Source organism: Pseudomonas sp. PDM09 (genome assembly GCF_014852305.1).
Taxonomy (GTDB): Bacteria; Pseudomonadota; Gammaproteobacteria; order Pseudomonadales; family Pseudomonadaceae; genus Aquipseudomonas.
The window spans coordinates 1-115,343 of the sequence record NZ_JACVBI010000002.1; the positions used below are offsets into that span (position 1 = coordinate 1).

Consider the following 115,343-nt stretch of genomic DNA (forward strand, 5'->3'; position numbering starts at 1 on the left):
TCCCGAACTCAGCAGTGAAACGATGCATCGCCGATGGTAGTGTGGGGTTTCCCCATGTGAGAGTAGGTCATCGTCAAGATTAAATTCCGAAACCCCTATCTGCGTATGCAGGTAGGGGTTTTGTTTTGTCCGCAGGAAAGTGCCGTGGCAAATAAAGGGATAGCCCGACCACTTTTTCTGGTGATAGCTGCATCGTTTATGAAATTTTGGCTGACGCGCTAAAGTGACGCGCCGTTTTTGGTATGGTGCAGCTCGTTTTTTAACGGACTGATTTCAAGCCTACGGATCGGCACCTCCTCTACAGTCAAAGAGCTGCTGCAGAAATGCCTGAACCAATACCAATCAAGGACCACGAAAAAGAGACGCGCCTGGTCAATAAAAGACTGATGGCCTGCGCCTTGTTCGTCGTCGCTATTACCTGCGCGCTGGTGGTGCGGCTGTATGTTCTGCAGGTGGTCGAGTACGACTACCACTCGACGATCTCCGAAAACAACCGCGTACACGTATTGCCGATCGCCCCTACCCGCGGGTTGATTTATGACCGCAACGGCGTGCTTCTGGCGGACAACCGGCCCAGTTTCAACCTGACCATCACCCGCGAACGGGCCTCCGACGTCAAAGAAGAGCTGGATGAGGTGGTCAACCTCCTGCACCTGCCGGCTGAAGACCGCACGCTGTTCGACAAGGCAATGAAGCAGGCTCGACACCCCTTCGTGCCCGTCACCTTGTTCTATGAACTCAGCGAAGAACAGATCGCGGTGTTGGCAGTCAACGAATTTCGTTTGCCAGGGATCGACGTAGAGCCACAGTTCGTTCGCCACTACCCGATGGGCGCACACTTCGCACACTCGATCGGCTACGTCGGCCGCATCAACGAGAAAGAATCCAAAGCCCTGGACACGGTGGAATACCGTGGCACCCAATCCATCGGCAAGACCGGCATCGAGAGATTCTACGAGCCTGAGTTGCACGGCCATGTGGGTTATGAAGAAGTCGAAACCAATGCTCAGGGCCGCGTGCTGCGAGTGCTCAAACACACCGATCCGATCCCCGGCAAAAACATCGTTCTGAGCCTGGACGTCAAACTTCAGGAAGCTGCCGAGGAGGCGTTGGGCGATCGCCGTGGCTCGGTGGTCGCTCTCGATCCATCGACCGGCGAAGTGCTGGCCATGGTCAGCAAGCCCAGTTTTGACCCGAATTTGTTTGTGACCGGCATCAGCTTCAAGGAATACGCGGCGCTACATGATTCCATCGACCGGCCGCTGTTCAATCGTGTGCTGCGTGGGCTCTACGCGCCGGGCTCTACCATCAAACCGGAAGTGGCTATTGCCGGCCTCGACGCCGGGGTGGTCACTCCGCAGACCCGCGTTTTCGATCCGGGTTATTACCAGCTACCGGATTTCGATCATAAATACCGTAACTGGAACCACACTGGCGATGGCTGGGTGGACATGGACGCAGCGATCATGCGCTCCAACGACACCTACTTCTACGATCTGGCGCACAAGCTGGGGATCGACCGCCTGCACGATTACATGGCGATGTTCGGCCTCGGCGAGAAGGTCTCGCTGGACATGTTCGAAGAGTCTGCGGGGTTGATGCCGTCCCAAGCCTGGAAACGCGCCACTCGCCGTCAGGCATGGTTCCCGGGTGAAACCGTGATCCTTGGCATCGGCCAGGGCTATATGCAGGTCACGCCTCTGCAACTCGCCCAGGCTACAGCGCTGATTGCCAACAAGGGTGTATGGAACCGACCACACCTGGCCAAAACGGTGGATGGTGTAGCGCCGGTGGACGAGCATCCGATGCCGAACATCCTGCTCAAGGACCCGCGTGACTGGGAGCAGGTCAACCACGGCATGCAGATGGTGATGCACGATGCTCGCGGGATTGCTCGAGCGGCAGCGGCGGGGGCTCAGTACCGCATCGCCGGCAAAAGTGGTACCGCGCAAGTGGTGGCAATCAAGCAGGGTGAGCGCTACAACCGGGCGAAAACCCTGGAGCGCAACCGTGACAATGCCTTGTTCGTCGGTTTCGCCCCGGCCGAACATCCGAAGATTGTCATTTCGGTGATGATCGAGAATGGCGAGGCTGGTGGTCGCGTCGCCGGTCCCGTGGTGCGGCAGATCATGGACGCCTGGCTGCTCGATCAGGACGGCCACCTGAAGCCGCAATACGCCGTGCCGGGCAAAGCTCCGGGAGATCCTCACGTCTAAGGATCACTAACGAGACGATGAGCAACCTGTTACGGTCTTGAGACAGCCGTTATTGAGGATTAGAATTTTCCGGCTAATGGGTGAATGAGGGAGCATTTGCCCGGCCATACACCTGGCGTGATGGAGGTAGCGATGTTCCTTTCAACCCTGGAAATTCAAAACATCATTGAACATAGTTTTTTGCCGGCGGTGTGCACTTGCAGCATGGAGGCGGACCAGTCCCTGACAATTCGGGTCTGCGATTGCATGACCGGGAAAGTGGATTTGGTGGCCACCCATGTTCCGGTATGGACACTGGATAGCCCCCACGCGATCGCGTCACTGGTGGCTGATATGCGGCAAGAAATCGAGGCTCATAAAGGCATTCACGCGCCGTTTTACCGTTGAGCCTGCGTCACGCCGCACCACGTTGGTGGTGCGGCGTGTCTCCCGAAGCCGAGAAGGAAGACTCGGCCACCGCCGAACACGCTATAGCCTGAGCAGATCGGTAACATCAAGTTGTCGGGTGGATTTTTGGAGAACACACAATTTGTGTACCGCCAAACCCCTTGCGGGAGCGAGGCTTGCCCGCGAACCGCAGCATCAAGCCCCAGGCACCGGGCAACTCAAATCCCCTTCCTGACACTTCAAGTAAGTCTTGAACGCCCCGACCCGCGCCTTCGTCAGTTTGGTGATGCAATTGCTATAGATCAACGGATACACACTGCCACCCGCCACTCCGGACGCCGAGAACTTGCACTCGGCATCGCGAAACGCAATCCATGAGCGTTGAGCACCAATCAACAGCTTTTTGGCGTCAGGGCTGTCGTTCAACCGTAGGGTGATTTGCTGGTAAAGCGCATTCAGCTCCTTGTCGGCCGCTTTGTACTGCTGCGCCGCGCACTGATTCATCGTCGTCTGGTCAGTGGCATTGTCGCAGTCGATGGCATGCGCAAGAGGAATGAACAGCAGCGGCGTCAACGCAAGGAGAAAACGTGGGGGCATGGGAGGTTCGCTGTAATGATGGAAAGTTGGAATGCAGTGTAGCGGGGCGCCGCCAGCCAACAAATCAGAGTCTGGCGCGGTGTATCCGGAAAACTATGTCTGCCATTCCTGACACTTCTCATTCGATTCATATTCAAGCCAGGACACGTCATGGGACGTCCAGATGTGAGCCTGAGGTGTCATTTTCGGATCATCGTCGAGCGTCGCCACGCGAACGATTACATGGGGTTGGGCCAAGCGCTCCGCCATCAGATGCGATCCGCAGATCGAACAGAAATGCCGAAGCTTGCCCGGCGACGACTCATAGGTGCTTAGCCGGTCCTGTCCTTTTATCCAGCGAAAATGCTCACGCATGACCCCGGCCGTCGAGGCGAATGCTGCTGCGTGTGCCTTGCGACAGGTGTGGCAGTGGCAATGACTGATGGGCATGTCGAGGCTATCAAGTTCGTATTTGATGGCTTTGCACAAGCAGCTGCCATGCAAGTTATTCATGGGGTTTCCCCTGGTTGCGTGGCTGAGATGTCGGCAGCGGCGGCGGCCCGAAGCAGGGCGTCAGCCGTGGCCTCGATGTCTTCGCGCTGATGCAATTTCGCCAGCCACCCGTCAGGGATGGCCTGCACACCGTAGTGAGCCCCGGCCAATTGGCCGACGATGGCGGCAGTGGTATCGGCGTCATCGCCCAGGTTCGCCGCTTCGAGGATGGCGGCTTCAAAACTGTCAGTGTGGTGAAAGCACCACAAGGCTGCTTCCAGTGATGCAACGCAGTAACCGCTACCGCGAATATCGTCTTTGGATTTTCCGAGGTAGTCACCTCGGGCGATGCTCGCGACCTTTGGTTCCACGAACGTCGTCTCTGGCAGGCTCTGCAAATCCTGCTTGGGCGCTCCTTCCAATGCCTTGCGGATCAGAGCGGCAAGCAACTGACAGCATTCAAGTGCCTCCGGCGCCGCATGGGTAGTGCGCGAGCTGTCTGCGGAAAACCTCCTGATCCGGTCGGGGTCGGGAAAGTAGTACAGCACTATTGGCGCTAACCGCATCAGCGAACCGTTGCCGGCTGTGTAGGGATCGGTGGAACCTGCGAATGGCTGACCGTTTTCCAGATAACGAGTCAGCGCTTCACGGACGGTCATGCCGATGTCGAAGCATTCGCCGGTCGAACTCAGGTAACCCCATTGCCACCAGTTGAGATAACGGCCCATTTGGTCGGCCGCATCAAAACCTTTTTTGTTCAGCAGGCTTTCTGCCAGGCAAAGTGCCATGGAAGTGTCATCGGTCCATTGCCCTGGCTTCAGATTGAACGGGCCGCCCCCAACCATATCGGTCAGAGGGATAAACGAGCCGCGTGGCTGGAACTCGGCACGGGTGCCAACGGCATCCCCACACGCAAGCCCCAGCAGGGTTGCGCGATAACGTTCCGTGAGTGAAGGCTGCATGAATCTTCCTTGTAAGGGGCAACGTCACTGCAAACGTTAGCAGTTTCAGCCCGCTGACTCCCCCTCCAAACCAGAACTTATGGCCAGAACTGAGGCCGAATATTTCAGGTACGGGTGATTGCGGCACCTGTTTGATACAACTTTTAGGTTGGTCTTATGGTCTTTACGGGCCTACTGTTCAGTACAGGAGGTGACTTATGAACCCAGCATCAGATCGCATCGAAAGGAAAATCCTGCTCAAGGTGCCGCGCTCGCAGGTCTGGCGTGTGCTGGCCAATGCCGAAGCCTTCGGGCAATGGTTCGGCGTGGCACTCGAAGGCAAGCGTTTTGTCGCCGGCGAGTGGACCCAGGGGCAAGTCACGTATCCCGGCTACGAACACGTACTGTGGAATGTCCTGGTGGAGCGGGTCGAGCCGGAGCGGGTGTTTTCGTTTCGCTGGCACCCATTTGCCGTAAAGGCGGATTTCGACTATTCCCAAGAGCCCACCACGCTGGTGAAGTTTGAACTTGAAGATCACGACAAGGGCACGTTGCTCAAGGTGTCGGAGTCCGGTTTCGATCACATTCCCCAATCCCGCCGTGAAAAGGCGTTCCGTATGGACAGTCGTGGTTGGGAGGAGCAGATGAACAATATCGAAGAGTTTCTGAAAACCAACGCCAACGCCAACGAACGTCAGGGAGGCTGATGCCTGCAGGCCACGAAACTCGTGGCTTCAGCCCATGATGGCTGATACATCTAAGGGGTTTCGGAGGGGCGGCTATAGCGAATGTCTTACACGCGGTAGTAGCTATGTCGTCTATTGCGGATTGGATCCGAAGGGTAATCTGGCTCCATCAACTGAAGCACAGGAAGTGCTCCAGGGTCACGGATGATCGACCATTGCAAGGATCGCTGCCGACAGGGAGTCGATATGGTCTTGGGAAAACCCGCTTCGGCGGGTTTTTTTTCGTCTTTAGAAAACTGAAACCCGATTTCCCTGTAGTGCAGGTTTCAGGCGTTGAATGGTCAATGGCTTACACGCAGCCAGTGGTATGTCGTCTTTTTAAGCCTCACCGATACGTCTAATCTGGATCCATCAACTGAAGCACAGGACGTGCTCAGGATCACGGATGATCGACCATACGCCAGGATGGCTGCCGACAGGATGTCGCAATGGTCTTGAGAAACCCGCTTCGGCGGGTTTTTTTATGGGCGTCAGAAAAGTCTGTCAGATGTCCACGACTTCACGCAGTGTCTCCAGGGCGCGCTCCAACACGTCGAGGCTGATCGATCCCATGGCCACCCGCAGTGCAGGAGGCACATGAGTGGTCGTGGCAAAGGGTTCGGCGCTGGTCACCTGCACGCCTTTACGTTCCAACTCGGCAACAACCGTTTCGGCCCGTAATCCTTCGGGCAATCTGAGCCAAAGGTAGTAGGAACCGGGATGCGCCACCAGCTCGCAATTTTTCAGGATTTGCTGAGCCAGATCTTGTCGCTGCCGGGCGTCCAGGCGCTTTTGCTCTTCGAGGTTGTCGACTTCGCCGCTATCGATCCAGTGGCAGGCCAGTGCGACGGTCAGCGACGGGGTGCTCCATGTAGACACGCGGATGGCTTGTTCCAGCACCGGCATCATCGCTTTCGGTGCAACGATGAAACCAATGCGCAGGCCCGAGGCAACGCTTTTCGACAGGCCGCTGATATACAGTGTGCGCTGCGGGGCCAAGGTAAACAGCGGTTTGGGCGCCGGTTCTGCGAGGAAGGCGTAGGCACCGTCTTCGATGATCAGAAAGTCGTAGCGTTCGGCCAATTGCACCAGGCGTTCACGGTCGGCGATGGACATCACCGTCCCCAACGGATTGTGCATCGTCGGCATGCTGTAGAGCACCCGCACGGGGCGCCGTTTGCACAGCGCTTCCAGGGCGTCGAGATCGGTGTGCCCGGCGATTTGCGGCAGAGCTTCGAGGTCCAGCCGATGGGCCTGAGCCAAGGTTTTAAGGCCTGGGTAGGTGAGGGCGTCGAGGGCCAGAATATCTCCCGGTTTGAGCAGTGCCATCAGCGTCACGGCAAGACCTTGCTGGGCGCCGTTGACGATCAGCACCTGATCGCCCCCCACTCGAATGTCCCGATTGCGTAAATGCCGGGCCGCCGTCTGCCGTTCATGTGCCCGCCCGCCCTGAGGCGCGGAATGCAATAGCGCATCGATATCGCCGGAGGCGGCAATCGCTCGCAAACCCTCGCGCAATAACTCGTCCTGACCGGGTACCGACGGGTAATTGAAGGTCAGGTCCACCATGCCGACGCCCAGTGGTTGCTGTTCCAGCCCCAATCCGCGTGGCAAGGATGTGTCGCGCACAAAGGTGCCACGGCCGGTTTCGCCGACCACCAGGCCGATCGCCTCCAACTCGTGATAGACCCGCAATGCAGTGGCCAGGGCAATCCGCTCGCTCTGCATCAACGCACGAATGGTCGGCAACTGTGTGGCGGGTGGCAGTTCACCGCTGCGAATCTTCCCGGCGAACTGATCCACCAGGCGTTTGTAGCGAATACGGGTCATGGGGGAGTGCTCTTTGTATCTGGATCAATTTTTTGTTTGTATCAGATTGGCGTTCTAATCTACAGGCTTTCCAGGACGGAGACTTCGCTGTGATTGACCCTGCGACCTTATTGATTTTCGTCGGCGCGGTGATGTTGTTGCTGCTGTCACCCGGACCGAACATGGCCTTCGTGATCAGCCATGGCGCCAGTTATGGCTGGCGCGGTGGTGTGGCGTCAGGATTGGGCATTGGCCTGGCCGATCTGATCCTGACGGCGCTGACTGCGATGGGTGTTACGGCACTGGTTGCCAGCTGGCCGCCGGCCTTCGACCTGATCCGTTATGCCGGGGGCCTGTACCTGCTGTGGCTGGCGTTCAAAGCGTTGCAAAAAACATCGGCCAGCGGCACGTCGGATGTGGCGCAGGTGCCGCTCAAGACCCTGCTGATCCGGGCGATGCTCAACAGCCTGCTGAACCCCAAGGCCTTACTGTTTTTCATGGTGTTTCTGCCGCAATTCGTTAACGCGCAGCGGGGGTCGATTGCCGTACAACTGGTGCTGCTGGGCATGGTGTTGACCTTGGTCAGTGGCGTGTTTCACACCCTGCTCGGGGTTTTCGGCAGTACGGTCAGCCGGCTTGTTTCCAGTACTTCGACATTCGCCAGATGGCAGTCATTGGGGCTGGCTGCAGTACTGCTGTTGCTCGCCGTCCGGTTAGTCCTGATGACTCGTCCGGCCTGACTCATTCGCTGAAAAGGAATCTCTGCATGTACATCGCATCGTTTATCTACAAACCCGGGCAACGGGACGAGGAGTTCAACCGTTTGAGCGCGTTGATCGACGAAGTCGCGATCAGCATCGAAGGGTTTGTCGGCACCCAATCCTGGTGCTCGGCCGATGGCGAGTTGGTCAACGCCAGTTATTACTGGCAGGACGAAACCTCTATACGAGAATTCGCCAGCCATCCCAGGCACCTGGAGGCCAAGCGTCAGTACCGCAAGTGGTACGCGGGTTATCAAGTGGTGATTGCTAAAGTGGAGCGGGCTTATGGTGATGACTCGTTCGAGCTGTTTGTGCCGAATGGTCGACCTGAGTGACTGGCTGCGGGGGCAATAGCTCCCGCAGCCGTTTCTTTCACTGGCGGGCGAGTTTCGCCGCTGCACGTTCGGTGATTTCCGAGCGCAGTTTCAACGACGCGGCAGCGCGTTTGCGGGCTTCCTCCAGCACGCTGACCGGTGCTGTCTCGGGACTGCCCGAAGCAAACGGCGGCGCCGGAGCATATTCCAGCTGCAACTGCACCAGTTGTGCGGTGTCCTTATCGAACAATTCAGCCGCCAGGGTCAGGGCAAAATCGATCCCCGCGGTGATCCCGCCACCGGTCAGCAGATTGCCGTCGCGCACCACCCGATCGTTCACCGGGATCGCTCCCAAAACCCCAAGCAATTCGTGATACGCCCAGTGCGTGGTAGCGCGCTTGCCCTTGAGCAACCCCGCCGCGCCAAGCACCAGCGCGCCGGTGCAGACCGAAGTGACATACCGCGCCTCGGCGGCCTTTGCCTTGATGAAGGCCAGGGTTTCTTCATCCTCCATCAACGGCCCGACACCGCCGCCACCAGGAATGCAGATCACATCCAGCGGCGGGCAATCGTCGAAGGTGGTGGTCGGTTTCAACACCAGCCCGGTACTCGCGGTAACCGGGACCAGATCCTTCCAGATCAGATGCACTTTCACGTCCGGCAGCGAGGCCAGCACATCATAAGGGCCGGTCAGGTCCAGTTGTTGAACCTGTGGAAACAACAGAAAGCCGATCTGCAACGTCATGGCGTTTTTTCTCCTGGTTGGGTGGACGGCTTCACTCTAGGCTCGTAGGATCTGGCGCATACGCCAATCACCCCACGAATTACGCCAAACATGCCGAGCAACCCGAAAACCATTCATGTGCTGGCCTTTGCCAACGTACAACTGCTCGACGTCACCGGGCCATTGCAGGTGTTCGCCTCGGCCAACGACATTGCCCGCCAGCAAGGTTTGCCGCCACCCTATGCGCCGTCGGTGATTGCCAGCGGTGGTGGGGCGGTGATGTCATCGGCGGGATTGGCTCTATTGACTGAGCCGTTACCGGATCGGGGCAGCGACACGTTGATCATTGCCGGTGGCTGGGGCGTTTACGCGGCGGCGCAAGACGAGTCGCTGGTGGCCTGGGTGCGTGAGCATGGGACGGGGTGTCGGCGAGTGTCGTCGGTGTGCACCGGGGCGTTTTTGCTGGCGGCCAGCGGTTGGCTCGATGGCAGGCGAGTGGTCACGCACTGGACCCGTTGCGAGCAATTGGCGCAGCAGCATCCCAAGCTACAGGTCGAACCCAACCCGATCTTCATCAACGACGGCCCGGTCTGGACCTCGGCCGGGGTCACCGCGGGCATCGACCTGGCCCTGGCGATGGTCGAACAAGACCTCGGCCGAACCATGGCTCTGGACGTCGCCCGCCAACTGGTGGTGTTTCTCAAGCGTCCGGGGGGCCAGTCGCAGTTCAGCGTGACCCTGTCCCTGCAAAAGGAAGGCAACCGCTTCGACGAACTTCATGCCTGGATCAGCGAAAACCTCACCAAGGACCTCGGCATCCCGACCTTGGCCTTGCAGGCTGGCATGAGCGAGCGCAGCTTCGTCCGTCACTACCGCGCCGACACCGGCCAGACCCCGGCGCGGGCCATCGAGCTGATTCGGGTCGAGACCGCGCGACGTCTACTCAGCGACACCGGCGTACCGATCAAACGGGTCGCGGTGCAATGCGGGTTTGGCAGTGAAGAGACCCTGCGCCGCAGTTTTCTGCGAGCCATGGGCGTAACGCCGCAAGCCTATCGCGAGCGGTTTTCCGTCAGCTCACCAGCAGATCCAGTATTGCCTTAAGCGTTGCTTCGGGCGCTTCCTCCGGAATGTTATGCCCGACACCCGCCAGTACCCGACGTTCGTAAGGGCCGGTAAAACGCTCGGCGTCTTCATCGATTTCAGGCGCGGGGCCGACACCGTCATCGGCGCCGCACAGGGAAATCGTCGGCACGCTGATCACCGGTTGTCGGGTGAGCGCTTCCTCCATCCATTCCAGTGTTGGGTCGCCGGGCGCATACATGAACCGGTGTCGGTACGAGTGAATCACCACCTCGACGAAATCCGGATTATCGAAGACTGGCGCGCTCAAGGGATAACGTTCGGCATTGTTGGCCCAGGTCGGCGACCACAACGTCCAGAGCAGTTCGCACAGAGCCCGGCGGTTTTGGGTCAAACCTTCAACACCGCGCGGGGTGTGGAAGTAGTATTGATACCAGAGACGATGTTCAGTCTCCGGATCCAGAGGCTGGGTAGAGTGGGGAATGTTCTGAAGATTGTAACCGTCCCCGGTCACCAGACAGCGCACCCGCTCCGGCCATAGCGCCGCAACAATGCACGCCGCCCGACCGCCCCAGTCGTAGCCACACAGAGCAGCTTGTTTGACGGCGAGGGCGTCCATCAGGTCCAGCAAATCCTGGGCGAGGACGGCTTGCTGGCCGGAACGCAGGGTGTCGGGGGAGTTGAAGCGGGTCGGGCCGTAGCCGCGCAGGTAGGGGACGATAACGCGGTAGCCCTTTGCGGCGAGGGCCGGGGCGACTTCGTCGTAGGCGCGGGGGGAGTAGGGGAAGCCGTGGAGCAGAATGACCGGGTCGCCGTTGGTGGGGCCGTGTGCTTCGTAGGCGAGATTGAGGCTGGGTGTCAGTGCGTATCGGATCTGCGCGTCAGGGTTCATTCGACATTCCAGAGGGCTGTTTTGAGAGGCTGGTTCAAATCGACTCAGGGCCTTTGCCTCAGGCTTCCACGTCCGCCACCTGATTGAAATACTTCGACCGATCCGGCGTAAACGTCACGACCATTTTGGTTCTGGAACAGGTCAACGCCCGTTCTGCGTTCAGATCAATATCCAGATCTTCCCCGCGCAACCCCTGCCATTGGGCGAGGTATTTGAGGGATCCGTATTTTTCGAGTTTTTTCAGACTGCGGCTGACGCCACCTTTCCAGCCTAGCACCGGAAGTTCACCGGTGAGGCATTGTCGGGCGAGGTCGGGGAAGCGGGCGGCGCGTTGGCGGCCGATTTCCCAGCATTTGATCAGGCCTTTGTCGTGGCCCTCCCACAGTTCATCCCGGTTCAGGCCTGATCGGAGTGGGGTGTCGATGCTGCGATGGATACGCTGGGTCATTCTGGTTCCTTGAATTCGGGTTTTGTTGGACAGCTCCGCTGTGCCCGTTGACGTGGATGGTAGGGATGGATGTAAGCGCTGGCAACAAGGTATTTCTGGATGTAGGAATGAGTTACCGCGTGTTGATTGGGCTGGTTTTGTTTAGTGATTGTAGGTTCGGCCTACCTGGTTCTGTGGCGAGGGGGCTTGCCCCGTTCGGCTGCGCTGCGGCCGCAAAGCCAGCAAATGCGGTGCTTCTGGAGGAATGGGGTTGTGCATTCAAGGGGCCGCTACGTGTCCCAACGGGGGCAAACCCCCTCGCCACGGAGGGACAGTCGTGGCTGACGGTGCGTGTTTAAGTTCATCGGGCGCAGCCTCGGTCCTACAAAAAGCGTCGTAAAAGGGGATATTTCCGACGAGTTTTGGCGGTTGTAGGTTAGGAAAGGGAGCCGATAGGCTTTGGAGGTCGCTGCAAATTCAGCGACCGGGTTTGGTCACCCGTGCACAGGCGTACATGTCGGTATGCTTCGCGGTGGGCTGTGCGCGGGGCACTTTCGAGTGCGCCGGGTGCCTGACTTCCCGGTTGACCAACCTGCGTACCGCCCACCACCCTGGATAACGTCGACGTACCGAAGCCTGCGCCACACAACTGGTCCCCTGTGGGAGCGGGCTTGCTCGCGAAAGCGGTGTGTCAGGCGACATCAATGTTGAATGTGAAATCGCCTTCGCGAGCAAGCCCGCTCCCACAGTTGAACGGTGTACATCTGTAGTAGCGAAGAAGACGACTCGGTCTTCAAGGCTGCCAAAAGTTTTTCTCGCCGCTCAACTTCCTGTTCAGGAAACTCGCCGCGCTGATCAGCGCCAGATGCGTCAGTGCTTGTGGTGTGTTGCCCAGGTGCCGGGCATGGCTGTCGAACTCTTCGGCATACAACCCCAGCGGGTTGGCGTACTTCAGCAATTGTTCGAACTCCAGGTGCGCCTTCTCCACCTGGCCGGCACGGGCCAGGCATTCGACGTACCAGAACGAGCACGCGGCGAAGGCGCCTTCAGTGCCGGGCAGGCCGTCGATCTGGTTGTCGTCGTTGCGGTAGCGATAGACCATGCCTGCGCGCACCAGGGTTTTCTCGATGGCTTCGAGGGTCGCTATCCAGCGCGGATCCTTGGCGCTGACGAAGCGCACCAGCGGCATCAATAGCATCGAGCCGTCGAGGCCGGTGCCGCCGATGTGCTGGACGAAATGCCCGCGTTCTTCGTTCCAGAAATTGCTCCAGATGTCGGTGTAGATCGCTTGACGGGTCTGGTCCCAGCGGGCGAACGGGGCGGGCAGCGAACGTTTGGAAGCCAGCCGGATGGCCCGGTCCACGGCCACCCAGCACATCAGTCGCGAGTGCAGGAAATGATATTGCTCGCCGCGCATTTCCCAGATGCCAACGTCTTTTTGCTGCCAGGTTTCGCAGACCTGATCAACCACCTCCACAGTGTGTTTCCAGCCCTCATGAGAAATCGCTTCACCGTGCTTGTTGACCAGGTACACCGCGTCCAGCAGCTCGCCGAAGATGTCGAGCTGGATTTGATCGTAGGCCTGATTACCGATGCGTACCGGTGTCGCGCCGCCATGGCCGGCCAAGTGTGGAAGTTCGACCTCCGGCAGTTCCTGGCGGCCATCGATGGCGTAGAGGATGTTGAGTTTCATGGTTTTGCCGTGACAATCCCTGACCCGACCGCGCAACCATCGGGTGTAGGCATTGGCTTCCTCGACGAAGCCCAGGCGCATGAAGGCATAGACGGTGAACGAGGCGTCGCGGATCCAGGTGTAGCGGTAGTCCCAGTTGCGTTCGCCACCGGGTGTTTCCGGCAGGCCGAAGGTGGCGGCGGCGAGGATGGCGCCGTGTTTGCGTGAGGTCAGCAGCTTCAGGGCCAGGGCCGAGCGATTGACCATTTCCCGCCAGCGACCGCGATAGTTGGACTGGCCGATCCAGTCGCGCCAGAATTTCAGGGTGCGCTCCAGGCACAGCGCGGCGGCACCTTCCTTGAAGCGCGCATCGTCTACGCCGCCGAGCAGGAACTCGGCGCTCTGGTCCTGTTCGAGGATGAATTCGGCGACGGCTGCATGGCCCTCGATGCGTAAGGATTGATTCGAACACAGCTGCATGGCTGGCTGGCCGGTGGCCTCGAAATACACACTCCGATCACGTGCGCGGGCCTTGGTGTGAGCCCGGGCATAGTCATGCCGCACGGCGCAGCGCATGTGGATCGTCGCTTGTCCGCTGACCACTCGCACCCGGCGCATCAGCATCGGCAAATCATCTTCGCTGTCGCCGATGGGCAGCAGGTCGGTGACTTCGACCACCGCGTGAGCGCTGAGCCAGCGGGTTTGCAGGACGTTGGTATCGGGCAGGTAAATCTGCTCGCGGCGAGCGTCGGGCAGGTCCGGGGCCAGTTGAAAGATGCCGGCTTCGGGGCTGTCCAGCAGCGCGCAGAAAATCGATGGGCTGTCGAATTCCGGCCAGCAGAAAAAGTCCACGCTGCCCTTGTCGTTGACCAGCGCTGCGCTGCGCATGTCGCCAATGATGCCGTGGGCGTCGATGGCGCTTTGTCGTTCGGAATAATCAACCATTACCGCAGTGCTCCGGGGACTGAGGGTCTAACTAGCTGACCGGTTTGAGCCACAGAGAGTTCATTTGCCGGCAAACCGTCGCTCCCACAGATCCATCCCACAGACTAATTCTCGCCACACCTCATCCGTTCTCCTAAACAGATAACCAATCGAGGTAAGTGCGGTGACAAAGCTGACACTGCTGTGCCTGCCCTATTCGGGCGCCAGCGCCATGGTCTATAGCCGCTGGCGGCGCCAGTTGCCGCCGTGGCTGCACTTGCAGCCGGTGGAGTTGCCAGGGCGGGGCGCCCGTTATGACGAACCCTTGCAGACCGACATGCGCGCCCTGGCCCTGCAATTGGCCAGGGAACACAAGCCGTCCTTGCACGGCCCTTACGCCTTGTTCGGTCACAGCCTGGGGGCGTTGCTGGCCTGCGAGATGGCCCATGCCTTCCGTGCGCTCGGTGCTGCGGAGCCGGTGGCGCTGTTTGCTTCCGGCACGGCGGCCCCGACGATGCGCAGTGACTATGACCGTGGCTTCGCCGAACCGCAGAGCGACGAACAGTTGATCGATCAGCTGCGCACCTTCCAGGGCACCAGCGAGGAAGTGTTGGCCAATCAGGAATTGATGAGTCTGACACTGCCGATCCTGCGCGCCGATTTCATGCTCTGCGGGCGCTTCCGTCCGATGCAACGCCCACTGCTCAAGTGCCCCGTGCATGTGCTCGGCGGCAAGGAAGACAAGGCCACCACCGAGCAATTGATCGGCTGGAGCCAGGAAACCCTGGGCAGTTTCTCGGTGGACATGATGACCGGCGGGCATTTCTTCATTCATGAGCATGAAGCCAAGGTGCTGCGGATTATCAAAAATCATCTGGATGTCCATCACCGACGTCATGCGCAGCTGGCCGCGCCGGTTTTTTAGCGCGCGCGGTTCACTTTATCGAGTGTTAACAGGAGGCCCGTCATGGGTGTTGCTGTGGGTTTTGCCGTTCGGCCGTTGCTGCCGGCGCGGGGTCGCTTGCCGCTGTTGGTGGAGGCGACCGAGCCGAATACCAGTCTGTTGGCGGTGTTCGATGAATTGAATGAACTGGTGGATGAGCATTTGCTGCGTGACGGCGGCATTCTGTTTCGCGGATTCCAGCTGGACGGCGCCGAGCAGTTCCGCCAATTCGCCGCCGGCTTCGGCCATCCGCTGCTCAATTACGAGTTCGGTTCGACGCCGCGCACCAACGTCACCCAGGGGGTTTACACCTCCACCGAATACCCGGCGCATCAGAGCATTCCGTTGCACAACGAGCAGGCCTATTCCCGGGACTGGCCGATGAAAATCTGGTTCTACAGCATGATCGCTGCTACCTCGGGCGGCGAAACGCCGATTGCCGACAGCCGGGAAGTCTATCGCCGCATGCCTGTCGCGATTCGCGAGCGCTTCATCAGCAAGGGCCTGATGTACGTGCGCAATTTCGGCAACGGGCTGGACGTGGCTTGGGAGCAAGTGTTCAACACCGAAGACCGCGACGTGGCCGAGGCCTACTGCAAGGCCCACGGCATCATTTGCGAGTGGAAGGACGACGGAGAATTGCGCACCCGCCAGACCTGTCAGGCGGTGGCGCGTCATCCGGTGACCGGTGACATGGTCTGGTTCAATCAGGCTCACCTGTTCCACATTTCCAACCTGCAGCCGGAGGTGCGTGAAACCCTGCTGGACATCGTCGATGAGGAAGACCTGCCGCGTAACGTCTACTACGGCGACGGCTCGCCCATCGAGGATGAGGTGCTCAGTGAAATTCGCGCCGTGCTTGATGACTGCGCCATCAGCTTTCCCTGGCAGGAGGGCGATGTGCTGATGCTCGACAACATGCTCTCGGCCCACGCCCGCGCGCCCTTCGAAGGCAAGCGCAAGGTGATTGTCGCGATGGCCGAAGGGCATTCCCAGGATGTGCGTTGATCTGATTTGCCCCTGACGCGCCAATCGCCGAAGCCGGTCTTGCACCGGCTTCGGCGTTTTTGTTGCGCTGTCCACTGCTCGGTCTAATGCCTGGTGCGAAATCTGTGGGAGCGGGCTTGCTCGCGAAAGCGGTGTGCCCGGCAACATTAATGTCGACTGACACGCCCTCTTCGCGAGCAAGCCCGCTCCCACAGGTTCTGCACCTCAACTGACTGGCCGCGTTTGTCAGTGCCGCTAAATCATCGCGTCAGCCATTCGTTCTTGTTGATACGACCGGGCCTCCTGGTCACGCCGCCGATCAGCAAGGACCCCATGCATGAATGCCGCAGACGCACAGAAACTCGCCCGCCGTTTTATCGAACTGCCACAGGACAAGCGTCGCTTGTTTCTGGCCGGCATGGCCCGCGAAGGCATCGATTTTGCGCAGCTTCCCATGACCTCCTGTGTCGGGGTCGATGAGCGTGACGGCCTGTCCTATGCCCAGCAGCGGATGTGGTTTCTCTGGCAGCTGGATCCGCAAAGTGCTGCCTACAACCTGCCGATGGCGGTGCGCCTGAGCGGGGCGCTGCAAACCGAGGCGCTGGAGCGCGCGTTCAGCCTGCTTGTCGCGCGTCATGAGTGCCTGCGCACCACCTTCGGCCAGGAGGGCGAACGTGCGTTCCAGCGGGTGGCCGAACCCCGTGACCTGACACTGGCGATCAACGACCTCAGTGCCTTGCCTGAAGAGCGGCGCTGGCCGCAGGCGCAGCAGCACATGATGGCTGAAGCCACTCAGGCGTTCGACTTGCAGCAGGGACCGCTGCTGAGCCTTCGCCTGTTGCGCCTGGCCGAACAGGAACACGTGCTGCTGCTGACGTTGCACCACATCATCGCCGATGGCTGGTCGATGAACATTCTGATCGACGAGTTCATGCGCACCTACGATGGCTTGGTGGCGGGGCGGCAGCCGACCTTGCCGGAATTGACCGTGCACTACCGCGACTATGCCTTGTGGCAGCGCAGCTGGCTGGAAGCGGGGGAGCGAGAGCGTCAGCTCGATTACTGGCGCACGCAGTTGGGCGAAACGCAGTTGGGTGAAGAGCCTCCGATCCTCGAATTGCCCACCGACCGTGCCTATCCGGCCCAGTCCAGCCACCAGGGCGCGCGCCTGGAAAAAGTCATCGACGGAGCCCTGCGCCAGGAACTGAAAACCCTCGCCCAGCGCCAGGGCGTGACGCTGTTCGTGGTGCTGCTGGCGGCTTTCAAGACCTTGCTGCACCGCTACAGCGGCCAGACCGACATCCGCGTCGGCGGCTTGATCGCCAACCGCACCCGCAGTGAAACCGAAGGCTTGATCGGCTTTTTCGTCAATACCCAGATCCTGCGCAGCGAGGTCACCCCGCAGACCCGTTTCAGCGACCTGCTGCAGAGCCTGCGTCAGGCGGCGCTTGGCGCCCAGGCCCATCAGGAGCTGCCGTTCGACGCGTTGATCGAAGCCCTGCAACCGGCCCGCAGCCAGAGTCACAATCCGTTGTTTCAGGTGATGTTCAACCACCAGCCGCTGGTGACCGATCTGCAGGACGTGCGCCTCGATTGCGGTTTGCAGGTCGGCTATCTGAGCGAGCAGCAAATGGTCGGCAGCGGGCGTCAGCATGCGGCTACCAGCGACCTGATGCTCGATACCCGGGAGGAGGGCGAGCAACTGTTTGCCGCGTTCACCTACGCCACCGACCTCTTCGATGCACAAACCATCGCCGCGTTGGCCGAGCATTGGCACAACGTGCTGGTGTCGGTCTGCCGTGATCCGCAACAACCGCTGGGCGAGGTGGCGATGCTCGGCACGGATGAGCGCGAGCGCTTGATTCAACCCGTCGCCATCCCGGCGCTGCTGCCCGGCATGCCGCAGTTGTTTGAGGCCCAAGCGGCGCGCACTCCCGACACCACCGCAGTGATCCTGGCGGGCGATCAGTCGCCCTCACTCAGCTATGCCGAACTGAATGCCCGCAGCAATCGTCTGGCCCATCAGTTACGCGCCAAAGGCGTCGGCCCCGATGTGCTGGTCGGTGTGGCGTTGGGCCGCTCGCTGGAACTGGCCGTGGCGTTGCTGGCCGTGCTCAAGGCCGGCGGCGCCTATGTGCCGCTGGACCCGCACACCCCGGCCGAACGCTTGCGCCATGTGCTCGATGACAGCGGGCTGAAACTGTTGCTGACCGAGAGCCCGCTGCTGAGCAGCCTGCCGGCGCTCGACGGCATCGACTGCCTGTGTCTGGACCGACTGCCGGACGGCGACGCTGCGAGCCAGGACAACCTGCAAGTGACGGTAGATCCGCACAACCTCGCGTACGTGATTTACACCTCTGGCTCTACCGGTCGGCCGAAGGGTGTGGCCGTCAGCCACGGCGCGTTGAGTGAATTCATTGCGCGGGCGATCGACTACAGCGACTTGCGCGAAGGCGATCGCGTACTGCAATTCGCCACCAGCAGTTTTGACGGTTTCGTCGAGCAATTCTTCCCGCCGCTGTGCCATGGCGCCTGTGTCGTCCTGCGCGATGCGGGCCTGTGGGACAGCGCGACGTTGCACGAAGTGATCGTCGAACAAGGCATTACCCTGGCGGATTTGCCGGCCGCTTACTGGTACTCGGTGGTGCAGGATTACGCGGCCAACCCGCCTGTCCACTTCGCTGCCTTGCGTCAGATTCACGTGGGCGGCGAGGCGATGGCGGTGGACGGGCTGCGCCTGTGGCAACGCGCCGGGTTGGGTCATGTGCGTTTGCTCAACACCTACGGCCCGACCGAGGCGACGGTGGTTTCGACTATCCATGATTGCAGCGCATTGACCGCCGAAGCGGTGTCGTGGCGTGGCATTCCGATCGGTCACGGTCTGGAGCAACGCCGGTTGTACGTGCTCGACGACGATTTGAATCTGTTGCCGCAAGGGGCGGTGGGCGAGTTGTACATCGGCGGGCCGGGCCTGGCCCGTGGTTATCACCGACAACCGACGCTCAGCGCCCAACGGTTTATCGCCGATCCGTTCGCGGTCGGTGAGCGCCTGTACCGCACCGGCGACCGTGCCCGACTGCGGGGCGATGGCGCGGTGGAGTACATCGGCCGCGTCGATCACCAAGTGAAGATTCGCGGGTTCCGCATTGAGTTGGGGGAAATCGAATCGCGGTTGCAGCAATGTCCGGGGATTCGTGAGGCGGTGGTGCTGGCCTTGCCCCTGGTCGGCGGGACACAACTGGTGGCGTATCTGGTGGTCGATCAGGGCGTGCTCGGCAGCGCGGCGGAGCAGGTGATTCTGCGTCAGCAAATCAGGACCTCGCTGCAGAGGAATCTGCCGGACTACATGGTGCCCGGCCACTTGCTGCTGTTGCCGCGCCTGCCCCTGACCCCCAGCGGCAAACTCGACCGCAAGGCCCTGCCGATCCCCGATCCGAGCCAATTGCAGAGCAACTATCGCGCGCCACAAACCGACACCGAACAGGCTCTGGCACAGATCTGGATCGAGGTGCTGCAAGTGCCACGGGTCGGTGTCGATGACCATTTCTTCGAGTTGGGCGGGCATTCGTTGCTGGCCGCGCAAGTGATCGCGCGTATCAAAAGCCAGTTGGGCGTGGTGCTGCCGTTGCGCAGCCTGTTCGAAACACCGCTGCTGGGCGATCTGGCCTTGGAACTGGCCGCGCTGGCAGACGGTGCAAGCGATAACGACTGGTCCGACATGGATCAGTTCATGAGTTCTTTGGAGGGAGTTGAAGTATGAGCGGCAATATGGCGGAGCGTATCGCTAAAAGGTTCGTCGGTTTGCCGCTGGAGCAACGTCGACTGTTTCTCGCCAAACTGCGCGAGGAGGGCAAGGACTTCAGCCTGTTGCCGCTGCCGGTCAGTCGTCACGACTGCGCGGTGATCCCGCTGTCGTTTGCCCAGCAGCGCTTGCTGTTTCTCTGGCAGCTCGACCCGCAGAGCGCCGCGTACAACATGGCCGCCGGCCTGCGCTTGCACGGGCAGCTGAACGAGGCCGCGCTGTTGCGTTCCTTCGATCATCTGGTGGCGCGTCATGAAGTGCTGCGCACGGTGTTCCAGACCGACAACGACCAGCCGAGCCAGATCATCCTCGAGCAGCAGAGCGTGCCACTGCAACGCGTCGATCTGTCGAACGGCGTCGTGCAAGAACGTGAAACCGAGCTGGCGCGGCAGGTTCAGGAAGCGGCGGCGCAACCGTTCGACTTGCTCCATGGGCCATTGCTGCGGGCCAGCCTGTTCCGTCTGGCCGACGATGAATATGTGCTGATCGTGAGCATGCACCACATCGTCTCCGATGGCTGGTCGATGGACGTCATGGTCAAGGAATTCGTGCAGTGTTATCAGGCCTTCAGCCTGGAGCGCGAACCGCAGTTGCCGGCGTTGCCGTTGCAGTACGCCGACTACGCGATCTGGCAGCGTCGCTGGCTGGAGGCCGGCGAGGGCGAGCGGCAACTCGATTACTGGCGTCAGCAACTGGGTGAAGAGCATCCGCTGTTGGACGTGGCGGCGGATTTCCCCCGGCCGCTGACCCAGAGTTTCGAAGGCCAGACCCTGAGCTTTGATTTCGGTGCGGATCTGTCCCGGCAGTTGAACGGCTTTGCCCGGGCTCAGGGCATCAGCTTGTTCATGCTGGTGCTGGCCGGGTTTTCGTTGTTCCTGTCGCGTCTTGGCGGCGAGCGCGATATTCGCGTCGGCGTGCCCAATGCCAACCGTGGGCGCTCCGAGGTCGAAGGGCTGATCGGCTTCTTCGTCAACACTCAGGTACTGCGTTGCCAGGTCGATGAGCGCGGCAGCTTCGTCGATTTGCTGGCCCGGGTTCGGGAAGCATCGTTCGGTGCCCAGGCCCATCAGGAACTGCCGTTCGAGCAACTGGTGGATGAACTGGTGCCCGAGCGAACCCTGGGGCATAACCCGTTGTTCCAGGCCAAGTTCAACCAGAACGTCGGCATGCAGACCCAGCGTTCGATGAACCTGCCGGGCCTGAGCGTCACCGAGTATCCGCTGGACAAAGAAGGCACGCACTTCGATCTGGCGCTGGACATCACCGATGACGGCACGCTGATCCACGGGCAAATGACCTACGCCAGCGACCTGTACCAGCACTCGACCATCGAGGCGTTCATTCCGACGCTGCTCGGTCTGTTCCGCGAATTGCTCAGCGCCCCGCAGGCGCCGCTGCACAGTCTTGCAACCACACCTGTGCAACCGGCGCTGGCGCCACGGCAGCCGGCAGAATCGGTGTTGCAGCAATGGGAGCGTCAGGTGGTCACACAGCCTGAGGCGCTGGCCGCACGCTGTCTCGAACGAACCTTGAGTTTCCAGGCGCTGGATCAGGACGCCAATCGCCTGGCCCACTACCTGCGTGCGCAAGGTTTGCAAAACGGGCAGCCAGTGGCGGTGCTGATGGAGCGCTCACTGGAGTGGCTGACCTGTGTGTTAGGGGTGATCAAGGCCGGGGCGGTGTACATGCCGCTGGACGTCAAGGCGCCGGCCGCGCGATTGCAGCAGATGCTCGCAGGCGCGCAGGCGAAAGTCCTGCTGTGTGCCGCAGGCGACGCGCGGGAAAGCACTCTGGCGGTCGCCGGTTGCCAGGGGCTGGCCTTCGCCCCCGAATGCTGGCAGGACCAACCGACGACGAAGCCTTCGCTGATAGTGTCGGCGGATGCAGCGGCCTATGTGATTCACACCTCCGGCTCCACCGGCCAACCCAAAGGCGTGCTGGTGAGCCACGGCGCTCTGGCCAGTTACGTGCGCGGTGCGCTGGAACGTCTGGCGCTGGAGCCAGCGGCGAGCATGGCGCTGGTCTCGACCATTGCGGCGGACCTGGGATTTACCGTGCTGTTTGGTGCCCTGTGCTCCGGGCGCCTGTTGCATGTATTGCCGGAGGAGCTGGGCTTCGACCCGGACCGGTTTGCCGATTACATGGCCGGGCACCAAGTGGGCGTGTTGAAGATCGTGCCGGGGCATTTGGTGGCGCTGATGCAAGCGTCCCGGGCCGCCGATGTATTGCCGCAACACGCATTGATCGTGGGCGGCGAAACCTGCTCGCCGGCATTGCTCGAACAAGTGCGGCGACTCAAGCCGGGCTGTCGGTTCATCAACCACTATGGCCCGAGTGAAACCACGGTCGGCGTGTTGACCCATGAGCTCAAGGATCTCGACTCGGGTGCCCGCAGCGTGCCGGTCGGCCGTCCGTTGCCGGGCGCGCATGTCTACGTGTTGGACGATGTGCTCAACGCGGTCGCCGATCAGGTGGCGGGCGAGCTGTATATCGGCGGCGACAGTGTGGCGCTGGGTTATCTGGGGCAGCCGGGGCTGACCGCCGAACGCTTCCTGCCGGATCCGTTTGGCGCTGTCGGCGCACGGGTGTACCGCAGCGGTGACCGGGTGCGCCGCAATCGCCAGGGCGCGCTGGAGTTCATCGGTCGTGCCGACGACCAGGTCAAAGTGCGCGGCTATCGGGTGGAGCCGGCGGAAGTCGCCCGGGTATTGCTGGGCCTGAACGGCGTGAGCGAGGCCGCGGTGCTGGCCTTGCCGCTGGACGGGGATGAAACGCGCCTGCAACTGGTGGCGTACTGCGTGGCCGCGCCTGACTTGCCGTTGAATGTCGACGCCTTGCGCCAGCAGTTACAGGCCTGCCTGCCGGAGTACATGGTGCCGGCGCAGATCGTGGTGCTGGAGCGCCTGCCGCTGACCGCCAACGGCAAACTGGACAAGCGTGCCTTGCCGGCGCCGGGGCTGGTGACGCAGCAATTTGTTGCCCCGGTGGGCGAGATCGAACAGAAGCTCGCTGCCATCTGGGCCGATGTATTGAAGCTTGAGCTAGTGGGCAGTACCGACAACTTCTTCGAGCTGGGCGGTGATTCGATTCTCAGCCTGCAAATCATCGCCCGGGCCAAACGCCAGGGCATCAAGCTGAGCCCCAAGCAACTGTTCGAGAAACAGACCATCGGCCAGTTGGCGGCGGTGGCCAAACTGATCGAGAGCAAACCGGCGGCCAGCGTGGCGCAGAAAGTCAGCGGCGAGCTGCCGTTGTTGCCGATCCAGGCCCGCTTCTTCCAGACCGACATTCCCCAGCGTCATCACTGGAACCAGTCGGTGATGCTGCAACCGCAAATCCCCCTCGATGCGACCCATCTGCACAACGCATTGGCCGCCCTGATCGAGCAGCACGATGCGCTGAGCCTGAGTTTCCAAGCGACGGGCGAGATTTGGCAGGCGACATTCCAGGCACAGCGCCACACAGACCTGTTGTGGGTGCGGGCACTGGACGACCTTGCCGATTTGCCCGCGCTGGCCACCGAAGCCCAGTGCAGTCTCGACTTACAACAGGGCCGGCTGGTGCGCGCGGTGCTGGTGAACTTGCCTGACGCAACACAACGTTTGCTGCTGGTGATCCATCACCTGGTGGTGGATGGCGTGTCCTGGCGGGTGCTGCTGGAAGATTTGCAGCAAGCCTATAGCGCATCGGCGGCTGGCAAGGCGATTGTCCTGCCGGGCAAAAGCAGTTCGCTCCAGGCCTGGGCGCAACACCTGCACCGTTACGGGCAAAGCGATGCCTTGAAGGCTGAGCGCGATTACTGGCAGCGCACGCTGGAGGGCGATAACAGCGACTTACCGAGGGACTTCCCCGAGACCGTCCAGACTCGTCGCCAGGCCGCTCGGGCCACTTCACGCCTGAACAAGACACTGACCCACGCGCTGCTCAAAGTGGCACCGGCCGCCTATCGCACCCAGATCAACGATCTGCTGCTGACGGCCCTGGCGCGGGTGTTGTGCGACTGGAGCGAACAGGATTCGGTGCTGATCCAGCTCGAAGGCCACGGCCGCGAAGACCTGTTCGACGACCTCGATTTGAGTCGTACCGTGGGCTGGTTCAGCAGTTTATTTCCGGTGCGGCTGACCCCACAGGCAGAGCCGGGCACTTCGTTGTGCGCGATCAAGGAACAACTGCGAGCGGTGCCGGGCAAAGGCATCGGCTACGGCGTGCTGCGCTACCTCGCAGGCTTCGAACCGCTACGGGAATTGCCGCCGCCGCGCATTACGTTCAACTACCTCGGCCAGTTCGACGGCGCGTTCAGTGCCGCTGATGGCGCACTGTTGGTGCCGGCTGCCGAAAGCACCGGTGAGCATCAGAATGAAGATGCGCCCTTGGGCAACTGGCTGAGCGTCGATGGCCAGGTCTACGGCGGTGAACTGGAATTGAGCTGGACGTTCGGCCAAGGCATGTACCGCCCGCAAACCATTCAGGCGCTGGCCGATGCTTATTGCCATGAACTGGAACGACTGATCGAACATTGCACTGTCGGTGAACATGCCGGAGTCACGCCGTCGGATTTCAATCTGCTGAGCCTGACTCAGGCGCAACTGTCGGCGCTGCCGGTGCCGGCACGGGATATCAGCGATCTCTATCCGTTGTCGCCGATGCAGCAGGGCATCCTGTTCCACAGCCTCAACGAACCGGACGGCCCGGCCTACACCAACCAGTTGCGGGTCGATGTACGGCAGCTCGACGCCGAGCGTTTCCGTCAGGCCTGGCAGCAGACGCTGGAGGCCCATGAGATTCTGCGCACGGTATTCGTCTGGCCCGAGGATGCTGACGCGCCGGTGCAGATTGTAAGGCAGACAGTGCAGATGCCCATGACCGTGGAGGACTGGCACGGTCGTGATGACCTTCACGCAGCGCTCGATCAGTTGGCCCGAGAGGATCTGGCCGCCGGTTTCAAACTGGACCAGGCGCCGCTGTTGCGCGTGTTGCTGGTGCGAACCGCTGAAGCGCAGCATCACTTGATCTACACCAGTCATCACATCCTGATGGACGGCTGGAGCACTTCGCAATTGTTCGGCGAAGTGTTGCAACGCTATGCCGGCATGACCCCGGCGGCGGTTCCGGGTCGTTATCGTGATTACATTGAGTGGCTGGGCCAGCGCGATACTCAGGCCAGTCGCGAGTTCTGGACGTCGGCATTGGCTGACCTTCAGGAGCCGACCCGCCTGGCCAGCGCCATGCCGGTCAGTCAGACGTTGGCCAGCGGTTATGCCGATTACCAACATGTGTTCAGCGAACAACAAACCGGCGACCTGAACCGCTTCGCCCGCGAGCAGAAGGTCACCCTCAATAGCCTGATGCAAGCCGCGTGGCTGGTGCTGTTGCAGCGCTATACCGGCCAGGACACGGTGGCTTTCGGTGCGACTGTGGCAGGTCGTCCGATGGACTTGCCCGGCGTCGAGCAGCAGATCGGCCTGTTCATCAATACCTTGCCGGTGGTGGCTGCGCCGTCCGCCGAGATCCCGGTCGGCCAATGGATTCAACAGGTGCAGAGCCTCAACCTGGCCCTGCGCGAACATGAGAGCACGCCGCTCTACGATATTCAGCGCTGGGCGGGGCAGGGCGCGGGCGCGCTGTTCGACAGTATTCTGGTGTTCGAGAACTACCCGATGGCCGAAGCGCTGGCCCAAGGCTCTGCCACTGGTCTCGAGTTTTCCGCCCTCTCACGTCAGGAACAGACCCACTATCCGCTGACGCTGGTGGCGGTCACCGGTCGTGAGTTGACCCTCGGCTTGAGCTTCGACCAGGCCTGTTTCGATCACGCCACCATCGCCGACCTGAGCACCCAGCTCGAAGGCCTGATGATGCAATTCATGGCGCACGCTTCGCAGCCTCTGGGGGCGTTGCAACTGCTGGATGGCGCACCGCGTCAAGCGGCTGTCGACTGGGGCAAGGCCGCGATCACGACGCTGGATTCGCGCAACGTGGTCGAGCGGATCGATGCGCAGGTACAACGCCAACCGCAGGCCGCAGCGGTGTTGTTTGCCGAGCAGACCCTCGATTACCGCACCCTGGACGCCCGGGCCAATCGACTGGCGCACAAGCTGCAAGCGCTGGGTGTCGGGCCGGAAGTGCGGGTGGGTGTGTGCATGCGCCGCACCCCGGACATGCTGGTCGGGCTGCTGGCGATCCTCAAGGCCGGCGGTGCCTACGTGCCGCTGGACCCGGAGTATCCGCAAGAGCGCTTGCTGCACATGCTCGAGGACAGTTGCGCGACTGTGTTGCTGACCGAAGCCGCGTTGCAGGCGATGTTGCCCGAGGCGTTGCCGTCTCAAGTGTTGCTGGTCGAAGAGGGCGCCGAGTGGCTTGCCGGGTATCCGACCACGGCGCCGGTCAGCCGCATCGGTGTGCAGAACCTGGCCTACGTGATTTACACCTCCGGCTCCACCGGCAAACCCAAAGGCGTGGCGATCTCCCACGCTAACCTCGCGGCGCTGATCCAGTGGTCGCAGGGTGTTTACCGCGATGAGCAGATGCGTGGCGTGCTGGCCTCGACTTCGATTTGCTTCGACCTGTCGGTGTGGGAAATTTTCGTCACGTTGGCCAGCGGCGGTTGCATGGTGCTGGCGGACAACGCCCTGGCGCTGGCCGAATTGCCGGCCCGTGAGCGGGTGACGCTGATCAACACCGTGCCGTCGGCGATTGCCGCGCTGCAACGGGCCGGACAGATTCCGGCGTCGGTCACCACCATCAATCTGGCCGGCGAGCCGCTCAAGCAGACGCTGGTCGATACGCTGTACGCCAGCACATCAGTCAAACAGGTTTATGACCTGTACGGGCCGTCGGAAGACACCACCTATTCGACCTTCACCCTGCGCACCGCCAACGGCCGGGCGAACATTGGGCGGCCGCTGGACAACACCGTGGCCTACCTGCTCGACAGTCAGTTGCAGGTGTTGCCGGCAGGGTTGGCCGCCGAGTTGTACCTGGCCGGTGCCGGTGTGACCCGAGGTTATCTGCTGCGTCCCGGCCTGACTGCGGAACGCTTCGTACCGGACCCGTTCGCCACTAATGGTGAGCGGCTGTATCGCACCGGCGATCTGGTGCGCCAGGGGCCAGACGACACGATAGAGTACATCGGTCGTGCCGATCATCAGGTGAAAATTCGCGGCTTCCGCATCGAGCTGAGCGAGATCGAAGCCCGATTGCTGGAGCAGCCCGAGGTGCGCGAAACCGTGGTGCTGGCGCAGGAGGGCGCGGCGGGTAAACACCTGCATGCCTACGTTGTAGCGAGCCAGCCGGGCAGTTTATCGTTGGTGGAAAGCCTGCGGGCGGCCCTGGCCAATCGTTTGCCGGCGCACATGGTGCCGAGCCATCTGCACGTGATCGACGCGCTGCCGCTGACCCCCAATGGCAAGCTCGATCGCAAGGCCCTGACGGCGCTGGGCGGCAATCCGACGCTGCAGCGTTACGAAGCGCCGCGCACCGATCTGCAATGGGAAGTGTCGACCGTCTGGCAAGAGGTGCTGGAAGTCGAGCGCGTCGGCCTGACGGACAACTTCTTCCAATTGGGCGGGCATTCGTTGCTGGCGACGCTGGTGGTGACCCGGATCAAGGAACGCCTGGGTGACAAGGTGCCGCTCAAGGAGCTGTTCGAAGCCGATACCTTGCAAGCGTTCTGCACCCGCATCGAAGCGTTGCGCGTCGATTTATCACCGGTTCAGGACGAATTGGCTAAATCCCTGGAGGCCCTCAAACGTCTATCCCTCGATGATCTGGAAAAACTGATTTCTTGAGGGGAACAACGCGTGCAAGAGTTAATCGAGTCGGTAGGACAACTTTCGGCTAAGCAAAGAAAGGCTCTGGCGGTTCTGCTCAAGCAGAAAGGCGTCAACCTTTTTGACATTGCCCCGGTTTTCAAGCGCACGGCTGAAGAACCGTTGTTGCTGTCCTACGCTCAACAGCGCCAGTGGTTTCTCTGGCAATGGGCGCCGCACAGCGCGGCCTACAACATTCCCACGGCCCTGCGCTTGCAGGGCCCGCTGGAGGTGGCCGCGTTGCAGCGCAGCGTCCAGGCGCTGATCGAACGTCACGAAACCTTGCGCACGGTGTTCACTCAAGACGCCGGGCAACCTTTGCAAACGATCCTGCCCGCAGGATCGTTTGCCCTGGATACTCACGAGCTGAGCCCTGAACTGGCGGCAAACCCACAGGCGTCGATCCAGGTCTTCGTCCAGACCCAGAGCCAGCAAGCTTTCGATTTGCAGACCGGCCCGCTGTTGCGCGCCGCGCTGCTGCAAGTCACCCCGCAGGATCACGTGCTGGTGCTGACCCTGCATCACATCGTGTCGGACGGTTGGTCGTTGCAGGTGATGATCGAGGAACTGGTGCAGCTATATGCCGGTTTCAACCTCGGGCATGACGCCGGGCTGCCGGCCTTGCCGATTCAATACGCCGACTACGCCCTGTGGCAGCGGCAATGGATGGAGGCCGGCGAACAGGAACGTCAACTGGCCTACTGGCAACAAAAGCTCGGCGGCGAGCAGCCGGTGCTGGAGCTGCCCACCGACCGTGGGCGGCCGGTGGAACAGAGCTTTGCCGGGGCCAGCCATAACCTGATTCTGGCCCCGACGCTGAGCGACAGCCTCAAGGCCTTCGCCCGACGGGAAAACGTCACGCTGTTCGTGCTGTTACTGGCCTCGTTCCAGGCCTTGTTGCACCGCTACAGCGGCCAGGCCGACATCCGCGTCGGTGTGCCGGTGGCCAACCGCGGACGCGTGGAGATCGAGCGTCTGATCGGTTTCTTCGTCAACACCCAGGTACTCAAGGCGGACGTCGACGGCCAAGCCAGCTTCGTCGATCTGCTACGCCAGGTTCGGCAAACCGCCCAGGAAGCCCAGGCACACCAGGACCTGCCGTTCGAACAACTGGTGGAAGCCCTGGAGCCGGGACGCAGCCTGAGCCACAGCCCGTTGTTCCAGGTGATGTTCAATCACCAGGCCGAAAGCCGGATCAGCGTCGAGACCCGCTTGAACGGCTTGAGCATTGAACCGCTGGAATGGCAAAGCGCAACCGCGCAGTTCGATCTGGTGCTGAACACCACCGAACAAGCTCATGGCATTGAAGCGGTGCTCAAATACGCCACCGATTTGTTCGAGCCTGCGACCATCGAGCGCCTGGCGCAGCATTGGCAAAATCTGCTACGGGCGATCGTTCAGGACCCGACCCAGCGCATTGCCCAACTGCCGGTACTCGATGACGCGCAGCAACAACAACTGCTCGCGCACTGGAACCCGAGCCCGGTGGTGCACCCGGTCAGCCAGTGCATTCATCAGATGATCGAGGCTCAGGCCGAGCGTCATCCGCAGGCGCCGGCGGTGGTGTTCGCCGGGCAACGGCTGACATACGCCGAACTCAATCAACAGGCCAACCAATGGGCGCATCAGCTGATCGCCCGTGGCGTCGGCCCCGATGTGCGGGTGGGCGTGGCGGTGGAGCGTTCGCTGGACATGATCGTCGCCATTGTCGCCGTGCTGAAGGCCGGTGGTGCTTATGTGCCGCTGGACCCGAGCTACCCCGACGACCGTTTGCGCTACATGATCGAGGACAGCGGGATCGAGCTGTTGCTGACCCAGGGCCACCTGTTGGCGCAGCTGCCGATTCCACCGGGGCTGGCTTGCCTGGATCTGAATCAACCACCGCAGGACAGCAGCATGGCCAATCCGCCGTGCATGACTACGGCAGACAACCTCGCATATGTGATTTACACCTCCGGCTCCACCGGCAAGCCCAAAGGCGCGTTGCTGCCCCATGGCAATGTCATTCGCCTGTTCAACGCCACCGATCACTGGTTCGGTTTCGGTCCCGAAGACAGCTGGACGCTGTTCCATTCCTACGCGTTCGACTTCTCGGTCTGGGAAATCTTCGGCGCGCTGCTCTACGGCGGCAAACTGGTGGTGGTGCCCCACGACGTCACCCGTTCGCCGGAAGAGTTCTACACCTTGCTCTGCGATGAACAGGTCACCGTCCTGAACCAGACGCCGTCGGCGTTCAAACCGCTGATGCAAGTGGCCAGTGCTTCGTCGCGCAACCATGCGCTGCGTTACGTGGTGTTTGGCGGTGAAGCGCTGGAAGTGCAGAGCCTGCGCCCCTGGTTCGAGCGTTTCGGCGACCGCGCGCCGACCCTGATCAACATGTACGGCATCACCGAAACCACCGTGCATGTGACCTACCGCCCGCTGTCCATGGCGGACTTGCAGCAGAGCCACAGCAGCCCGATCGGCGAGCCGATTGTCGACCTGTCGTGGTACTTGCTCGATGACGCGCTGAACCTGGTGCCCCAAGGGTGCATCGGCGAGTTGTACATCGCCGGGGCCGGGCTCGCGCGGGGATACCTGAACCAGCCAGGCATGAGCGCCACCCGGTTCGTCCCGGATCCGTTCAACCCTGTGGCCGGTGAACGCCTGTACCGCACCGGCGACCTGGCGCGGCTGCGCGGCGACGGGGTGATCGAGTACATCGGCCGTATCGACCATCAAGTGAAGGTTCGCGGTTTCCGTATCGAGCTGGGGGAAATCGAAACCCAATTGCTCAAGCATGACGCGGTACGTGAAGCCGTGGTGCTGGCGGTCGAAGGGCTCAGTGGGCAGCAACTGGCGACCTGGATTGTGCCGAGCGAACCACTGGACGCGGACGCCCACGCCAACTTGCGCGATTCGATCAAGGCGCAATTGCGGGAAAGCCTGCCGGACTACATGGTGCCGGTCAGCTGGGTGTTCCTCGATCGCCTGCCGCTGACGGCCAACGGCAAGCTCGATCGCAAGCAACTGCCCAACCCCGATGTGAGCCTGGTGCAAGAGGCTTACGCGGCACCGCGCAGCGAACTCGAACAGCGCTTGGCCGAGATCTGGCAGGACGTGCTGAAAGTCGAACGGGTCGGGCTCAACGACAATTTCTTCGAACTGGGCGGCGATTCGATCATCTCGATTCAGGTGGTCAGCCGGGCGCGTCAGGCGGGCATCCGCTTTTCGCCCAAAGACATCTTCCAGCACCAGACCGTGCAACGCCTGGCCACCGTCGCGCAGCAGAGCGATGCGGTGCAGGCGATGCAAGGTGATGTGCTCGGCGCTGCCGTGCTGACGCCGATTCAACAGTACTTTTTCGCCACCGAGATTCCTCAGCGTCAGCACTGGAACCAGTCGATCCTGCTGACCCCGGCCGAACCTCTGCAAGCGGCTGTGCTGGAGCAGGCCCTGGAACATCTGCAACGGCATCACGATGCCTTGCGTCTGCGCTATCGCCAGTCCGCAGGTGGCTGGGCGCAGGAGCATGCCGCCGTCGATCAGCCGAACGCACTGCTGCGCACTGTGGCGTTGCCGGACAGCGAGGCTTTGCCGGCGCTGTGCCTGGAGCTGCAGCGCAGCCTGAACCTGAGCGACGGCCCGTTGATCCGTGCTGCATTGGTAGATCTGCCCGACGCCAGCCAGCGACTGCTGTTGGTGATCCATCACCTGGTGGTCGATGGTGTGTCGTGGCGGATTCTGCTGGAAGACCTGCAAACCGCTTATCAGCAACTGAGCGCTGGCACGCCGTTGCGCCTGCCAGCCAAGACCACGGCGTTCAAGGATTGGGGCCAACGCCTGCAAGGTTATGCGCGCAGCGCCGAGCTGGAAACCGAGCTGGATTACTGGCGCGGACAACTGGCCGAAGCACCGGCGGACTTGCCGCTGGACAACCCTGATGGGCAACTGCAGAACCGTTTCGAGCGCAGCGTCGATACCCGTCTGGATGCCGAGCGCACCCGGCAATTGCTGCAACAGGCACCGGCGGTGTATCGCACCCAGGTCAACGATTTGCTGTTGACCGCACTGGCCCGGGTTTTGTGTGAGTGGACCGCCTCCGACAGCGCCCTGGTGCAGCTCGAAGGGCATGGCCGCGAAGACCTGTTCGACGACCTCGACCTGAGCCGTACCGTGGGTTGGTTCACCAGCATGTTTCCGGTGCGCCTGACTCCGCAGGCCAGCCTCGAAGCGTCCATCAAGGGCATCAAGGAACAACTGCGCTCGATCCCCAACAAAGGCATCGGCTTTGGCTTGCTGCGGTATCTGGGAAGTGATGAGGCGCAAGCGGCCCTGAGCGGCGTGTCCCAACCCAAGGTGACGTTCAACTACCTGGGGCAGTTCGATAACAACTTCGACGAGGGCGCCCTGTGGGTGCCGGCCACCGAAGACAAGGGCGCCGGGCAGGACGAACAGGCACCGATGAGCAATTGGCTGACCATCGACGGCCGCGTCTACCAGGGGCAATTGAGCCTGACCTGGACCTACAGCGGTGACGTGTTCGAAGAGGCGACCATCAACGCCCTGGCTCGCGCTTATGAAGTCGCGCTGGGTGAGTTGATCGACCATTGCCTGAATCATCCGAGCGGCGGTCTGACGCCTTCCGATGTGCCGTTGGCCGGGTTGTCCCAGGCTCACCTGGACAGCCTGCCAATCGCCGCGCAGCGGATCGAGGACATTTACCCGCTGGCGCCGATGCAGCAGGGCATTCTGTTCCACAGCCTGTACGACGCCGATGCCAACGCTTACGTCTATCAGATGCTGCTGGATATCGACGGTCTGGATGTACCGCGCTTCCAGCAAGCCTGGCAGCGGGTGGTGGATCGTCATGAAGTGCTGCGCGCCGGTTTCATCTGGGGCCGCGATGGCCTCGATACACCGCTGCAAGTGATCTATCGCCAGCTGACCCTGGAAATGCCGGAAGTGGATGTGCGTGCCGAACCGGATCTGCAAGCGGTGCTTGAGGCCCGTGCCTTGGCTGATCGCGAGCGCGGTTTTGACTTGCAGAATCCGCCGCTGCTGCGCCTGTGCCTGTTGCGCACCGCCGATGACCGTCATCGCCTGATCTTCACCTGCCACCACATTCTCATGGACGGCTGGAGCAACTCGCGGATGTTTGGCGAAGTGCTGCAGGATTACGCCGGGCATCCGGTGCCGAGTGCCCAGGGCCGTTATCGCGACTTCCTGGCCTGGCTGCAACGCCAGGACAAGGAGGCGGCGCAAGCCTTCTGGCGCGGGCAGTTGGCCGAACTGGATGAACCGACGCGGCTGGCCTCGGCCTGCCATGGGCAAACCGTGCCCGGCCCCGGCAAAGGCGTGCATAAGCTGACCTTTGACGCCGCCTTCACCCAGCGCCTCAACGGTTTCTCGCGCCAGCAGCAAGTGACGCTTAACAGCCTGGTGCAAGCGGCGTGGCTGTTGGTATTGCAGCGCTACACCGGGCAAAGCAGTGTCGCGTTCGGCGCGACGGTGTCCGGTCGTCCGGTGGACCTGCCGGGTATCGAGCAACAGTTGGGCCTGTTCATCAATACCCTGCCGGTGATCGCCAGCCCGCAAGCGACGTGCAGTGTCAGCGACTGGGTGCGCAGCGTGCAGGACAAAAACCTGCTGCTGCGCGATTACGAACAGACGCCGTTGCAAGACATCCAACGCCTGGCCGCGCTCAACGGTGAAGCGTTGTTCGACACCTTGCTGGTGTTTGAAAACTACCCGGTGTCCGACACCCTGGAGGCCAATCCGGGTGGACTGCGTTTCAGCGGTCTCGAACATCGCGAGCAAACCAACTACGGTCTGACACTGATCGCCGGTGCCGGCGAGGTGTTGAGCCTGGACTTCAACTACCTCACCGAGCACTTCGCCGAGCGCAGCGTTGTCGGCCTGGCCGCTCATCTGGAAGAAGTGCTGCGCCAGTTCCTCGACGCACCGCAACGCTTGCTGGGCGAGATCGGCCTGTTGCCGGCGAGCGAGCTGCGCACCCTGGCCGAATGGAATGACCATCACGCCGCGTATCCGACCCAGGCCTTGATCCATCAAGGCTTTGAAGCCCAGGTCGAAGCGCGGCCACAGGCGATCGCCTTGCGCCATGCCGGTGCTGGTTTGACCTATGCCGAACTCAATCGCCGCGCCAATCAACTGGCCCGTCATCTGCAAACACTGGGGGTCGGTGCGGAAGTCCGCGTGGGCGTGGCGATGCCTCGTTCCGCCGAACTGGTGATTGCCCTGATGGCGGTGCTCAAGGCCGGTGGCACCTACGTGCCGCTGGACCCGGACTACCCGGCGGATCGCGTGGCCTACATGCTCGACGACAGTCAGGCGCGGGTGCTGCTGACCCAGCAGCACTTGCTGTCGCAGTTGCCCGAGACCCAGGCCCAAGTGGTGTGGGTCGAGGCGGGCGGTCAGGCCTTCGCTGACCTGGCACCGCACAACCTTGAGGGCCGGATTGATTCTGCCAACCTGGCGTATGTGATTTATACCTCCGGTTCAACCGGTAAACCGAAGGGCGTGGCGATTGCTCATCGCAACGTGCAGGCGTTGATCCACTGGTCGCACGAGGTGTACAGCGAAGAGGACCTGCAAGGCGTGCTGGCCTCGACTTCAGTGTGCTTCGACCTGTCGGTGTGGGAGATTTTCGTCACCCTGGCCCGCGGCGGCTCGATCATCGTGGCGCGTAACGCCCTGGAATTGCCGGACCTGCCGGAGCGCGATCAGGTGCGCCTGATCAACACCGTGCCGTCGGCCATCGCGGCCTTGCAGCGTGCCGGGCAGATCCCCCAAGGCGTGCGCATCATCAACCTCGCGGGTGAACCGCTCAAGCAAACGCTGGTGGACATGCTGTACCGCGAGACTTCGGTCGAGCACGTTTACGATTTGTATGGGCCGTCGGAAGACACCACCTATTCGACTTGCACACGCCGCGAAGCCGGCGGCCAGGCCAACATCGGCCGGCCGCTGGTGAACACCACCGCGCACTTGCTCGATGCCCAATTGCAGGCCGCCCCTATTGGGGTTGCCGCCGAGCTGTACCTGGCCGGCGACGGCATTACCCGTGGCTATCTGTTCCGCCCGGGCCTGACCGCCGAGCGCTTTGTGCCCAACCCGCTGGCCAGCAATGGCGAGCGAATGTACCGCACCGGCGACCTCACCCGTTTGCGTGAAGACGGTGTGATCGAATACGTCGGCCGCATCGACCATCAGGTCAAGGTGCGCGGGTTCCGTATCGAACTGGGTGAAATCGAAGCGCGATTGCTGGCCCACGACAGCGTGCGCGAAGGTGTGGTGCTGGCGGTGGAAGGCCATAGCGGCCAGCAACTGGTGGCCTATGTGGTGCCGGCACAAGCAGACCTGAGCCCGCAACAGCAGGACGATCTGAGCGAGGCGCTCAAGGCCGGGCTCAAGGCGCATCTGCCGGATTACATGGTGCCGGCGCAATGGCTGTTCATCGAACAATTGCCGCTGACCCCCAACGGCAAACTCGACCGCAAGGCCTTGCCGACCCCGGACGCCAACCAGCTGCAACGCGATTACGTGGCGCCGCGCACTGCACTGGAGCAGCAGATTGCCGGGATCTGGCAAGACATTCTGAAACTCGAGCGGGTCGGCGTGACCGACAACTTCTTCACCCTGGGCGGCGATTCGATCATCTCCATCCAGGTGGTGAGCCGGGCGCGTCAGCAGGGAATCAGCTTCACGCCCAAGGATCTGTTCCAGCAGCAGACCGTCCAGGGGCTGGCCACTGTCGCGCAGCTCGGCAAAGCCCTGGCGCAAATCGATCAAGGCCCAGTGACAGGTGAGACACCGTTGCTGCCGATTCAGCAATGGTTCTTCGAACAACCCTTGCCGCAGCGTCATCACTGGAATCAGTCGGTGCTGCTCAAACCGTTGAACCCTCTGGTGGCCGCGACACTTGAGCAGGCCCTGCACGCGCTGATCGTTCATCACGACGGCCTGCGCCTGGGCTTTACCCAAACCTCAGGAAGCTGGTCGGCGAGCTATCGGACCGTGGAACACCAGCGCCTGTCACCGTTGTGGCTGGAATCGGTCAGCGATGCCGCCCACCTGGAACGCGTCGCCGAACAAGCCCAACGCAGCCTGGATCTGCAACAAGGCCCGTTGTTGCGCGCGGTGTTGTTCGATTTGCCTGAGGGCGAACAGCGCTTGTTGTTGATCGTTCATCACCTGGTGGTCGATGGTGTGTCGTGGCGGATTCTGCTGGAGGATTTGCAGGGCACCTACCGCCAGTTACTGACCGGCGAACCGTTGGCATTGGCGGCCAAGACCACGTCCTTCAAGCAGTGGGCGGAGCAATTGCAAGCTCACGCCAGCAGTGAATCGCTGCTTGGACAACTGCCTTACTGGCAGGCGCAGCGCTCGGACGGCGCGCCGCTGCCGCAAGATAACCCCCAGGGCAGCCTGCAGAGCCGTCATGCCTTGACGCTTTACAGTCGCCTGAACCCGACCTTGACCCGACGACTGCTGCAACAGACCCCGGCGGCTTACCGCACACAGGTCAACGACCTGTTGCTGACGGCGCTGGCACGGGTAATCGCCCGTTGGAGCGAACAGTCGTCGGTGCTGATTCAGCTCGAAGGCCATGGTCGTGAAGATCTGTTCGACGGCCTCGATCTGACCCGCACGGTCGGCTGGTTCACCAGCCTGTTCCCGGTCAAATTGACCCCGACCCAGGAGCTGGCCGGCTCGATCAAGCAAATCAAGGAGCAACTGCGCGCAATTCCGGATCGTGGCATTGGTTTCGGTGTGCTGCGTTATCTGGGGGACGAGGCTTGCCAGGCGTCGCTGCGAACCCTGCCGACACCGCGTATCACCTTCAACTACCTGGGCCAGTTCGACGGTAGCTTCGATAGCCAGAGCGGTGCCTTGTTTGTGCCGGCCGATGAGGGCAAGGGCGCAGAGCACAGTGACGATGCGCTGCTGGGTAACTGGCTGACGCTCAACGGTCAGGTGTACGGCGGCGAGTTGAGTGTCGGCTGGTCGTTCAGCACGCAGATGTTCAACGCCTCGACCATCGAACGCCTGACCGAGGAGTACACCCGGGAGCTGGAACTGCTAATCGAGCATTGCTGCCAGCCGGACAGCCACGGCGTCACGCCGTCGGACTTCCCGTTGGCGCATCTGGATCAGGCCCGACTGGACGCCTTGCCGATAGCCCCGTCCCGGATCGAAGACATTTATCCGCTGTCGCCGATGCAAGAGGGCATGCTGTTCCACACCTTGTCGGACAATGGTTCGAGCCTGTACGTCAATCAGATCAGTTTGCCGGTGGGCGGTCTGGATGTTGAGCGTTTCCGCAAGGCCTGGGAGGCGGTCATCGAGCGTCAGGCCATCCTGCGCACCAGCTTCCATTGGCACGATGGCTTGGCCAAACCGCTGCAAATTGTCCAGCGTCAGGCGACGCTCGATTTGCAGGTGCTCGACTGGCGCGATCGCGACGCCAGCGAGGCGGACATCGCCGCGCGGGCCGCCGAGGACCGCGCGCGAGGCTTCGAGCTGACCCATGCGCCACTGCAGCGAGTGTTGTTGATTCGCAGCACTGAAGATCAGTACCAGATGGTCTGGACCAGTCACCACATTCTGATGGACGGCTGGAGCAGCTCGCGCCTGTTTGGTGAGGTGATCCAGCATTACGCCAAGGGTGAAATCAGCGCTGAAAACGGCCGTTACCGCGACTTCATTGCCTGGTTGCAAGCCCAGGACCAGGACGCCCGGGAGCTGTTCTGGAAAGCCAGGCTGGCCCCGGTCAACGAGGCGACGGCGTTGAGCCAGGCCATCCATCCACGGCATGTGTCCGATGAACCTGGCCACAACGCTATTTACTCCCATTGGGACGCGCAACAGACCGGTCGTCTGCTGCAGTTCTGCCGCGATCTGCGGATTACCCCGAACACCTTGATCCAGGGCGCATGGTTGCTGCTGTTGCAGCGCTACACCGGGAAAAACACCGTGACCTTTGGTGCCACGGTGTCCGGGCGTCCCGAGAGTTTGCCCAATGTCGGCAACATGCTGGGGCTGTTCATCAACACCTTGCCGATCATTCAGATGCTGGAACCGGATCAGCCTCTGGCAGATTGGCTGAACCGGATCCAGGCTTACAATCTGGATATCCGCGACCATTCCCAGGCCCCGTTGGCGGACGTGCAACGCTGGTCCGGCCTGGGCGGGCAGGCGCTGTTCGACAGCATCATCGTGTTCGAGAACTACCCGATCGACGACCGCCTGCAAGAGGACAACGATAGCGGCCTGAGCTTTGGCAAATCCATCGGCCATGACGTGACGAACGTGCCGATGGACCTGGCGGTGACGCTCGGCGACGAACTGTCGATTGAATACCTGTACCTGCGCAGCCACTTCAGTGCCGAGGCGGTGGAAGGGATTCGCCTGACCCTGGAAAATACCCTTGAGGCGATGATGCGCGCGCCTGACGAATGCCTGGGTAACCTGCAGCGTCTGTCGCTCGAGCAATGGCAGGCGATGCAAACCTGGAGCGCCGAGCCGCCAGCGGATCATCAGCCGCAACTGTTGCCGGAGCTGATCAGCCGACACGCGCTGACTCAGCCCGAGGCCATTGCGGTGCAATGCGCCGGGCTGAGCCTGAGCTACGGTGAACTGGAACGACGGGCCAATCGTCTGGCCCATTGCCTGATCGAACATGGCGCGGGGCCGGAGGTGGTGATTGGCGTGGCGCTGCCGCGTTCGCTGGAAATGGTCGTCAGCTTCCTCGCCGTGCTCAAAAGCGGCGCGGCGTATGTGCCGTTGGACATTGATTATCCGCCGGAGCGTCTGGCGTACATGATCGAAGATTCCGGCATGGCGCTGCTGCTGACCCAGAGCAGCCTGCGGGCAACGTTACCGGCGCCAGAGGGCCTGTTGCGCCTTGAGCTGGATCAGCTCGACGAGTCCCATTATGCCGATGAGGCGCCGGTGTGCCGCGTGATGGAGCAAGGGCTGGCTTATCTGGTTTACACCTCGGGTTCCACTGGCCGACCAAAAGGCGTGGCGGTCACCCAGGGCCCCCTGAGCATGCACTGTCAGGCCATCGCCAAACTGTATGAAATGGACACCCGCAGCTGCGAGCTGCACTTCATGTCGTTCGCCTTCGACGGTGCCCATGAGCGCTGGTTGAGTACGCTGTACAGCGGCGGCCGGCTGGTGGTGCGCGACGGTTGCCTGTGGACGCCGGAGCAAACCTGGCAGGCGCTGCACGAATACGGCGTGACCATCGCCTGCTTCCCGCCGGCCTACCTCAAGCAACTGGCCGAGTACGCCGCGGCCAGCGCAATTGCACCGCCACCGGTGCGCATCTATTGCTTCGGCGGCGATGCGGTGCCGGACCAGACCTTCGAACAGGTCAAGGCGGCACTGCGTCCCGAGTACTTCACCAACGGCTACGGCCCGACGGAAACCGTGGTCACCCCGATGCTGTGGAAAGTGCCGGTGAGCCAGCAGTGTGAAGCGGCTTATGCACCGATCGGCCGGGCAGTGGGCGCGCGTTCTCTGTATGTGCTGGATGAAGAACTGAATCCGCTGCCGCCCGGTTTTGCCGGCGAGTTGTACATCGGTGGCTACGGGGTTGCCCGTGGTTATCACGGTCGGCCAGACCTGACCTGCGAACGCTTCGTGCCCAACCCGTTTGCCAGCGGCGAGCGGCTGTACCGCACCGGCGACCTGGTGCGCTTGCGTCAGGACGGCGTGGTCGATTACGTCGGTCGTATCGATCATCAGGTCAAAGTGCGTGGGTTCCGCATCGAGCTGGGTGAAGTCGAGGCCAGCCTGCGGCAACTGGCGCAGGTCAGCGACGCCCTGGTGATCGCCCGGGACAATGCCTCCGGCAAGCAACTGATCGGTTATGTTGTCACCAACGCCGGCCAGCAGCTGGGTGATGAACTCAAGGCCGGTCTGCGTACCACGTTGCCTGAATACATGGTGCCGGCGCAGATCGTTTGCCTCAGTGCCTTCCCGATCACCCCCAACGGCAAGCTCGACCGCAAGGCATTGCCCGAGCCGGAATTCAAAAGCGAGGAATACATCGCCCCGCGCAATCAGCAGGAACAACTGCTGGCGGACATCTGGGCGCAGGTGTTGCAGGTCGAGCAGGTCGGTATCAGCGACAACTTCTTCGAACTGGGCGGCGACTCGATCTTGAGCCTGCAAGTGATTTCCCGGGTCAGGAACCACCCGACCCTGCAGATGGACCTCAAACTGCGCGACCTGATGCGCTACCAGACCATCGCCGGCATCGTCGAACAGGACGTGGTCAAGGCGAGCACCGCGCAACCGGCGGTGGACCTCACCCATGTGGCCAGTGAGGGGTTGTTCAATCTGCTGCCGATTCAGGAGTGGTTCTTTGCCGAGGGCATGGCCGAGTCTCATCACTACAACCAGTCGTTTTTGCTGAGTGCGCGTCAGACGCTGGATCTGGATGCCCTGGAACAGGCGCTGGGCTGGATCGAAAACCATCACGACAGCTTGCGCCTGCGCTTCTGTCAGGAAGGCGGGCGCTGGTTGCAGCGCTACGCCGCACCGACCGAGCGCCGCGAGCCGGTGTTGTGGCGCCGCGAGGTCGAGAGCAGTGAGCAGGTCGAAGCCTTGGCCAACCTGACTCAGCGCGGCCTCAAACTCGACGATGGACCGGCCTGGCGTGTGGTGCACACCGCCTTGCCGGACGGCCAGGCACGGCTGTTGATGGTCATCCACCATCTGGTGGTCGACACCGTGTCGTGGCGGATTCTGCTCGATGACTTGAAGGTGGCCTATGAGGCCTGTGTGATGGGCATCGAACCGCAATTGCCGATCCGCACCAGCAGCTATCGTGCGTTTGCCGAAGCGTTGCAGGCGCAGGCGCCGGTGATTGCCGAGCAGGAATTGGCCTACTGGCTGGAGCAACTGGATCAGCCGGGTATCGACCTGCCGTGCGACAACCGTCGCGGCAAGAATCAGGTGCGTCACCAGGCTCAGGCGCGGCTCAAGTTGTCCCGCGAGCACACCGAACAGTTGCTCAAGCAGGCGCCGGCGGTCTATCGCACGCAGATCAACGATTTGCTGCTGTCGGCCCTGAGCCGGGCGCTGTGCCGCTGGAGCGAACAGCCGTCGGCTCTGATTCTGCTGGAAGGGCACGGCCGCGAGGATCTGTTCGAGAACATCGATCTGAGTCGCAGCCTGGGCTGGTTCACCAGCATGTTCCCGGTACGGCTCACCCCCGACAGCGCGGACATTGGCGCGTCGATCGTCAACGTGCAGGCGCAATTGGCGGCCATCCCGCAGAAGGGCATTGGCTATGGCGTGTTGCGTCATCTGGCCGGCCCGCAACTGGCCCGTCAATTGGCCGACCTGCCGCAGGCACGGGTGACGTTCAACTATCTGGGGCAGTTCGACCAGAGCTTCGACGAGCAAGCGTTGCTGGTGCCGGCGCTGGAAGAAAGCGGCGACAACTACAGCCTGCAGGCCAATCTGGGCAACTGGCTGGAGATCGTCGGCCAGGTTTATGACGGTCAGTTGGCGCTGCGTTGCATCTACAGCAGCCAGCGTTATCGGGCCAGCACCATGGAGTCGTTGATGCAGGATTATCAGCGCGAGCTTGAGGCGTTGATCGAGCATTGCATGGCGCGGGTGGGCTGAGAGCCCGGGGTTTTAATCATTGCTGGGGGGGCGTTGCTCAGGCGCGGCCCTTTTTTACGGACATAAGGATTCTTTCGATGTCGCTACACCCTGATCTGGAAGCCTTCCTCGACCTGGCGCAAGACGGCCAGGACGCAGGCCAGCCAGCGCTGCATCAACTGACCCCGGCCGAGGCGCGGGCGATCTTCGAACAAACCACCGCGCAATTGCGTTGGGATGCTCCTCAGGATCTTGACGTGCTGGAGGTCAACACCACGGCCCGGGACGGTGCGCCGCTGGCGTTGCGTTTGTATCGCCCAAGCGGGGCGACGGCACCGATGCCGGTGCTGGTGTATTTCCATGGCGGTGGTTTTGTAGTGGGCAGCCTGGATTCCCATGACGGAGTCTGCCGCGAATTCTGCCGGCGCACGCCGTGCGCGGTGTTGTCGGTTGGCTATCGGCTGGCGCCGGAACATCGTTTCCCGACCGCGCTGGAGGACGGTGAAGACGCCTTGTCCTGGCTGGCGGAACAGGCGCAGGCCTTGGGGCTGGATGCCGGTCGCGTTGCATTCGGCGGTGACAGTGCCGGTGCCACGCTGGCGACGGTGCTGGCCTTGCAAGCGGTGGTTCAGCCACACACCGTGGCCATCGTCCCGAAGGTGCAGCTGCTGTGTTATCCGGTCACGGATGCCTCGCGTACCCACGATTCGCGTTTGTTGTTCAGTGAGGGGTATCTGCTGGAGAACGACACGCTGGACTGGTTTTACCAGCACTACGCCCGCAGCCCCGAAGATTTGCTGGACTGGCGCTTCTCGCCGTTGCTGGCTGAGGACTTGCGCGGGGTTGCGCCGGCGATTGTGTTGCTGGCCGGGTTCGATCCGTTGCTCGATGAAGGCCAGGCCTACGTCGATAAACTGCGCGCGCAGGGGGTGAGTGTCGAACTCGAACATTGCCCGGGGCTGACCCATGACCTGCTCAGATTGGCTTCGGTCATGCCGGATGTGTTGGGTGTGCATGAAAGCTTGAGTCGAGCGCTGAGTCGGTATTTGGGTTGAGCATAGAAACTGCGGGGTAGTGTTATGTTGATCGTTCCCACGCTCCGCGTGGGAATGCCTCAACGGACGCTCTGCGTTCGGCTCTGGAAGGGACGCGGAGCGTCCCGGGCTGCATTCCCACGCAGAGCGTGGGAACGATCACCCTCGCTAACCTCGCGGGTCGAGGTTATCCAGCACCCGGTTCACCGCCAGCTCCCCGAGCATGACCACCGATTGAATCCCCAACATCATGTTGCGATGTGGCATGTCCATCAATCCGGCGAACTCACTGAGCATCATGCTCGCTGACGCCAGGGATTCGCAGGCGTTGACCAGTAGTGTTTCGTTATCGACCTCGGTGCCGACATGGTAAATGGTGCTGGGTTTGCGCTTGGTGTCTTTGGGGATGGGCGGCTTGAGGTAGTAATCGAGGGCGCGGTCGGCGGCTTCGTTGAGTTTTTTGGAATCGAGGGATTCGTAGGGGGATGTTGGATCGGTTTCCGGCGGATTAGGCGTCGGTTTGAACATAGATGAAACTCCTTGATAAATGGAGCCGCAGACCTATTGCTACCAAACATTAGGGTGGCGGCTGTACGCAGGTTGGTAGACCGGGCATCAAGGGAACCCAGCGCGTCCGAGGGCGCCCTGCGCACAACCGCCATAACAAAACAGCAGACGAAAAAGCGTCAACTGCTTGAAACGTCGGCGTTGTGCGCCTTGATTAACCCGGGCTACCAAACCCGATCGCTGATTCGTCAGCGACCCGGAAACGATAGAGCCCGGACCTAAGGCGCACAAGCCGGCGGATTCTGGCGTAGTCGTAGGCAGCGGCGCAAGAATGTGTAGCCTGAGTGAGTGTCTGGAAGTGTCGTTTAAACAGTTCCTGTTTATTGGTCTGACTGTGGGTCTTGTGGTGGCTGTACCGGCCCCTTCGCGAGCAAGCCCGCTCCCACATTTGATCCCAGGCGTACACAAATAGTGTGTTCACCGAAGATCCCCTGTGGGAGCGGGCTTGCTCGCGAAGGGGCCCGCTGGAACACCCTCGAACTTTCAGTTAAACCACCGTCCTTTTCCCGCACAAAAAAACGCCCCGCAATGGCGGGGCGTTTTCATTGGGGCTGCAATCAGAAGTCAGCCTTGACCGACATCACGAAGTTGCGCGGTTCACCGTAGAAGTTACCCCAGCCTTCGGTACCGACCGTGGCGTAGTAGCGCTTGTCGAACAGGTTGTTGCCGTTCAGTGCCACGGACCAGGTGTCGTCGATGCGGTAGCCGATGCGACCGTTCCAGACCGCATAGCCGGCCTGGGTGACGTTGTTGTTGCTGGTAGGCGAGACGCGGTAGTTGCCGCTCTGGGCATTGACGCCGGCACCGACGGTGACGCGTTCCAGTGGGCCGCTGAGCGCATAGTCGCCCCACACGCGCAGCAAGTGGCGCGGCACATAGGTGTTGTACGACACGCCATCCTGACTGACATCGGCGTCTTCCAGAATCCTGGTCTGGGTGTAGGTGTAGCCGGCGAGCAATTGCAGACGATCGATGACTTCACCGCTGACTTCAGCTTCGAAGCCCTGGGCGCGCACTTTGCCGGAGTTCTGCGAGCAGCTGCTGTCCGGGCAGGCCGGGTCATCCTGGGCTGCGTCTTTCTGGACGGTGCGGAACAGGTTGAAGGCGCTGTTCAGGCGACCGTCGAACCATTCACCCTTGATCCCCAGTTCATAGCTCTGGCCGATCAATGGCTTGAGGGTCGCACCGGTGATGGTCTTGTAGCCACCTTGCGGGGTGAAGATATCCGCGTAGCTGGCATAGGCGGTCAGGTTGTCGTTGATGTCGAACAGCAGCGCGGCGAACGGGGTGACTTGCCCGGTTTCCTTGGCCTCGGAGCTTGTCGGCGTGCCTTCGCCGCGCCAGAACGAGACGGAGTCGGTTTCGGACTTGTACCAGCTGACGCGGCTGCCCAGTACGAAGGTCAGCGGATCGGCCAGTTTCAGGCGTGCCGTGGAGTAGGCGCCGTATTGCTTGATCCGCATGTCCACCGGACCACCCCGGGTGGCGTTGGCCAGGTAGAAACTTTCATCCGGCTGGGGCAGGTGATGGTTGGGGTTCAGCACATTCTGAGTCTGAGGCAGGAGGGCCACGGCGTAGAAGTCGTCCTTGTGGGAGCGGCTGGCGTTGGCACCGACGATCAGCTCGTGCTCTTGGCCGAATGCGTCGAACTTGCCGTCCACATAAGCGTCGAGGCCGTAGTCGACCTGATCGTAGTCAAAGATGCTACCGATCATCGCGGTACTGGTGCTGGTGGCGCCAACCGGTACTGAACCGCTGGGGAAGGCGTATTCCATGTCCTGGGTGTTTTTCGAGTAAACCCCCGCGACCTTCAGCGCCCAGTTGTCATTGAACTCGTGTTTCAGGTCGCCAAAGTAGGTGGCCCGCTTGCTGCGCTGGTTGTTCCAGGCGGTGTTCAGGCACGTGGAGCGAGAGAGCTTCAAGTCGCTGCCATCGGCGTAACGCGGCAAGCCGCCCCAGCACGGAGTGGCATCGACGTCTTCATAGGCCATGCCCAGGCCGAGAGTGGTGTAGTCGCTCAAGTCGAAGTCCAGCGCACCGTAGTAGATCTGGTCCCTGCGTTCGCCCACGTCATAGAAATACTGACGGGTCTGCTGGGTCACCACGGCCCGGCCACGGATGGTGCCGGCGTCGTTCAGCGGGCCGCCGGTGTCGACCTGGCCACGGTAGTTGTCCCACGTGCCGGCAGACAACGACAGTTGAGTGTGCGGGGTGTCCTGGCCGCGCTTGCGCACGAAGTTCACACCCCCCGCGGTGCCCCCGGCGCCCTTCATCATCCCGGCCGCACCGCGCAACACTTCGACCCGATCATAGATCGCCATGTCGCTGTTGAAGGCATCGGCCTGCACGTAGCTGCTGCCGATGTCCAGCGGCACACCGTCGTACTGGTACTGGCCGGTCATGCGGAAACCCCGGGAGTAGAAATACTTGCCGCCCATGGGCGAGTCGTAAACGGTGATGCCTGGGGTCTTTTCCATGACCTGTTCGATGGTGTTCAGGTTCTGGTCATCGAGCATCTTGCGCGTGATGACGGTGATCGACTGCGGGGTTTCCCTGAGCGAGTGCTCGCCCTTGCCAATGGTCACCGCGCCGGTGGTGTAGGAGTTGCTGCCTTCGGTGGTCGCGCCCAACCGCTGACCGTTGATGCTGGTCGGTGCCAGTTCCATCGCACTGCCGGTGGCCGGCGCCAGCAGCGTGACCGTGTTGCCATCGCGCTGATGGCGGATCCCGGTGCCCTTGAGCAGCGCATTGAGCGAATCATCTTCCTGATAGCGGCCGTTGAGGGCACTGGAGCGCAGGTTCTGAATGCTCTCGGGGCTGTAGATGATTTGCAGATTGGTCTGTTGACCGAGGGTCTGCAGCGCCTGAGCCAATGGCTGGGCCGGGATGTTCAGGGTCCATTCCTGGGCCTGGACATACGGCGTCACCGCCAGGGTCATCGCCAGGCCGAGGCCGGTGGAGGTCATGCGCGAGCGAGTGGTGCTGCTCATTAACAGGGCGCGGGTCAGAGGTCGAAGCATGAAACGGGATGCGGACATGAGGTTAAGACCTTGGCAGGTATAGTTGGTAATGGTTCTTATTCATCTCATTAAGACGAGGAGGCCGCGGCAAACCGGAAAATTATTTTTCCGGTCGGCCACGGCCTCGTCGATCAGGCGGGTTGCAGTTCGCTTTTAACCTTGCCGGCCTCCATGCGCACCAGTTGATCGGCCACGTCGAAATAGCGGTCATCGTGGGAGATGACGATGATGGTTTTACCTAGGCGTTTCAGGTCGGGCAGCAGTTCGGTGTAGAAAATGCGGCGGAAGGTCGGGTCCTGATCGGCCGCCCATTCGTCGAACACCAGCACCGGCCGTTCTTCGAGCCAGGCATTGACCAGCGCCAGGCGCTTGCGCTGGCCGGTGGAAAGATCGGTGGTGCTGAACGCGCCGTCGCGCACGCTGACCTTGTGCGCGATCTCCAGCCGTTCGAGGTAGCGCGTGGCATCCTGCGGCACTTGCCGGTCGCCCTGAATCAGGTCATCGAACAGGTAATAGTCGGCAAATATCGTGGTGAAATTCTGCCGGTAGTCATCGCGATTGAGGGCTGTGATCGGCTGGTCGTTCACGCGGATCTCGCCTTCGGTGGGCGCATAAAGACCCAGCAGCAGTTTGATCAGCGTGGTTTTGCCACAGCCGTTTTCACCGACGATGAAGACAATGTCGCCTTGCTCGATGCGCAGGTTGACCGGCCCGAGGCGGAAGGGCTCGCTGCCTTCCACCGGCGGGAAAGCGTAACGCACGTTGCTCAGTTCCAGGCTGTGGACTGGGCCGGGTTTGTAGCCCTGGTCTTCCAGCAGCAGGTGCGGTTCCGGGGAGGAAAATTGTTCGCTGAGCTCGGCGATCCGGCGAAACGCAATCTGCGCCCGGCTGATGATCGGCAGGGTGCTGACCAGGTGTTCCAGCGGGCCTTTCATGTACAGCAGCACCAACACAAACCCGCTCATCACGGCTTTGTCGGCACTGGGCCAGAACGATTGCAGGGCCAACGCCAGGCCGATGACCACGAAGAACAGCATCGAGCCGAACGACTTGGCAATGACGAAGGTGTTGATCGAGCGGATCTGTGTGTCACAGATTTTCTCGGCGGTTTTCTGGATGCCGGACACGAACATCCGCTGACGCCGTGGGCGGTGGATGCGCAGTTCCTTGGCCCCTTCGGCGATGGCGTTGTAGTGCTTTTGCAGCTCGTCTTCGGAGTCGCGCGCCGCGTAGAAACCGCGCATGCCCTTGGCTCGGGCGATGGCCTGGAGGGTGGTGCCGATGGCGATGGCCACCAGCATCATCAGAAACATCGGCCACGACAGCATGGCCAGGTAGCCGAGGCAACCGAGGGTCACGGTCAGGGAAATCGCCAACGGCGCGAAGGCGAAGGCGAAATCGCTGATGGTGTCCACGTCATGGGTCAGCACCGGGATCAACCGATGGCTGCGGTAGCGCTCGATCTGGTCGATCGGCGCCGACAGCACTTTTTCCCCCAGCTCTTTGCGCAGCTTGGCGATGATGTGCTGGCCGACGTAGTTGGTGCCGATGTCGGACACAATCGTGGTCAGCAGCGCCAGCACGCACAGCCCGGCGAAAATCATCACCACGGTGCGGGTCAGGCCGTCAGCGGAATGCAGGGCATTGTTGATGGTCGCCAGCAACACGGTGACGCTCAGGCCACCGATCATGCCGAGCACGATGGACACAGAGACAATCAGGCGGAAGGGCTTGAGCAGGGCGAACAATTCGTTGATCGCCCCACGCGTTGGCTTGGTCATGGAGGATTCCTTTCGACACGGAGGGAGTGCCGGTACTTAAGAAAAACGGATGGTCGGGGACTTTATTTAAAGGGCAGTGGACGGGAATGCCGGTGTAGCAGCTGGCGAAGCCTGCGTTCGGCTGCGCAGCAGTCGTGAATCCGGCTGACACGGTCCGCCTGACCCACCGCAATCTCTGGTTTTACGACTGCTACGCAGCCGAACGCAGCCTTCGGCAGCTGCTACAAGGCGTGCGTCGGCCTGAAAAAATCAGAGCTCACGCACCACGCGAAACCCCAGCCAGTCGCCGCTGCTGGTGGGCAGGCTGCTGTTGCGATTGCCGGAGCGGGAAAACACCGGTGCTTCGCCCCAGTCGTTGCCGCGCATGACCTGGCGTTTGCAGTTCTGTTCCAGCCACGGGCTGCCGTCGCTGGGCACGCCGACATAGTCTTCGCGGTAGCAGTCGGCGACCCACTCATAAACATTGCCGTGCATGTCGAACACGCCAAAGGCGTTGGCCGGGAAAGTGCCGGCCGGGGAGGTGAAGTTGTAGCCGTCGGCGGCGCCGTAGGTGTTGGCGTTTTTGGAGATCTGGTAGTCGGCGCCTTCATCGAACGCAAACGGGAAAGCCCCGGTGCTGCCGGCGCGGGCGGCGTACTCACGGATCGACTCGCTGGGCATGCGATAGGCATGACCGGTTTTCTTCGACAGCCAGGCGATGTAGCCCTCGGCTTCGGCCACGTTCATGCACACGGCCGGGTGGCGCGCGGTCTGTTTGAAGCTGGGTTTGCCAGCGGTGCAGCGACGGCCCGGCCGATCATCGAAGTCGGCGGGGGTGTTGCCGGTGGCGCGCACGTAGGCGTCCCATTCGCCGGCCAGTACCTGGAAACGACTGATGGCGAAAGGGCGGGTGAAGGTCACTTCATGCAGCGGACCCTCATCGGGTTGGTGGCCAACTTCATCCGCTGGCGTGCCCATGGTGTAGCGGCCGGCGGGCAGCACGACCATTTCCGGACAGTCCTTGCAGTCCTTGAACACCTTGCCGGGAGTTGGCGGGCTTGCGGCCTGGGCCGTACCGGGCAGCAGGCCGGCGAGCAGTGCGGTCAGTGCCAGGGCCGATAGGGTTCGCAGGGCGGAAGGTGGGTGGGGCGTATTCATAAGTCGTCTCGGTTAAAGGAAAATGGTGCCTCGCAGCGAAGGTTCACGCGGAGCGCTTTTTGCCCAGCACGTCGATGAAGCGGTCCACCTCGGCTTCGGTATTGAGCAGGCCGGGTGCAGTGCGGATCACCGGGCCGACGTCGCGGCTGACTGCATCGCTGACAATATGGTTTTGAACCAGGTGGGCAGCCACGGCATCGCAATCCTGCCCCTTGACCCGGAAGAAGCTGAACCCCGCCGAAAACCTCGGATCGACCGGGGTGACCAGCTCGACGCCCGGCTGTTCCAGCAAGCGCTGTTTCAGGTAGCTATTGAGCTGATGGATACGTGTCTGGACGTCAGCCTTGCCCAGTTCCAGGTGCAATTTGAACGCTTCATCCACGGCCCAGCGATGTTCGAACGCGTGATAGCCGCCCGGGGACATGGTGGTGGAAAAGCTCGTGGCTTCGGAGAAGGTCGGTACGCTCGGGCTGACGTATTTGAGTTCTTCGCTGCGGCTGCAAACGATGCCGGTGCCGCGGGGGCCGAACATCCATTTGTGGGTGCCGGCAATGAAGAAGTCGCAGTTCATCGCCGGGAAACTCAGGTCTTCGACGCCGAAACCGTGTACGCCGTCGACCACGTAAACGATCCGGTCCTGGTCGTCGCGCTGGCGATTGTGTTCATCGACGAGTCCGCCGATGTCACTGATCGGCAGCTTCACGCCACTGCCCGAGTGCACCCAGGTCATGCCCAGCACGCGGGTCTCGGGGCGGATGTTGCGGTTGATGGTATCCAGCACCTGGTCAGCCGAGATCGACTGTGGCTGCTCGAACAACTGAATCTTGCGCACGTGGGTGCCATCGCGCTGGTTGCGAAAATTCAGGATGTTGTTCGTGGAATAGTGCTCGTGAACCGTGGTGAGAATTTCCTGATCGGCGCGCACTTGCACGCCGCCATAAATCATCGCCAGGCCTTCGGTGGTGCTGCCGGTGAGGGCGATCTGTGTCGGCTTGGCCTGCAAATACCGACCGGCCCAGAGCCGCACGTTCTCTTCGCGCTGGTGGGTCACGCCCAGGTCCCAGTCCATGGCCAGCCCGGGATTCAGGTCCAGCGCGGCGCGGTGACGGGCGATGGCCTCGCGCACGGGTTTGGGGTGGGAGGTCACCAGAAAGTTGGCGAAGTGGATGTAGTTCGGGTCCTGGTCGAACAACTGACGCAATTGCGCCCATTTGTCCCGGGGCAGGGTTTGCATCTGCGCGGCGGCGACCTGGGGGCCGAGGCTGGCACCCAACGGCAGGCTCGCGGCGAGGATCCCGGCCTGTTTCAGAAAAGTACGACGGTCACTCATGGCTTGAGCGGTTCCTGGCGAGAAATCAGCGTGGGTTTCGCGGCTTTTTGCACCTGCTCCCAAACCCGCAGGAAGTTGCCGCCCCAGAGCTTGGCGATATCGGCTTCGGAATAACCGCGCTGGATCAATTCGGCGGTGACGTTGCGGATTTCGCCGACATTTTCCCAGCCCTTGATGCCGCCGCCATCGTTGAAGTCCGAGGCGATGCCGACGTGGTCGATGCCGACCTTGCGCACGGTGTAATCGATGGCGTCGCCGAGGTCCTTGAGCGTGGCCTTGGGTTCTTCTTCGAGAATGGCATACAGACCACTGGCGTATTGACCGAGCTTCTGTTCGGACCAGGCGGTGATGATCGGATCACCCGGCATCAATGCCATCGCCAGGTTGGGCAATGGCGGCAAATCGAAACGCGCGCGCAAGGCGTTGAGTTTGTCCTGTGTGCCTTGGGTCAGCGGTTTGAGGTATTGCGAGAAACCGACCACCTGCACCACGCCGCCGCTGTTCTTGATCAGCTGCAACTCTTTGTCGCTGAGGTTGCGCGGGATGTCCACCGAGGCCCGTGGTGCCGAGTGCGAGGCCACCATCGGCGTGCGGCTCAGTTGCGCCACTTGTTCCAGGCCTTTGGTCGACATCTGCGACACATCAATGATCACGCCCAGATCGTTGAGGCGTTGCACCGCCTGTTTGCCGATGTCCGACAACCCGTCGAGGGCATCGGGGGAGTCGTTGAAAAACGGCAGCGGTCGTGACGAATCGGCCCAGCTGTTGTTGCCGATGTAGCTGAAACCGAACATGCGCATGCCGCGAGCGGCCCACAGGTCCAGTTTGCTCAGGTCATTGCCCAGCGGGTAGGCGTTGAGCATGCTGATGAAAATCGCAAACTTGCCTTCGCCGTGCAGGCGTCGGAAGTCGTCGGGGGTGTAGGCGATGCCGACCTGATTGGGGAAATCGCGCACCAGCCCGGAGATGATTTTGTAGCGCACTTCCTGCTGGTTGCGCGCTTCTTCGACGAAACCGTCGGTGGGCCGGTGCGGGGCGTTCGGGCCGTTCCACATTTCCGGCCAGCCGAAGACCGTCAGGGCCGCGCCGGACAGTCGGCCACGGTTGGCCTTGATCAGGTCGAACTGGCCGGAACCGTCCTTGTCGGCCTCGTTGCCGTGGGCGCCGAAACTCAGGGGGACGGTGATGTGGCTGTCGAAGGAAAGGATCCGCTCCTGCAGTTCGGTGGCCTGTTTCATGACCTTGACCGGGTAGCCGGGATTGTCCTTGAACCCGTAATCCCAGACCAGCCAGCCTGCGCCGGCACTGATGGCCAAGGCCAGTGGCAGGCCAAGGTACAGAGCCATTTTCGAACGTGTTTTTGTCATCGCCATCTCAGTCAGGTTCGCCGTTGAGTGCAGGCGCAGGGGCCTTTGCTATCTGGGAAGAACGAGTGACCGGCACAGGAATTTAGGTGGCCCTGAAAAGATCGCCTTTCAAATGTAGGAGCTGGCGCAGCCTGCGATCTTTCGGGGGCGCCCAAGATGAAGATCAAAAGATCGCAGCCTTCGGCAGCGCCTACAGGGGATCGCATAAATTTGTCGGGGCAACAAACGTTCTAGCTTGGATAAAGCCTGCTTCAAGGCTGACACAGGTAGGGCAATGACGATTTCTCGACGCTGGTTCATGGCGGGCCTGGCGCTCACGAGCGCTGCGGTGCCTGCCGCTTTTTATGCACATCGTGAGTTGACCCGGGAGAAGGAACCGATCACGCCGGGGGAGGCCACAGTCGACCTGGCGAGCACCGCCGGGCAGCAACTGGCCGACAGCTTGCGCGGAATCTGGGACATTCGTTTTGTCGGCAGTGATGCCGGGCTTGAGGGCTTGCCGCAGGACGGGCTGCAGCTGTTTCTCGACATCGCTCATCGCGGGCGAGGGTTGCGCGGTTGTCTGGATACCGGCACTCACCTGCGCGGGGAAGGCCTGCCGTGCTATCAGGTCATCGGCGATCTGGCACCGGCCACTGGCGCTGAACTGTACTGGCGGTTGATGCGCACTGACGCCCCGCTGGTGGCGCCGGTTTATGAGTTCAAGGCCAAGCTCGACGAGGTCTGGGCGGCGTTCGGCAACGCCGGCAGCGGCACGTTCAGCGGCCAGGTGCTGAGCCTGAATCGCCCATTAGGCTTGCCCGAACTCGACAACCGCTTTATCGCCATCAAGCGCCGGTTTCCCGAAGCGCGGGAGCGAACCGCCCTCAACCCGGCGTTTCTGGCGTGGCTGGTGTCCCCCGAGCATCGATTGTTTCATCAGCTCTGGCACGCGTCCCGGGACAAATGGCACAAGCTCTCGGAGAAAAAACGCGAGGCGTTGCGCGGTATCGGCTGGCAACCCGGCCCACGGGACAAGGAGCGTGACGCTCGTGGCCCGCGCAAGGACCGCAACGGTTCGGGCATCGATTTCTTCTTCATGCACCGACACATGCTCGGCATCGCCCGGTCCATGCAGGATTTGCCTTCATGGCCGGCGTTCCCCCTGCCGCAGCCGGAACTCGAGCGTGATCGCCAGGGCTTCGCGCGCTATTTCGATAATCACGATGGCAATGCCTTGCCGCCGACCTGGTTGACCGAAGGCGACGACGAATACACCCAGTGGGTCAGCGATATCAAAGCCGCAGAGACCTATCACAGCAACTTCCAGGTCTGGGAGTCGCAGTACCGGGATCCGCGTTACCTGTCGAAGCTGACCCTCGGCCAGTTCGGCTCGGAGGTCGAACTGGGCCTGCACGACTGGCTGCACATGCGTTGGGCGTCGGTGGCTCGGGATCCGTCCAACGAGATACCCGTGCCGATGGCTCGGGATCAGGCCGACTTCGCGGCGCGCTGGTATGCCCCGGAAAACGATTTTCTCGGCGATCCGTTTTCGTCCCACGTCAACCCGGTGTTCTGGCGTTTCCACGGCTGGATCGACGATCGCATCGAAGACTGGTTCCGCGCTCATGAACGTTTTCACCCCGGTGAACTGAGCCGCCTGGAGGTCAACGGCGTGCCGTGGTTTGCGCCGGGGCGTTGGGTGGAAGTCGGCGATCCGTGGCTCGGGCCGGACACCCACGGTTGCAGCACGACCCCGGGTCTGCAGGTGGGGCGTTCGGTGGAAATGGACCCGGAAACCATGAAGCTGGCATTGCGCATCACCTTTGGCGATGAAGACAACATGAGTGACCTGTTGCGCAAAGTGCCGCGACGGCCGTGGTATGCGCGGCATTTGAAGGTCAAGGGATGGCCGGTTTAGTCGGGTAGACCGCGTTATCGTTCTTCGCGAGCAAGCCCGCTCCCACATTGGATCTCCATCGAGCACGAGTTTTGTGCACGACGCAGATCCAATGTGGGAGCGGGCTTGCTCGCGAAGGCAGCCTCAAGAACGACGCTGTTCTACAGGGCTTGCCAACCCCCACCCAACGCCTTGTACAGCGCAATACTGGCCTGCAACCGCGACAATCTCAGCTGCACATTCAGATCCTGGGCGGCATACAGCGTGCGCTGGGTTTGCAGCACCGTGAGCAGGTCTTCGGCGCCGGCCTGGTAACGGCTCTGGGCGATGTCGAAAGCGTTCTGCGCCTGGCTCAGTTCTTCTCCTTGCCACTGACGTTGTTCGTCCAGCCCGCGAATGCTGTTGAGGGCTTTTTCCACATCGGCGAAGCCATTGATGATTGCTCCGCGATAGGTTTCCAGCAGTTCCTGTTGACGTGCCGTGGCCTTGTCGCGCTCGGCGCTGAGGCGCCCGTTGTTGAAGATCGGCGCCACCAGTCCCGAGGACAGGTTGTAAAAAGTGGTGCGCAACAGATCCGAGGCCAGGTCGGCGCCGGTGCCCAGGCTGGCGGTGAGCGTCAGCTTGGGCAGCATCGCCGCGCGGGCGACGGTCACATCGGCTCGGGCGGCGGCGAGTTTGGCCTCGGCGCTGGCGATGTCCGGGCGACGGCTCAACAACTCACTGGGCACGCCGCTGGCAATCTCCGGCCAGTGCAATTGATCGAATGGCTGCTCCGTCAGCGTCAGTGCCTGCACCGGTTGGCCGAGCAGGGCGGCGAGGGTGATCCGCGCTTCCCGTGCCTGTTGTTGCACCAGCGGCAGTTTGCGTTGCTGTTCGGCCACCAGGCTTTTTTGCTGCGCCAGTTCCAGCGCGGTGGCGCTGCCGGCGTCATAACGGGTCTGCACCCATCGCAAAACGCTTTGGGCGTTAGCCAGGTTCAGCTCGGCGATCCGTTGCTGTTCGCGCAACGACAAGGCCTGGGTGTAGCTGTTGGCCACGCCGCTTTGCAAGGTCAGCTCCACGGTGGCCCGATCGAACTCACTGGCCTGCAAGCCAAAAAGGGCGCTGTCACGGGCCGCCCGTTGGCCGCCCCAGAAATCGATTTCGTAACTGGCGCTCAGTTGCGCATCGTAATAATTCAGCGAGCGATTATCAGGGCTGACGTCCAGTTGACTGTACCCCTTGCCATGCAGCAAGCGTTGGCGATTGGCGTTGAGGCCTGCCTTGAGTTCGGGCAGCAGCGGGGCGCCGGCGATGGTGGCGCTGGCCTGGGCCTGCTGCACCCGGGCGACGGCGGCGGCCAGATCGTGGCTACCCACGCTGGCCTGTTCGATCAGGCGATTGAGTTGCGGGCTGCCGAACTGCGTCCACCATTGCCGATTGCTGTGTGCAGCGGCGCCGGTGTTCGGCGATTGCCAGGCGGCGGGTGGTTGCAGGCCGCTGTCGGGACGTGGCGCAGGGGTGCTGCAGGCGGCCAGCAACAGGCTGGCGGCCAGAAGGGTCAGAGGCACTTTCATAGGTCGATCATTCACTGGTAAGGGCCGTGACCGGATCGAGCCGGGCAGCCTTGCGGGCAGGCATGAAGCCGAAGATGACACCGGTGACCAAGGCGCAGCCGAAGGCGCCGAGCACGGCGATCAACTGGAACGCGACCGCGACATTGCCGAGCAGCAACACGCCACCGACCAGCAGCGCCAGACCGATCCCGGCGACACCGCCGACCACCGAGAGCATGACCGCCTCGGTGAGAAACTGGCGCAGGATGTCGCGCTGACGGGCGCCGGTGGCCATGCGAATACCGATTTCCCGGGTGCGTTCACGCACGGTCATCAGCATGATGTTCATGACGCCGATGCCGCCGACCAATAACGAAATCGCTGCAATCGAACCGAGCATCAATGACAGCGTGCCTTGGGTGCGGGCCTCGGCCTGGATCATGGCGGCGTTGTTGGTCAGCTCGAAATCGCGCTTGCCCTTGTGCTCGCGCAGCATCGTGTGTTCGATCGCTTGCTCGGCTTCCTTGACCTTGCGTGCATCCTTGGCGGCGATCACCACGTACTCGGGATTGCGACTGCCAAACAACCGCACGCTGGCGGCCGAGTAGGGCACGGCGATGCGGTTGTCGCTGTCGGAGTCGCCGGAACTGGAGCCTTTTTCCGCCAGCACGCCAAGCACCTGAAACGGCACGTTTTCGATCAGGATGTACTGGCCGATCGGGTCGCTCAGGTCTTTGAACAGCTTCTCCTTGACCTTGTGGCCGATCACCGCAACGGCGGCGGCGCTGTCTTCATCGGCCTGGGTGAAATAGCTGCCCTGAACCACCGGCCAATTGAAAATGCGCGGGAAGTTGGTGTCGTTGCCGCCCACATAAGCGGTGTGATCGGCGTTACCGAAACGCACGCCGGCCGTCGAGCCGTTGACCGGCATGATCCGCTGCACCTGGGGCAGGTTGGCGAGCGCGGCGACGTCGTCGAGGGTAATGATCCCGGGCGGCGTACGCGGATTGGGCGCGGCGCCGCTGAGGTAAATGATGTTGGAGCCGAACGCGCCCATCTGCGCCATCACCTGGCGCTTGCTGCCTTCGCCCACCGCCAGCATCACCACCACCGACGCAACGCCAATGACAATCCCCAGCAGCGTCAACGCGGTGCGGAAGCGGTTGATCCACATCACGCGCCACGCCGCCTGAACCGCGTCCAGCAGTTCGCCTTTCCAGGCGCCATTGGGCTCGCTGCCGGCGCTCAGGCGCTGGCGCAGGTCCACGGCTTGCAGCGCGCCGGGGCGTGCCGTGCGCGGGGTGGTCGAAGGATGTGTGGCGGTGTCGCTGATGATCAGGCCGTCGCGGATTTCGATGACCCGGTTGGCACGCCTGGCCACTTCGCGATCGTGGGTGATCAGGATCACCACGTGCCCCTGACTGGCCAGTTCGTCGAGCAGGCTCATGACTTCGGCGCCGCTGTGGCTGTCGAGGGCGCCAGTGGGTTCGTCGGCGAGAATGATGTGGCCGCCGTTCATCAAGGCCCGGGCGATCGACACCCGTTGCTGCTGACCACCGGAAAGCTGATGCGGACGGTTGCCGGTGCGCGAGCCCAGGCCGAGGCGCTCGAGCAGGGCCGCCGCGCGGGCATGGCGTTCGCCCGCCGGGGTGCCGGCATAAATGGCCGGCATTTCGACGTTTTCCTGGGCCGATCCGGACGGGATCAGGTGGTAACCCTGGAACACGAAGCCGAAGGCCTCGCGCCGTAGCCACGCCAGTTCGTCACTGCCAAGGCCGGCGACGTTTTCCCCGGCGAACAGGTAGTCGCCACTGGTGGGGCGGTCGAGGCAGCCGAGGATGTTCATCAGGGTCGATTTGCCGGAGCCGGAAGCGCCGACAATGGCGACAAATTCGCCGGCATGGATCGACAGGTCGATGCCGCGCAGCACTTCCACCACGGGGCTGTCGCCACCGCCGTAGGCTTTGCGGATCTGTCGCAGGTCAATCAGGGGCGTTTGCATTCAGCCTCCGCTGCCGGTGAGCGGAGCGCTCAGCACGTGATCGCCTTCCGCCAACCCGTCGAGAATCTGCGTGCGCAGCCGGTCGCTGATCCCGGTGCGGACCTCGCGGCGCTGCACCTCGCCGTTGGCCGCCACCACTTGCGCGATCTGGCGATCCGCCGCGGTGCCGTTTTGCAGGGCCGCGGTGGGCACCGTCAGCACGTTCTGCGCTTGCTGGGCGACGAAAAATACCTGGGCGGTCATGTCGGTCATCAAGGCGTTGTCGGCGTTGTCGACATCCAGCAGCACGGTATAAAGCACCACCCGTTCGCTGCCGCTGCGACCGCTGGTGGGGCTGCCCTGCGTCTGTTCGAGCGGGCGCGGCGGCACCGGCAAAATCTGCCGCACGGTGCTGCTCCAGCGCCGGCTGCCACCGCTGAGGGTGGTGAACCAGGCGGTCATGCCGGGTTTGACCTGGCCGATATCGGCCTCGGAAACCTCGGCCCATACGGTCATCGGTGACAACCTTGCAATGCGCAATATCAGCGGCGTCTGTTGTTGGGCATTGAGCGTCTGACCTTCCCGGGCACCGACGGCGACCACCGTGCCGGACATCGGTGCGTAGATCCGCGTGTAACCCAACTCCGCTTCATCGCTGCGCAAGCTTGCCTGGGCTTGACGAATCTGCGCCTGGAACATGTCGATGCGCGCTTGTCTCGCCCGGACTTCGGCGCGGGCGGTCTGCACATCTTCTTCGCGGGTCGCGCCGCCAGCCTTGAGGTTCTGCTGGCGCTGATACTTTTGTTGCGCCAGGTCGTGCTGGGCGCGCTGCTCTTGCAACTGGGCCTTGAGGTTGTCGATGGAAAAGCGCCCGGCGTCGAGTTTGGCTTTCTGGGTCGAGGGGTCGATCTCCACCAGCAATTGGCCTTCCTTGACTTGATCACCGGCCTCGACATGAATCTTCTGGATCTGCCCGGACGCCTGGGCGCCGACGTCGACGTAACGTCGCGGTTGCAGGGTGCCTAGGGCGGTCACGCTGTTTTCGATATCGGCGCGGGTCACGGTGGCGGTGGCAAGTTTTTCACGCCCCGGCGGGATCACTTGCCAGGCGGCCAGGGCTGCGGCGGGGATCAGGCACAGAGCGACAAACAGGGCGCGTCGGGTAGGGCGGGGACGTTTCATGCGGGGTTCCAGCCGGTAAAAATCGGCCCGTCGCTCGGCGTGCGCGGCAGTGACCGGCGCCGCTGAACGCTGTCGGTGGACCGACAGACACGGGAAGCTGTCCTGTAAACGAGAACCCCGGAGCAGAATTTAAGCCTTGAGACATGGCGTTACAGCACGACAAATGAGGTTATTTCTCAAGTAAATGGATCCAGTGCTTTAAATCTATATGAGAATTACTATAAATTACGCCCCTTGCGCGCTGCCATCATCGTGCCGCCATCTCTTTTATGGCGCACTCTTTATGGCACAGATTGGCCCAAGAACCGGGAGTCATGTTGGAAAACTACTATCGCGAGCTGGTGTATTTCCTGAACGCCAAGCTAGGCAACCGTCAGGTGGCTGAAGATGTGGTGCATGACGCTTATCTGCGGGTGCTGGAGCGTTCCAGTGACACGCCGATCGAACAACCCCGGGCGTTTCTTTATCGCACCGCGCTCAATCTGGTAATCGACGACCACCGACGCAATGCCTTGCGCCAGGTCGAATCCCTGGACGTGCTCGACAGCGAAGAACGCTACTTCACGCCATCCCCCCACAACAGCCTTGATCACGGCCAGCGCCTGGACATGCTTCAGCGCGCACTGGCGGAGTTGCCAAAGCTGTGTCGCGAGAGTTTTCTTTTGCGCAAGATCGACGGCTTGTCGCACCCGCAAATCGCCGAGCACCTGGGGATTTCCCGGGCGCTGGTGGAAAAGCACATCGTCAATGCCATGAAGCATTGCCGGGTGCGCATGCGCCAGTGGGACGCCCATTGATCGGCACCGTTTAATCAGGCTTCGTTAAATTTTTTTTCATTGTCCTCGTTCCTATTCAACAGACGATCTGCTGCCGCACAAGGCCGGTCAGGTCACCCAGGCTTTATCCCCGCTGGTCCGGGGTTCATCCAGAGGACACTGGAAATGACACAGGCAATTGCATCGCCCATCGTTCACGACCTGATCGGCGTCGGTTTCGGCCCTTCGAACCTGGCTCTGGCCATCGCCTTGCAGGAGCGCGGGCCGAGCCAGGGCGAGCTGGATGTGCTGTTTCTCGACAAGCAGGCGGACTACCGCTGGCACGGCAACACCCTGGTCACCCAGAGCGAACTGCAGATTTCCTTCCTCAAGGACCTGGTGACGCTGCGTAACCCGACCAGCCCGTATTCTTTCGTCAATTACCTCAAGCATCACGGTCGTCTGGTGGACTTCATCAACCTCGGCACCTTCTATCCGTGCCGCATGGAGTACAACGACTACCTGCGCTGGGTCGCCGGGCAATTTACCGAGCAGAGCCGTTATGGCGAGGAAGTGTTGGCCATTGAACCGGTGCTGCACCACCAGCAGGTCGAAGCACTGCGAGTGATCTCGCGTGATACGCATGGTCAGCAGCATGTGCGCACCACCCGTTCGGTAGTGGTCAGCGCCGGCGGTACACCGCGCATTCCCGAAGCGTTCAAGGCACTCAAGGATGACGGCCGGGTGTTCCATCACTCCCAGTACCTGGAGCGCATGGCCAGGCAGCCGTGCGTGAACAACCAACCGATGAATATTGCGATCATCGGCGGCGGTCAGAGTGCGGCGGAAGCCTTCATCGACCTGAACGACAGCTTCCCGTCGGTGCAGGTGGACATGATCCTGCGTGGCTCGGCCCTGAAACCGGCCGATGACAGCCCTTTCGTCAACGAAGTGTTCTCTCCGGAGTTCACCGACCTGGTGTTCCAGCAGGCCAGCAGCGAACGCGAGCGCCTGGTCAACGAGTACCACAACACCAACTATTCGGTGGTGGACATCGACCTGATCGAACGCATCTACGGCATCTTCTACCGGCAGAAAGTCTCGGGCATTGCGCGACATGCGTTCCGTACTCTGACCACCGTCGAAAAAGCCACCGCTACCGAGCGCGGTATCGAGCTGGCGACACGCAACAACGCCACTGGAGAAGTCACGGTTCGCTGCTACGACGCCGTGGTGCTGGCCACCGGTTACGAGCGCCAGATGCACCGCAAATTGCTGGCGCCGCTTGCACAGTACCTGGGTGATTTCGAGGTCGATCGTCACTACAAACTGATCACCGACGAGCGTTGCAAGGCCGGCATCTACATGCAGGGCTTCTGCCAGGCCAGCCACGGCTTGAGCGACACCTTGCTGTCGATCCTGCCGATCCGCGCCGATGAAATTGCCGGCTCGCTGTATGACCATGGCAAGTCGCGTGGGCATGGGCGGTCGGTGATGGATGTGTTGTTGGCGACTGCCAGTTGATAAGCGTGTAATTCTCCAATCGTTTACATAAAACCAACCTGCCATTACTTGCGAAAGATGGCGGGTTTTTATTTTTCAGGGAGCGAGTCAGTCGACCGTTTGTCGGAGAAGCATTATTACCTATCAGATCTGACAGTAGACGAGACTCTTCCACCGGTTCTCTAATTACCCCAAGTGCCAAATTGGCCCAAAGAGAACTTGTTATGAGCGCCAACCCCCCAGGCAAGCCAAAAAGCAGCGTAATGGCTTTGGACTGGCCTAGCCTTCCCGGTTCCAATAAACCTGTCTATGCACCGGACGCGGATATTTGCCTGTCTATTGATCAATATGAGTCCGATGTTCGGGGGCAACGGGTTATCATAGATCCATGGCTTCACATGAATGAGCATGACACTTGTAGGCTTACACTTAACGGAGTTCCAGTCGGCACTAAAACAATTGAAGCGAGTGATGTACACAAGCAGGTCGAGATGTGGATCCCACCACTGCGCTTGCAAGGTAACCGCATTAACCAGATTTTCTACAGCGTAACTCGGATAAGCCAAATTGTCGGAATTTCAACTCCGATTTTACGGGTGATGTACAACAATGTTCGACCAGGTGACAAGGCTGATGAGCCTGTGGAAGAGGGGCATTCAAAACTTCTACTGAAGTTGCCACAGGATGTACTTGAAAACGGTATTGATATTGAACGGGCCGAGCAAGGGGTATTGGTCTGCGTTCCTTATCCCTACTGTAGAACTTCTGACATGATCTGGCTTGATTGTAATGGTAAGGATTATACGCATCAGGTCAGCGAGGCCGAGGCGGAACTTGGGCAAGTGTGTTTCGACCTCTTCAACGACATTTTTGAGCTGGCTGGAGACAACGCAAACTTCATCTTTAAGTACACCGTAGTGGATCAATGTCAAAACAGTCCGGACCCACGTGCACCTTACTCTGTGCCCGTTTCTGTGGTCGTTGATCTCAAAGGCAATCGGCTTGATGCACCAACCGTAATGGACGCTGACCCGGTCACCAAGATGATTGATCTCAGCGTTCTGGGAGAGAGGGACGTGACGGTAGAGGTCGAAACTCCCGTGCCTGGCTTTGAAGTTAATGACAGGGTTTTGCTGACCTGGCACGGCTTGTCTGAAGAGGGTACGGAGGTGATTGAGGGGCCCATCGAGTTACCGGTTACTCAGGTTGGAGTCGCTCTGAAGTTTTTCATTCCAAATGCCAAGGTCAAGGCAATCGTCAATGGCCGTGCAAGTGTCGCTTATCTGCGTAAGCGGAGCGGGGTAGTAGACCGCCCTTCGAAAGTGTCCTGGGTAGACATCGAAGATAAGGCCAGTCGTTTACTTCAGGTTGTCGGTAGTCGCTCGCAGACGGGGCCTCACTATCATGCAAACTTGAGTGTGTTGAGTGCGGCGCTCAGTGCAAACGGTACTGTTTTGTGGACCTATGCAGGTGAGTCCAGCGGTCAGTCCGGGCGCTTTTTTCTGGATACAGAACCTGAACGGGCATTGATTGTGGTCTTGCAGAACCAGGGCGCCGAACTCGACCGAATGGTGCTGCGACCCTCCAATATTACGGGTGTATTCAGTCAGGACAGCCGCAGAAGTGGTTGCATAACAAAGGACGATGGAAGTCTGTTTGGCTGGAGTGATCAATCTCAGATGTTGCCACCGCCGGGCCTCTCCGGAGTCAGTTACGCCGCCGCCGGTGGGCTCGCTTATGCGGTGATAAAAAACGATGCGACTGTCCAGGCGTGGGGATCCCCCGAGTATGGCGGGGTGATTCCAGCCGATATCCAGACACAACTTACGAATGTAAAAAAACTGTTTTCAAACGGGGGCGCATTCGTTGCATTGCGTTCTGACGGGAGTGTCGTAGCTTGGGGTAGTTCGGACTTTGGGGGGAGCATTCCTCCAGCCATAGCTCCGCTGCTGCATCAGGTGACTCAGGTTATCGGTGCTACAAACGACTTCAGTGCGTTATTGAATGACGGACGAGTGTTCAGTTGGGGAGAAACATGGCCGGATGGGTTGCAGGTCTCCGCAGCCCAAGGGGCTATGCGGCTTTGTGCGAGCAACCGCGCATTTGCTGCTCTCAAAGCAAACAGAACCGTCGTTGCATGGGGTTCTTCCGAGCATGGTGGAAGCATTCCTGATGAACTTTCAGGGCAGTTGGTCAATGTGACGTTGATTGTCTCCAGCAGCGCCGCTTTTGCGGTGTTAAGGGCGGATGGATCGGTGTTTGCCTGGGGCAACGCCAGGTTTGGCGGGAATGCCCCGGCATTCTTGCAGAATGTGCAGCATGTCGCAGGATCTACCACTGCGTTCTGCGCGTTGAAACATGATGGTTCTTTGACGGCCTGGGGAGAACCGGGCGAAGGCGGGACAGTTCCAGCAGGACTCGATCATGTTGTGTCGCTGAGTGCGTCGTATGGTTCGTTCTGCGCTGTGACGGATAACCGCACCGCCACTTCCTGGGGAAGCAATGCCGGCACCTTCAGTCTTTCTCCGGCAGTCTGTGTCTATTCCGCCGGTCCTTACTGGGTACTTCTCTCTACACATCGCGGCCTGGAGGCCAAAGGGGCTGGAGCCCCGGACCTTGGTTTCTTGAACGGAGAGGTTTCTTACATCGAGTGAGTGACATGAACGTTGCTCAACGATTTGTTGCTGCATAAAGAGAACTTCATCAAAGGAGATTCGTGATGAGTAGTATTGAGCGTGCAATGCCCACGGTCGCAAATGTCAAGATCATGGGAGAACCCGACGTTGATGGTACTGTCAGTGGTAGTTATCTCTATCAGAATGCAGAGGAGAACCCCGAAGGTCATTCAATTTTTTGCTGGTACAACACGACCGCGAATAACGAGATTGTCGCGGAAACTGTGGACCTGACGCTTCTGCCGGAACATGCAGGTATCGCGCTTAAATTCTCTGTGATCCCCGTGTCGTCAACCGGAGAAAGGGGGGTTGAAACCTTTTCCGACATCAAAACCGTTGGGTCTGGTGGATACCAGAACATCACGACGGAGGAAAGTGAAAACAGCTTTCTCAAGCAACAGGGAAGGTATGCGTACTACGCCAACGGCGCCAGTGATCGGATGCTCACTGCCACTGCCGGTGCTTTTGCACTGAAAAACCGGGTGACTCAGAATGTCTCCGTTAGAGGGGCTACCAACTTTGGAGGTGTCGTACCTCCCGAACTGGCGGGCTACCTCAATAACAATCCGGCCATCACCATGTTTTCCACTCTGAACAGTTTTGCTGCAATGGTACCGGTGGGAAGTGGTAACCAATTACTGGTGTGGGGGCCTGGAATTCCTGCGACTCTTCCCGATCTTCAAGATATCAAAGCGGTCTATTCCAACAGCTCTTCGCTGGCGTTTATCTATAGCGATCCCAAACTGGGCGCTAACACTATTGGCGCAGTCGGCACACCGGCGACGGGGGGCGTTGTGCCGATCGAGATTCAAAACAAATTGTTTTTTGATAAGCCCAAGGCCATTTACGCCACCACTGACGCATTTGCTGTCTTGACCCTCGGCGGGAAGGTATATACGTGGGGGAGTACGGTCAATGGCGGCGTTGTTCCTGCTGTAGACATCCTCCCTCAACTTGAGGCGATGACAGTACAGCGCATCGTGGCTTCACGCACGGCCTTCTGTGCCATCGATGGCAACGGAGGTGTGATTGCCTGGGGCGCCAATGGAGTCATTCCGGCGGCAACACTGGAGAAAATTTACGATGACGGTGGTGCTCAAACCGTTGTTGCCAACGACAGTGCCTTTTGCGTCATCACACGAGGCCGCAGCAAAGCTGTAACCTGGGGCCTGGCGGCCCATGGCGGTGTGATGACGGAACCGGCCGCCAGCCTGGCGGCCAGAGGCAACATTGTTTTGTGTTCGGCGGCGGCGCAGGCCATGTGTTTTATCAATAAGGATGGACAGGCTGCGGCCTGGGGGGCTGCGGCCTATGGCGGAGGCGCCATTCCGGCGAGCAGTAGCCTTGCGGCGGAGGCCGAATCTTCCATGAGCGCGCAAGAATTGCTTGAGGAAGACACCAGAACGGAGATCGAAAAGCTTTTCCAATCTGCCCCTGTTGTTTCGCCTCGCAGCATGTCTGAGCGGGTTTCATCGCGCGTTAAAACGGAAGATGGTGGGGAAATCCAACTGGTACGTAATGACAGTAGTTTCGTGCTAGTCAGCAAACAGCCCGACGGGCGAACAAAAGCGGTGATCTCCTGGGGGTTGGCCGCTGCAGGTGGCACCATTCCGGCGGCAGTCAAACAGACCCTCCTGGCCAGTAACATCCGCAAGATCTATTGCAGCAACGGTGCTTATGCGGCACTTGTCGACCAAGGGGCGGTCACAGGTGCCGTCGTGACTTGGGGCAAGGGTACCTTCGATGGCGGAGTTGTTCCTGCGGACCTGCAGAGCGCATTGACCAGAGGCGTGGTCGAAATTTATACGATCCAGGGACCGCCATCACCTGCCGGTAATGTCACTGCTGCCTTTGCCGCACGCAAAGAGAATAATAGTTTCGTTACTTGGGGGGGGCATATCAAAAATGAGGAGTTCACTCCAGACAAGAATATTGTCATGGGCGTGAATCAAAGAGCTATTCCCATAGCCAGTGGTGTCCTCATTATGGGTGAGGCCGTCATTGGAAGTGTTGTTCGTGGAAGTTATAGATATGAAAACACAGATGAAAATCCGGAGGCGGCATCACGATATCAATGGTACTTGAATGATGCGCCGATTCCAGCACCGGAAGGTGTCGCCATTGATTTGAGGGTGAAGTTGGAATATGCCGGGAAAAGACTAAAGTTTTCAGTCATTCCTGTAGCAGCCAGCGGAGAAACAGGTGTAGAAACATTTTCATCCGAGAAGCTTGTCGAATCGGGGTTTCAAGGTATTTCTCTCGAGGAAAATGAAAACAGTTATCTGAAACAATATGGGAATTTTTCTTTTCATGTCCCCGAACCTTCCGGGCGGATTTTCGTATCCACCGGTGGTGCTTTTGGCTTGATTGATCCCGAGACTCAAAGTCTCTATTTTCAAGGGCAAGCAGGGTGGGGGCTGCCAGTCCCTGCAAGTATCATCAATTTCTTGCAAAATAACCCGGCGGCAAAACTCTTTTCGACTGAAAGGGACTTTGCTGCATTGGTGAATGTTCAGGGTGGTAATCAACTGTTGGTATGGGGCGAGAATATCCCCGCGAATGTTTCTGTGAAGCTGACAGATATCAAGTCGGTATATTCCAATAGAGAGTGTTTTGCTTTTATCTACAAAAATGTCACAGGGAACGCTGACAGGATCGGAGCGATAGGCAGGCAAGGTTCGGGTAACGTCATTGCGCCCGAGATTCAAAGCAAATTATGGTTCGACGAGCCAGTGGCGATTTACGCGACTCAAAACGCTTTTGCTGTGCGTACTACAGGCGGCAAGGTTTACGCTTGGGGCAATCAGGCCAATGGTGGCTTGATCAACCCTACTGTTCGAGCGTTGTTGGACGGTGTTTTTGTCGAGCGGATCATTGCGGCCGCTAACGCATTCTGTGCGATTGGTACCCACGGAGAAATTGTCACCTGGGGGGTGGCTGACAGTGGAGGAGCGATCCCTTCAGCCCAGCTTGATTCAATTTTGAGCGATGGTGGAGTCGCGTCTGTCACCGCCTCGACGACGGCCTTTTGCGCGATCACTCGATCTCGTCGCAAAGCGGTAAGTTGGGGGCGTGTTGCAGAGGGTGGGCTGATGTCTGCATCGGCATCCTTGCTGGCTTTACAGGGCGATGTAATTGTATGCAAAGCAAATCGCTGGTCGTTTTGCATCATCAATAGCCGGGGGCAGGCTGAAGCATGGGGTGCCCCGCTCTACGGTGGCGCGTCACTGACGCAGACCGTTAAACGCAACATTAAGCGCGCCATAAAGCAAGCAGGGGCTTTGCATTACGTCTCCGATGCACGTCTAGGCTCAAGGATTATCACGGTCGATGGCATCCTCTCTCTCTATTCCAATGACGTCGCTTTTTTTCTACTCAGCCAGCATGAAAACGGGCGCACCAATGAGGTAGTTGTCTGGGGCATGAACACCCATGGAGGGGCGATGAGTTCCGCGACACGACAGGCGTTGCTGGCCAGTCTGGTCACCGGGGTATACAGCACCAACGGTGCGTTTGGTGTTGTGGCAACGCAAGGCGGTGTCTACGGGGCCGTTATTGTTTGGGGAGCAACCCTGGCGATGGAAGATGCAGGGGAAATTCCACCGGTGCCGCCAGATTTGGCCGGTTACTTGAGTCGTGATGTGGTCGAGTTGTATTCCATCAAGCGATTCCCTTATGTCGAGTATCCACCTCCGCCACCACCGAGACCTCCTCATACTGATCCTTCCTTTGCTGCAAGGCGCCGGGATGGCAGCTATGTATTGTGGGGCGGAAACGTCGTGAATCAGTATTACAAACCAGATCCTTTGCAGTTGTCGTCTTTGAAATTGAAACCTCGGCGGCCGAAAGACCGGACGAGGAGCTGATTCAACAGGTTCGACGGCTTATTCAATCTATCGACAGTCAATCGATAACTATCGCTCCTCACGGAGCGATAGTTGAATACCTGAACGCTGCAATCCTTTCTTGAGTTTCGTGTCTTGGACACGCCAATCCCCTTACTTCAAACTGCAGGCGCTGCCGTCGTGTTCCTGCCGGTGATTTTGCTGGCGTACATGGGGCTGACGCAGGCGGTGAAAGGTTTCTATATTCGACGGTTTGGCGGGCAGTAATGCCCTACTGCCTCGACGTACAACTGTTGCGTGGATTTTAGGAAAAGTCCTACAGAAAACGTGATGTGTCTTGCGTAGCCTTGCTCCCCACGAATCTGTCACCCCGCAGGGGGCCCCATTTTGCCGAACAAAACCTTGCGTATCCTGATCGCCGACGAACAGCATTTTCACCGGATGAAAACCGAGCGGCTGTTCAATCAGCTCGGTTATTACCGGGTGGCCCCGGTACAAAGCCTTGTGGAGATGCTGACCCTGGTCGAGTACGGTTGCGAGCCATTTGATCTGGTGGTCATCAATGCCTCGCTGGCGGATGGGGCATTGAACCTGCTCGGGTTCTTCCTCGATAACGGCCAGGTTCACCACGCCTTGATCTACGATGACCGGCCGGCACAGTTGTCGCCGATCCCGGCCGCCGGTGTTAAACACAAGGTTCAGCAAAAGCTTCAGGTAAGCCACGGGGCGCGGCCTGATCTGGCGTCCATTCAACGGCTGATGGCGCTCATCGATCCGCCTGCGGGTGAAGCTTCACAGTCCCCCGTGCCTGCGCGATATCAGCATCAAATTGCTTGATTCTGGGTTGCCGCTCGTCGGAACTATCATTTCTGACAGGTACCTTCTTCCTGTCCGTCATGCAAAAGTCTTAGCGCAGCCGTTGCGTCCGGCACGTCGTTATCCGGCGTGGTGCGCAATCGTCAGATCTTTGCACAGGGAGTTACCATGAAGTCAGTGCTGATTGTGGACGATCATCCGGTGATACGCGCCGCAGTCAAAATCGTATTGGAGAAGGAGGGTTTCAAACGGATTTATGAGGCGTCCAGCGGTAGCGAGGCGTTGTCGATGCTCCGTGAGCACTCACCCACGCTGGTGGTGCTGGATCTGGTGATGCCCGAGGGCGATGGGCTGGATGTGCTGGACCGGATCAGGGCCAGTGACTGGTCATGTCTGGTACTGGTTTTCACATCTCTGGACCCACTGTATTTTCAAGAGCGTTGCATGCGCGCCGGGGCCATGGCGTATGTCGCCAAGACCAACGTCCTGAGTCAATTGCACAAAGCCGTGCATGCGGTCATGACCGGTTATACCTATTTTGCGCGGCTGCCTTCGGGATCGCAGGACGCCCTGCAACGCAGCGAAAAACAGATGATCGACAAGCTCTCCAACCGCGAACTGACCATCCTGCAATACCTGGCCCGGGGTATGAGTAACAAGGCCATCGCCGAGCTTATGCACCTGAGTCACAAGACCGTCAGCACCTACAAGACCCGCTTGATCGAAAAGCTCGGCGTGAACGCGGCGGTGCACCTGCGGGATTTTGCCAAGCGCAATCATCTGATCTGAGTGAGCCAGACCATGCACATGTTGCTGTTGGCCTTGGCACTGAGCCTTTTAACGCAGGTGCCTGCGGCGATGGCCGACGAGCCGCAGCGGTTGCATTTGCTGGGGCGCTCCACCGTGGAGGGCTTTGAGGTCAAGCTGGATGAAAAGGACTGGCAATGGCTACGCGATAAACGAGCCCTTCGCCTGGGTGTAACGGGGGCGGATTACCCGCCGTTCGAAGTGACGCGTCACCGCGATGACCTGGAGGGCATCACGGCCGATTACGCCGAGCTGCTGGGGCAACTGCTGCATGTCAAAATCGACGTGCTGCGTTATGCCACTCGTGAGGCCGCCATGGATGCCCTCAAACGCCATGAGCTGGATCTGCTCGGAACCTCGAACAACTTCGAAGCGACCGACCCCGCGCTGACCCGGTCCCGAGCCTACGCCGAAGATCAGCCCATGCTGGTCACCCGACTGGACGAGCGAATGCCCGTCGACCTTGCCGGCAAACGCATCGCCATGGTCGAAGACTATTTGCAGGCGCAGACCGTTGAAGATTTTTATCCCGATGCAAGTTTGCAACTCTATCCCTCGGCACTCGATGCGCTCGGAGCGGTAGCGTTCGGGCCAGACGATGTGTACCTCGGAGACCTCATCAGCGCCAATTATCTGATCAACAATAACTACCTCAACAATGTTCATCTGGCGGGGCCTTCCGGTCTGGATGCCAATCCGTTCGGCTTTGCTTTGGCGAAGGACAATCCGCGTCTCAAAAGCATCATCGACAAGGCTCTGGCGGCGATTCCGATGGAACAGCGCGTGGTCATCGAAGTGCGCTGGAGTGCCGGCAGGGCTGATTCGGCGGGTCAGGAGCAGGTGCGTTTGAGCCCCAGTGAACAACGCTGGCTGGACCGGCATCCGACGGTTACTGTCGGTGCGATCGACAACTTTGCCCCGCTGACGTTCTACGATGCCCAAGGCCGGCTCAACGGGTTGACGGCGCAGTTGCTGACGCTGATCAGCCAGCGCAGCGGTTTGACCTTTGAGGTGCAACGCGGCCACTCACTGGACCGGCAGATTGAGCAACTCCAGGACGGCGAAATCGACCTGTTGCCTGTGGTTACTCCCAGTACCGAGCGTGAAGATGCATTGCTGTTTACCCGCGCCTACCTCAGCAATCCATTTGTGCTGGTCAGTGCAACGACGACGGGCAGCCCAAGGACGCTGGACGATCTGGCCGGTAAACGCCTGGCGATTTATCGTGGTCATCCGTTGTTCGGGTTCCTGCAGGCCCGGGCGCCGCAGGTGCGCCTGGTCGAAGTGCAAAGCCCGGCCGAGGGCATGGAACGGGTGATCAAGGGGCAGGCTGATGCGACACTCAGTTCATTGATCGTCGCCCGTTACCTGATCGCTCGGCATTACCGTGATCGTCTGCGCGTCAGCAGCACCGTGGGTGATCGACCGGCCCGCATTGCCTTGGCCACCGATCGCGGCGCGCTGGAGTTGCACTCGATTCTGAACAAGGCATTGCTGAGCATTTCGCCTCAGGAAATGGACGATCTGGTGGCCCGCTGGAGCAATGATGTGGTGCTGGATGACAGCTATTGGCTACGCCATCGTCAAGGCATTCTTCAGGCGTTTGCCGTGGCTGGCGCCCTGTTGTTGCTCGCCCTGGGCTGGATCGCCTGGCAGCGCCGGCAAATCCGTCAGCGCCAGCACTGGTTACGGCAATTGCAGGAGGCCAAGAACGAGGCGGACGATGCCAACCGCGCCAAAACCACTTTTCTGGCCACCATGAGTCATGAGATCCGCACACCGATGAACGCCCTGATCGGCATGCTCGAACTGGCCCTCAAACGTGCGGACGAGGGCGTCACCGATCGCTTTGCCATTGAGGTGGCGTCCGGTGCCGCACAACAATTATTGGCGCTGATCGGTGACATTCTGGACATCGCCCGTATTGAGTCCGGACATTTATCCCTGACACCTGAACGCGCCAATCTTCGGGAGCTGGTGGAGTCGGTGTGCCGGGTTTTCGAAGGCCTTGCACGGCAGAATGAACTGGCGTGGCGAATCGATCTGGATGAACACAGTGATTGCGACGTGTTGATCGACCCCAACCGTTTCAAGCAGGTGCTGTCCAATCTGCTGAGCAACGCCATCAAGTTCACCCGTGAGGGCGAGGTGAGCCTGACGCTGCGGGTGAAGCCCCTCACGTCGGGGCATCTGGCGGTCAGTGTGCGCATTGAAGACACTGGCATTGGCATCAGTGACGTCGATCGGCAACGGTTGTTCAGCCCGTTCGCCCAAGCCAGCAATAACCCGCAGTCAGCTCGCGGCGGCTCCGGGTTGGGCCTGGTAATCAGCCGCAACCTGTGCGAAATGATGGGCGGCCAGTTGCAACTCGACAGCGTCCCTGGGCAAGGCACACAGGTCGACATCACCCTTGAGCTGATCGCACTGCAACCGTTGCCTTCCATTGCGCCAGTGGATAGCGGGGTGCAGGTGCCGACGCGGCCACTGACGATTCTGGTGGTCGACGATCACCCGGCTTAATCGTTTGTTGCTTTCATGGCAACTGAGCCACCTGGGGCATCGCGTTCTGGAGGCTGAAGAGGGCGCCCGGGGGCTTGAGCTGTGGCGCGACTGTGAGTTCGATCTGGTGGTTACCGACTGCAATATGCCCAGGCTCAGTGGTTATGAACTGGCGGGTGCAATACGCGATGAAGAACGCGCCCAGGGATTACCGTCGACGCTGATTCTGGGCTTTACCGCCAATGCGCAGCCCGAGGAGAAAGTCCGCTGTCTGGAGGCAGGTATGGACGACTGCCTGTTCAAACCCATCCTGCTGGCGGATTTGAGCGCATGGCTGGCGTCCAGGTTTGCAAACGAAGCACCCGAGACGCTCGAAAAGCAACCCCCGCCCGAGATGGACTTGAGTGGCCTGGAGCAATACGTCGGTGCGGACCGCACACTGCTCGATCAGCTGGTGCGCAAACTGGTGGTGACCAATCGGGTTGATCGGGATGATCTGCTCAAGGCGCACGCCAGTGGCAATCGCCATGACCTGCAAGCCTTGGCGCACCGCATCAAGGGCGGTGCGCGCATGGTCCGGGCGGTGCGTTTGATCGAGCATTGCGAGCAACTGGAGCGTGTCATCGATGAAGGGAACACGCTGCTGCTCGATGAAGCCGTCGATCGGTTGCAGCACGCTATGTCATTGCTGGACAAGCATTTGAGCGCAGATTCGAGCCAGATCTGAAGCTTTTTAAGCAATATCGCTATGGCTGAATTCCTCGCCCAGAAAGTCGATCAAGGTCCGCACCGACGGCAACAATCCGCGTCGTGAGGGGAAGATCGCGTGCACGATTCCGCACTTGGGGGCCCAGCCCGGCACCAGTTCCACCAGTCGGCCGGCGGCAATCTCATCGCGCACCACCACACTTGGCAGGTGGGCGATGCCGATGCCGGCGAGCACCGCGTGACGCAAGGCCAGCAAGTCGTCGGTGACCATCCGCGGGGAATGACGAATCAGCGCGCTGGCACCGTCGGCACCGAACAATTCCCACTGATATTCCCGCTGCGCGCCACCCCAATGCACGCTCGGCAGCCCACTGAGATCAGCCGGCGTGGCCGGTGACGACAAGCGCTGCAAAAACGCCGGAATGCCCACCAGGCATTGGGTGCTGTTGCCCAGCACCTTCATCACCATGTCGGTGTTTTCCAGTGGTGGAAAGCGCACGCGCAGCGCGATATCGAACCCTTCGTGGATCAGATCGACCCGGCGGTTGGTGCTTTCGATGAACAATTCCACCAACGGGTATTTGAGCATGTAGCGGGTCAGCATCGGCCCGACCCAGGAATTCAGCAGCGCGGTCGGGCAACTGATGCGCACCAGGCCCTGGGGTTCGGAGCGATTGCGTTCGATCAGTTCGGCGGCGCTTTCGGCTTCGACCCGCATGGCCAGGCAACGCTGGTAGTAAGCCTGGCCGATTTCGGTCAACGAGCAATGCCGGCTGCTGCGGTGCAGCAAGCGCACACCGAGGCGTTCTTCGAGCTCGGCAATGCGTCGGCTGAGCTTGGATTTGGGCATGTCCAGCGCGCGCCCAGCCGGGGCGAAACCGCGGTGCTCCACCACTTGGGTGAAGTAGTACAGGGTGTTGAGGTCTTCCACCATCGTTCTCCAAATAGAACGCTAAGGCTGATTTTTGCAGTCTAGCGCACCAAAGGCGCCGGTTTTAAGCTTTGTCCATCGCGTCAAACAACAGATTCGGAGGCAAAGATGAAAAACATCATCGGTATCTACACCAGCCCACGACCTCACTGGGTCGGCGACGGTTTTCCGGTTCGCACGCTGTTTTCCTACGACAACCTGGGCAAACACATCAGCCCGTTTCTGCTGCTGGATCACGCCGGCCCTGCCGAATTCACCCCGACCACCGAGCGTCGTGGCGTTGGTCAGCATCCGCACCGCGGTTTCGAAACCGTGACTATCGTCTACAAGGGCGAACTGGAACACCGCGATTCCACCGGCAGCGGCGGCAAGATCGGCCCCGGCGATGTGCAATGGATGACCGCAGCGTCGGGGATTCTCCATGAAGAGTTCCACTCCGAAGGTTTCGCCAAGAGCGGCGGCACCCTGGAAATGGTGCAGCTGTGGGTCAACTTGCCGGCCAGGGACAAGATGGCCGAGCCCGGTTACCAAACGATTCTCGACGCTGACATTCCGAGCATCCCACTGAAGAACAACGCTGGCAGCCTGCGCTTGATCGCCGGTGAGTTCGAAGGCCACAGCGGCCCGGCGCGGACCTTTACGCCAATCGATGTGTGGGACGTTCACTTGAACGCCGGCAAATCGCTGACCCTGGATCTGCACCAAGGGCGCAACACGGCACTGGTGGTGCTGCGCGGCACGGTTCAGGTCAACGGTGTGGAGTTGGTGCGAGAAGGGCAGTTGGCGTTGTTCGAACGCAATGGCAATCAGCTCAGTCTGGAAGCCAATAACGACGCCGTGGTGTTGCTGCTAAGCGGAGAGCCAATTGACGAGCCCATTGTTGGCCACGGCCCGTTCGTGATGAACACCGAGCAAGAAATTCACCAGGCCTTTGCCGACTTCCAGTCGGGACGCTTTGGCCGGATGAGTGATTGAAATCATTGTTGTAGCGCTGTGGCGTGCCGGGTTTGGCTGACTACGCTTGCCTGGCCACGTTTAAACGAAAAATCAGAGTTCACTTACGCCGGCCCGTTCGGCATCGATAAAAAGCGAGGATTACCCCATGACTACTTCCTACAAACGTCTCGACAAGGATAACGCCGCCGTTCTGCTGGTCGATCATCAGGCAGGTTTGCTTTCTCTGGTGCGCGACATCGATCCGGACCGTTTCAAGAACAACGTGCTGGCCCTGGCCGACCTGGCCAAGTACTTCAAGCTGCCAACGATTCTGACCACCAGTTTCGAAACCGGCCCCAACGGCCCGCTGGTGCCGGAACTCAAGGAGTTGTTCCCGGATGCGCCGTACATCGCTCGCCCAGGCCAGATCAATGCCTGGGACAACGAAGACTTCGTCAAGGCGATCAAGGCTACCGGCAAGAAACAGCTGATCATCGCCGGTGTGGTGACCGAAGTCTGCGTGGCGTTCCCGGCGCTGTCGGCACTGGCCGAAGGTTTTGAGGTGTTCGTGGTGACCGATGCTTCCGGCACGTTCAACGAACTGACCCGTCAATCGGCGTGGGATCGCATGTCTTCGTCCGGTGCCCAACTGATGACCTGGTTCGGCCTGGCCTGTGAACTGCATCGCGACTGGCGCAACGACGTGGAAGGTCTGGCGACTTTGTTCTCCAACCACATCCCGGACTACCGCAACCTGATGACCAGCTACAACACCCTCACCAACAGCAAGTAATTAATGTGGGAGCGGGCTTGCTCGCGAAAGCGGTGTAACAGTCGACATTATTGTTGAATGTGAAGCAGCCTTCGCGAGCAAGCCCGCTCCCACATTGGTTTTGTGGTGTTTTGCCGATCGCAGGCTTCGCCAGCTCCTACAATCTGTGAGATCTTCGCGCCATTGGCCCTTACTGGAGTTGCTTGATGCTGTCACTGCTTACCGATCATCCGTTGCTCAGCGCGCTGATCCTGATCCTGATCGATCTGGTGTTGTGGCGTTTGATCACGGCCAGCGGCAGCAACTGGAAACTGGCGGTGCGGCTGGTGATTTTCGCGCTGTTCAGCATGCTGCTGTTCAACGAAGGCTTGAACCCCATGGAGCCGGCGCCATGGGCTGATAACGTGCCGTTGCACCTGGCGGCAACCGGTTTGCAAATTGGCTGGTGGCTGTTCGCCGCGCGCACCCTGACGGTGTTGATCGGCGCGGTGATGATGCAACGGGTCGGGCACACCGGGCGTTTGTTGCAGGACTTGCTCGGCGCGGTGATTTTCCTGATCGCGGTCATAGCCGCCCTGGCTTACGTGCTCGAGTTACCGGTCAAGGGCGTGCTGGCAACGTCCGGTGCGTTGGCGATCATCGTCGGCCTGGCCTTGCAAAGTACCCTCAGCGACGTGTTTTCCGGGATCGTCCTCAACACCACCAAACCCTATCAACTGGATGACTGGATCTCCATCGACGGCACCGAAGGCCGGGTCACCGACATCGACTGGCGCGCCACGCGCCTGCAAACCGCCCAAGGCAGCATGGCGGTGATTCCCAACTCCCTGGCGGCCAAGGCCAAGATCGTCAACTTCAGTCGCCCCAGCGATATTTTCGGCGTCTCGATCAGCTTGCAAGTGAGCCCCCACGCTCGTCCGCAAACGGTGATCGATGCACTGGAGCGGGCCATGCAGGGCTGCCGCTTCCTGTTGAACAAACCGGCACCGTGCGTGGCGTTGAAAAGCTCCGGCAGCACCGGCGTGGAGTATGAAATCAGCGGTTTCGTGGTGTCCATGGATCAGAAGCGCATGGTACGTAATCAGCTGTTCGACCTGGCATTCCGACACTTGCAGGCGTCCGGGGTCAGTCTGTTGTCGAGCGTTGAACCCAACGCGCCTGCTGCGCTGTCACGGCAGCGGGCGTTGCTGGATAGCTCGAACATCTTCTCGACCCTGCGTCAGGAAGAGAAAGAAACCTTCAGCCAGAACATGAAGCTGCAAACCTTCCGCGCCGGGGAAATGATCCTGCCGGCGGGGGAGGTGAGCGATCACCTGTTCATCATCGAATCCGGCGTGGTGTCGGTCGCCCTGAGCCGCGGTGGCAAAAAGTTCGAGGCCGGGCGCATGGGACCGGGTGAGGTGATTGGCGAGGCCGGGATTCTGTCCGATGAATCGGCGCTCGCCGACTTTTCGGCCAAGACCTTTTGCACGCTCTACCGCATCGAGAAGGAATACCTCAAGCCATGCCTGGATGCGCGGCATGACATCAGCGAAGCGATGAAGGCGTTGTTCGATTACCGGATGCATACGGCTCAGACGCTGATTCAGGAAACACCCAAGGTGGTGGAGAAAAAGGGGTTTTTGCAATGGTTGCGCAAGCGTAGCGGCTGATGTGTTGGTTGCCTGAGCCATCACTGAATATCTTCCGGCCGATTGGCATCCTCAACTTCCCAATAATTGGCTATTTGTACAACCTCAGGTCGGCATTAACGTAGCGCCAACCTCACCTGTTATTGGAGCTCACCATGCAACCTCGTATCGATTTCTACACCGCCTCCCCGGACGGCCTGAAAGCCATGATGGCCCTGGAAGCCGCCGTCTCGAAGCTGCCGCTGGAAAAGTCGCTGATCGAACTGGTCAAGCTGCGCGCATCACAGATCAACGGCTGTGCCTTCTGCATCGACATGCACACCGCCGATGCCATCAAGGGTGGGGAAACGCCACGCCGGCTGTTTGCCGTGACGGCCTGGCGCGAGGCACCGTTCTTCACCGATCGTGAACGTGCCGCACTGGCCTGGACCGAATCCTTGACCCAACTGAGCCTGACCCACGCCCCGGACGAAGACTATGCACTGCTCAGCGCCGAGTTCAGCCCCAAGGAAATGGTCGACCTGACCGTGGCGATTTCCACCATTAACAGCTGGAATCGGCTGGCCGTGGGTTTTCGCAAAATGCCTCAAGAGTAAGAATCGGGCTCAATGCGCATCAGCACTCGGCGCGGCCGGTGGTTGCACCTTGCGCATCAAGGGCACCATCGCCGTGGCGAGGATGAAGCAGACCATGATCATCAGGAACGCGTCGCCGTAGGTTTGCGTCTGCGCTTCGCGGTAGGTCAGCAGCCACAACTGACGCAGGCTGGCGGTGACGCCGATGTCACCGCTTTGGCCGAGGGCGGCGAAGTTATGGCCGACCTGGGATAGCCACTGATTGAGTGCTTCGTTGGTGCTGTTGAGGTTCTCCGCCAACCTTGTGAAGTGCAGGTTGGTGCGGTCATTGAGGATCGTGGCGCACGCGGCGATACCCATCGCGCCGCCGAGGTTGCGCATCAGGTTGAACAATCCCGAGGCATGTTTGAGCCGCGCGGGCGCCAGTCCGCCGAGGGTCAGGGTCACCGCGGGTGGCACTGCCAGTTGTTGAGCGATCCCGCGCAAGGCTTGCGGCAGCATCAACTCTTTAGCTCCCCAGTCGTGAGTGATCGGGCTGAAATCCCACATCGACAGGGCGAACAGCCCAAGGCCGGTCATCATGATCCAGCGCAAGTCGATGCGGTTGGCCAGAAAGGCGTACAACGGAATCGCCAGGATCTGGAACACCCCGGTGGAAAAAACCGCCAGGCCAATGTCCAGCGCGCCGTAGCCACGTACACGACCGAGAAACAGTGGCGTCAGGTAAATCGTCGCGAACAGACCGATCCCCGTGACGAATGAAAAGAAACAGCCGAGGGCGAAGTTGCGGTCTTTCAAGGCACGCAGATCGACGATCGGATTGGCCACGTGCAAGGTCCGACCGATGAAAGCCAATCCCGCCAGGCCGCTGATCCAGGCGGTGGTCAGAATCGTGCTGTCGCTGAACCAGTTCCAGCGCGGGCCTTCTTCGAGGGTGTATTCCAGGCAGCCGAGAAACACTGCCATGAACAGCATGCTCAGGTAGTCGGCGCCCTTGAGCAGTGACAATTCCGGCTGGTCGATTTTCACCAGCATCGGCACCGCCACCGCAACGAAAATCCCCGGCACCAGGTTGATGTAGAACAGCCAGTGCCAGGACGAAATGTCGGTGATCCAGCCACCGATCACCGGCCCGAGCGTCGGTGCCAGCGAGGCCACGGCGCCGATGGTCGCGGCGGCGATCACCCGTTGTTTACCGGTAAAGAAAAAGAACGCGGTGGTGAACACCAGCGGGATCATCGAACCACCGAGAAACCCTTGCAGGGCGCGAAAGGCGATCATGCTCTGGATGTTCCAGGCCGCGCCGCAGAGCAGGCTGGCCAGGGTGAAACCCACCGCCGAGGCGCAGAACAGCCAACGGGTCGAGAACACCCGGGACAGCCAGCCCGACAGTGGAATCACGATGATTTCGGCGATCAGGTAACTGGTCTGCACCCACGCGGTTTCGTCGGTGCCGGCCGAGAGCCCGCCGCCGATGTCACGCAGCGACGCCGAGACGATCTGGATATCCAGCAGCGCAATGAACATGCCGATGCACATCGTGGCGAAGGCGAACACCTTGGTCGCCGTCGCCATGTTGGCGGCGTTGAACGGCTGCGCGGGGGCGGCGAGGGCGCGATTCATGGCGCGCTGGCCACGGTCGGAGTTTCAGGTTCGGCGCGGGTATCCACTTCAGCCGTCACCGACAGGCCGGGACGCAGATGACCGAGCACGCCGTCGGCCGGGTCGAGCAGGATTCGCACCGGCACCCGCTGGACGATTTTGGTGAAATTGCCGGTGGCGTTTTCCGGTGGCAGCACACTGAACTGCGAACCGCTGGCTGGCGCGAGGCTGTCCAGATGACCGTGGAATTCACGTCCCTTGAGCACGTCCGCATGAACGATCACACGCTGGCCTGGCGTCATCCGCGACAGCTGATCTTCCTTGAAATTGGCATCGACCCACAGCCCGCTGGCCGGCACCACCGACAACAGTTGCGAACCGGCTTGAGCGTAAGCGCCGACCCGTGCCCGACGATTGCCGATCACGCCGTCGACGGGGGCTTTCAACTCGGTGTAACCGACGTTCAACTGCGCCAGGTCACGCTCGGCCCGCGCCTGGATCAACGCGGCGCGCGCTTGCTGCTTCTGGGTTTCGATCACATTCAATTGACGTTGCGCGGCCAGCAGTTCGGCCTGAGCCCGGGCACTCTGCGCCTGTGCAGTCTTGAAGGTGGCGTCGGCCCGTTGTGCGCTTTCCACCGAGACGGCATTGCTGTTCACCAGGCGTTTGTAGCGGGCGTTATCGTCCCGCGAGCGGGCCGTTTCGGCGCCGGCGGCATCGATGCCGGCGCGGGCCTGGCCGATCACCGCGTGTTGCAGTTGTTCGGTGGCGTCGAGGTTGGCGAGTAACGCTTCTTCGGCAGCCACCGCACCCTCGGCCTTCGCCAGGTTGGCGCGATAGTCGCGGGCGTCGAGCCGGATCAGCACATCGCCGGCCTTGACCTTCTGGTTGTCGGTGACCAGCACCTGTTCGATATACCCCGCGACCTTCGGCCCGATCACCGTGACGTCGCCACCGATGTAGGCATCGTCGGTTTCTTCGATGAAACGGCCGGCGGTCCACCAATGGGTTGCGTACAGCCCGATGATTACCAGAGCCGCAATACCTGCTGTCAGCGAGAGCAACCTTTTAAGCAGGGGAGGCTTGGGTGTGTTCATCGCGACAGCAAGGTCGGGTTCAGGGCTGGGCATGCTGGTCATAGAGAAGTACCTGTGAGAAATGATGCTTTATTATGGATGCAATATGACGTAGGTAATATTTTCTGGCAATGGGTTCAGGCTGCCGGTTGTCAGGTTGGCTTTGAGTGACAGAACGCATCGCGGGCTTCTTTTATCGAAGCCTTGGCCGCCCGCCCTCATTTTTTGATTCTGATTCAACATCCCATCCAGTCTTCCGACGGGGTCACAACACGGGGGATCGAGGGAATCCATTGCTTCCAGTTAATAGGAAGCATTACTATTCACGCCTCCCCTCCACAGCACACCGCAATGACCCCCAAGCTGCCCCGCAGACACGGCTTTTTCGAGCATTACGAAGAGTTGATCGGCACCTGGACCCGTCGCCTGAGAAATCGTCAGCAGGCAGAGGACCTGGCCCACGACACCTTCGTGCGGGTGCTTGAGTCCGATTCGGCGGCGGTGCAACAACCTCGGGCATATTTGCACCAGACCGCACGCAACATTGCGGTGGACGGTTATCGGCGTGAGGATCGGCGGGGCGCCATGGAGTCGGAGGCGATCGATCACAGTGTGTCGTCGTCCGGCGACCCGGAGCATTTCATGCACGCGATCCAGTTGGCCGATTCCATCGAACGGGCGCTCACCGAGCTGCCGGTCAACTGCCGCAAGGTGTTCGTCTGGCAGAAGATCGAAGGCCTGACCCAGGCCGAAATCGCCGAACGCCTGGGGCTGTCCAAGAACATGGTGGAAAAGTATATGATCCGCACCCTGCGGCATCTGCGTGATCGCCTGGACGGGTTACAGCCATGATTCGCCGCACCTTCTCATCCCCGGCCAAACAGGACTTTCCATGATGGATACTCGTGATTGTGCGTGCGGGCAAACAACGGTTCGCGACGACGCGGCGCGGTGGTTTGTGCGTTTGCAGGAGCCTGCCGTCAACGCCGAAGAGCGGCGAGGTTTCGAGGTCTGGCTGGACGAACACCCGCAGCATCGTGACGAATATCAAATGCTCCAGAGCCTGTGGGCGGCGGCCGATCTGCTGCCGGCCAAGCGTTTGCACGCCTTGTGCGAAACTTCGCCGGCCCGCGGCAAACGTCGTCCGTTGGTGCGTTATGCAGTGGCCGCCAGTGTGTTGGCAGTGGCGCTCGGCCTGGGGTTGTTCAGTGGCTTGAACCCTCCGGCGACCTACACGGCTGAATATTCCACGGCCCTTGGCGAGCGTCGTCATGTGGCGTTGCCGGACGGTTCGGTGATCGATCTGAACAGCCGCAGCCAGGTACAGGTGCGCTATGAAAAGGATCGTCGCGGCATCGAGTTGACGCAAGGCGAGGCGATGTTCAGCGTCGAGCACGACAGCAGCCGACCATTCGTGGTCGAGGCGGGCAGCGGCAAGGTCACGGTCACCGGCACCCGTTTCGACGTGCGTCGCGACAGCGCCGAAACCCGGGTCGCGGTGGAGCAGGGCACGGTCAAGGTTCAAGGCGACGGCGACGAATTCGTCAGTCTCACCGCCGGCCTCGGTACTCGCGTCGATGCCCAGGGCATTGTCGCCGCCGCTTATGCGGTCAACCCTGCGGAACTGACCGCATGGCGCAGCGGAAAACTGGTGTTCAACAACGCCAGCCTCAGCGAAGTGGCCGAAGAAGTGTCGCGCTATCGGGAAAAACCGCTGACGGTTGGTAGTGCCAAAGTGGGCAATCTACGCCTGACCAGCGTGTTCAAATCCGACAATACCGACGCACTGCTAAAGGCCTTGCCGAGCATTCTGCCGGTGGCCATCCGCACCCTGGATGACGGCAGTCAGGAAATAATTGCCCGATAGATTCAGGTTTTTTTCGAGTTCTTCGTCTTCTTGTCCAACTGCGACTGGTTTGCATTAACAGCCGCACACTCTTGCGATCCACAGGACAACGTTCGACGTGAAGAAAACCACCGCTAAAAATAACAAATCATCCTGGCTGCCCCTCGCGCTTGCCCTGGCGGTCAGCTCAGCGCTGCCCCAGGCGTTCGCCGCCGATGCCATTCATATTCAGGCGCAGCCACTGGGCCAGGCCTTGAGTCAGCTGGGCCAGCAAACCTCGCTGCAGGTTTTTTTCAGCCCGGAACTGGTGGCCGGCAAACAAGCCCCGGCAGTCGACGGTAATCTCTCGCCGGAACAAGCCTTGCGCGAATTACTGCAAGGCAGCGGTCTGCAATACCAGATCGATGAAGGCTCGGTAACGCTGATGCCAGCCCCGACTTCCGCCGCCAACGGCCCGCTGGAGCTGGGCGTGACCGACATCAAAGTGGTCGGCGACTGGCTCGGTGATGCCGACGCGGCTGTGGTGCAAAACCATCCCGGCGCACGCACGGTGATCCGTCGTGAAGCCATGGTCGAGCAGGGCGCGATGAACGTTGGTGACGTGCTGCGTCGCGTACCCGGCGTGCAAGTGCAGGACGCCAACGGCACCGGCGGCAGCGATATTTCCCTGAACGTTGGCGTGCGCGGCCTGACCTCGCGCCTGTCGCCACGCTCCACCGTACTGATCGACGGCGTGCCGGCCGCCTTCGCCCCTTATGGCCAACCGCAGCTGTCCATGGCGCCGATTTCCTCTGGCAACCTCGACAGCATCGACGTGGTGCGCGGCGCCGGTTCCGTACGTTATGGGCCGCAGAACGTCGGTGGCGTGATCAATTTCGTTACCCGCGCGATCCCGGAGAAGGCCACCGGCGAAATCGGCACCACCCTGGAAACCACCCAGCGCGGCGGCTGGAAACACATCGACACCGCGTTTCTGGGTGGCACCGCCGATAACGGCATGGGCGTGGCGCTGTTGTATTCCGGGGTGAACGGCAACGGTTATCGCAAAAGCAACAACAGCAATGACATCGACGACGTGATCCTCAAGACCCATTGGGCACCCACCGATCAGGACGATTTCAGCCTCAATTTCCATTACTACGACGCCAGCGCCGACATGCCCGGCGGCCTGACGCAGAAGCAGTACGACGCCGATCCGTTCCAGTCCGATCGTGACCATGACAACTTCAGCGGCCGCCGCAAGGACGTGTCCTTCAAGTGGATTCGGCAGATCGACGACCGCACCCAGGCCGAAGTGCTGACCTACTATTCCGACAGCTTCCGTGGCAGCACCATCGCCGCACGCGACCAGAAAACCCTCAGCTCTTATCCGCGCACTTACTACACCTTCGGCATCGAACCGCGGGTGTCCCATGTATTCGATCTGGGCCCGACCACTCAGGAAGCCAGCGTCGGTTATCGCTACCTGAAAGAGGGCATGCATGAAGAGGCGAGCCGCCTGGCGCTGGTGAACAATCAGCCGGTGGTCACCAGAACCTCCGATGGCCATGTGTTCCAGGATCGTACCGGCGGCACCGAAGCCCATGCCGTGTACATCGATGACAAGATCGACGTCGGCAACTGGACCGTGACCCCCGGCATCCGTTTTGAAAGCATCAGTACCGAATGGCACGATCGGCCGGTTCTCGACACCGCTGGCAAACCTGTGCAGGAAAAGCGCCGCAGCATCGACAGCAACGAACCGCTGCCGGCCCTGAGCGTGATGTATCACATGTCCGAGGCCTGGAAGCTGTTCGCCAACTACGAAACTTCTTTCGGCAGCCTGCAATATTTCCAGCTCGGTCAGGGTGGTTCGGGTGACAACACCGCCAACGGCCTGAACCCGGAAAAGGCCAAGACCTACGAGATCGGTACGCGCTACAACGATGACGTGTGGGGCGGGGAAGTGACGCTGTTCTACATCGACTTCGATAAGGAACTGCAATACATCAGCAATGATGTGGGCTGGACCAACCTCGGCGCCACCACGCACCAGGGCCTGGAAGCCTCGGTGCACTACGACATGGCGGCGCTGGACCCACGACTCGACGGCCTGACCGCCAACGCCGGTTTCACCTATACACGCGCCGTTTATGAAGGCGAGATTCCAGGCTTCAAGGGCCGTGACCTGCCGTTCTACTCGCGTCAGGTGGCCACCGCCGGCCTGCGTTACGACATCAACCGCTGGACCTACAACCTCGATGCCTTTGCCCAGTCCAAACAGCGCTCGCCAGGCACCGCGGTGAACGCTGATGGCAGCTTCAGCGGCAACTACATCACCGAAGGTTCAGCAGACGGCCAGTACGGCGACATCCCGGGTTACGTCACCTGGAACGTGCGTGGCGGGTATGACTTCGGCTCGCAACTGTCGAACCTGAAAGTCGGGGCAGGGGTGAAGAACATTTTCGACAAGCAGTACTTCACCCGCTCCAGCGACAACAACTCGGGGATGTACGTCGGCGCACCGCGTACGTTCTTTGTGCAGGTCAGCGTCGGGTTCTGATAGACCGAGTTGACTTCATCGCGGGCAAGCCCGTTCCCGCATGACTTTTTGCGTACACAAAATCTGTGTTCACTGAAGATCCTTGTGGGAGCGGGCTTGCTCGCGAAGACGGACATCCAGCCGATAAAGCCGTCGCCTGACACAACGCTTTCGCGAGCAAGCCCGCTCCCACTTTGGATTTGTGTCGTACACCAATGCTGTGTTCACCGAAGGCCCTTGTGGGAGCGAGGCTTGCCCGCGAAGCTTTTAAACCTTCAACACCTTCCCGCCAATCGCCACGGCCACCAGCAACACTGCCATCAACCCAAAGGCAAAACTCAAGCTGCTGCCATGGGCGATAAAGCCGATCACCGCAGGCCCGGCGAGAATCCCTGCATAACCCAGAGTGGTGATGGCCGGCACGGCAATGCTTTCCGGCATGACGGTCTGTTTGCCCACGGCGGTATAGAGCACTGGCACAATGTTCGAGCAACCAGCCCCCAGCAACGCATAACCCACCAGTGCCGCTTCCCAGCTCGGGGCAAATGTCGCCAGTGCCAGGCCCGCCGCGGCCGTCAGCCCACCGAATACAATCACCCGCGTATAACCAAGACGCCGAACAATCCTGTCGCCGGTCAAGCGCCCGACGGTCATGGTCAGCGCAAACGCCGCATAACCCAGCCCCGCATACGCCGTGTCGATCCCGCGCTCCTGCGCCAGGAACACCGCGCTCCAGTCGAGCGCAGCGCCTTCGGCCAGGAACACGATGAAACACATCCCGCCGATAAACAGCACGATGCCATGGGGTACGGCGAATGCCGGGCCGGAGCTTTCACTGCCGTAAGGCAACAGGTGCGGCGCGGCTTTAAGCAATGCCAGCACTAGAATCACGATCACCACCAACATCGCCCCCAGCGGCGAAAAACCCAAACCGAGCAGGGCGCTGACACCCGCCGCGCCGACGATCCCGCCGAGGCTGAACAGCCCATGAAACCCCGACATCATGTTCTTGCCGCTGGCCCGCTCGACGATCACCGCTTGCAGGTTCACCGTCGAATCCACCGTGCCCAGGCCCGCGCCGAACATGAACAACGCGGCGATCAACGCCGGAATCGAAGACACCGTCGCCAACAGCGGCAGCGCCGCACAGATCAACAAGGTGCCGCCGCTCAACACCCGACGGCAGCCGAAGCGCGTCGCCAGAATCCCGGCCATCGGCATCGCCAGAATCGAGCCCACCCCCAGGCACAACAGCAACAGCCCAAGGGTGCCTTCATCCAGCCCGGCCCGTGCCTTGGCGTAAGGCACCAGCGGCGCCCAGGCCGCGATGCCGAAGCCAGCGATGAAGAAAGCGATGCGAGTGGACATCTGTTCCAGACGTCCGGGGACGAAGGTGGCTTGGGTGTTGAGGCTGGTCATATCGATCCTTGGCAAAAAACGTCGCGTCCCCAAGGGACAGTGAACAACCACAAAGGGTTCGATCATCACGTCCGGGTGGGGCCGCAGTCAGGCAGGGTGACATCCTTGCACAGCCAGCCGCTGTTTCGCGATATCGTCGACACATCAATTGTTCATAGAGAGGAGGCGCCATGACGCGGATGTACGATGCCCGGGGCAATATCTATGCGGTGGTGACGCCTGACAACGTGCGCGGTAACGGAGTTGAATTGCCTGCGCTGGCCAGCCATGCCGCGCAGACCCGTGAGGCCTGGGCAATGTCGGCCATCGAGGCGTTCTGTGCTTGGACCCCGGGTACACAGCCGCCCGGTAGCAAGGCGCATCGTTGCGATGGTCTGCTGGTGGGGCCGTTTCAATCGTCGCCGCCGTTTGACCTGCTGATCGTCAATACCGACGGCACCCTGGCCGAGCGCAGTGGCAATGGCCTGACGATTTTTTCCCAGGCCCTGAGTGAACAAGGACTGATGCCGGAAGAAGCCTGTCAGCTGCGGGTTCATCACGACAAGAGCGATGCGGTTTCGCCGCTGGAGACTTCAGTGAAACCCGCTGAAATCGATGGTGTGCAAGGGTTCTGGCTGGATTTGGGAAAGCCTTCGTTCGGGCCGCAAGCGGTGGGTGCGCGCGAGGTTGAACGCGTGACGCTGAATGATCGTGAAGTCAGCCATGTGCAGCCGTTGTCAGCGCTTGATCCTGTCTGGAACCGGAGCCAGTTTGTGCGCATCGGCAATCCGCATTGCGTGACGCTGCTGGCGAATGCCGACGCGTTGCCGAGCAATGAGCAGATGCGTGAGCCGCCATTGGCGCAAGGCTTGATGCGTATTGCCTATGCCATGCCGACCGGGGCAGGGCAGCCATGCGCGGCAGGGGTGAACCTGCAATGGGCGATGCTTGAGTCCGAGGGCCGAATCGTTGCGCGGGTGTTCGAGCGTGGCGAAGGGCCGACCGCCTCGTCGGGCACCAGCGCCAGTGCGGTGGCGTGTGCGGCGTGGCGCGTGGGTTGGGTGGCGACGGGGGAAGTGAAGGTGGTCATGCCTGGCGGTACGGCGCCGATTCTGCTGGAGGAGTTGGAGGGCGAGTTGAGCCGGGTGAGGTTGTTTGGTACGGCGCGGTTGATGGGTTGAATTCAAGATCGCCTTCGCGAGCAAGCCCGCTCTCACAGTAGTTTTGCGTCGATCACAAATCCACTGTGGGAGCGGGCTTGCTCGCGAAGGGGCCATCACATTCAACGATGTTTCAGCTCAGACCACTGAATTCCACCACCGGCATCTGCCGCTTCATCAACACCTTACCCTCGCGAACCGAATACAGCGGCAAACCCTGGCTGCGAATCACCTCATAATCGCTGTCCGCCGACAGAATCAGCAGATTCGCCGGTCGCCCTTGTTCCAGTCCATAGCGATCACCCAGATTCATGGCCTTGGCACTGTTGTCGGTCACCAGATCCAGCGCACTTTGCAGATTGCGATAACCGAGCATGTGGCAGATGTGCAATCCAGCCTCGAGCACCCGCAAAATGTTGCCGTTACCCAACGGATACCACGGGTCGACGATCGAGTCCTGGCCGAAGCACACGTTCATCCCCGCTTCGAGCAACTCATTCACCCGGGTCACGCCGCGGCGTTTCGGGAAGCTGTCGAAGCGTCCTTGCAGGTGAATGCTTTCGGTGGGGCAGGAGACAAAGCTGATCCCCGAATGCCCGAGCAGCCGAAAGAGCTTGGCGCAGTAGGCGTTATCGTAGGAGCCCATGGCCGTGGTGTGGCTGGCGGTGACGCGCGAACCCATGTCGCGGCTGCGGGCCTCTTCGGCCAGCACTTCAAGGAAGCGTGAGTGCGGGTCGTCGGTTTCGTCGCAATGCACGTCCACCAGGCAACCGGTGCGCTCGGCCAGGTCCATGAGAAACTTCACCGAACTGACGCCCTGATCCCGGGTGTACTCGAAATGCGGAATGCCCCCGACCACATCGGCGCCCAGGCGGATCGCTTCTTCCATCAGCTCCCGACCGTTGCGGTACGACTCGATGCCTTCCTGGGGGAACGCGACGATTTGCAGGTCGATCAGATGACGGCTTTCCTCGCGGACTTCAAGCATCGCCTTGAGCGCCGTCAGCTCCGGGTCAGTGACGTCGACGTGGGTACGCACATGCTGAATGCCGTGGGCGGCGAGGGTCTGGATGGTCTTCTTGGCGCGGGTCTTGGTGTCTTCCTGGGTGATGGTCGCCTTGCGCTCGCCCCAGCACTCGATGCCTTCGAACAGCGTGCCGCTCATGTTCCAGCGCGGCTCGCCGGCGGTCAGGGTGGCGTCGAGGTGAATGTGCGGCTCGACGAAGGGCGGCACCACCAGATTACCACCGGCGTCCAGGTCGTCAGGCCCCAGTGACGGGGCTTCGGTTTGCCGGGCGATGCTGTGAATCAGGCCGTTTTCCAGGTGCAACTCATGCAGGCCTTCTTGGTTACGCAGACGGGCGTTGATGATGTGCATCAGGCAATCCTTCTTATAGATCTTGGAGTGGCGCGTCGGCGGTACGGGCACCCAGTACGCCGGTCAATAACACATACGTTAGCGCGGCAGCGGCAATCCCTACCAGCGGCGCGACCCATGGCGAGTTGAAGGCGGCGACCGTGCCGACCGCATAGGCAGTCAGGCCAGACCAGTTGAACGCGGGCAATTGTGTATCCGCCAGGCGGGGATAGTGACCCCGATAGCGAAAGAAAAAGTCCGCCATGATCACCCCGCCAATCGGCGGAATGACCGTGCCCAGCAGAATCAGGTAAGGCACCAGCATGTCGTACATGCCCAGCAGCGCCAGCAGCGTGCCGATCACCGCGCCGGCCAGGGTCACGGTTTTTCGACGGTCGGTGCGCAGCAGGTTGCAGCCAGCGACGGCGAAGTTGTAGATGGTGTTGTCCTGAGTACTCCAGATGTTGAGCAGCAACATCGCCATCGCGGCCATGGCGAAGCCTTGCAACAGCAGCACTTCGACCACATCCGGTTGCTGATAGACGATGGCGCCGTAGGCACCGATCAACACCATCAGACCGTTGCCGACGAAGAAGCCGATCAGGCTCGCCAGCACCGCCACCCGCGCCGAACGGGAGAAGCGTGTCCAGTTGGTGGCTTGCGTCGCACCGCTGACGAATGTGCCGAACACCAGGGTAATGGCGGTCGACCAATCCAGCGTTCCGGTCGGAACCACCGCGAGCAAGCCCTCGAGACCGCCGACCTTCACCGTGGCGACCCACATCGACAGCATCAGCAGCAACATCATGGCCGGCACGGCGATGTACGACAGAATCTCCAACCCTCGATAGCCAATGTACGCCGTGGCGCAGAAGCCCAGGCCGAACAGCACCATCAACCCGAGAACCGTGCCCTCGCTCAGTTCGAAATATTTTCCCAGCACCACTGCCGCCGTCGCGGTGCCCCAGGCATACCAGCCGATCTGGGTGAAACCGAGGATCAGGTCGCTGAGTTTGCTGCCCACTTCACCAAAGCAGAAACGTCCCATCAGCACCGAGTTCAGGCCGCTCTTGAAGGCGATATAGCCCAGCCCCGCAGCATAAATTCCCAGCAGCAGATTGCCGACGATAATCACCGCCATCATCTCGCCGAAACTGAACGCCACGCCAAGCTTGCCACCGGCAAACATGGTCGCGGTGAAGAAGGTAAAACCCAGTAGCACCATGGCGGTGGAGGCGAGTCCCTTGCGGGCATGCATCGGGACTTCGCTGAGGGGGTAATCGTTGCCCGAATCGTTCTGCGTCATATGGCGTTCCTTGCTGGATGGAGGACGCGGGGGGTGTTGCAGTGGTCGTGCCAAGCGTGGGGTGGCGTAGTTATTTATAGCCAAGCCGACGGAGTTGGCCCGCAGAGGGCTCGAAAGCGGTGCGGGGTTGAGTCAAATTGGAACATTTGTTGATCGTTCCCACGCTCTGCGTGGGAATGCAGCGCGGGACGCTCCGCGTCCCTTCCGAGGCGGGCGCAGAGCGTCCATTGAGGCATTCCCACGAAGAGCGTGGGAACGATCATCATCAACCGGCCAACGGCAAAAACCGCAGCAGCGCCGCCACAATCACCTCCGGCGCATCCTCCTGAACCAGATGCCCGGCATTGGCAATGGCATGAAACTGCGACCCCGCAATCATCTGTTGCAGCGCCCGGCCGCGCTCGATGGGAATCCACTGATCGTCCTCTCCCCAAAGAATCTGCACCGGGCAGCGAACCGTCGGATACAGCCCTTCGACCTCGCGGGTATAACGTTCATCCATCTGCGCGATCTGCCGATAGAACGCTGCTTGCCCAGGTTCCCCAAGCCATGGCCGCACATAGGGCGCCAGCTCTTGATCGGGAATCTCGCGCTTGATCGCGCCGCGAATATAGGCCGGCACAATCGCCTGCTGAATGTAATCGGGCAAGCCGCCGAATGCGGCTTCATGCTGACGCACATGCTGCACGAATGGCGAACCCCAGGGCGACAGCGCCACTGGATCGATCAGCGTCAGGCTGCGGTAATCCTTGCCATTGAGCAGATGCGCGCGCAACGCAGTGGCGCCGCCGAAATCGTGGGCCACCACGTCTGGCCGTTGCAGGCCCCAGTGCTCCAGCAATTGCGCCAACAGCTGGTTTTGTACGCCCAGCGACACATCGCCGTCCGGCTGAGTGGATTGCCCGTAACCCAGCAGATCGAAGTAGTGCACCCGGTGCGTGGTGATGAAGTGCGGCGCAATCCGGTGCCATACATAAGAAGAGAAGGGCGTGCCATGCACGAAAACCAGCGGCGGCCCGTCGCCACGCACGGCGTAGCGCACGGAATGCCCGTTGAAGCGATAGGTCTGAGCCAGCGGCCAGTCAGCCATGGGAGCGTCCTCTTGGCATGTGCGAGCCAAGAAGCATAGGCATAAAAAAACAGCCATTGAAGGCTGTTTTATTATTCACTGACGAAACGCAGTTCCACCTGTGGGAGCGGGCTTGCTCGCGAAGGCGTCGTGTCAGGCGACATCGATGTTGACTGTGCCGCCGCCTTCGCGAGCAAGCCCGCTCCCACAGGGGATTTTTGTTGTCTTTAGATCGGTTTACTCACCGCGATAGATGCAACCGCTGGTGCACGTTTCGTGGATGCGAATCGCGCTGAGTTCCGGCAGCAGGGGCTTCAATTCATTCCAGATCCACTTGGCCAGCACTTCGCTGGTCGGGTTTTCCAGGCCGGGAATGTCGTTCAAGTAGTTATGGTCCAGACGCTCGTAGAGCGGCTTGAAGATCGCCTTGATTTCCGAGAAGTCGCGGATCCAGCCCGTGTGCGGATCGAGGTCACCGCTCAGGTGAATCGCCACTTTGAACGAGTGACCGTGCAGGCGACCGCACTTGTGGCCGTCCGGCACGTGGGGCAGGCGGTGGGCGGATTCGAAAGTAAATTCCTTGAAGATTTCCACAGTGTTTTCAGCTCTGTTCAGGTGGCGTTCGCCGCAGCGATTCGGGCAGGCGGCGAGTTTAACAGCTTGTCCTGACTAAAGGGTCAGCAAGCGCTCGCCGAGGCGACCGTTGGCGGTCAGTTCGAGGAATTCGTCACCCAGCCTGCGGCTTTCATCCATCGTCGTGCGCCAGTATTTCTGCCGGCTCGGGGCGTCGCCCATGAAGCGCTTGAAATCGTTACGGTCCGGCAGTTTGCCGTAGGGCAGGCGCGACAGATATTCCTTTGATGGCGCCAGCAACAGAACATCCTGCAAGCGCGCAGGACAGGCGCGGCGCCACGGCAGCGTCTTGTCGAACCAGCCGGGGATCACTCGATCAGTGAAGTGCGGATACAGCACGATGTCATTGCCGCTGTAGGGCAAGTCGAGGTGATAGTCCAGCAGTCCGCCATCGCGAAACGTCCCGTCACCGGCACCCGGCAGGTCGCGCACGCCTTGCATGACCATGGGGATCGAACCCGAGGCGAGGAGGGCCTGGCGCAGGTTGCCGGCATCCAGCGCAACGAAGCGCGACGGGAAGTCATTCAGCGCGTTGACCGGTGGCGCCAGACGCGGGTCGTGGAGGATCAGCCGCTCGAAATGCCGCGACAGCCGCGCGCGCCCGCGCAGGTTGTCGGCGATCACCGATGACAGGCCCAGCCCCAGTCGACCGCGATGATCGTCCGCCAGCAGGCCGTGACTTTTGACCACCATGATGTTCAGTCGGTAGTGGGCGTTGTCCAGAATCGAGGCATCGCGGCCGTCGAGCAAGTCATCGAGCATGCGCCGGGAACTCTGGCTGATCTGCGCCATGGTCACGCCCTTGGCGAAATTCTGCTCGGTGTACAGATGACCGAGGCGGCGGATGCCTTCGGCGGCATCCGGCAGGCAGGCGCTGGCGAACCGCCAGGAACCCACCGAGGCGCCGATCAGCGAACGCTCCCGGGGCGCCGCCGGCAGCCATTCGCCGAACAGCGCCAGATCCAGCCCCTGAATCCCCAACGCCTTCGGGCCACCGGCGGCGCCCGGCAACGTGCCCACATCGGCGGCGCTCAAGCCATTTGCACGGATGCGCGCCAAGGCTCGCGGGCCGGCCTTGAGCGTCAGGGAAGGGAACTTGATATGGATCGCGGTCATACCGGTCTCGATGTCTGGCAGGCGGCGATTATGTGGGAGCGGGCTTGCTCGCGAAAGCGGTGTAACAGTCGACATTTTTGCTGAATGTTGAACCGCCTTCGCGAGCAAGCCCGCTCCCACAGGTTTTGTGTATGGCTGCGATATCGTGGTGCTATTCCCAATGATGGCAATTCAGTTTCAGTTAAGTTCGAATCACTAAGGTAGCTCTCGTAGCAACACATAAAAAAATACGGAGACACCCATGAAAATCCTGACTGCCCTGTTCACCGCCTCCATCATCGCCATGACTGCCAGCATCGCCCACGCGCGAGACCTCGGCCCCGACGAAGCCCTGAGACTGCGCGACGCTGGTACCATTGTGTCCTTCGAGAAGCTCAACGCCACGGCATTGGCCAAACACCCCGGCGCCAAAATCAGCGAAACCGAGCTAGAAGAGTACGGCAAGTACATCTACCAGGTGGAACTGCGCGACCCGCAGGGCCTTGAGTGGGGCCTGGAATTGGACGCTGTCAGCGGGCAGGTTCTCAAGGATCATCAGGATACGTAATGAAGGTGTTTTCTTTAAATCGCCGCGCCAGCAGCCGAATGGCGCTGGCGCTCCTGGCTTTTTGCTCGGTGGTCATGGCCCGCGACCTGGATCAGGACGAGGCCCTGCGCCTGCGCCAACAAGGTGTGATCCTGCCGCTGGAGCAGCTCTTGCAGCAAGCGCTGGACCTCTATCCCGGGGCCAAGCTGCTGGAAGCCGAGCTTGAGGAAAAACACGACGTCTACATTTATGAGGTCGAGCTGCTGACCACCGAAGGCGTGGTGCGCGAGCTGGACCTCGACGCCACCACCGGCCACTTACTGAAAGACAAGGAAGATTGACCGATGCGTTTGCTCCTGGTGGAAGACCACGTGCCGCTGGCCGACGAATTGATGGCCGGCCTCAACCGGCAGGGTTACGCCGTGGACTGGCTGGCCGACGGCCGCGATGCGGTGTATCAGGGCAGCAGCGAGCCTTATGACCTGATCATTCTCGACCTCGGACTGCCGGGTTTGCCGGGGCTCGACGTGCTGGCGCAATGGCGGGCCGGCGGCTTGGCCACGCCAGTGCTGATCCTCACCGCGCGCGGTTCCTGGGCCGAGCGGATCGAAGGCCTCAAGGCCGGTGCTGATGATTACCTGCCCAAACCGTTTCACCCCGAAGAACTGCACCTGCGAGTCCAGGCATTGTTGCGCCGCTCCCACGGTCACGCCAATCAGCCGACGCTCAAGGCCGCCGGTTTGCATCTGGATGAAGGTCGCCAGTGCGTGACCCGCGACGGTGCGGACATCCAGCTCACCGCCGCCGAGTTTCGCCTGCTGCGTTATTTCATGCTGCACCCTGAACAGATCCTTTCCAAAAGCCACCTCGCTGAACACCTCTACGACGGTGAAACCGAGCGCGATTCCAACGTGCTGGAAGTTCACGTCAACCACCTGCGACGCAAGCTCGGCCGCGGCGTGATCGAAACCCGTCGCGGTCAGGGTTACCTGTTCGGCGGGCAAGCCCAGTGAAGTCGATCCAGCGCCGCTTGAGCCTGGGCCTGATCAGCGTGATGGTGATCGTCGGCCTGGTGCTGGCGCAAACCAGCCTGTGGCTGTTCGAAATGGGGTTGCAACGCTACCTCGAAGACGGGTTGCGCAACGACAGCGAAAACCTGCTGGTGGCGCTGGTGCGTGGGCCGCAGGGTTTGCAACTGGATGAGCGGCATTTGTCGCCAGCCTATCAGCGACCGTTCTCCGGGCATTACTTCCGTATCGATTTCGCCAACAGCCATTGGCGCTCCCGCTCGTTATGGGATCAGGAGCTTCCGCAGCTTGAACATCCTGGCCTGCATAGCAATCTGCAATTGGGGCCGGAAGGCCAGCAGTTGTTGGTGTTGCGTTCGGACTATCGCCGGTTGGGCCAAGCGATTTCCATCAGCGTCGCCCAGGACTACACCCCGGTGCGCGAGAGCTTTCGGCGCATGCAGCAGGTCGGTCTGGGGTTGGGGCTGGCGGGGCTGTTGTTGATTTTGCTATTGCAACGGATCACCGTGCGCCGCGCCTTGCGCCCCCTGGAAAAGGCTCGCGAGCAAATCGCCCAATTGCAGCAGGGCCAGCGTTCGCAACTCGACGAAGAAGTACCGCTGGAGCTGGAACCGCTGGTGGCGCAGATCAACCATTTGCTGGCCCACACCGAAGACAGCCTCAAGCGTTCACGCAACGCCTTGGGCAACCTCGGCCATGCCTTGAAAACCCCGCTGGCGGTGTTGTTGAGCCTGGCTTCCAGCGAAAAACTCGATGCTCACCCGCAGTTGCGCAAAGTCATGCAGGCGCAACTGGAACAGGTTCAGCAACGGCTCAATCGCGAACTTAACCGCGCCCGGCTGTCCGGGGATGCACTGCCGGGAGCGTTGTTCGATTGTGATGCCGAGCTACCGGGGTTGTTAGCCACGTTGAACATGATCCACGGCGAACACCTCGACTTGAGCTACCGCGCGCCTGCCGGTTTGCAACTGCCGTGGGATCGCGAAGACTTGCTGGAGTTGCTCGGCAACCTGCTGGACAACGCCTGCAAATGGGCGGATGCCGAGGTGCGGCTGAGCGTGGTCGAAACGGCTGAAGGGTTTGAGTTGAGCGTGGTAGACGATGGGCCGGGAATTCCCGAAGAGCAGCGCACTCAGGTGTTCAGCCGCGGTACCCGGCTGGATGAACAGACGGATGGGCATGGCTTGGGCTTGGGCATCGTGCGCGACATCGTCGATACGTGGGGCGGGGTGTTGAAGTTGCAGGAAAGCGAGTGGGAAGGGTTGAAAGTCACGATCGAACTGCCCAAACGCTGACTCCGATCCAAAGAACACTGCTTAACCTGTGGGAGCGGGCTTGCTCGCGAAGACGGCGGCACAGTCAACATCGATATCGCCTGACACAACGCCATCGCGGGCAAGCCCGCTCCCACATTGGATCTGTATCGCCTGCAAATTTTGCGGATAACCGCTAACCCTGTGGGAGCGAGCCTGCTCGCGATAGCGGCGGTACAGTCAATATCAATGTCGTTGAAAATCAAAAGATCGCAGGCTTCGGCAGCGCCTACAGGGGTTGGCGTTGGCTTTGACAAGGCGGCAGCGGTCCGGCACAGTGCGCGCCCTCTAATAAAACCCATTTCTCCTAATCCGCTGGCGGCGCTCATACAGACGGCCGGCCGGACTCATTCCGTTTGGCGGTGATTGCCTCACCGCGCTGCTTTGAGGTAACAACAATGAATGCAGTAATTGCCGCGGTCGGCATCATGCTGATACTCAGCCTGTCCCGCGTGCATGTGGTGATCGCGCTGATTGTGGGGGCGCTGGTCGGTGGTTTGACCGGTGGTCTGGGCATCGACGCGACCCTTAAAGCTTTCAACAGCGGCCTCGGCGGCGGGGCGACGGTTGCGTTGTCCTATGCCTTGCTCGGCGCGTTCGCGGTGGCCATCGCCAAGTCCGGCCTGGCCCATGCGCTGGCCGACAGGGCCCTGGCTATGGTCGATCGCCAGCACGCCAACGGTGGCGGAAACGTCAAATGGCTGCTGATCGGCCTGCTGTGGGTGGTGGCCATCGCCTCCCAGAACATTTTGCCGATTCATATCGCCTTTATCCCGTTGCTGGTGCCGCCACTGTTATATGTGCTGACCAAACTGCAACTGGACCGTCGTTTGATTGCCTGCGTCATTACGTTCGGTCTGATCACGCCGTACATGTTCCTGCCCGTGGGCTTCGGCAACATCTTTCTCAATGAAATCCTGCTGGCCAACGTCGCCCGTAGCGGGGTAGACATCAGCGGTATCAACGTCACCCATGCCATGGGCATTCCGGCGCTGGGCATGGTTTTTGGTCTCGCGGCAGCCTTCATCAGCTATCGCAAGAAGCGCGTTTACGATCTGGAAAAGATCGAGCAGGTTGAACAGGTCGCGGTGCAGTACAACCCCATGAGCCTGGTGATCGCCGGTCTGGCGATTGCCGCCGCGTTCATTGTTCAGTTGCTGCTGGACTCGATGATTATCGGGGCGCTGGTGGGCTTCCTGATCTTTTCGGTGTCGGGCATCGTCAAATGGCGCGACACCGATGATCTGTTCACCGAAGGCATGAAGATGATGGCGATGATCGGCTTCATCATGATCGCGGCGTCCGGGTTTGGCGAAGTGATCAAAGCCACCGGGCAAGTGCAAACGCTGGTCGAAACCTCGGCCTCGTGGATCGGCCACAGCAAAGCCATTGGCGCGCTGCTGATGTTGCTGGTGGGCCTGTTGGTGACCATGGGCATTGGCTCGTCGTTTTCCACCGTCCCGATTCTGGCGGTGATTTTCGTGCCGTTGTGCGTGCAACTGGGCTTCAGCCCGATCGCCATCGTGAGCATCGTCGGCACCGCCGGCGCATTGGGCGACGCCGGGTCACCCGCGTCGGACTCGACCCTGGGCCCGACCTCCGGTCTGAACATCGACGGCCAGCATCACCACATCTGGGACACCGTGGTCCCGACCTTCCTGCACTACAACCTGCCATTGCTGGCGTTTGGCTGGGTGGCGGCGATGGTTCTGTAACGGCTACTACCCCTGTGGGAGCGAGCCTGCTCGCGATTGCGATCTGTCAGTCACATTGATGCTGAAGGTATCGCCGCCATCGCGAGCAGGCTCGCTCCCACAATGATCGCGTTCAACTTTTGAATTGGCCTGCCGTTATAGCCTTTAACCACGCCAACAAAATCAAAAGAGTGAACGTCATGCGCATGAGCCTGAAGGCTAAAGTCCTGTCCCTTGCCGTCCTCCCGGTGCTGCTCTTTGCGCTGGTCATCAGCCTGACCACATTGTTCATTCTGCAGGAGCAGGCCCGCAAGGAAGTCGAGGAAACTCGTCAGCGCCTGCTCAGCGATGCCAAGGCAACCCTGCAAAGTTACGTTGCCGTGGCCATGACCACGATCAAACCGCTCTACGACGCGGCCGCTCCCGGCGATGACGCAGCGCGGGCGCAGGCGATCAAGTTGCTGTCGAGCATCACCTACGGCAAGGACGGCTACTTCTTCGGCTACGACTCCAACACCGTGCGCCTGTTCAAGGCCAACAGCCCCGAAGGCGTGGGCCAGAGCTTCAAGGACAACCGCGACCCGAACGGCGTCTACGTCAACCGCGACCTGGTGAAAGTCGCCAAGGACGGTACTCACTACCTGCAATACAGCTCGACGCTGCCCGGTAACACCCAAGTGCTGGTGCCCAAACTCGGCTACACCGAATACCTGTCGAAGTGGGACATGGCGGTCGGCACCTCGGTCAACCTTGACGGCATCGAAGCGCAAGTGGCGCTGGTTGAGATCAAGGTCCAGGAACGCATGCAAGGCGTGGTGCTGAGCATTGTCGGGATTGCCGTGGTGGTGCTGCTAATGATCGCGGCTGCCGGAATGCTGTTGGCCAACACGATTCTGCGTCCGCTGAACCTGATGAAAGCCAACCTCGACGACATCGCGGCGGGCGAGGGCGACCTGACCCGGCGTCTGACCATCACCAGCCAGGATGAACTCGGCCAACTGGCCGGCTCGTTCAACCGTTTCGTCGACAAGATCCACGGTCTGGTACGGCAGATCACTGAAATGACCTCGCAACTGACCGGGCTGGTGAATCAGGTGTCCGATCAGGCCCAGCGTTCGGATCAGGCCATGGAGCGTCAGCGTCACGAAACCGATCAGGTAGCCACGGCGATCAACGAAATGTCGGCGGCGGCCCAGGAAGTGGCCAAGAGTGCACAAAACGCGGCGGTCGCTGCCCAGCAGACCGACGAAGAAGGCCAGGCCGCCAAGCGTGTGGTGGCCGGCAGCATTGTGAAGATTCATGCGTTGGTGAATGACATTCGCAGCAGCGGCGTGTCGCTCGACAGCCTGCAGAAAGACGTGTCGTCGATTGTCAGCGTGCTCGGGGTGATCCGTTCGATTGCCGAGCAGACCAACCTGCTGGCGCTCAACGCTGCTATTGAAGCCGCCCGCGCCGGTGAGGCCGGGCGTGGTTTTGCGGTGGTCGCCGACGAAGTGCGTGCATTGGCCAGTCGCACGCAAATCAGCACCCAGGAAATCCAGAGCATGATCGACCGCTTGCAGGCCGGCACCCAATCGGCGGTCGAAGCCATGCGCCGCTCCAGCGAGGCCGGCGACGGCACGTCGGCCCAGGCCAACGAGGCCGGGGCATCTCTGGACGCCATGGCCCAATTGATCGGCACCATCAACTCGATGAACGCCCAGATCGCCAGCGCCGCCGAAGAGCAAACCGCCGTGGCCGAAGAGATCAACCGCAGCGTGCACCAGATCGCCGTGGCCGTAGACAGCGTCGCCGACGAAACCCAACTCGGCGCCCAGACCTCGCGCAGCCTGGCCGACCTCGGTCAACGCCTGGGGCAACTGGTCGGGCAATTCCGTATTTGATTGATGTTGCTCGTATGGCGAGGGGGGCTTCCAGTCAAACGCGATCTGTAGCAGCTGCCGAGCCTGCGAGGCTGCGTTCGGCTGCGAAGCAGTCGTTAATTCAGGCAGCGATGGCCTTCAGATAAACCGCGTTCTCAGGATTTGCGAGGACTTCGTCCTCGAACGCAGCCTCGCAGGCTCGACAGCTGCTACCGGGATGCTGCATCGCGACTACCCTCATTAGTAAGCAAACACCGTCCAAGGGTTTGTTTGAACCCGTTTGGGGGACGAGCGGTCATTTGCTTCAGGTATCGCGCACCCGCGGCACCTTGACGACCACAACAATGGAGTCAGACTCATGATCGACAGTGAAAGTATCTGCGACTGCCCCAAATGTTCCTGCAAACTGGGCGAACATCCGATCGCGCGTCACGGCAAGCACTATTGCTGTGAAGCCTGCGCCAAACATCACGAACACGGCGAAACCTGCGCCACCAAAGGCTGCAAGTGTGCTCAACACTGACCGTTCAGCCAAAAAAGTGGAGCCGTCCAGGCTCCACTTCGGTTTGAATCTTTCCCCTCCTTTTTGACGCTCAACTGGCGGGTCGCCAGGTCACATTCTCGATGCCGAATTTCTCTGCCAGCGGTTTGCTGGTCTTCTGCACCCTCTCACGGCCAAAGCGCGGGATCCTGCCGACTCCGGCATCGCAACTTGCCCAGTGCCAAGCCTCTGCATTGTCCATTTTGTCGAGGCGGATAATGAAAGACTTGGGCTGGCCATGAAGGGTGTATTCAATGACGAAAAGTTTTGCGTTGTTCATAAAACCCGTATTCCTCCCTGTAGTTATAGAGGGATCACGAGGCGCGGCGAAAATTCAGTCGAATTGTCGGACGGTGACAGTGACTGGCGACAGCCGGGCGCCTCGTGATCCTGGAGCCTTCCTGACCCCAGATGATCCTAGTCTATGGCCCAAGGTGCGCCGGCGGAACCATCCCAGTCGGCATCTTTGTCGCATGTTCTGGCCCTATCGCGAGCAGGCTCGCTCCCACAGTTGATCTGCGCCGCTCACATGATTTGTGACCAACACAGACCTCTGTGGGAGCGAGCCTGCTCGCGATGACGGACTGAAGCTGGACTCAGACCTCAGGCACACCTTTCTCCCAAACCGACCAATTCTGCAGAATCTCCTGCACCAACGGATTCCCCGTGCGGTACAGGTTCTCCAGCGCCGGCACAAAACCGCCTTGATCGGCATATTTAAGCAGGTTATCCACCTCGCTCTGGCCCGGCGCCGGCCGGTCGAAGTCGGAACCGGCGCGCACCACCGCCAGACGCCGGACGTCCACCAGCCCCTCGCGGCTGGCGCGCAGCAGCGCCTCGTAGGTGGAGTTGTCTTCCTGCTGAGTCGTGCAATACACCCCTTCGTTATTGGTCAACAGCTTGGTCCAGACTTCCGCGCGCTCACTCAAGCGCGTCCCGGAAAACCAGGTATTGCCCGCCAGCGTGTCGCACTGGGTCACTACTGGTGGCTGATTGGCCGGGGCCGACGGATATTTCAAGCGCCATGCCGCTGATTCCTTGCTCTCGCTCAGCTGAACCTTGTGGCTCAGGGCGAACGCCTTGGCCTGCAACTTCGGATTGAGTTCGAACACTTCGGTCTTGTAGTCCAGCGGTGGTTTTTCGTTCGGGCCTTTGGTGTTGATGCCCAGGTAACCGGTCGGCCAGTCTTTCGGCGCGTCCCGGGAATCCAGCTCCCACTGGGTGCCGAACTCCACCAGGTAGTGCGCCCACGCGGTGGTGCCGATGGTGCCGTGGTGCGGGCTGATGCCGGCAATCCCGGCGATCAGGAAGTAACTTTTGCGCAGGTCGAATTTCGGTGACAGCGCCAGGGCAAGGGTCGAGGCCGCGGCATTGGTCTGGCCCATGCCGGTGACCATCAGGCATACCTGTCGGGTATTGCAGCGAATATTCGGGTACTCGGCGGACAGGCCCGGTACGCGCACTTCTTGCTTGAGCTCCAGGCGATCGATCCAGTTCTGCGCCTCGGGGGCGAACATGGTGATCAGCATCACTTTCGGCTGGATCGGCGTGTCAACCGCCCAGGCAGAAGAAGAGAGCAGGGTGCTCATGGCCAAACCGACGGACAGGGAAAAACGGGTCATTGCCTTCATAAAACCTCCTTATTCAAATGAGCCTTAAAACTGATAACCGACACCGGCGTAGTAGCCCCAGCCGTTGGAACGGGCGCGGAAGTCACCGTCGCCGAAATTCAATTCACTGCCGTCGTCCCAGTTGCCGCCGTTGTGGAAGTAACGGCCGACCAGGGTGAAGCGCACGTGGGTGAAGGCGTAAAGCAACACGTTGGTGGCAACGGTGGCGTTGGCGGTGCGCGCGGGGTTGTCTTTGTGCAGGTCGGAGCCGAAGTCGAAGTTGGTGAAACCGATGTAGGTCAACGAAGCGCCGTTGCTGAAACTGCTGATGGGCACGATGTATTTGAGCTGGGCGCGGTAGCCGTCCCACGAATATTCATTACTGGCGCCGTAGTTTTCCCATTGGTAGCGACCATAGAAGTTGGCCGACAGGTTGACCCGCGAATGGGTGTCGATGTCGGTGCCCAAGCCGCTGTACAGCGTGTTTGCGCGGTTGGCGCTGTTGCTGCCGTGGTCGTAGATCCAGTCGAACGCCACGTACCACTCCTTGAACGGCCCGACGGCCAGGCTGCGGCCGGCCAGGTAGTCGATGGAGATCCGTGGTTCGTGCTCCATGAACACCGGCGAGCCGTGGTCCCAGACACCTTTGTCATGGCTGTTGCCGATGTCGAAGATCTTTGGAATGTCGATGTAGCCGTACAACTCAAACGGGCCCTTGCGGCCGAAGTATTCATATTCCAGGTAGATATCGTCGGCCGGTTGCGGGCCGAAGCTGATGTCTTTGCTGCCGATGACAGTCAGGTCCTGGTTGAACCAGTCCGACAGGTAGGCGCCTTTTTTCGGCGGGCTGGCTTCAGGGCTGAGGGCTTCGCCTTGGGCGGATTCTTCGGCGGTGGCCGGTTGGGCCAAAACGTGGCTGCTGAGTAGTCCTGTAACGCTGGCCAGCAGCAAGGAAACAGCAAAAGTGCGTGAGCAAGTCACGCGATTGGAGGTGCAATGCATTAAAAGTCCCTTTTCGTGCGGATCGAAAGCCCGATGGTGCGGGGGGGCGCAGATAGGTGGCGAACAGGCCGGTATCGGCGACTCGCAAACGTTTGCACAAGGCATACCAGTTTTGTTCAAGGCACGGAAAAATCTAAGGAATTAACGGTTTAACTGTCCTTTCGGTCAAGGAATTCGGAGGGAGGGGCAGAACGAGTGATATTCAGGGCGAAAAGGATCTGGCGGTATATGCACCAAAGTGGTGTCGACTGCTCCCTGTAGGAGCTGCCGCAGGCTGCGATCTTTTGACTTTGGGCGATTTCAACTCTGCCGAGGATCAAGATCAAAAGATCGCAGCCTTCGGCAGCTCCTACAAAATGGGGTTGCTGTAGAATCCTCGGCATTGACTTCATGAGGTACCCCGATGAGCGAGCCGATTCGTCTGACCCAATACAGCCACGGCGCAGGCTGTGGCTGCAAGATTTCGCCCCAGGTGCTGGAGGTGATTCTGGCCGGCAGCGGCGCACAAAACCTGGACCCGAAACTCTGGGTCGGCAACGCCTCGCGCGATGACGCGGCGGTGTATGCCATCGACGAAGAACGCGGTGTGGTATCGACCACCGACTTTTTCATGCCGATCGTCGACGATCCGTTCGACTTCGGCCGTATCGCCGCCACCAATGCCATCAGCGATATCTACGCCATGGGTGGCGATCCGTTGATGGCGATTGCGATCCTCGGCTGGCCGGTCAATGTGCTGGCGCCGGAGATTGCCCGGGAAGTGATTCGTGGCGGGCGTTCGGTCTGCGACGAGGCGGGGATTCCACTGGCCGGTGGCCATTCCATCGACGCGCCAGAGCCAATCTTCGGCCTGGCCGTTACCGGGCTGGTGGAAAAGCGCCACATGAAGCGCAACGACACCGCCACTGCCGGTTGCTTGCTGTACCTCACCAAACCCTTGGGCATCGGCATCCTCACCACGGCCGAGAAGAAGGGCAAGTTGCGCCATGCCGACATCGGCCTGGCCCGCGACTGGATGTGCACCCTGAACAAACCCGGCAGCCGTTTCGGCAAACTCGACGGTGTGACCGCGATGACTGACGTAACCGGTTTTGGCTTGCTCGGTCACTTGGTCGAGATGGCCGACGGCAGCAACGTGACTGCCCGCATCGAATACGACCGGGTGCCGCGCCTGCCGGGTGTCGAGTATTACCTCGATCAGGGCTGCGTGCCCGGTGGCACGCTACGCAATTTCGACAGCTACGCCAGCAAGGTCGGCCGGCTCCAGGAGTTGCACAAACGCGTACTCTGCGATCCGCAGACCAGCGGTGGCCTGCTGATTGCGGTCACGCCTGAGGGCAATGAACAGTTTTTGATGGTGGCAGCCGAGCTCGGCCTGACCCTTGAGCCGATCGGCGAACTGGTTGAGCGACAGACTAGCGCGGTAGAGGTGTTTTGATGTCCATCGATTTCACCGATTACCGCGACATCTTCCTCAATGACCGGCCGATGATGGATACCCGCGCGCCGGTCGAGTTCCTCAAGGGCTCATTCCCTGGGGTGGTCAATCTGCCGCTGATGAATGACCTCGAGCGGCAACGGATCGGCACTTGCTACAAGCAGCAAGGTCAGCAAGCCGCCATCACGCTGGGACATCAATTGGTGGCCGGCGAGATCAAGGCCGAGCGCATCCAGGCCTGGGCCGATTTTGCCCGGGCGCATCCAGATGGGTATTTGTATTGTTTTCGCGGCGGTTTGCGTTCGCAGATCGTTCAGCAGTGGCTCAAGGACGAAGCGGGCATCGACTATCCGCGGGTCGGTGGCGGCTACAAAGCCATGCGCACCTTCTTGCTCGACACGCTCGATCAGGCCATTGCCCAGTGCGATTTCGTTTTGCTGGGCGGCATGACCGGTACCGGCAAGACTGAGGTACTCACGCAATTGAGCAATGGGCTGGACCTTGAAGGCCACGCCCATCATCGCGGCTCCAGCTTCGGCAAACGCGCCACCGGCCAACCCTCCAACATCGACTTTGAAAACCGCCTGGCCGTGGATGTGCTGAAGAAGCGTGCCCGCGGTATCGAACAGTTCGTGCTGGAAGACGAGAGCCGCATGGTCGGCAGTTGCGCCTTGCCGTTGCCGCTGTATCAGGGCATGCAGCAATTTCCGATGGTTTGGCTGGAGGACAGCCTGGAAGGGCGTGTCGAACGGATCCTGCGTGATTACGTGGTGGATTTGTGCGCCGAGTTCATCGATGTGCATGGCGATGAAGGCTTCGCGCTGTTTTCCGAGCGTTTGCTGGCGAGCCTGAACAATGTCCAGAAAAGGCTGGGCGGCGAACGCCATCAGCGGATGTTGACCTTGATGGATGATGCGCTGGCAGAACAGGCGAACAGCGGAGCGGTGGATTTGCACCGAGGCTGGATCGAAGGGTTGCTGCGCGAATATTACGACCCGATGTATGCGTTTCAGCGGGAGAAGAAGGGTTCGCGGATCGAGTTTGTCGGGGAGCGGGGGGCGGTGCTTGAATACCTGCGGGAGCGGGGTAATCAGCGGGGATAATGTAGTTTTTGCCGGCCCCATCGCGAGCAGGCTCGCTCCCACACTGGATCTCGGTAGTACGCAGAATCTGTGTTCACTGAAGATCAAATGTGGGAGCGAGCCTGCTCGCGATGAGGCCCTGACAAGCGCCCGACCACTTACGTCGGACAGGTCTCCTGACCGTTATCCAGACCTTGCTTGTAGCTGTGGCTCTTCAGGCTGGCCTTGCCGTTGTGCCAGGTCAGTGTGAGCACGTACAGCGAGTCGTAATCGCTCGATTCCCAGTCATCGGTAATGTTCTGTTTTTTGCCGACGGCTTCCCCCGCGACTTTGTTTATCAGCTCAGGCAGGTAGCCGTGGGACCAGGCCGTATAAATGACCGAGTTGTGATACTTGTCGTGGAGCAGTTCATCCGCCAGGTCGCTGGTGTCGTTAGCCGAGAATTCGATGTTCACCGGCAAGCCGAGCTTGATCGCGCTGGGGCTGATGGTCATCAGGGGGCGGATGTAACTGTAGGAGTTATCGAATTCGCCTTCCTCGACATTGCGTGTCGGGTTGGCGGCGAACACGTAGTTGGCCTTGCCGAATTTTTCCGGCAACAAGGTGGCCAGGTCGATGGCGCGATTCAACCCCTGACAATTGAGCTGACCCAGTCCGCCGGCGGGTTTTTCCGCGTGGCGCAGGAATACCAGCGTCTGGGTGCCGTCCGCCGGTTGGGCGCGGCTTTCACTGGATTCAAGCGACAAAAACAACGCGCTGACCGCCAGCAGGGAGGGCAGGAAGATATAGGCGCGATGTCTGAAGCGTTTGGCGAATTTCAATGGGTTCATCATCGAATAGGTCATCTTCAGCGTATTCGGTTAAGGCTGACAAACCTTGACACCGCGAGCTCCCAGCATCGGGTGTATTCCATGTCGTTGACCCGATCCGTTTCCTACAGGGCAATGCTCAGAGTCCTCTGAAGCCCTTTGGTTCGATCCGAGTGAGGTGCCCGACACTTTAACGGCAACCTTGAACGGATTGGGGAAAAGCTTATCGACTGGATGTTGCGGATTTATGGACGCGGCACACACCTTACTCCTTGTAGGAGCTGCCGAAGGCTGCGATCTGTTGATCTTTCTCTTCGGCGCGCCCCTGAGGACGCCAAAAGATCGCAGCCTTCGGCAGCTCTACATTATGATCTTCACTCCGTTTTTCCCGTGGATGCCCCTTATGACCGATTTGTCTGCATTCCCCATCACACGAAAATGGCCGGCGCAATACCCTGAGTGGATCCAGCTCTATTCCTTGCCAACGCCCAATGGCGTCAAGGTTTCGATCATGCTCGAGGAAATCGGGCTGCCCTACGAGCCGCATCGTGTGGGCTTCGACACCAACGATCAGCTGTCCCCTGAATTTCTCTCGCTGAACCCCAACAACAAGATCCCGGCGATCCTCGACCCCCACGGTCCGGGGGACCAACCGCTGGCGCTGTTCGAGTCCGGGGCGATTCTGATTTACCTCGCCGACAAGAGCGGGCAACTGCTGGCGCAGGAATCGGCGGCGCGTTACGAGACCATTCAGTGGCTGATGTTTCAGATGGGCGGTATCGGGCCGATGTTCGGCCAGCTCGGTTTCTTCAACAAATTCGCTGGCAAGGACTACGAAGACAAGCGTCCCCGTGATCGCTACGTTGAGGAAAGCAAGCGCTTGCTTCAAGTCCTTGATGGCCGTCTGCAAGGGCGCGACTGGATCATGGGCGAGCGCTATACCATCGCCGACATCGCGACCTTTCCGTGGGTGCGCAACCTGATCGGCTTCTACGAAGCCGGCGAACTGGTCGGCATCCAGAATTTCCCCAATGTTACCCGCGTTCTGGAGCGTTTTCTGGCAAGGCCAGCGGTGATTCGCGGGCTGGAAATCCCCAAGCAACCGCTTTGATTTATCGCACTGAACCTGTGGGAGCGGGCTTGCTCGCGAAAGCGGTGGGGCAGTCGACATCAATATTGAATGATAGACCGCCTTCGCGAGCAAGCCCGCTCCCACAGGGTTCTGTGCTGGATGCGGGGATTGTTGCCGCCGCGGCAACGCAGTCTTGAGCGATCGAGGTTTGTGCGCCGCGCCTTGCAGGGCATAAGCTTCGCCTCCTATAAGTTTCGTCTTTTCCGCCGTTTTTTCAGGAAGACCCATGCCCAGTCAGTTCCCCGAAGCACGTCCACGCCGTCTGCGCCGCAATGCGAGCCTGCGCAGCCTGTTCCAGGAAACCGAGTTCAGCTTGAATGATCTGGTGCTGCCGATTTTCGTCGAGGAAGAAATCGACGATTTCGTGCCGATCAAGAGCATGCCCGGGGTGATGCGCATTCCCGAGTCGAAGCTGGCTGGCGAGATCGAGCGTTACGCTCGGGCCGGGATCAAGTCGGTGATGACGTTTGGCGTGTCCCATCATCTGGACAGCAATGGCAGTGATACCTGGAGCGACAATGGCTTGGTGTCACGCATGTCGCGCATCGCCAAAGACGCCGTGCCGGAAATGATCGTGATGTCCGACACCTGTTTTTGTGAGTACACCGACCACGGCCACTGCGGCGTGCTGCACCACCACGAAGTCGACAACGACCAGACCTTGATCAACCTCGGCAAACAAGCCGTAGCCGCTGCCCGCGCTGGCGCTGATGTGATCGCACCGTCGGCGGCCATGGACGGGCAGGTCCAGGCCATCCGCCGGGCGCTTGATGCAGCGGGTTTCAGCCAGACCGCGATCATGGCCTATTCGACCAAATTCGCTTCGGCGCTTTATGGCCCGTTCCGCGAGGCCGGCGGCAGTGCGCTGAAGGGCGACCGTAAAAGCTATCAGATGAACCCGATGAACCGCCGCGAAGCCGTGCGGGAATCGCTGATGGACGAACAGGAAGGCGCCGACGCGCTGATGGTCAAACCGGCCGGCGCGTACCTGGACATCATCCGCGACATCCGCGAAGCCTCGCGTTTGCCGCTGTCGGCGTATCAGGTGAGTGGCGAGTACGCGATGATCAAATTCGCCGCCCAGGCCGGGGCGATTGATGAGGACCGAGTGGTGCGTGAGAGCCTGGGGGCGATCAAACGGGCCGGGGCGGATTTGATCTTCACCTACTTCGCGATGGACCTGGCCCTGGCCGGGATCTAACTGTTTTGAAAGATCGTTCCCACGCTCTGCGTGGGAATGCCTCCTGTGACGCTCCGCGTCACGCTTGTTGGGACGCGGAGCGCCCCTGGCTGCATTCCCACGCAGAGCGTGGGAACGATCATCAAAAGATCTTCAGCCGAAGAACGGCCGAATTTCACGGTCCCGGAAATACCGCTCGATCACCTTCGGATCGGCGCTGTAGTCCGCAATCGCTACATAGGTATCCGGCCGCAACAGGTAAAACCCGTTGCGTGTGAGTCCCGCCGCTTCAAACGCCGGCCGCCAGTCGAACACCTGCAACGGCAGGTGATGCTCGGTGCACCAGGCGATCATTTCGTCGCTGGTGTCGCCATACACATGCACCTGCCAGGTCGGATTTTTCAGCGACTCGAAATTGTCCCCTTCACCGTCGTGGGCCCAAGGCAGGCGATCACCGCCGTGAACATGGCCAGCAACGCCTTCGCTCAACGGCATGCCGCGATAGTTGAGGGTGGTTTGCGACACCGTGCGAAACAGGAACTCCCGAGCGGCTTCCAGCGATGTCATTTTCGGGATCAAAAAGGGTGCCACACGGGTGCGCAGCACGTCGGCAATTCGCCCTTCGGCGGTGACGAAACTGAATACCCGGTCGGTAGTCGCCACCAATCGCCGGGCAAAGGCGATGCGTTCGGTTTCATAACTGTCGAGCAGTTTGGCCGAGGCGCCACCGCTTAACACCGCCGCGAGTTTCCAGGCCAGATTGATCGCATCGCCAATCCCGGTGTTCATGCCTTGGCCACCCGCCGGGCTGTGGACATGGGCGGCGTCACCCAACAGAAACGCGCGCCCCGTGCGAAAGTGATCCGCAACCCGGTGATGCACGCGGTAAGTCGAGAACCAGTTCACCTGATCGATCTGCACTTTTAGATGCTCGATGGCCCGGCTGCTGACGTCTGCAAACTGGAGGGTTTCGGCACGGTCGGCGCGCTCGTCGCGAACCGTGCCGATCAGTCGGGCGCGACCTTCGCCGGCCAAGGGGAATACGGCGAGGAAGTCGGCTTCATCAAGGTCTACATGCAGTTCACCGTTGAACGTGGGGCCACGAGCCTGCACGTCCGCCACGTAGAAAATCTGCTGGTAGGTGCCGCCCGGAAAACCGGTGTCCAGCGTCTTGCGCACAATCGACCGGGCGCCATCGCAGCCTGCGAGGTAACAGGCCTGACAGGTTTCCTGCTGGCCATCGGGCAAGCGCAGCCGGGCGGTGATGCCGTCGCCGGTTTCCTCGAAGCTTTGCAGTTCGGTATCGCGCTCCACTTTAATACCGAAGGCCTCCAGGCGTTCGATCAGCAGGCGTTCGTGCTCGTCTTGCGGATACATTTCCAGAAACGCGTAGGGCGTCAGACCCTCGCCGATGGTGCTCAGCGGCAGGCGTGCGACCGGTTCACCCTTGACCCAGAAATTCGCGGCGGCCACTTTATGGCCGTTTTGCACAACGGCGTCGCTGAGGTCGAGCTGGCTATACAGTTCAAGCGTTCGCGCCTGTACCGCCAGCGCACGTGAAGTGGTGCCGGGTTCCGACGTCTTGTCGATAATCCGTACCCGAACCCCCAGTTTGCTCAACCACAGCGCCAGTACCAGCCCGGTCGGGCCGGCGCCGATGATCAGCACGTCGCTACGGTTCATGAGCCTGTCCTCCGCAGTATGTGGATCAAGTATGGTTCAGCCCGAATGCACTGGCCTCCCGGCTGCCCAACGGAAAACCACGCGTGTAGCAGCTGTCGAGCTTGCGAGGCTGCGTTTGGCTGCGAAGCAGTCGTGAATCCGATTGACGCGGTCTGCCTGACGCACCGCAATCTCTGGTTTTACGACTGCTGCGCAGCCGAACGCAGCCTCGCAAGCTCGACAGCTGCTACAGCGCTAAGGGGGAACAGTCCGCGACTGCCACAGTCATAGCCTGCGCCATGCCATTGATCGTATGGTTAACCCGGCTCAACGGATTTTGATGGAGCACCATGCAAGTCAATCGATTGATCATGAGCGTCGCGGCACTGTTGGTTCTGGCCGGTTGCGGTAGTCAACGCACGCAGGAACCGCTGGCCCGCAAGCCCGCCGAGGTCAAGGCAGAGATCATGCGCCTGTTGCCGGCCAAGACGGTCGATCGCCAAGGCTGGGCCATGGATATCTACGCGGCATTTGCTGCCCAGAACATTTCGCCGACCACGCAAAACCTGTGTTCGGTACTCGCGGTCACTGAGCAGGAGTCGACGTTTCAGGCTGATCCGCGGGTGCCGGGCCTGGGCAAAATCGCCCGGGACGAGATCGACCGCCGCGCCGCCAAGGCTCACATCCCCGGCCTGCTGGTGAGCGGTGCCTTGCAGGTCAGTTCACCCAATGGCAAAAGTTACAGCGACCGGCTGAATGCCGCGCGCAGTGAAAGAGAACTCAGCGCGATTTTCGATGATTTCATCGGCATGGTGCCCATGGGGCGGACGTTGTTCGATGGTTTCAACCCGGTGCACACCGGCGGGCCGATGCAGGTCAGCATCGACTTCGCCGAGCAGCAGGCGCGGGCTTATCCCTACCCGGTGGACGGCTCGATTCGCCGCGAAGTGTTTACGCGTCGCGGTGGCCTGTATTTCGGTATTGCCCACTTGCTCGGTTACCCGGTGAGCTACAAGCAACCGCTGTATCGCTTCGCCGATTTCAATGCCGGTTGGTATGCCAGCCGTAATGCGGCGTTTCAGAACGCGGTAAGTCGTGCGACCGGCATCCCGCTGGCGCTGGATGGCGATCTGGTGCGCTACGGTTCGATCATGCCTGGCGCTACGGAATTGGCGGTGCGCACCCTCGGCAAGCAATTGGACATGCGCAACATGACCATTCGGGATCAATTGGAGGAGGGGAAAGGCCTCGAATTCGAGGACACCAAGCTGTATCGGAGGGTTTTCGCCTTGGCCGAACAGGCTGAAGGCCGGCCATTACCCCGTGCGGTATTGCCGGGGATTGTGCTGCAAAGCCCGAAAATCACCCGCAAACTCACCACGGCATGGTTCGCCAAGCGGGTCGATGAGCGCTATCAGCGCTGTATGAAGCGTGCGGGGGTGTGAGTGGACCGAAAATGGTCAAAAAACCAACGCTTGACTGACAATTCGAACGCAATCTTCAGCAGCTGCTACAAAGAGAGAGTCGCAGAGGAGATTTAGTCATGTATCAGCTTTACGGACATCAGAACTCGGGTGCGGCCGCCATCGAAGCGGCGTTGGAGCTATGCGAGGTGCCTTATCGCTTCATCGATGTTTCATCGTCCCCGGAGACGGTTCAGGCATTGGAGAAACTCAACCCGCTCAAGCAAATTCCCACTCTGCAATTGCCCGATGGCGGCGTTCTGACCGAGAGTGCGGCCATCCTGATTCACCTGGGCCTGACGTTCCCGAAGTCGAACCTGCTGCCGGAAAACCCGCTCAAGCGTGATCAGGTTATTCGGGGTCTGGTGTACATCGTCAGCAATTGCTATGCCGCCATCGGCATCATCGACTACCCCGAGCGCTGGCTGGCCGAGGCGGACGAATCATCCAGGGAAAACCTTATAGCCGGTGCCCGCCAGCGCCTGCACTGGAGTTGGGAGGTGTTTGCCGATCAGTTCGCCGGCAAGTTGTACCTGGGCGAGGGAGCGCCGGGCGCGCTGGATATTCTGGCGGCGGTGGTAACGCGTTGGGCGGGTACCCGAGAACACTTGCGCGTTGCGCGGCCGGGGTTTTCCGCCTGGCTCGAACGCTTCGACCGGCACCCTGCATTGGCGCCGGTTTTCGCGCGGCACTGGCCGTAAGAACACCGCCAATCAAAATGTGGGAGCGGGCTTGCTCGCGAAAGCGGTGTATCAGTCACCATAACTATTGACTGACATACCGCTTTCGCGAGCAAGCCCGCTCCCACAAGGGGATTTGCGGTGTGCTGGAATCACTCGCCGCGAATGTACTGCTCCAACTGGCGAATCAGTTCAGCCTGTTCGGCAATGGCTTCCTTGACCAGGTCACCGATGGACAGCAAGCCGATCAACTCGCCGTTTTCCACTACCGGCAAGTGCCGCAGGCGCTTTTCGGACATGATGCCCATGCAGGTTTCGACGGTTTGATGGGTGTCCACGGTGATGACCGGCGCCACCATGATGTCGCTGACCGGTGTGCCAACCGAGGAGCGCCCCTTCAGCACCAGTTTGCGCGCATAGTCCCGCTCGCTGATGATGCCGACGACCTTTCCCTCTTTCAGCACCGGTAACGCGCCGACGTTTTTTGCGGCCATCACCATCAGCGCTTCCAGCACCATTTGATGCGGTGCAATTGAGTGGACTTGCTGATTCTGTTGGGCCTTTAACTTGAGCAGTTGGGCGACGGTTTTCATGGCGGATTCTCGGGTGTTGTCGTTGTTCTTGAAGAATCGTAGAGACGCGCTCACAGAGCAAGGCAGAAAGCGGCAGATACCGCGCAAAAAGCGTCATTCAGTGATTTTTCTTTGTAAATGTCCGCCCCTGATGCCGGTAAGTTGAGGCGCAGAACCTGTGGGAGCGAGCCTGCTCGCGATGACGGCGGTACATCCGGCATCAATGTAGTCTGACACGACGCTATCGCGAGCAGGCTCGCTCCCACAGGTTCTGCGGTGTTCAGTCCTTAACTGACAGGTATCAGGGCTTGCCCCAATGCCAGGTCGATCACGCGTAGAATTACCTCTTGAATCAGATCGTTGAGGTTGCAGTGGTGGATTTACAGCAGGGCTTCGTCCTGACCCGGCATTGGCGCGATACCCCGGCCGGCACGGAAGTCGAGTTCTGGCTGGCGACCGATGCCGGTCCCCGGCGTGTCCGCCTGGCGCATCAACCGTCGGTAGCGTTCATTCCGGCAGCCCAGCGTGAGCACGCCGAAGCGCTGCTGCGCGGCGAGAAAAACGTCGAGCTGAGGCCCTTAGCCCTTCTGGACTTCGAACATCGTCCGGTGCTCGGCCTGTATTGCCAGCAGCACGGTCAGTTGATGCGCCTGGAAACCGCGCTGCGCAGATCAAGCGTCGATGTATTCGAAGCCGATATCCGCCCGCCGGAACGCTACATGATGGAGCGTTTCATCACCGCCCCCGTTTTGTTCGGCGGCACGCCCGGCGCGGAAGGTCTGCTGCTCGACGCGCAAATGAAACCCGACCCCGGCTACCGACCGAAGCTCAGACTGGTCTCGCTGGACATCGAAACCACCGCTCAGGGCGAGTTGTATTCCATTGCCCTGGAAGGCTGCGGCGAGCGGCAGGTGTACATGCTCGGGCCGCCCAATGGCGATGACAGTGGGGTGGATTTCCAGCTCGAATACTGCGACTCGCGAACCCTGCTGCTGAAAAAGCTCAATGAATGGTTCGCCCGGCACGATCCCGACGCCATCATTGGCTGGAACGTCGTGCAGTTCGATCTGCGCGTACTTCACGAACATGCTCGGCGCTTGGCGGTGCCGCTGAAGCTGGGGCGTGGCGGCGAAGAAATGCAGTGGCGCGAACACGGCAGTGGCAACCATTACTTCGCTTCGGCTGCCGGCCGATTGATCATCGATGGCATCGAATCGCTGCGTTCGGCGACCTGGAGCTTCCCCTCGTTCAGCCTGGAAAACGTCGCACAAACCCTGCTGGGCGAGGGCAAGTCAATCGACAATCCGTACCAGCGCATGGACGAAATCAATCGCATGTTCGCCGAGGACAAACCGGCCCTGGCGAAGTACAACCTCAAGGACTGCGAACTGGTGACGCGGATCTTCGCCAAGACCGAATTGCTGACCTTCCTGCTCGAGCGCGCCAGCGTTACCGGTTTGCCGGCGGACCGCAGTGGTGGCTCGGTGGCGGCGTTCACTCACCTGTATATGCCGTTGATGCACCGTCAGGGTTTCGTCGCACCGAACCTCGGCGGCAAACCACCGGAGGCCAGCCCCGGCGGTTTTGTCATGGACTCGCAGCCCGGGCTGTACGAATCGGTGCTGGTGCTCGACTACAAAAGCCTTTATCCGTCGATCATCCGCACTTTTCTGATCGACCCGGTGGGCTTGATCGAAGGGCTCAAGCATCCTGATGACAGCGAGTCGGTGCCGGGCTTTCGCGGTGCACGTTTTTCTAGAACCCGGCATTGCCTGCCGGCCATCGTCGCCCGGGTTGCCGAAGGTCGTGAAACCGCCAAGCGCGAACACAATGCGCCGTTGTCCCAGGCCTTGAAGATCATCATGAATGCCTTCTACGGCGTGCTGGGTTCCAGCGGTTGCCGCTTCTTCGATACACGACTGGCCTCGTCCATCACCTTGCGCGGTCACGAGATCATGCTGCGTACTCGCCAGTTGATCGAAGCCCAAGGCCACGCGGTGATCTATGGCGACACCGACTCGACCTTCGTCTGGCTGCGCCGCGCCCACGGTCAGGTAGAAGCCGCGCAGATCGGCCATGCGCTGGTGGACCACGTCAACCAGTGGTGGCGCGAGCATGTGAAACAGGAATACGGGCTGGAAAGTGCCCTGGAGTTGCAGTTCGAAACCCACTACAAGCGCTTTCTGATGCCGACCATTCGCGGTGCCGAGGAGGGCAGCAAGAAGCGCTATGCCGGATTGGTCACCCGCGACGATGGCACCGATGAAATGGTCTACAAGGGCCTGGAAACCGTGCGCACCGACTGGTCGCCGTTGGCCCGGCAATTCCAGCAGGAGTTGTACCTGCGCATCTTCAATCGCAAGCCCTATCAGGATTACGTGCGCGACTATGTGCGCAAGACGTTGGCCGGTGAGTTCGACGAGCGCCTGATCTATCGCAAACGCCTGCGCCGTACCCTCGACGACTATCAACGTAACGTGCCGCCCCACGTGCGGGCCGCGCGGATCGCCGACGACTACAACGACCAGCAGGGACGTCCGCGGCAATATCAGAACGGCGGCTGGATCAGTTATGTCATCACCGTCGCCGGCCCCGAGCCGCTGGAAATCCGCAGCGCGCCCATCGACTACGACCATTACGTCACCCGGCAGCTGCAGCCGGTGGCGGATGCAATCCTGCCGTTCGTGGATGACGATTTCTCAACGCTGATTGGGGGGCAGTTGGGCTTGTTTTGAGTCCAGCAGCGACAACGTCCAGTCATCCGGTATGCCGTGAAAATATTGATCCAGCGCCTGATGGAACAGGCTGCCTTTGGGCGAAACCTGGGCGAACAGTGTCATCGATGAGTGAAATTTGAGGTTGTCGGGATGGCCGAAAATCTTGGCGATCGAGCTTTGAGGAATGTCCAGAACCAGTTGCGTGCACATGCGCAAGCGTGGCCCCAGTAACGGATGCTTCAGGTACGCCGTGGCTTCTTCACTGGAGCGAATGGCAAAGTAGCGGGACATCTCGCTGTCGCCCAACCCGGAAAACTGCGGAAAGATAAACCACATCCAGTGCCGGCGCTTCTGGCCGGCGCGCAGCTCTTCCTGTACCCACTCGAACACAGGGTCTTGCGCCTGAACGAAGCGTGGCAAGTTGAAAGCGTCGAGCTGATCGGTACTTCTCATGCCGATGCCCTCTGACAAACCGCGATGGCTCAGACCATGGCCAACCGCTGCTTACGTTGTGGCGCGCGAAACGCTTGGTCCAGCGCCTCCAGATCCCCGACTTCAAGCCGCAACTGCGCCGCTTGTGCGTTGAGCTGCACATGCTCGGGGCGGACCGCTTTGGGGATGGCGATCACGCCGTTCTGACGCAGAATCCATGCCAGCGCTACCTGCGCCGGTGTCGCCTCGTGACGGGCGGCAATCTGCTTGAGCGTCGAGTTGGCCAGCATGTGCCCGCCCTGGCCGATCGGACAATAAGCCATTACCGGCATCTTTTGATGTTGGCTCCAGGGAAGCAAATCGAACTCGATGCCGCGTTCTTCCAGGTTATACAGCACCTGATTGGTGGCGCAGGCCGGGGAGGCCAGTTCTTCCAGGTCATCCAGGTCGAAATTGGACACGCCCCAACGGCCGATCTTGCCATCTTCGCGCAGGCGTTCGAAGGCTTCGACGGTTTCCGCAAGGGGATAGTCGCCGCGCCAGTGCAACAGGTAGAGATCGATGTAATCGGTATTCAACCGCCGCAGGCTACGCTCGCAGGCCTGGGGGATGCCTTTGCGGCTGGCGTTGAAGGGATAGACCTTGCTGACCAGGAAAACCTGGTCGCGAAGGCCTGCGATGGCTTCACCCACCACCTCTTCAGCGCCTCCTTCAGCGTACATTTCAGCGGTGTCGATCAGGGTCATGCCCAATTCGATGCCCAAACGCAACGCTGCAACTTCCTTTGTGTGTCGGGAGCGTTCCTCTCCCATGCGCCAGGTTCCTTGGCCGATGACCGGCACTTGGCTGCCGGCCAGCTCAAGAGTACGCATGCATCCTCCTTTCGAAAGTCCGATCGATACTTCAGTTGGCAGCAAAATGGCCCGGTGGTTCCGTGGACATCTCGAAAGATCGCAGCCTCTGTAGGCGCTGCCGAAGGCTGCGATCTTTTGATCTTATGACCTACAGGGTAGAAAACTTGTACACCGTAGTCTGGGTATAGCGCTTGCCCGGATCCAGCCGTGTGGACGGGAAGTTCGGCTGGTTCGGCGAATCCGGATAATGCTGAGTCTCCAGAGTAAACGCCCCCCAATGCGGATAA

77 protein-coding genes and 2 pseudogenes (1 of these 79 running past the window's edge) are annotated in these 115,343 nt (G+C 60.5%); 44 read left to right on the forward strand and 35 right to left on the reverse strand.

Going from position 1 to position 115,343, the window contains the following annotated elements; translation table 11 throughout:
• The first annotated feature begins 323 nt into the window (after positions 1–323).
• Both mrdA and IB250_RS04740 read left to right on the forward strand, forming a co-directional pair.
• On the forward strand, positions 324–2,216 hold the full coding sequence (gene mrdA / locus IB250_RS04735; RefSeq protein ID WP_192343217.1) for a penicillin-binding protein 2: 1,893 nt from the start codon (positions 324–326) through the stop codon (positions 2,214–2,216).
• Between the two features lie 132 nt (positions 2,217–2,348).
• Positions 2,349–2,603, forward strand: coding sequence for a DUF1652 domain-containing protein (locus IB250_RS04740; protein WP_123497993.1), 255 nt, complete (start codon positions 2,349–2,351; stop codon positions 2,601–2,603).
• A 195-nt stretch (positions 2,604–2,798) separates the two neighbouring features.
• Here IB250_RS04740 and IB250_RS04745 read toward each other — a convergent pair whose 3' ends face one another.
• The 3 genes from IB250_RS04745 to IB250_RS04755 all read right to left on the reverse strand — a co-directional run bounded on the left by IB250_RS04745 (position 2,799) and on the right by IB250_RS04755 (position 4,633).
• Positions 2,799–3,200 carry a lysozyme inhibitor LprI family protein gene (locus IB250_RS04745; RefSeq protein ID WP_192343218.1) on the reverse strand — a complete coding sequence of 134 codons (402 nt, stop codon included), beginning with the start codon at positions 3,198–3,200 and terminating at the stop codon, positions 2,799–2,801.
• A gap of 93 nt (positions 3,201–3,293) precedes the next feature.
• Positions 3,294–3,692, reverse strand: a complete 399-nt coding sequence (locus IB250_RS04750; protein WP_192343219.1) for a GFA family protein — start codon at positions 3,690–3,692, stop codon at positions 3,294–3,296.
• A complete protein-coding gene (locus IB250_RS04755) occupies positions 3,689–4,633 on the reverse strand; it encodes an ADP-ribosylglycohydrolase family protein (RefSeq protein WP_192343220.1) in 945 nt (314 codons plus the stop codon). The genes IB250_RS04750 and IB250_RS04755 overlap by 4 nt, the downstream gene beginning before the upstream one ends.
• A 197-nt stretch (positions 4,634–4,830) precedes the next feature.
• Between IB250_RS04755 and IB250_RS04760 the strand changes: the two genes are divergently transcribed.
• Complete coding sequence (locus IB250_RS04760) at positions 4,831–5,319, forward strand: SRPBCC family protein (protein ID WP_192343221.1); 489 nt, start codon at positions 4,831–4,833, stop codon at positions 5,317–5,319.
• Positions 5,320–5,841: 522 nt separating this feature from the next.
• Here the strand turns inward: IB250_RS04760 and IB250_RS04765 are convergent.
• The gene (locus tag IB250_RS04765; protein ID WP_192343222.1) at positions 5,842–7,167 is read right to left on the reverse strand and encodes a PLP-dependent aminotransferase family protein; all 1,326 of its coding nucleotides are present in this window, start codon (positions 7,165–7,167) and stop codon (positions 5,842–5,844) included.
• An 89-nt stretch (positions 7,168–7,256) separates the two neighbouring features.
• Here IB250_RS04765 and IB250_RS04770 point away from each other — a divergent pair, with 89 nt between their 5' ends.
• Both IB250_RS04770 and IB250_RS04775 read left to right on the forward strand, forming a co-directional pair.
• Positions 7,257–7,886 carry a LysE family translocator gene (locus IB250_RS04770; RefSeq protein ID WP_123497983.1) on the forward strand — a complete coding sequence of 210 codons (630 nt, stop codon included), beginning with the start codon at positions 7,257–7,259 and terminating at the stop codon, positions 7,884–7,886.
• A gap of 26 nt (positions 7,887–7,912) precedes the next feature.
• Positions 7,913–8,242, forward strand: a complete 330-nt coding sequence (locus IB250_RS04775; protein ID WP_008013488.1) for an antibiotic biosynthesis monooxygenase family protein — start codon at positions 7,913–7,915, stop codon at positions 8,240–8,242.
• Between the two features lie 37 nt (positions 8,243–8,279).
• Here the strand turns inward: IB250_RS04775 and inhA are convergent, their stop codons facing one another.
• Positions 8,280–8,966 carry an isonitrile hydratase gene (inhA, locus tag IB250_RS04780; protein ID WP_192343223.1) on the reverse strand — a complete coding sequence of 229 codons (687 nt, stop codon included), beginning with the start codon at positions 8,964–8,966 and terminating at the stop codon, positions 8,280–8,282.
• A gap of 90 nt (positions 8,967–9,056) precedes the next feature.
• Here inhA and IB250_RS04785 point away from each other — a divergent pair, with 90 nt between their 5' ends.
• The gene (locus tag IB250_RS04785) at positions 9,057–10,049 is read left to right on the forward strand and encodes a GlxA family transcriptional regulator (RefSeq protein ID WP_192343224.1); all 993 of its coding nucleotides are present in this window, start codon (positions 9,057–9,059) and stop codon (positions 10,047–10,049) included.
• Here IB250_RS04785 and IB250_RS04790 read toward each other — a convergent pair.
• The 3 genes from IB250_RS04790 to IB250_RS04800 form a co-directional block, all read right to left on the reverse strand.
• The gene (locus tag IB250_RS04790; protein ID WP_192343225.1) at positions 10,018–10,920 is read right to left on the reverse strand and encodes an alpha/beta fold hydrolase; all 903 of its coding nucleotides are present in this window, start codon (positions 10,918–10,920) and stop codon (positions 10,018–10,020) included. The two genes, IB250_RS04785 and IB250_RS04790, sit on opposite strands and share 32 nt — an antisense overlap.
• Positions 10,921–10,978: 58 nt before the next feature.
• On the reverse strand, positions 10,979–11,368 hold the full coding sequence (locus tag IB250_RS04795) for a hypothetical protein (RefSeq protein ID WP_192343226.1): 390 nt from the start codon (positions 11,366–11,368) through the stop codon (positions 10,979–10,981).
• Positions 11,369–12,140: 772 nt separating this feature from the next.
• Entirely contained in the window at positions 12,141–13,964 is a 1,824-nt protein-coding gene (locus IB250_RS04800) for a glycoside hydrolase family 15 protein (RefSeq protein ID WP_192343227.1), read from the reverse strand.
• Between the two features lie 163 nt (positions 13,965–14,127).
• Here IB250_RS04800 and IB250_RS04805 point away from each other — a divergent pair, with 163 nt between their 5' ends.
• From IB250_RS04805 to IB250_RS04830, 6 genes are all read left to right on the forward strand, one after another.
• Positions 14,128–14,868 carry a thioesterase II family protein gene (locus IB250_RS04805; RefSeq protein ID WP_192343228.1) on the forward strand — a complete coding sequence of 247 codons (741 nt, stop codon included), beginning with the start codon at positions 14,128–14,130 and terminating at the stop codon, positions 14,866–14,868.
• A 42-nt stretch (positions 14,869–14,910) separates the two neighbouring features.
• Positions 14,911–15,894, forward strand: coding sequence for a TauD/TfdA family dioxygenase (locus IB250_RS04810; protein WP_192343229.1), 984 nt, complete (start codon positions 14,911–14,913; stop codon positions 15,892–15,894).
• Positions 15,895–16,210: 316 nt separating this feature from the next.
• A complete protein-coding gene (locus IB250_RS04815; RefSeq protein WP_192343230.1) occupies positions 16,211–19,633 on the forward strand; it encodes a non-ribosomal peptide synthetase in 3,423 nt (1,140 codons plus the stop codon).
• Entirely contained in the window at positions 19,630–27,459 is a 7,830-nt protein-coding gene (locus tag IB250_RS04820) for a non-ribosomal peptide synthetase (protein WP_192343231.1), read from the forward strand. The genes IB250_RS04815 and IB250_RS04820 overlap by 4 nt, the downstream gene beginning before the upstream one ends.
• A 12-nt stretch (positions 27,460–27,471) precedes the next feature.
• Entirely contained in the window at positions 27,472–41,130 is a 13,659-nt protein-coding gene (locus IB250_RS04825) for a non-ribosomal peptide synthase/polyketide synthase (RefSeq protein ID WP_192343232.1), read from the forward strand.
• Between the two features lie 77 nt (positions 41,131–41,207).
• A complete protein-coding gene (locus tag IB250_RS04830) occupies positions 41,208–42,164 on the forward strand; it encodes an alpha/beta hydrolase (protein WP_192343233.1) in 957 nt (318 codons plus the stop codon).
• Positions 42,165–42,311: 147 nt separating this feature from the next.
• Here IB250_RS04830 and IB250_RS04835 read toward each other — a convergent pair whose 3' ends face one another.
• The 6 genes from IB250_RS04835 to pvdM all read right to left on the reverse strand — a co-directional run bounded on the left by IB250_RS04835 (position 42,312) and on the right by pvdM (position 51,345).
• Positions 42,312–42,671, reverse strand: coding sequence for a DUF6124 family protein (locus IB250_RS04835; protein WP_192343234.1), 360 nt, complete (start codon positions 42,669–42,671; stop codon positions 42,312–42,314).
• A gap of 596 nt (positions 42,672–43,267) precedes the next feature.
• Positions 43,268–45,748, reverse strand: a complete 2,481-nt coding sequence (locus IB250_RS04840; RefSeq protein ID WP_192343235.1) for a TonB-dependent siderophore receptor — start codon at positions 45,746–45,748, stop codon at positions 43,268–43,270.
• A 113-nt stretch (positions 45,749–45,861) separates the two neighbouring features.
• A complete protein-coding gene (locus IB250_RS04845; RefSeq protein WP_192343236.1) occupies positions 45,862–47,511 on the reverse strand; it encodes a cyclic peptide export ABC transporter in 1,650 nt (549 codons plus the stop codon).
• Positions 47,512–47,760: 249 nt separating this feature from the next.
• Positions 47,761–48,648, reverse strand: coding sequence for a formylglycine-generating enzyme family protein (locus tag IB250_RS04850; protein WP_192343237.1), 888 nt, complete (start codon positions 48,646–48,648; stop codon positions 47,761–47,763).
• 43 nt (positions 48,649–48,691) lie between these two features.
• Positions 48,692–49,978: an aminotransferase class V-fold PLP-dependent enzyme gene (locus IB250_RS04855; RefSeq protein ID WP_192343238.1), complete on the reverse strand. Its 1,287-nt coding sequence runs from the start codon at positions 49,976–49,978 to the stop codon at positions 48,692–48,694.
• Positions 49,975–51,345, reverse strand: coding sequence for a pyoverdine-tailoring dipeptidase-like protein PvdM (gene pvdM / locus IB250_RS04860; RefSeq protein ID WP_192343239.1), 1,371 nt, complete (start codon positions 51,343–51,345; stop codon positions 49,975–49,977). Before pvdM ends, IB250_RS04855 begins: the two co-directional genes overlap by 4 nt.
• A gap of 274 nt (positions 51,346–51,619) precedes the next feature.
• Between pvdM and IB250_RS04865 the strand changes: the two genes are divergently transcribed.
• Positions 51,620–53,245, forward strand: a complete 1,626-nt coding sequence (locus IB250_RS04865) for a PvdJ/PvdD/PvdP-like protein (RefSeq protein ID WP_192343240.1) — start codon at positions 51,620–51,622, stop codon at positions 53,243–53,245.
• Between the two features lie 140 nt (positions 53,246–53,385).
• Here the strand turns inward: IB250_RS04865 and IB250_RS04870 are convergent, their stop codons facing one another.
• Genes IB250_RS04870 through IB250_RS04880 form a run of 3 tightly spaced genes read right to left on the reverse strand, consistent with a single transcriptional unit; the run spans position 53,386 to position 57,922 of the window.
• Complete coding sequence (locus IB250_RS04870; RefSeq protein ID WP_192343241.1) at positions 53,386–54,780, reverse strand: efflux transporter outer membrane subunit; 1,395 nt, start codon at positions 54,778–54,780, stop codon at positions 53,386–53,388.
• Positions 54,781–54,787: 7 nt separating this feature from the next.
• A complete protein-coding gene (locus tag IB250_RS04875; RefSeq protein WP_192343242.1) occupies positions 54,788–56,761 on the reverse strand; it encodes a MacB family efflux pump subunit in 1,974 nt (657 codons plus the stop codon).
• A complete protein-coding gene (locus tag IB250_RS04880; RefSeq protein ID WP_192343243.1) occupies positions 56,762–57,922 on the reverse strand; it encodes an efflux RND transporter periplasmic adaptor subunit in 1,161 nt (386 codons plus the stop codon).
• Positions 57,923–58,236: 314 nt separating this feature from the next.
• Here IB250_RS04880 and IB250_RS04885 point away from each other — a divergent pair, with 314 nt between their 5' ends.
• The 8 genes and pseudogenes from IB250_RS04885 (at position 58,237) to IB250_RS04915 (ending at position 71,549) form a co-directional block, all read left to right on the forward strand.
• Positions 58,237–58,719: a sigma-70 family RNA polymerase sigma factor gene (locus tag IB250_RS04885; protein ID WP_192343244.1), complete on the forward strand. Its 483-nt coding sequence runs from the start codon at positions 58,237–58,239 to the stop codon at positions 58,717–58,719.
• A gap of 144 nt (positions 58,720–58,863) precedes the next feature.
• Entirely contained in the window at positions 58,864–60,201 is a 1,338-nt protein-coding gene (locus IB250_RS04890) for a lysine N(6)-hydroxylase/L-ornithine N(5)-oxygenase family protein (protein WP_192343245.1), read from the forward strand.
• 203 nt (positions 60,202–60,404) lie between these two features.
• The gene (locus tag IB250_RS04895; protein ID WP_192343246.1) at positions 60,405–62,834 is read left to right on the forward strand and encodes an RCC1 domain-containing protein; all 2,430 of its coding nucleotides are present in this window, start codon (positions 60,405–60,407) and stop codon (positions 62,832–62,834) included.
• A 65-nt stretch (positions 62,835–62,899) separates the two neighbouring features.
• Positions 62,900–66,721: a hypothetical protein gene (locus tag IB250_RS04900; RefSeq protein ID WP_192343247.1), complete on the forward strand. Its 3,822-nt coding sequence runs from the start codon at positions 62,900–62,902 to the stop codon at positions 66,719–66,721.
• A 114-nt stretch (positions 66,722–66,835) separates the two neighbouring features.
• On the forward strand, positions 66,836–66,967 hold the full coding sequence (locus IB250_RS28800; protein WP_263864763.1) for a hypothetical protein: 132 nt from the start codon (positions 66,836–66,838) through the stop codon (positions 66,965–66,967).
• Positions 66,968–67,087: 120 nt separating this feature from the next.
• Positions 67,088–67,537, forward strand: a complete 450-nt coding sequence (locus IB250_RS04905; RefSeq protein ID WP_192343248.1) for a response regulator — start codon at positions 67,088–67,090, stop codon at positions 67,535–67,537.
• A 147-nt stretch (positions 67,538–67,684) separates the two neighbouring features.
• Positions 67,685–68,305: a response regulator transcription factor gene (locus IB250_RS04910; protein ID WP_192343249.1), complete on the forward strand. Its 621-nt coding sequence runs from the start codon at positions 67,685–67,687 to the stop codon at positions 68,303–68,305.
• Between the two features lie 12 nt (positions 68,306–68,317).
• A pseudogene (locus IB250_RS04915) lies at positions 68,318–71,549 on the forward strand (ATP-binding protein).
• Between the two features lie 6 nt (positions 71,550–71,555).
• On the opposite strand, the gene IB250_RS04920 reads toward IB250_RS04915, so the two are convergent.
• A complete protein-coding gene (locus IB250_RS04920; protein WP_192343250.1) occupies positions 71,556–72,464 on the reverse strand; it encodes a LysR substrate-binding domain-containing protein in 909 nt (302 codons plus the stop codon).
• A 105-nt stretch (positions 72,465–72,569) separates the two neighbouring features.
• Between IB250_RS04920 and IB250_RS04925 the strand changes: the two genes are divergently transcribed.
• The 4 genes from IB250_RS04925 (at position 72,570) to IB250_RS04940 (ending at position 76,396) form a co-directional block, all read left to right on the forward strand.
• Entirely contained in the window at positions 72,570–73,436 is an 867-nt protein-coding gene (locus IB250_RS04925) for a pirin family protein (protein ID WP_192343251.1), read from the forward strand.
• Positions 73,437–73,563: 127 nt separating this feature from the next.
• Positions 73,564–74,190 (forward strand): isochorismate family cysteine hydrolase YcaC, encoded by a 627-nt coding sequence (gene ycaC / locus IB250_RS04930; RefSeq protein WP_007907677.1) that lies wholly within the window; start codon positions 73,564–73,566, stop codon positions 74,188–74,190.
• Between the two features lie 185 nt (positions 74,191–74,375).
• The gene (locus IB250_RS04935) at positions 74,376–75,821 is read left to right on the forward strand and encodes a mechanosensitive ion channel family protein (RefSeq protein ID WP_192343252.1); all 1,446 of its coding nucleotides are present in this window, start codon (positions 74,376–74,378) and stop codon (positions 75,819–75,821) included.
• Positions 75,822–75,955: 134 nt separating this feature from the next.
• Positions 75,956–76,396 (forward strand): carboxymuconolactone decarboxylase family protein, encoded by a 441-nt coding sequence (locus tag IB250_RS04940; RefSeq protein WP_192343253.1) that lies wholly within the window; start codon positions 75,956–75,958, stop codon positions 76,394–76,396.
• A 9-nt stretch (positions 76,397–76,405) separates the two neighbouring features.
• Here IB250_RS04940 and IB250_RS04945 read toward each other — a convergent pair whose 3' ends face one another.
• A complete protein-coding gene (locus IB250_RS04945; protein ID WP_192343254.1) occupies positions 76,406–77,998 on the reverse strand; it encodes a DHA2 family efflux MFS transporter permease subunit in 1,593 nt (530 codons plus the stop codon).
• Positions 77,995–79,116 carry an HlyD family secretion protein gene (locus IB250_RS04950; RefSeq protein ID WP_192343255.1) on the reverse strand — a complete coding sequence of 374 codons (1,122 nt, stop codon included), beginning with the start codon at positions 79,114–79,116 and terminating at the stop codon, positions 77,995–77,997. Before IB250_RS04950 ends, IB250_RS04945 begins: the two co-directional genes overlap by 4 nt.
• A gap of 288 nt (positions 79,117–79,404) precedes the next feature.
• Between IB250_RS04950 and IB250_RS04955 the strand changes: the two genes are divergently transcribed.
• From IB250_RS04955 to IB250_RS04965, 3 genes are all read left to right on the forward strand, one after another.
• Positions 79,405–79,905, forward strand: coding sequence for a sigma-70 family RNA polymerase sigma factor (locus tag IB250_RS04955; protein ID WP_007907700.1), 501 nt, complete (start codon positions 79,405–79,407; stop codon positions 79,903–79,905).
• Positions 79,906–79,945: 40 nt separating this feature from the next.
• Positions 79,946–80,920: a FecR family protein gene (locus IB250_RS04960; RefSeq protein ID WP_192343256.1), complete on the forward strand. Its 975-nt coding sequence runs from the start codon at positions 79,946–79,948 to the stop codon at positions 80,918–80,920.
• 97 nt (positions 80,921–81,017) lie between these two features.
• Positions 81,018–83,441 (forward strand): TonB-dependent siderophore receptor, encoded by a 2,424-nt coding sequence (locus tag IB250_RS04965; RefSeq protein WP_192343257.1) that lies wholly within the window; start codon positions 81,018–81,020, stop codon positions 83,439–83,441.
• Between the two features lie 246 nt (positions 83,442–83,687).
• On the opposite strand, the gene IB250_RS04970 is transcribed toward IB250_RS04965, so the two are convergent.
• Complete coding sequence (locus IB250_RS04970; RefSeq protein WP_192343258.1) at positions 83,688–84,839, reverse strand: MFS transporter; 1,152 nt, start codon at positions 84,837–84,839, stop codon at positions 83,688–83,690.
• A 170-nt stretch (positions 84,840–85,009) separates the two neighbouring features.
• Here IB250_RS04970 and IB250_RS04975 point away from each other — a divergent pair, with 170 nt between their 5' ends.
• Positions 85,010–85,999, forward strand: a complete 990-nt coding sequence (locus IB250_RS04975; RefSeq protein ID WP_192343259.1) for a diaminopimelate epimerase — start codon at positions 85,010–85,012, stop codon at positions 85,997–85,999.
• A gap of 112 nt (positions 86,000–86,111) precedes the next feature.
• Here IB250_RS04975 and codA read toward each other — a convergent pair whose 3' ends face one another.
• From codA to IB250_RS05000, 5 genes are all read right to left on the reverse strand, one after another.
• Positions 86,112–87,356: a cytosine deaminase gene (gene codA / locus IB250_RS04980; RefSeq protein WP_192343260.1), complete on the reverse strand. Its 1,245-nt coding sequence runs from the start codon at positions 87,354–87,356 to the stop codon at positions 86,112–86,114.
• A gap of 13 nt (positions 87,357–87,369) precedes the next feature.
• On the reverse strand, positions 87,370–88,641 hold the full coding sequence (gene codB, locus IB250_RS04985; protein ID WP_192343261.1) for a cytosine permease: 1,272 nt from the start codon (positions 88,639–88,641) through the stop codon (positions 87,370–87,372).
• 265 nt (positions 88,642–88,906) lie between these two features.
• Positions 88,907–89,731 (reverse strand): alpha/beta fold hydrolase, encoded by an 825-nt coding sequence (locus IB250_RS04990; RefSeq protein ID WP_192343262.1) that lies wholly within the window; start codon positions 89,729–89,731, stop codon positions 88,907–88,909.
• A gap of 216 nt (positions 89,732–89,947) precedes the next feature.
• Complete coding sequence (queD, locus tag IB250_RS04995; RefSeq protein ID WP_003173033.1) at positions 89,948–90,304, reverse strand: 6-carboxytetrahydropterin synthase QueD; 357 nt, start codon at positions 90,302–90,304, stop codon at positions 89,948–89,950.
• Between the two features lie 75 nt (positions 90,305–90,379).
• Positions 90,380–91,459: a patatin-like phospholipase family protein gene (locus IB250_RS05000; RefSeq protein WP_192343263.1), complete on the reverse strand. Its 1,080-nt coding sequence runs from the start codon at positions 91,457–91,459 to the stop codon at positions 90,380–90,382.
• Between the two features lie 241 nt (positions 91,460–91,700).
• On the opposite strand from IB250_RS05000, the gene IB250_RS05005 reads away from it, so the two are divergent.
• From IB250_RS05005 to IB250_RS05035, 8 genes and pseudogenes are all read left to right on the forward strand, one after another.
• Positions 91,701–92,006, forward strand: a complete 306-nt coding sequence (locus IB250_RS05005) for a PepSY domain-containing protein (protein WP_192343264.1) — start codon at positions 91,701–91,703, stop codon at positions 92,004–92,006.
• The gene (locus tag IB250_RS05010) at positions 92,006–92,326 is read left to right on the forward strand and encodes a PepSY domain-containing protein (RefSeq protein ID WP_007907721.1); all 321 of its coding nucleotides are present in this window, start codon (positions 92,006–92,008) and stop codon (positions 92,324–92,326) included. The genes IB250_RS05005 and IB250_RS05010 overlap by 1 nt, the downstream gene beginning before the upstream one ends.
• Positions 92,327–92,329: 3 nt before the next feature.
• Positions 92,330–92,998 (forward strand): response regulator transcription factor, encoded by a 669-nt coding sequence (locus IB250_RS05015; RefSeq protein WP_192343265.1) that lies wholly within the window; start codon positions 92,330–92,332, stop codon positions 92,996–92,998.
• On the forward strand, positions 92,995–94,308 hold the full coding sequence (locus tag IB250_RS05020; RefSeq protein ID WP_192343266.1) for a sensor histidine kinase: 1,314 nt from the start codon (positions 92,995–92,997) through the stop codon (positions 94,306–94,308). The genes IB250_RS05015 and IB250_RS05020 overlap by 4 nt, the downstream gene beginning before the upstream one ends.
• 416 nt (positions 94,309–94,724) lie before the next feature.
• Positions 94,725–96,041 (forward strand): Na+/H+ antiporter family protein, encoded by a 1,317-nt coding sequence (locus IB250_RS05025; RefSeq protein ID WP_192343267.1) that lies wholly within the window; start codon positions 94,725–94,727, stop codon positions 96,039–96,041.
• Positions 96,042–96,226: 185 nt separating this feature from the next.
• Positions 96,227–97,045 (forward strand): annotated as a pseudogene (locus IB250_RS28995) (cache domain-containing protein); the annotation flags it as partial.
• Between the two features lie 102 nt (positions 97,046–97,147).
• Positions 97,148–97,903, forward strand: coding sequence for a methyl-accepting chemotaxis protein (locus IB250_RS29000; RefSeq protein ID WP_371317174.1), 756 nt, complete (start codon positions 97,148–97,150; stop codon positions 97,901–97,903).
• A 337-nt stretch (positions 97,904–98,240) separates the two neighbouring features.
• Positions 98,241–98,405, forward strand: coding sequence for a metallothionein (locus IB250_RS05035; protein WP_192343269.1), 165 nt, complete (start codon positions 98,241–98,243; stop codon positions 98,403–98,405).
• A gap of 70 nt (positions 98,406–98,475) precedes the next feature.
• Here IB250_RS05035 and IB250_RS05040 read toward each other — a convergent pair whose 3' ends face one another.
• From IB250_RS05040 to IB250_RS05050, 3 genes are all read right to left on the reverse strand, one after another.
• Complete coding sequence (locus IB250_RS05040; protein WP_008071169.1) at positions 98,476–98,703, reverse strand: DUF6555 family protein; 228 nt, start codon at positions 98,701–98,703, stop codon at positions 98,476–98,478.
• 316 nt (positions 98,704–99,019) lie between these two features.
• Positions 99,020–100,054 (reverse strand): purine-nucleoside phosphorylase, encoded by a 1,035-nt coding sequence (locus IB250_RS05045; protein ID WP_192343270.1) that lies wholly within the window; start codon positions 100,052–100,054, stop codon positions 99,020–99,022.
• Between the two features lie 24 nt (positions 100,055–100,078).
• Positions 100,079–101,035, reverse strand: a complete 957-nt coding sequence (locus IB250_RS05050; RefSeq protein ID WP_192343271.1) for a nucleoside-specific channel-forming protein Tsx — start codon at positions 101,033–101,035, stop codon at positions 100,079–100,081.
• A gap of 403 nt (positions 101,036–101,438) precedes the next feature.
• On the opposite strand from IB250_RS05050, the gene selD reads away from it, so the two are divergent.
• Both selD and mnmH read left to right on the forward strand, forming a co-directional pair.
• On the forward strand, positions 101,439–102,473 hold the full coding sequence (gene selD, locus IB250_RS05055) for a selenide, water dikinase SelD (RefSeq protein ID WP_192343272.1): 1,035 nt from the start codon (positions 101,439–101,441) through the stop codon (positions 102,471–102,473).
• The gene (mnmH, locus tag IB250_RS05060) at positions 102,473–103,576 is read left to right on the forward strand and encodes a tRNA 2-selenouridine(34) synthase MnmH (protein ID WP_192343273.1); all 1,104 of its coding nucleotides are present in this window, start codon (positions 102,473–102,475) and stop codon (positions 103,574–103,576) included. The genes selD and mnmH overlap by 1 nt, the downstream gene beginning before the upstream one ends.
• 137 nt (positions 103,577–103,713) lie before the next feature.
• Here mnmH and IB250_RS05065 read toward each other — a convergent pair whose 3' ends face one another.
• On the reverse strand, positions 103,714–104,385 hold the full coding sequence (locus tag IB250_RS05065) for a histidine phosphatase family protein (protein WP_412548336.1): 672 nt from the start codon (positions 104,383–104,385) through the stop codon (positions 103,714–103,716).
• A 382-nt stretch (positions 104,386–104,767) separates the two neighbouring features.
• Here IB250_RS05065 and IB250_RS05070 point away from each other — a divergent pair, with 382 nt between their 5' ends.
• Positions 104,768–105,475 (forward strand): glutathione binding-like protein, encoded by a 708-nt coding sequence (locus IB250_RS05070; RefSeq protein WP_192343274.1) that lies wholly within the window; start codon positions 104,768–104,770, stop codon positions 105,473–105,475.
• A gap of 247 nt (positions 105,476–105,722) precedes the next feature.
• The gene (gene hemB / locus IB250_RS05075; RefSeq protein ID WP_192343275.1) at positions 105,723–106,697 is read left to right on the forward strand and encodes a porphobilinogen synthase; all 975 of its coding nucleotides are present in this window, start codon (positions 105,723–105,725) and stop codon (positions 106,695–106,697) included.
• A gap of 132 nt (positions 106,698–106,829) precedes the next feature.
• Here hemB and IB250_RS05080 read toward each other — a convergent pair whose 3' ends face one another.
• Entirely contained in the window at positions 106,830–108,359 is a 1,530-nt protein-coding gene (locus tag IB250_RS05080) for an FAD-dependent oxidoreductase (RefSeq protein WP_192343276.1), read from the reverse strand.
• A gap of 329 nt (positions 108,360–108,688) precedes the next feature.
• Between IB250_RS05080 and IB250_RS05085 the strand changes: the two genes are divergently transcribed.
• Together IB250_RS05085 and IB250_RS05090 are read left to right on the forward strand one after the other, a co-directional pair.
• Positions 108,689–109,783 carry a DUF1615 domain-containing protein gene (locus IB250_RS05085; RefSeq protein ID WP_192343277.1) on the forward strand — a complete coding sequence of 365 codons (1,095 nt, stop codon included), beginning with the start codon at positions 108,689–108,691 and terminating at the stop codon, positions 109,781–109,783.
• A gap of 98 nt (positions 109,784–109,881) precedes the next feature.
• Complete coding sequence (locus tag IB250_RS05090; protein ID WP_192343278.1) at positions 109,882–110,502, forward strand: glutathione S-transferase; 621 nt, start codon at positions 109,882–109,884, stop codon at positions 110,500–110,502.
• A 131-nt stretch (positions 110,503–110,633) separates the two neighbouring features.
• On the opposite strand, the gene IB250_RS05095 is transcribed toward IB250_RS05090, so the two are convergent.
• Positions 110,634–111,074: a CBS domain-containing protein gene (locus IB250_RS05095; protein WP_008071151.1), complete on the reverse strand. Its 441-nt coding sequence runs from the start codon at positions 111,072–111,074 to the stop codon at positions 110,634–110,636.
• A gap of 353 nt (positions 111,075–111,427) precedes the next feature.
• On the opposite strand from IB250_RS05095, the gene IB250_RS05100 reads away from it, so the two are divergent.
• Positions 111,428–113,788: a DNA polymerase II gene (locus IB250_RS05100; RefSeq protein ID WP_192343790.1), complete on the forward strand. Its 2,361-nt coding sequence runs from the start codon at positions 111,428–111,430 to the stop codon at positions 113,786–113,788.
• Here the strand turns inward: IB250_RS05100 and IB250_RS05105 are convergent.
• From IB250_RS05105 to IB250_RS05115, 3 genes are all read right to left on the reverse strand, one after another.
• Positions 113,753–114,223 carry a DUF1810 domain-containing protein gene (locus IB250_RS05105; protein ID WP_008071147.1) on the reverse strand — a complete coding sequence of 157 codons (471 nt, stop codon included), beginning with the start codon at positions 114,221–114,223 and terminating at the stop codon, positions 113,753–113,755. The genes IB250_RS05100 and IB250_RS05105 overlap by 36 nt on opposite strands.
• A gap of 29 nt (positions 114,224–114,252) precedes the next feature.
• Positions 114,253–115,074, reverse strand: a complete 822-nt coding sequence (locus IB250_RS05110; RefSeq protein ID WP_192343279.1) for an aldo/keto reductase — start codon at positions 115,072–115,074, stop codon at positions 114,253–114,255.
• Positions 115,075–115,204: 130 nt separating this feature from the next.
• Positions 115,205–115,343: the 3' portion of an aldose epimerase family protein gene (locus IB250_RS05115; protein WP_192343280.1), read on the reverse strand. 1,010 nt of this gene lie beyond the right edge of the window; the window shows 139 of its 1,149 coding nt (coding positions 1,011–1,149); its start codon lies beyond the right edge, outside the window; it ends in the stop codon at positions 115,205–115,207.

Bases quoted from the DNA above. Each gene is read 5' to 3' on its own strand.
- mrdA (WP_192343217.1), top strand. From the start codon at position 324: ATGCCTGAACCAATACCAATCAAGGACCACGAAAAAGAGACGCGCCTG.
- IB250_RS04740 (WP_123497993.1), top strand. From the start codon at position 2,349: ATGTTCCTTTCAACCCTGGAAATTCAAAACATCATTGAACATAGTTTT.
- IB250_RS04745 (WP_192343218.1), bottom strand. From the start codon at position 3,200: ATGCCCCCACGTTTTCTCCTTGCGTTGACGCCGCTGCTGTTCATTCCT.
- IB250_RS04750 (WP_192343219.1), bottom strand. From the start codon at position 3,692: ATGAATAACTTGCATGGCAGCTGCTTGTGCAAAGCCATCAAATACGAA.
- IB250_RS04755 (WP_192343220.1), bottom strand. From the start codon at position 4,633: ATGCAGCCTTCACTCACGGAACGTTATCGCGCAACCCTGCTGGGGCTT.
- IB250_RS04760 (WP_192343221.1), top strand. From the start codon at position 4,831: ATGAACCCAGCATCAGATCGCATCGAAAGGAAAATCCTGCTCAAGGTG.
- IB250_RS04765 (WP_192343222.1), bottom strand. From the start codon at position 7,167: ATGACCCGTATTCGCTACAAACGCCTGGTGGATCAGTTCGCCGGGAAG.
- IB250_RS04775 (WP_008013488.1), top strand. From the start codon at position 7,913: ATGTACATCGCATCGTTTATCTACAAACCCGGGCAACGGGACGAGGAG.
- inhA (WP_192343223.1), bottom strand. From the start codon at position 8,966: ATGACGTTGCAGATCGGCTTTCTGTTGTTTCCACAGGTTCAACAACTG.
- IB250_RS04785 (WP_192343224.1), top strand. From the start codon at position 9,057: ATGCCGAGCAACCCGAAAACCATTCATGTGCTGGCCTTTGCCAACGTA.
- IB250_RS04790 (WP_192343225.1), bottom strand. From the start codon at position 10,920: ATGAACCCTGACGCGCAGATCCGATACGCACTGACACCCAGCCTCAAT.
- IB250_RS04795 (WP_192343226.1), bottom strand. From the start codon at position 11,368: ATGACCCAGCGTATCCATCGCAGCATCGACACCCCACTCCGATCAGGC.
- IB250_RS04800 (WP_192343227.1), bottom strand. From the start codon at position 13,964: ATGGTTGATTATTCCGAACGACAAAGCGCCATCGACGCCCACGGCATC.
- IB250_RS04810 (WP_192343229.1), top strand. From the start codon at position 14,911: ATGGGTGTTGCTGTGGGTTTTGCCGTTCGGCCGTTGCTGCCGGCGCGG.
- IB250_RS04815 (WP_192343230.1), top strand. From the start codon at position 16,211: ATGAATGCCGCAGACGCACAGAAACTCGCCCGCCGTTTTATCGAACTG.
- IB250_RS04820 (WP_192343231.1), top strand. From the start codon at position 19,630: ATGAGCGGCAATATGGCGGAGCGTATCGCTAAAAGGTTCGTCGGTTTG.
- IB250_RS04830 (WP_192343233.1), top strand. From the start codon at position 41,208: ATGTCGCTACACCCTGATCTGGAAGCCTTCCTCGACCTGGCGCAAGAC.
- IB250_RS04835 (WP_192343234.1), bottom strand. From the start codon at position 42,671: ATGTTCAAACCGACGCCTAATCCGCCGGAAACCGATCCAACATCCCCC.
- IB250_RS04840 (WP_192343235.1), bottom strand. From the start codon at position 45,748: ATGTCCGCATCCCGTTTCATGCTTCGACCTCTGACCCGCGCCCTGTTA.
- IB250_RS04845 (WP_192343236.1), bottom strand. From the start codon at position 47,511: ATGACCAAGCCAACGCGTGGGGCGATCAACGAATTGTTCGCCCTGCTC.
- IB250_RS04850 (WP_192343237.1), bottom strand. From the start codon at position 48,648: ATGAATACGCCCCACCCACCTTCCGCCCTGCGAACCCTATCGGCCCTG.
- IB250_RS04855 (WP_192343238.1), bottom strand. From the start codon at position 49,978: ATGAGTGACCGTCGTACTTTTCTGAAACAGGCCGGGATCCTCGCCGCG.
- pvdM (WP_192343239.1), bottom strand. From the start codon at position 51,345: ATGACAAAAACACGTTCGAAAATGGCTCTGTACCTTGGCCTGCCACTG.
- IB250_RS04865 (WP_192343240.1), top strand. From the start codon at position 51,620: ATGACGATTTCTCGACGCTGGTTCATGGCGGGCCTGGCGCTCACGAGC.
- IB250_RS04870 (WP_192343241.1), bottom strand. From the start codon at position 54,780: ATGAAAGTGCCTCTGACCCTTCTGGCCGCCAGCCTGTTGCTGGCCGCC.
- IB250_RS04875 (WP_192343242.1), bottom strand. From the start codon at position 56,761: ATGCAAACGCCCCTGATTGACCTGCGACAGATCCGCAAAGCCTACGGC.
- IB250_RS04880 (WP_192343243.1), bottom strand. From the start codon at position 57,922: ATGAAACGTCCCCGCCCTACCCGACGCGCCCTGTTTGTCGCTCTGTGC.
- IB250_RS04885 (WP_192343244.1), top strand. From the start codon at position 58,237: ATGTTGGAAAACTACTATCGCGAGCTGGTGTATTTCCTGAACGCCAAG.
- IB250_RS04890 (WP_192343245.1), top strand. From the start codon at position 58,864: ATGACACAGGCAATTGCATCGCCCATCGTTCACGACCTGATCGGCGTC.
- IB250_RS04895 (WP_192343246.1), top strand. From the start codon at position 60,405: ATGAGCGCCAACCCCCCAGGCAAGCCAAAAAGCAGCGTAATGGCTTTG.
- IB250_RS04900 (WP_192343247.1), top strand. From the start codon at position 62,900: ATGAGTAGTATTGAGCGTGCAATGCCCACGGTCGCAAATGTCAAGATC.
- IB250_RS04910 (WP_192343249.1), top strand. From the start codon at position 67,685: ATGAAGTCAGTGCTGATTGTGGACGATCATCCGGTGATACGCGCCGCA.
- IB250_RS04920 (WP_192343250.1), bottom strand. From the start codon at position 72,464: ATGGTGGAAGACCTCAACACCCTGTACTACTTCACCCAAGTGGTGGAG.
- IB250_RS04925 (WP_192343251.1), top strand. From the start codon at position 72,570: ATGAAAAACATCATCGGTATCTACACCAGCCCACGACCTCACTGGGTC.
- ycaC (WP_007907677.1), top strand. From the start codon at position 73,564: ATGACTACTTCCTACAAACGTCTCGACAAGGATAACGCCGCCGTTCTG.
- IB250_RS04935 (WP_192343252.1), top strand. From the start codon at position 74,376: ATGCTGTCACTGCTTACCGATCATCCGTTGCTCAGCGCGCTGATCCTG.
- IB250_RS04940 (WP_192343253.1), top strand. From the start codon at position 75,956: ATGCAACCTCGTATCGATTTCTACACCGCCTCCCCGGACGGCCTGAAA.
- IB250_RS04945 (WP_192343254.1), bottom strand. From the start codon at position 77,998: ATGAATCGCGCCCTCGCCGCCCCCGCGCAGCCGTTCAACGCCGCCAAC.
- IB250_RS04950 (WP_192343255.1), bottom strand. From the start codon at position 79,116: ATGACCAGCATGCCCAGCCCTGAACCCGACCTTGCTGTCGCGATGAAC.
- IB250_RS04955 (WP_007907700.1), top strand. From the start codon at position 79,405: ATGACCCCCAAGCTGCCCCGCAGACACGGCTTTTTCGAGCATTACGAA.
- IB250_RS04960 (WP_192343256.1), top strand. From the start codon at position 79,946: ATGATGGATACTCGTGATTGTGCGTGCGGGCAAACAACGGTTCGCGAC.
- IB250_RS04970 (WP_192343258.1), bottom strand. From the start codon at position 84,839: ATGACCAGCCTCAACACCCAAGCCACCTTCGTCCCCGGACGTCTGGAA.
- IB250_RS04975 (WP_192343259.1), top strand. From the start codon at position 85,010: ATGACGCGGATGTACGATGCCCGGGGCAATATCTATGCGGTGGTGACG.
- codA (WP_192343260.1), bottom strand. From the start codon at position 87,356: ATGCACATCATCAACGCCCGTCTGCGTAACCAAGAAGGCCTGCATGAG.
- codB (WP_192343261.1), bottom strand. From the start codon at position 88,641: ATGACGCAGAACGATTCGGGCAACGATTACCCCCTCAGCGAAGTCCCG.
- IB250_RS04990 (WP_192343262.1), bottom strand. From the start codon at position 89,731: ATGGCTGACTGGCCGCTGGCTCAGACCTATCGCTTCAACGGGCATTCC.
- IB250_RS05000 (WP_192343263.1), bottom strand. From the start codon at position 91,459: ATGACCGCGATCCATATCAAGTTCCCTTCCCTGACGCTCAAGGCCGGC.
- IB250_RS05005 (WP_192343264.1), top strand. From the start codon at position 91,701: ATGAAAATCCTGACTGCCCTGTTCACCGCCTCCATCATCGCCATGACT.
- IB250_RS05010 (WP_007907721.1), top strand. From the start codon at position 92,006: ATGAAGGTGTTTTCTTTAAATCGCCGCGCCAGCAGCCGAATGGCGCTG.
- IB250_RS05015 (WP_192343265.1), top strand. From the start codon at position 92,330: ATGCGTTTGCTCCTGGTGGAAGACCACGTGCCGCTGGCCGACGAATTG.
- IB250_RS05025 (WP_192343267.1), top strand. From the start codon at position 94,725: ATGAATGCAGTAATTGCCGCGGTCGGCATCATGCTGATACTCAGCCTG.
- IB250_RS29000 (WP_371317174.1), top strand. From the start codon at position 97,148: ATGGAGCGTCAGCGTCACGAAACCGATCAGGTAGCCACGGCGATCAAC.
- IB250_RS05035 (WP_192343269.1), top strand. From the start codon at position 98,241: ATGATCGACAGTGAAAGTATCTGCGACTGCCCCAAATGTTCCTGCAAA.
- IB250_RS05040 (WP_008071169.1), bottom strand. From the start codon at position 98,703: ATGAACAACGCAAAACTTTTCGTCATTGAATACACCCTTCATGGCCAG.
- IB250_RS05045 (WP_192343270.1), bottom strand. From the start codon at position 100,054: ATGAAGGCAATGACCCGTTTTTCCCTGTCCGTCGGTTTGGCCATGAGC.
- IB250_RS05050 (WP_192343271.1), bottom strand. From the start codon at position 101,035: ATGCATTGCACCTCCAATCGCGTGACTTGCTCACGCACTTTTGCTGTT.
- selD (WP_192343272.1), top strand. From the start codon at position 101,439: ATGAGCGAGCCGATTCGTCTGACCCAATACAGCCACGGCGCAGGCTGT.
- mnmH (WP_192343273.1), top strand. From the start codon at position 102,473: ATGTCCATCGATTTCACCGATTACCGCGACATCTTCCTCAATGACCGG.
- IB250_RS05065 (WP_412548336.1), bottom strand. From the start codon at position 104,385: ATGAACCCATTGAAATTCGCCAAACGCTTCAGACATCGCGCCTATATC.
- IB250_RS05070 (WP_192343274.1), top strand. From the start codon at position 104,768: ATGACCGATTTGTCTGCATTCCCCATCACACGAAAATGGCCGGCGCAA.
- hemB (WP_192343275.1), top strand. From the start codon at position 105,723: ATGCCCAGTCAGTTCCCCGAAGCACGTCCACGCCGTCTGCGCCGCAAT.
- IB250_RS05080 (WP_192343276.1), bottom strand. From the start codon at position 108,359: ATGAACCGTAGCGACGTGCTGATCATCGGCGCCGGCCCGACCGGGCTG.
- IB250_RS05085 (WP_192343277.1), top strand. From the start codon at position 108,689: ATGCAAGTCAATCGATTGATCATGAGCGTCGCGGCACTGTTGGTTCTG.
- IB250_RS05090 (WP_192343278.1), top strand. From the start codon at position 109,882: ATGTATCAGCTTTACGGACATCAGAACTCGGGTGCGGCCGCCATCGAA.
- IB250_RS05095 (WP_008071151.1), bottom strand. From the start codon at position 111,074: ATGAAAACCGTCGCCCAACTGCTCAAGTTAAAGGCCCAACAGAATCAG.
- IB250_RS05105 (WP_008071147.1), bottom strand. From the start codon at position 114,223: ATGAGAAGTACCGATCAGCTCGACGCTTTCAACTTGCCACGCTTCGTT.
- IB250_RS05110 (WP_192343279.1), bottom strand. From the start codon at position 115,074: ATGCGTACTCTTGAGCTGGCCGGCAGCCAAGTGCCGGTCATCGGCCAA.